Origin of the sequence: Micromonospora sp. NPDC049102, assembly GCF_043197485.1 — a bacterium.
Taxonomy (GTDB): domain Bacteria; phylum Actinomycetota; class Actinomycetes; order Mycobacteriales; family Micromonosporaceae; genus Micromonospora.
The window spans coordinates 1-108,447 of sequence record NZ_JBICTE010000021.1 but is presented as its reverse complement, the minus strand read 5'-3'; the positions used below and the strand labels follow the sequence as shown (position 1 = coordinate 108,447).

Annotated in this window: 96 protein-coding genes, 2 tRNA genes, 1 other RNA gene and 3 pseudogenes; 47 read left to right on the top strand and 55 right to left on the bottom strand. The window is 71.8% G+C overall.

The annotated features are described in order from the left end of the window. Positions 1-90 precede the first annotated feature (90 nt). From ACGFH9_RS20435 to folP, 7 genes are all read right to left on the bottom strand, one after another. Positions 91-591, bottom strand: coding sequence for a hypothetical protein (locus ACGFH9_RS20435; protein ID WP_393221516.1), 501 nt, complete (start codon positions 589-591; stop codon positions 91-93). Between the two features lie 56 nt (positions 592-647). Further along, the gene (locus ACGFH9_RS20430; RefSeq protein ID WP_355238523.1) at positions 648-956 is read right to left on the bottom strand and encodes a hypothetical protein; all 309 of its coding nucleotides are present in this window, start codon (positions 954-956) and stop codon (positions 648-650) included. 52 nt (positions 957-1,008) lie between these two features. Next, positions 1,009-2,223: an ABC transporter permease gene (locus tag ACGFH9_RS20425; RefSeq protein WP_393221512.1), complete on the bottom strand. Its 1,215-nt coding sequence runs from the start codon at positions 2,221-2,223 to the stop codon at positions 1,009-1,011. A gap of 119 nt (positions 2,224-2,342) precedes the next feature. Beyond that, positions 2,343-2,873, bottom strand: coding sequence for a DUF3180 domain-containing protein (locus ACGFH9_RS20420; protein WP_393221509.1), 531 nt, complete (start codon positions 2,871-2,873; stop codon positions 2,343-2,345). Positions 2,874-2,892: 19 nt separating this feature from the next. Next, the gene (gene folK, locus ACGFH9_RS20415) at positions 2,893-3,420 is read right to left on the bottom strand and encodes a 2-amino-4-hydroxy-6-hydroxymethyldihydropteridine diphosphokinase (RefSeq protein ID WP_393221505.1); all 528 of its coding nucleotides are present in this window, start codon (positions 3,418-3,420) and stop codon (positions 2,893-2,895) included. Further along, entirely contained in the window at positions 3,417-3,782 is a 366-nt protein-coding gene (folB, locus tag ACGFH9_RS20410; protein WP_355238535.1) for a dihydroneopterin aldolase, read from the bottom strand. Before folB ends, folK begins: the two co-directional genes overlap by 4 nt. Continuing rightward, the gene (folP, locus tag ACGFH9_RS20405) at positions 3,779-4,657 is read right to left on the bottom strand and encodes a dihydropteroate synthase (protein ID WP_393221501.1); all 879 of its coding nucleotides are present in this window, start codon (positions 4,655-4,657) and stop codon (positions 3,779-3,781) included. The genes folB and folP overlap by 4 nt, the downstream gene beginning before the upstream one ends. A gap of 345 nt (positions 4,658-5,002) precedes the next feature. Between folP and ACGFH9_RS20400 the strand changes: the two genes are divergently transcribed. Genes ACGFH9_RS20400 through ACGFH9_RS20370 form a run of 7 tightly spaced genes read left to right on the top strand, consistent with a single transcriptional unit; the run spans position 5,003 to position 13,410 of the window. Then, positions 5,003-5,317 carry a hypothetical protein gene (locus ACGFH9_RS20400; RefSeq protein ID WP_030327982.1) on the top strand — a complete coding sequence of 105 codons (315 nt, stop codon included), beginning with the start codon at positions 5,003-5,005 and terminating at the stop codon, positions 5,315-5,317. 13 nt (positions 5,318-5,330) lie between these two features. Further along, entirely contained in the window at positions 5,331-5,693 is a 363-nt protein-coding gene (locus tag ACGFH9_RS20395; protein WP_393221499.1) for a hypothetical protein, read from the top strand. 49 nt (positions 5,694-5,742) lie between these two features. Beyond that, positions 5,743-9,111: an ATP-binding protein gene (locus ACGFH9_RS20390; protein WP_393221496.1), complete on the top strand. Its 3,369-nt coding sequence runs from the start codon at positions 5,743-5,745 to the stop codon at positions 9,109-9,111. A gap of 1 nt (position 9,112) precedes the next feature. Next, positions 9,113-11,071, top strand: a complete 1,959-nt coding sequence (locus ACGFH9_RS20385; RefSeq protein ID WP_393221493.1) for an MFS transporter — start codon at positions 9,113-9,115, stop codon at positions 11,069-11,071. Beyond that, positions 11,068-11,625: a hypothetical protein gene (locus ACGFH9_RS20380; RefSeq protein ID WP_393221490.1), complete on the top strand. Its 558-nt coding sequence runs from the start codon at positions 11,068-11,070 to the stop codon at positions 11,623-11,625. The genes ACGFH9_RS20385 and ACGFH9_RS20380 overlap by 4 nt, the downstream gene beginning before the upstream one ends. Then, positions 11,622-12,797 carry a M23 family metallopeptidase gene (locus ACGFH9_RS20375; protein WP_393221487.1) on the top strand — a complete coding sequence of 392 codons (1,176 nt, stop codon included), beginning with the start codon at positions 11,622-11,624 and terminating at the stop codon, positions 12,795-12,797. The genes ACGFH9_RS20380 and ACGFH9_RS20375 overlap by 4 nt, the downstream gene beginning before the upstream one ends. Positions 12,798-12,810: 13 nt before the next feature. Next, complete coding sequence (locus tag ACGFH9_RS20370) at positions 12,811-13,410, top strand: hypothetical protein (RefSeq protein ID WP_393221484.1); 600 nt, start codon at positions 12,811-12,813, stop codon at positions 13,408-13,410. Positions 13,411-13,413: 3 nt separating this feature from the next. On the opposite strand, the gene ACGFH9_RS20365 is transcribed toward ACGFH9_RS20370, so the two are convergent. Further along, the gene (locus ACGFH9_RS20365; protein WP_393221536.1) at positions 13,414-13,977 is read right to left on the bottom strand and encodes a hypothetical protein; all 564 of its coding nucleotides are present in this window, start codon (positions 13,975-13,977) and stop codon (positions 13,414-13,416) included. 193 nt (positions 13,978-14,170) lie between these two features. On the opposite strand from ACGFH9_RS20365, the gene ACGFH9_RS20360 reads away from it, so the two are divergent. Both ACGFH9_RS20360 and ACGFH9_RS20355 read left to right on the top strand, forming a co-directional pair. Beyond that, positions 14,171-16,780: an FtsK/SpoIIIE domain-containing protein gene (locus ACGFH9_RS20360; protein ID WP_393221481.1), complete on the top strand. Its 2,610-nt coding sequence runs from the start codon at positions 14,171-14,173 to the stop codon at positions 16,778-16,780. 41 nt (positions 16,781-16,821) lie between these two features. Next, positions 16,822-17,541, top strand: coding sequence for a hypothetical protein (locus tag ACGFH9_RS20355; protein WP_393221533.1), 720 nt, complete (start codon positions 16,822-16,824; stop codon positions 17,539-17,541). 48 nt (positions 17,542-17,589) lie between these two features. Here the strand turns inward: ACGFH9_RS20355 and folE are convergent, their stop codons facing one another. From folE to ACGFH9_RS20335, 4 genes are all read right to left on the bottom strand, one after another. Further along, on the bottom strand, positions 17,590-18,255 hold the full coding sequence (gene folE / locus ACGFH9_RS20350) for a GTP cyclohydrolase I FolE (RefSeq protein WP_393221530.1): 666 nt from the start codon (positions 18,253-18,255) through the stop codon (positions 17,590-17,592). Positions 18,256-18,293: 38 nt separating this feature from the next. Then, a complete protein-coding gene (gene ftsH / locus ACGFH9_RS20345) occupies positions 18,294-20,315 on the bottom strand; it encodes an ATP-dependent zinc metalloprotease FtsH (protein WP_393221478.1) in 2,022 nt (673 codons plus the stop codon). 521 nt (positions 20,316-20,836) lie between these two features. Next, entirely contained in the window at positions 20,837-21,412 is a 576-nt protein-coding gene (gene hpt / locus ACGFH9_RS20340) for a hypoxanthine phosphoribosyltransferase (protein WP_355238566.1), read from the bottom strand. Positions 21,413-21,512: 100 nt separating this feature from the next. Next, complete coding sequence (locus tag ACGFH9_RS20335) at positions 21,513-21,662, bottom strand: hypothetical protein (RefSeq protein WP_355238867.1); 150 nt, start codon at positions 21,660-21,662, stop codon at positions 21,513-21,515. Between the two features lie 138 nt (positions 21,663-21,800). Here ACGFH9_RS20335 and ACGFH9_RS20330 point away from each other — a divergent pair, with 138 nt between their 5' ends. After that, positions 21,801-22,781 (top strand): GlxA family transcriptional regulator, encoded by a 981-nt coding sequence (locus tag ACGFH9_RS20330; protein WP_393221475.1) that lies wholly within the window; start codon positions 21,801-21,803, stop codon positions 22,779-22,781. Here the strand turns inward: ACGFH9_RS20330 and tilS are convergent. The 3 genes from tilS to dacB form a co-directional block, all read right to left on the bottom strand. Next, entirely contained in the window at positions 22,768-23,760 is a 993-nt protein-coding gene (tilS, locus tag ACGFH9_RS20325) for a tRNA lysidine(34) synthetase TilS (RefSeq protein WP_393221472.1), read from the bottom strand. The two genes, ACGFH9_RS20330 and tilS, sit on opposite strands and share 14 nt — an antisense overlap. A gap of 10 nt (positions 23,761-23,770) precedes the next feature. Further along, on the bottom strand, positions 23,771-24,841 hold the full coding sequence (locus ACGFH9_RS20320) for a zinc-dependent metalloprotease (protein WP_355238575.1): 1,071 nt from the start codon (positions 24,839-24,841) through the stop codon (positions 23,771-23,773). Between the two features lie 93 nt (positions 24,842-24,934). Further along, positions 24,935-26,410 carry a D-alanyl-D-alanine carboxypeptidase/D-alanyl-D-alanine-endopeptidase gene (dacB, locus tag ACGFH9_RS20315; RefSeq protein ID WP_393221527.1) on the bottom strand — a complete coding sequence of 492 codons (1,476 nt, stop codon included), beginning with the start codon at positions 26,408-26,410 and terminating at the stop codon, positions 24,935-24,937. A gap of 523 nt (positions 26,411-26,933) precedes the next feature. On the opposite strand from dacB, the gene ACGFH9_RS20310 reads away from it, so the two are divergent. After that, positions 26,934-27,440, top strand: a complete 507-nt coding sequence (locus ACGFH9_RS20310; RefSeq protein ID WP_355238578.1) for an inorganic diphosphatase — start codon at positions 26,934-26,936, stop codon at positions 27,438-27,440. A 31-nt stretch (positions 27,441-27,471) separates the two neighbouring features. Here ACGFH9_RS20310 and eccD read toward each other — a convergent pair whose 3' ends face one another. After that, positions 27,472-28,875 carry a type VII secretion integral membrane protein EccD gene (gene eccD / locus ACGFH9_RS20305; protein ID WP_393221468.1) on the bottom strand — a complete coding sequence of 468 codons (1,404 nt, stop codon included), beginning with the start codon at positions 28,873-28,875 and terminating at the stop codon, positions 27,472-27,474. A gap of 101 nt (positions 28,876-28,976) precedes the next feature. Here eccD and eccCa point away from each other — a divergent pair, with 101 nt between their 5' ends. The 4 genes from eccCa (at position 28,977) to ACGFH9_RS20285 (ending at position 35,930) form a co-directional block, all read left to right on the top strand. Continuing rightward, complete coding sequence (gene eccCa, locus ACGFH9_RS20300; RefSeq protein WP_393221465.1) at positions 28,977-32,951, top strand: type VII secretion protein EccCa; 3,975 nt, start codon at positions 28,977-28,979, stop codon at positions 32,949-32,951. 74 nt (positions 32,952-33,025) lie between these two features. Then, the gene (gene mycP, locus ACGFH9_RS20295; RefSeq protein ID WP_393221462.1) at positions 33,026-34,354 is read left to right on the top strand and encodes a type VII secretion-associated serine protease mycosin; all 1,329 of its coding nucleotides are present in this window, start codon (positions 33,026-33,028) and stop codon (positions 34,352-34,354) included. 51 nt (positions 34,355-34,405) lie between these two features. Beyond that, positions 34,406-35,197, top strand: coding sequence for a phosphatase PAP2 family protein (locus tag ACGFH9_RS20290; protein WP_393221458.1), 792 nt, complete (start codon positions 34,406-34,408; stop codon positions 35,195-35,197). Between the two features lie 37 nt (positions 35,198-35,234). Continuing rightward, positions 35,235-35,930, top strand: a complete 696-nt coding sequence (locus ACGFH9_RS20285; protein ID WP_393221455.1) for a phosphatase PAP2 family protein — start codon at positions 35,235-35,237, stop codon at positions 35,928-35,930. Between the two features lie 13 nt (positions 35,931-35,943). Here the strand turns inward: ACGFH9_RS20285 and ACGFH9_RS20280 are convergent, their stop codons facing one another. The 6 genes from ACGFH9_RS20280 to ACGFH9_RS20255 all read right to left on the bottom strand — a co-directional run bounded on the left by ACGFH9_RS20280 (position 35,944) and on the right by ACGFH9_RS20255 (position 41,300). Beyond that, positions 35,944-37,122 carry a MarP family serine protease gene (locus ACGFH9_RS20280; protein ID WP_393221452.1) on the bottom strand — a complete coding sequence of 393 codons (1,179 nt, stop codon included), beginning with the start codon at positions 37,120-37,122 and terminating at the stop codon, positions 35,944-35,946. A gap of 64 nt (positions 37,123-37,186) precedes the next feature. Next, a complete protein-coding gene (locus tag ACGFH9_RS20275; RefSeq protein WP_393221449.1) occupies positions 37,187-37,879 on the bottom strand; it encodes an NUDIX hydrolase in 693 nt (230 codons plus the stop codon). Next, positions 37,876-38,586: a TlpA family protein disulfide reductase gene (locus ACGFH9_RS20270; RefSeq protein WP_393221446.1), complete on the bottom strand. Its 711-nt coding sequence runs from the start codon at positions 38,584-38,586 to the stop codon at positions 37,876-37,878. Before ACGFH9_RS20270 ends, ACGFH9_RS20275 begins: the two co-directional genes overlap by 4 nt. Further along, positions 38,583-39,380 (bottom strand): endonuclease III, encoded by a 798-nt coding sequence (gene nth / locus ACGFH9_RS20265; protein ID WP_393221525.1) that lies wholly within the window; start codon positions 39,378-39,380, stop codon positions 38,583-38,585. Before nth ends, ACGFH9_RS20270 begins: the two co-directional genes overlap by 4 nt. Before the next feature lie 32 nt (positions 39,381-39,412). Continuing rightward, positions 39,413-40,582, bottom strand: a complete 1,170-nt coding sequence (locus ACGFH9_RS20260; RefSeq protein ID WP_393221443.1) for a CapA family protein — start codon at positions 40,580-40,582, stop codon at positions 39,413-39,415. Between the two features lie 55 nt (positions 40,583-40,637). Next, entirely contained in the window at positions 40,638-41,300 is a 663-nt protein-coding gene (locus ACGFH9_RS20255; protein WP_393221440.1) for an adenosylcobinamide amidohydrolase, read from the bottom strand. A 144-nt stretch (positions 41,301-41,444) separates the two neighbouring features. On the opposite strand from ACGFH9_RS20255, the gene ACGFH9_RS20250 reads away from it, so the two are divergent. From ACGFH9_RS20250 to ACGFH9_RS20210, 9 genes are all read left to right on the top strand, one after another. After that, positions 41,445-42,122 carry a Crp/Fnr family transcriptional regulator gene (locus tag ACGFH9_RS20250; RefSeq protein WP_007466162.1) on the top strand — a complete coding sequence of 226 codons (678 nt, stop codon included), beginning with the start codon at positions 41,445-41,447 and terminating at the stop codon, positions 42,120-42,122. Between the two features lie 140 nt (positions 42,123-42,262). Further along, positions 42,263-43,006 (top strand): metallophosphoesterase family protein, encoded by a 744-nt coding sequence (locus ACGFH9_RS20245; protein ID WP_393221437.1) that lies wholly within the window; start codon positions 42,263-42,265, stop codon positions 43,004-43,006. A gap of 174 nt (positions 43,007-43,180) precedes the next feature. Beyond that, positions 43,181-43,786, top strand: coding sequence for a TetR/AcrR family transcriptional regulator (locus ACGFH9_RS20240; protein WP_355621565.1), 606 nt, complete (start codon positions 43,181-43,183; stop codon positions 43,784-43,786). Between the two features lie 36 nt (positions 43,787-43,822). Then, positions 43,823-44,620, top strand: coding sequence for a TIGR03084 family metal-binding protein (locus ACGFH9_RS20235; RefSeq protein WP_393221434.1), 798 nt, complete (start codon positions 43,823-43,825; stop codon positions 44,618-44,620). Further along, positions 44,617-46,281 carry an acyclic terpene utilization AtuA family protein gene (locus tag ACGFH9_RS20230; RefSeq protein WP_393221432.1) on the top strand — a complete coding sequence of 555 codons (1,665 nt, stop codon included), beginning with the start codon at positions 44,617-44,619 and terminating at the stop codon, positions 46,279-46,281. The genes ACGFH9_RS20235 and ACGFH9_RS20230 overlap by 4 nt, the downstream gene beginning before the upstream one ends. Then, entirely contained in the window at positions 46,278-47,474 is a 1,197-nt protein-coding gene (locus tag ACGFH9_RS20225) for an acyl-CoA dehydrogenase family protein (RefSeq protein ID WP_393221429.1), read from the top strand. Before ACGFH9_RS20230 ends, ACGFH9_RS20225 begins: the two co-directional genes overlap by 4 nt. Further along, positions 47,471-49,072 carry an acyl-CoA carboxylase subunit beta gene (locus tag ACGFH9_RS20220; protein WP_393221426.1) on the top strand — a complete coding sequence of 534 codons (1,602 nt, stop codon included), beginning with the start codon at positions 47,471-47,473 and terminating at the stop codon, positions 49,070-49,072. The genes ACGFH9_RS20225 and ACGFH9_RS20220 overlap by 4 nt, the downstream gene beginning before the upstream one ends. A gap of 18 nt (positions 49,073-49,090) precedes the next feature. Next, on the top strand, positions 49,091-51,088 hold the full coding sequence (locus tag ACGFH9_RS20215; RefSeq protein ID WP_393221423.1) for an acetyl/propionyl/methylcrotonyl-CoA carboxylase subunit alpha: 1,998 nt from the start codon (positions 49,091-49,093) through the stop codon (positions 51,086-51,088). Further along, entirely contained in the window at positions 51,085-52,248 is a 1,164-nt protein-coding gene (locus tag ACGFH9_RS20210) for an acyl-CoA dehydrogenase family protein (protein ID WP_393221420.1), read from the top strand. The genes ACGFH9_RS20215 and ACGFH9_RS20210 overlap by 4 nt, the downstream gene beginning before the upstream one ends. A gap of 132 nt (positions 52,249-52,380) precedes the next feature. On the opposite strand, the gene ACGFH9_RS20205 is transcribed toward ACGFH9_RS20210, so the two are convergent. Further along, positions 52,381-52,578 carry a DUF397 domain-containing protein gene (locus tag ACGFH9_RS20205; protein ID WP_393221417.1) on the bottom strand — a complete coding sequence of 66 codons (198 nt, stop codon included), beginning with the start codon at positions 52,576-52,578 and terminating at the stop codon, positions 52,381-52,383. A gap of 9 nt (positions 52,579-52,587) precedes the next feature. After that, positions 52,588-53,409 (bottom strand): helix-turn-helix domain-containing protein, encoded by an 822-nt coding sequence (locus ACGFH9_RS20200; protein WP_393221414.1) that lies wholly within the window; start codon positions 53,407-53,409, stop codon positions 52,588-52,590. A 311-nt stretch (positions 53,410-53,720) separates the two neighbouring features. On the opposite strand from ACGFH9_RS20200, the gene ACGFH9_RS20195 reads away from it, so the two are divergent. Further along, complete coding sequence (locus tag ACGFH9_RS20195) at positions 53,721-53,939, top strand: hypothetical protein (protein WP_393221412.1); 219 nt, start codon at positions 53,721-53,723, stop codon at positions 53,937-53,939. Next, positions 53,936-54,205, top strand: a complete 270-nt coding sequence (locus tag ACGFH9_RS20190; RefSeq protein ID WP_393221409.1) for a hypothetical protein — start codon at positions 53,936-53,938, stop codon at positions 54,203-54,205. The genes ACGFH9_RS20195 and ACGFH9_RS20190 overlap by 4 nt, the downstream gene beginning before the upstream one ends. A gap of 19 nt (positions 54,206-54,224) precedes the next feature. Here ACGFH9_RS20190 and ACGFH9_RS20185 read toward each other — a convergent pair whose 3' ends face one another. Beyond that, complete coding sequence (locus ACGFH9_RS20185; RefSeq protein WP_393221406.1) at positions 54,225-55,361, bottom strand: hypothetical protein; 1,137 nt, start codon at positions 55,359-55,361, stop codon at positions 54,225-54,227. Beyond that, entirely contained in the window at positions 55,358-56,299 is a 942-nt protein-coding gene (locus ACGFH9_RS20180) for a transporter substrate-binding domain-containing protein (RefSeq protein WP_393221403.1), read from the bottom strand. Before ACGFH9_RS20180 ends, ACGFH9_RS20185 begins: the two co-directional genes overlap by 4 nt. Before the next feature lie 169 nt (positions 56,300-56,468). On the opposite strand from ACGFH9_RS20180, the gene ACGFH9_RS20175 reads away from it, so the two are divergent. Beyond that, positions 56,469-56,810, top strand: a complete 342-nt coding sequence (locus ACGFH9_RS20175) for a hypothetical protein (RefSeq protein ID WP_393221401.1) — start codon at positions 56,469-56,471, stop codon at positions 56,808-56,810. Here ACGFH9_RS20175 and ACGFH9_RS20170 read toward each other — a convergent pair. The 7 genes from ACGFH9_RS20170 to ACGFH9_RS20140 form a co-directional block, all read right to left on the bottom strand. Then, the gene (locus ACGFH9_RS20170) at positions 56,797-58,302 is read right to left on the bottom strand and encodes a serine/threonine-protein kinase (protein WP_393221399.1); all 1,506 of its coding nucleotides are present in this window, start codon (positions 58,300-58,302) and stop codon (positions 56,797-56,799) included. The genes ACGFH9_RS20175 and ACGFH9_RS20170 overlap by 14 nt on opposite strands. A 30-nt stretch (positions 58,303-58,332) precedes the next feature. Next, the gene (locus ACGFH9_RS20165) at positions 58,333-58,878 is read right to left on the bottom strand and encodes a hypothetical protein (protein WP_393221396.1); all 546 of its coding nucleotides are present in this window, start codon (positions 58,876-58,878) and stop codon (positions 58,333-58,335) included. A gap of 156 nt (positions 58,879-59,034) precedes the next feature. Further along, entirely contained in the window at positions 59,035-62,604 is a 3,570-nt protein-coding gene (locus tag ACGFH9_RS20160; protein WP_393221394.1) for an adenylate/guanylate cyclase domain-containing protein, read from the bottom strand. After that, positions 62,601-63,431 carry an MBL fold metallo-hydrolase gene (locus tag ACGFH9_RS20155; RefSeq protein ID WP_393221391.1) on the bottom strand — a complete coding sequence of 277 codons (831 nt, stop codon included), beginning with the start codon at positions 63,429-63,431 and terminating at the stop codon, positions 62,601-62,603. Before ACGFH9_RS20155 ends, ACGFH9_RS20160 begins: the two co-directional genes overlap by 4 nt. Positions 63,432-63,545: 114 nt before the next feature. Next, positions 63,546-64,007 carry a RidA family protein gene (locus ACGFH9_RS20150; RefSeq protein ID WP_393221388.1) on the bottom strand — a complete coding sequence of 154 codons (462 nt, stop codon included), beginning with the start codon at positions 64,005-64,007 and terminating at the stop codon, positions 63,546-63,548. 55 nt (positions 64,008-64,062) lie between these two features. Beyond that, positions 64,063-64,218 (bottom strand): DUF4177 domain-containing protein, encoded by a 156-nt coding sequence (locus tag ACGFH9_RS20145; protein ID WP_007466198.1) that lies wholly within the window; start codon positions 64,216-64,218, stop codon positions 64,063-64,065. Between the two features lie 44 nt (positions 64,219-64,262). Continuing rightward, positions 64,263-64,736, bottom strand: a complete 474-nt coding sequence (locus ACGFH9_RS20140; protein WP_355238667.1) for a hypothetical protein — start codon at positions 64,734-64,736, stop codon at positions 64,263-64,265. 782 nt (positions 64,737-65,518) lie between these two features. Between ACGFH9_RS20140 and ACGFH9_RS20135 the strand changes: the two genes are divergently transcribed. Genes ACGFH9_RS20135 through ACGFH9_RS20125 form a run of 3 tightly spaced genes read left to right on the top strand, consistent with a single transcriptional unit; the run spans position 65,519 to position 68,310 of the window. Then, complete coding sequence (locus ACGFH9_RS20135; protein ID WP_393221522.1) at positions 65,519-66,100, top strand: hypothetical protein; 582 nt, start codon at positions 65,519-65,521, stop codon at positions 66,098-66,100. A 26-nt stretch (positions 66,101-66,126) separates the two neighbouring features. Continuing rightward, positions 66,127-67,104, top strand: a complete 978-nt coding sequence (locus ACGFH9_RS20130; RefSeq protein ID WP_393221384.1) for an ArsA-related P-loop ATPase — start codon at positions 66,127-66,129, stop codon at positions 67,102-67,104. A 54-nt stretch (positions 67,105-67,158) separates the two neighbouring features. Beyond that, positions 67,159-68,310: an ArsA family ATPase gene (locus ACGFH9_RS20125; protein ID WP_393221381.1), complete on the top strand. Its 1,152-nt coding sequence runs from the start codon at positions 67,159-67,161 to the stop codon at positions 68,308-68,310. Between the two features lie 6 nt (positions 68,311-68,316). On the opposite strand, the gene ACGFH9_RS20120 is transcribed toward ACGFH9_RS20125, so the two are convergent. Continuing rightward, positions 68,317-68,637, bottom strand: a complete 321-nt coding sequence (locus ACGFH9_RS20120) for a WhiB family transcriptional regulator (RefSeq protein WP_355238676.1) — start codon at positions 68,635-68,637, stop codon at positions 68,317-68,319. A 402-nt stretch (positions 68,638-69,039) separates the two neighbouring features. On the opposite strand from ACGFH9_RS20120, the gene ACGFH9_RS20115 reads away from it, so the two are divergent. Further along, complete coding sequence (locus ACGFH9_RS20115) at positions 69,040-71,469, top strand: penicillin-binding protein (RefSeq protein WP_393221377.1); 2,430 nt, start codon at positions 69,040-69,042, stop codon at positions 71,467-71,469. Between the two features lie 92 nt (positions 71,470-71,561). Here ACGFH9_RS20115 and ACGFH9_RS20110 read toward each other — a convergent pair whose 3' ends face one another. After that, a complete protein-coding gene (locus ACGFH9_RS20110; RefSeq protein WP_393221374.1) occupies positions 71,562-72,017 on the bottom strand; it encodes a GatB/YqeY domain-containing protein in 456 nt (151 codons plus the stop codon). 25 nt (positions 72,018-72,042) lie between these two features. On the opposite strand from ACGFH9_RS20110, the gene ACGFH9_RS20105 reads away from it, so the two are divergent. Next, positions 72,043-72,936: a metallophosphoesterase gene (locus ACGFH9_RS20105; RefSeq protein WP_393221371.1), complete on the top strand. Its 894-nt coding sequence runs from the start codon at positions 72,043-72,045 to the stop codon at positions 72,934-72,936. Positions 72,937-73,041: 105 nt separating this feature from the next. After that, positions 73,042-73,118: transfer RNA gene (locus tag ACGFH9_RS20100), tRNA-Pro, on the top strand. Between the two features lie 73 nt (positions 73,119-73,191). Here the strand turns inward: ACGFH9_RS20100 and ACGFH9_RS20095 are convergent. Beyond that, a pseudogene (locus ACGFH9_RS20095) lies at positions 73,192-73,821 on the bottom strand (site-specific integrase); the annotation flags it as partial. On the opposite strand from ACGFH9_RS20095, the pseudogene ACGFH9_RS20090 reads away from it, so the two are divergent. The 4 genes and pseudogenes from ACGFH9_RS20090 to ACGFH9_RS20075 all read left to right on the top strand — a co-directional run. Further along, positions 73,818-74,150, top strand: a pseudogene (locus tag ACGFH9_RS20090) (transposase); the annotation flags it as partial. The pseudogenes ACGFH9_RS20095 and ACGFH9_RS20090 sit on opposite strands and share 4 nt — an antisense overlap. Before the next feature lie 479 nt (positions 74,151-74,629). Then, the gene (locus tag ACGFH9_RS20085; protein ID WP_393221368.1) at positions 74,630-75,841 is read left to right on the top strand and encodes a helix-turn-helix domain-containing protein; all 1,212 of its coding nucleotides are present in this window, start codon (positions 74,630-74,632) and stop codon (positions 75,839-75,841) included. 155 nt (positions 75,842-75,996) lie between these two features. Beyond that, positions 75,997-76,185 (top strand): hypothetical protein, encoded by a 189-nt coding sequence (locus ACGFH9_RS20080; RefSeq protein WP_393221366.1) that lies wholly within the window; start codon positions 75,997-75,999, stop codon positions 76,183-76,185. Continuing rightward, positions 76,182-76,478 (top strand): hypothetical protein, encoded by a 297-nt coding sequence (locus tag ACGFH9_RS20075; RefSeq protein WP_393221363.1) that lies wholly within the window; start codon positions 76,182-76,184, stop codon positions 76,476-76,478. The genes ACGFH9_RS20080 and ACGFH9_RS20075 overlap by 4 nt, the downstream gene beginning before the upstream one ends. 243 nt (positions 76,479-76,721) lie before the next feature. Here ACGFH9_RS20075 and ACGFH9_RS20070 read toward each other — a convergent pair whose 3' ends face one another. After that, positions 76,722-77,195: a hypothetical protein gene (locus ACGFH9_RS20070; protein ID WP_393221519.1), complete on the bottom strand. Its 474-nt coding sequence runs from the start codon at positions 77,193-77,195 to the stop codon at positions 76,722-76,724. Positions 77,196-77,314: 119 nt separating this feature from the next. Here ACGFH9_RS20070 and ACGFH9_RS20065 point away from each other — a divergent pair, with 119 nt between their 5' ends. After that, positions 77,315-78,598: an MFS transporter gene (locus tag ACGFH9_RS20065; protein WP_393221361.1), complete on the top strand. Its 1,284-nt coding sequence runs from the start codon at positions 77,315-77,317 to the stop codon at positions 78,596-78,598. 276 nt (positions 78,599-78,874) lie between these two features. Here ACGFH9_RS20065 and ACGFH9_RS20060 read toward each other — a convergent pair. From ACGFH9_RS20060 to ACGFH9_RS20045, 4 genes and pseudogenes are all read right to left on the bottom strand, one after another. Further along, a pseudogene (locus ACGFH9_RS20060) lies at positions 78,875-79,744 on the bottom strand (bifunctional metallophosphatase/5'-nucleotidase); the annotation flags it as partial. A 277-nt stretch (positions 79,745-80,021) separates the two neighbouring features. Continuing rightward, positions 80,022-80,477: a lamin tail domain-containing protein gene (locus tag ACGFH9_RS20055; protein WP_393221358.1), complete on the bottom strand. Its 456-nt coding sequence runs from the start codon at positions 80,475-80,477 to the stop codon at positions 80,022-80,024. 311 nt (positions 80,478-80,788) lie between these two features. Then, the gene (locus ACGFH9_RS20050; protein ID WP_393221356.1) at positions 80,789-81,439 is read right to left on the bottom strand and encodes a histone deacetylase; all 651 of its coding nucleotides are present in this window, start codon (positions 81,437-81,439) and stop codon (positions 80,789-80,791) included. 10 nt (positions 81,440-81,449) lie between these two features. Further along, on the bottom strand, positions 81,450-82,229 hold the full coding sequence (locus ACGFH9_RS20045) for a phosphodiesterase (RefSeq protein ID WP_393221353.1): 780 nt from the start codon (positions 82,227-82,229) through the stop codon (positions 81,450-81,452). Positions 82,230-82,397: 168 nt separating this feature from the next. On the opposite strand from ACGFH9_RS20045, the gene ACGFH9_RS20040 reads away from it, so the two are divergent. After that, positions 82,398-83,807, top strand: coding sequence for a diguanylate cyclase (locus ACGFH9_RS20040; protein WP_393221351.1), 1,410 nt, complete (start codon positions 82,398-82,400; stop codon positions 83,805-83,807). Positions 83,808-83,964: 157 nt separating this feature from the next. On the opposite strand, the gene ACGFH9_RS20035 is transcribed toward ACGFH9_RS20040, so the two are convergent. Together ACGFH9_RS20035 and ACGFH9_RS20030 are read right to left on the bottom strand one after the other, a co-directional pair. Continuing rightward, positions 83,965-85,026, bottom strand: a complete 1,062-nt coding sequence (locus ACGFH9_RS20035; RefSeq protein ID WP_355238708.1) for an aspartate-semialdehyde dehydrogenase — start codon at positions 85,024-85,026, stop codon at positions 83,965-83,967. A gap of 5 nt (positions 85,027-85,031) precedes the next feature. Further along, the gene (locus tag ACGFH9_RS20030; RefSeq protein ID WP_355238711.1) at positions 85,032-86,297 is read right to left on the bottom strand and encodes an aspartate kinase; all 1,266 of its coding nucleotides are present in this window, start codon (positions 86,295-86,297) and stop codon (positions 85,032-85,034) included. Between the two features lie 268 nt (positions 86,298-86,565). Between ACGFH9_RS20030 and ACGFH9_RS20025 the strand changes: the two genes are divergently transcribed. Beyond that, entirely contained in the window at positions 86,566-87,351 is a 786-nt protein-coding gene (locus ACGFH9_RS20025) for a hypothetical protein (protein WP_393221347.1), read from the top strand. Positions 87,352-87,435: 84 nt separating this feature from the next. Then, positions 87,436-87,966, top strand: coding sequence for a nitroreductase family protein (locus ACGFH9_RS20020; RefSeq protein ID WP_355238717.1), 531 nt, complete (start codon positions 87,436-87,438; stop codon positions 87,964-87,966). 2 nt (positions 87,967-87,968) lie between these two features. Here ACGFH9_RS20020 and ACGFH9_RS20015 read toward each other — a convergent pair whose 3' ends face one another. After that, the gene (locus ACGFH9_RS20015) at positions 87,969-88,955 is read right to left on the bottom strand and encodes a MarR family transcriptional regulator (RefSeq protein WP_393221343.1); all 987 of its coding nucleotides are present in this window, start codon (positions 88,953-88,955) and stop codon (positions 87,969-87,971) included. Between the two features lie 79 nt (positions 88,956-89,034). On the opposite strand from ACGFH9_RS20015, the gene ACGFH9_RS20010 reads away from it, so the two are divergent. Together ACGFH9_RS20010 and leuA are read left to right on the top strand one after the other, a co-directional pair. Next, complete coding sequence (locus ACGFH9_RS20010) at positions 89,035-90,306, top strand: MFS transporter (protein ID WP_393221340.1); 1,272 nt, start codon at positions 89,035-89,037, stop codon at positions 90,304-90,306. Positions 90,307-90,543: 237 nt separating this feature from the next. After that, positions 90,544-92,295 carry a 2-isopropylmalate synthase gene (leuA, locus tag ACGFH9_RS20005; RefSeq protein ID WP_393221337.1) on the top strand — a complete coding sequence of 584 codons (1,752 nt, stop codon included), beginning with the start codon at positions 90,544-90,546 and terminating at the stop codon, positions 92,293-92,295. Between the two features lie 30 nt (positions 92,296-92,325). Here leuA and ACGFH9_RS20000 read toward each other — a convergent pair whose 3' ends face one another. After that, complete coding sequence (locus tag ACGFH9_RS20000) at positions 92,326-93,819, bottom strand: MFS transporter (protein ID WP_393221335.1); 1,494 nt, start codon at positions 93,817-93,819, stop codon at positions 92,326-92,328. A 107-nt stretch (positions 93,820-93,926) separates the two neighbouring features. Between ACGFH9_RS20000 and ACGFH9_RS19995 the strand changes: the two genes are divergently transcribed. Both ACGFH9_RS19995 and ACGFH9_RS19990 read left to right on the top strand, forming a co-directional pair. Then, complete coding sequence (locus ACGFH9_RS19995; protein ID WP_393221333.1) at positions 93,927-94,571, top strand: HNH endonuclease family protein; 645 nt, start codon at positions 93,927-93,929, stop codon at positions 94,569-94,571. Beyond that, entirely contained in the window at positions 94,571-94,963 is a 393-nt protein-coding gene (locus tag ACGFH9_RS19990) for a hypothetical protein (RefSeq protein WP_355238735.1), read from the top strand. The genes ACGFH9_RS19995 and ACGFH9_RS19990 overlap by 1 nt, the downstream gene beginning before the upstream one ends. Positions 94,964-95,013: 50 nt before the next feature. Here the strand turns inward: ACGFH9_RS19990 and ACGFH9_RS19985 are convergent, their stop codons facing one another. From ACGFH9_RS19985 to ACGFH9_RS19950, 8 genes are all read right to left on the bottom strand, one after another. Further along, positions 95,014-96,117 (bottom strand): ABC transporter ATP-binding protein, encoded by a 1,104-nt coding sequence (locus tag ACGFH9_RS19985; protein ID WP_393221330.1) that lies wholly within the window; start codon positions 96,115-96,117, stop codon positions 95,014-95,016. Then, entirely contained in the window at positions 96,114-97,127 is a 1,014-nt protein-coding gene (locus tag ACGFH9_RS19980; protein ID WP_393221327.1) for an ABC transporter ATP-binding protein, read from the bottom strand. The genes ACGFH9_RS19985 and ACGFH9_RS19980 overlap by 4 nt, the downstream gene beginning before the upstream one ends. 123 nt (positions 97,128-97,250) lie before the next feature. Then, entirely contained in the window at positions 97,251-98,213 is a 963-nt protein-coding gene (locus ACGFH9_RS19975; RefSeq protein WP_393221325.1) for an ABC transporter permease, read from the bottom strand. Beyond that, positions 98,210-99,214 (bottom strand): ABC transporter permease, encoded by a 1,005-nt coding sequence (locus tag ACGFH9_RS19970; protein ID WP_355238747.1) that lies wholly within the window; start codon positions 99,212-99,214, stop codon positions 98,210-98,212. The genes ACGFH9_RS19975 and ACGFH9_RS19970 overlap by 4 nt, the downstream gene beginning before the upstream one ends. 83 nt (positions 99,215-99,297) lie before the next feature. After that, the gene (locus ACGFH9_RS19965) at positions 99,298-100,959 is read right to left on the bottom strand and encodes an ABC transporter substrate-binding protein (protein ID WP_393221321.1); all 1,662 of its coding nucleotides are present in this window, start codon (positions 100,957-100,959) and stop codon (positions 99,298-99,300) included. A 311-nt stretch (positions 100,960-101,270) separates the two neighbouring features. Next, positions 101,271-101,864 carry a recombination mediator RecR gene (gene recR, locus ACGFH9_RS19960; protein ID WP_355238753.1) on the bottom strand — a complete coding sequence of 198 codons (594 nt, stop codon included), beginning with the start codon at positions 101,862-101,864 and terminating at the stop codon, positions 101,271-101,273. A gap of 8 nt (positions 101,865-101,872) precedes the next feature. After that, positions 101,873-102,181, bottom strand: a complete 309-nt coding sequence (locus ACGFH9_RS19955; protein WP_355238853.1) for a YbaB/EbfC family nucleoid-associated protein — start codon at positions 102,179-102,181, stop codon at positions 101,873-101,875. A gap of 157 nt (positions 102,182-102,338) precedes the next feature. Next, positions 102,339-103,541 carry a hypothetical protein gene (locus ACGFH9_RS19950; protein ID WP_393221317.1) on the bottom strand — a complete coding sequence of 401 codons (1,203 nt, stop codon included), beginning with the start codon at positions 103,539-103,541 and terminating at the stop codon, positions 102,339-102,341. A 133-nt stretch (positions 103,542-103,674) separates the two neighbouring features. Between ACGFH9_RS19950 and ACGFH9_RS19945 the strand changes: the two genes are divergently transcribed. After that, positions 103,675-104,346, top strand: a complete 672-nt coding sequence (locus ACGFH9_RS19945) for a DUF998 domain-containing protein (protein ID WP_393221314.1) — start codon at positions 103,675-103,677, stop codon at positions 104,344-104,346. 56 nt (positions 104,347-104,402) lie between these two features. Here ACGFH9_RS19945 and ACGFH9_RS19940 read toward each other — a convergent pair whose 3' ends face one another. Both ACGFH9_RS19940 and ffs read right to left on the bottom strand, forming a co-directional pair. Beyond that, a complete protein-coding gene (locus ACGFH9_RS19940) occupies positions 104,403-107,438 on the bottom strand; it encodes a DNA polymerase III subunit gamma and tau (RefSeq protein ID WP_393221313.1) in 3,036 nt (1,011 codons plus the stop codon). A 180-nt stretch (positions 107,439-107,618) separates the two neighbouring features. After that, positions 107,619-107,708: signal recognition particle sRNA small type (gene ffs, locus ACGFH9_RS19935), an RNA gene on the bottom strand. Between the two features lie 82 nt (positions 107,709-107,790). Here ffs and ACGFH9_RS19930 point away from each other — a divergent pair. Then, a tRNA-Ser gene (locus tag ACGFH9_RS19930) sits at positions 107,791-107,875 on the top strand. The last annotated feature ends 572 nt before the right edge of the window (positions 107,876-108,447 follow it).

The following is a 108,447-nucleotide window of genomic DNA, read 5'->3' as shown; positions in this document are numbered from 1 at the left end:
ACCACGGGCCCGCGAGCGACGGTTCACCAGCGGCCGAAACGGCCGGTCCTCTCGGCCTCCGCAGGCCGGCCAGGGGCTTTGACACACGGCCTAGGCGCGTTCGCCGAGGCTCGCGGTGCCGATGATCCAGCCGGTCAGGAAGCCGTAGCCTGCGCCGCTGCTGGCATCGGAGAGCGCCTTCAGCAGTGACGGGTCCGGGCCGAGCAGCGCCGCCACCACGGCGGCGAGGCCGCCGGCCAGCACGTACGCGGCCCAGCCGGAGAAGAACTGGCTGACCGAGCCGGGCACCCGGGCCACCTGCGCGGCGGGCAGCAGATAGAGCAGGGCCACCGCGAGGAGGACCAGCGCGACGGCCCGCAGGTCGGCGGCGAACAGACCGCCGGCCTGCCCATCCGCGTCCAGTCGCCAGGCCGGCCAGGCGAGCAGGCGCAGGTAGAAGCCGCCCGCCGAGTCCGGGTCGGTAAGCGTCGCGGCGGCCCAACCGGTGTACGCCGGGCTGCCGCAGATGCCGACCAGCAGCAGTACGGCGAGCGCACCGGTGCCCGCGGCCGTCCCGTAGCGGCTGACCGGGCCCGAACGGACCAGTCCCATGATCCGCCCAGGGCCCGTACCGGCCGGCCGGGCGGACCTGGGCTGCCCCGGGCGGCTCAGTGCTTCAGCAGGTAGTCGATGAAGGCGGCCCGCAGCAGCGGCGCCGACTCCTCGTAGCCGTGCCCGGTCAGCTCCCGCCACAGGGCGTTCGCCTCGTCGATGGTCGGGCCGATGGAGTTCGGCGCGCCGTCCAGCACCGTGGCCTCGTCCGCGTTCGGCAGGTGCCGGAGCACCGACCAGTAGAACCCCACGTCGCGGCGCTCCCGAGCCCGGGCGAACGCCCGCTCCCGCAGCTCCTCCGTGGACAGCGCGTCGAGTTCCTCGAACGAGGTTCCGCCGGGGGCGGCGGCTGGTGTGTCGGTCATGCGGCGAGCCTAACGGTCGAGATCAGCGCCGGCTCGACGGACGGGGCACGGCTCACCGCTCGCCGGCGTCCCAGCGACGCGGGCCGTCATCCCAGCGGGGGTCACGCCACGGGTCGGCCGGTTCCGGCGCGGGCGGCGTCGGCAGCGTCGGAGGCCAGTTGTCGGCCGGCTGGGGTCGGGGCACGCTCCACCCCGAGCTGATCGTGCCATCGCGCACCGGCTCCGGCTTCTCCACGCCACCCGGCCGGGGTCGCCCGAGCGTCTCGACCAGCCGGGTCACCAGCAGCCCGACGCCGAGCGCCACCCCGCCCACCGCCCAGCGGCTCACCGACCAGTCGCGCTCCGGCGCGTACGCCTCGAAGACGGTGACCAGGCCGACCGCCAGCACCGTGCCGAACACCCCACCCCGCCGGCCGTACGCGCTGGTGCCCCCGAGCAGGGACACACCGATGGCCAGCACGGTCCAGTCCAGCCCGGAGGTGGGTGTGACGACTCCGGGACCGTTGGCGGTGAGCAGGACCCCGCCGAGCGCCGCCAGCACGGTGGAGCCGACCAGCGCCAGCGCGGTGATCACGGCAGCCAGGGTGCCCCGGCGGCGCGCCGGATCGGCGACCGGCCGGTACCGACCCACCAGCCGGCGGATCGCCCGGATCGCGCCGAACAGACCGCCGAGCACCGCGACGGCGGCGAACCCGGCGAAGAGGAAACCGGCCGTACGCCCCGGGTCGTAGTCGCCCTGCACCAGCACCGGCGCCGACCGGCGCTCGATGTACACCACCACCCCGGCGGCGGCGGCCAGGCTCGCCGCCCAGGCGGGCACCTGCAGCGCCACCACGGCCAGTGCCAGCACGAGGCCACCCAGCGCGGCCGCCACGACGGCCGACCCCACGGACACGGCCAGCCCCCGGTCGCCCTGCTCCGCGTAGTGCAGCGCGGCGGCGACCGCCACCGGCCCGACGGCCAGATGGGGGGCGGCGGTACGCAGGCTCAGCCCGGCGGCGAGGGCGAGCAGCCCGAGGCCGACGGCGTCGACAAGCAACGTGCGCAGGTCGGCCCCTCGCAGCGCGGCCGGGTCGGCGCGCCAGAGCAGCCAGCCCAGCGCGGCCAGACCGGCCAGCAGCAGAAGTTCCCAGATCACGTGCACGCCGACCCGGTCCCGGCCGGGCTCACCGTGGGTGGGATCGTCGAAGACGTTCTCCAGGACGGCGGCAGGCACCCCGGACGAAGGGTCGACCGAGCGGTCCCGGCCCGTGTCCTCGTACCCCATGGCACCGCCTCCCCAGTGGCCGGCCGCTCCCGTGCCGACACACGCACGGATCGGGGGCGGCCGTTGCTCTCCGATCGGAGGCACCGTACCCGCGCCCGGAGCCGGACGTAACCCCCTGCTCAGCGCTGACCGGGGCGGCTCTCCCGCTGGCCCTGCTCGTGCTCGTCGTCCGGGCGCTCCGGGACCCGGCAGGAGCGTTCCAGCCACAACGCGGCGCCCACCAGCGCCAGCGACGCCAGCAACCCGCCCCCGGCGGCCGGCCGGTCCTCGGTGGCGGCACGGGTGGTCTCCACGAAGAGCCACCCGCTGAGGCCGGCGTAGAAACCGGCGAAGATGGACCCCGCCAGCGCCGACGCCTTGGCCAGCACCACGAACCGCGCGACCAGCAACGGGTTGACCGGCTCGCGGCCGGATTTACGGTCGATGCGGCCGCGCGTGTTGACGGCCGCGTACGCCTCCAGCACCGCGAGCGCGGCCAGCGTCACCACCGGCAACCACGGCAGATGGGGAATGCCGCTGTAGTAGAACGTGCTGATCAGCAGCCAGGCCACCGCCGCCGCAGCCAGGGCGGCCACGACCAGCGTCGAGATCCGGGTGGGACCCATCCGCGACCCGTCCGGGCCCGGCGGTGGGGACTTCGCCTGGGTCATGCCGGCCGGCTCCACTGGGTCATGCCGTCGACTCTAACGCCAGTTCCGGCCGTGGACGCAGTTCCAACGCGTCGTCGGCGGCCGGACCGGTGGTGAGCAGGTCGGTCAGCCAACCGTGGCCGGGCAACCGTCCGTACGGTTGGATGTCGATCCACGGTCGCAGCACGAACGCGCGCAGGTGCGCCCGGGGGTGCGGCAGGGTCAGCTCCTCCTCGTCGCTGAGCACCGGCTCGTCGTCGTCGCCCCAGACCGCGATCACGTCCACGTCGAGGGTGCGCGGCCCGAACCGCCGCTGCGGGTCACGGACCCGACCGGCCGCGCGCTCCGCGTTGCGGGCCCGCTCCAGCCAGTCGCGCGGAGTCGCGCTCGGGTCGTGGGCGAGCACCACCGCGTTGAGGTACGCGGGCTGGTCGGCGTCTCCCCACGGTGGAGTCTCGTACACCCCGGAGGCCACCAGCACGGCGTCGCCGAGCGTCGCGACAGCCGTGCGGAGGTGCTCCAGGCGGTCGCCCAGGTTGCTGCCGAGCGACAGCACGGCCCGGGTCATCGGGTACGCGTCCGGGTCATCGTGACGGCCACGTCGGTGAACGTGTGCGGCACCGGCGCCTCCGGCTTGTGCACGGTGACCGTCGCGGCGACGACCCGATCGTCGGCCAGGCAGACCGCGAGCAGCCGGTCGGCCAGGGTCTCGATCAGGTTGACCGGCTCGCCGGTCACCACCGCCACCAGCCGTTCGGCCAGCTCGCCGTAGTGGACGGTGGCGGTCACGTCGTCGCTGGCGGCGGCCGGGGCGAGGTCCAACTCCAGGACGGCGTCGACCACGAAGTCCTGCCCCTGCGCCCGCTCGAAGTCGTACACCCCGTGCCGGCCGCGCGCCCGCAGGCCGGTCAGCTGGATCCGGTCGCTCATCGGTCCGCCTCTCGCTGGCCAGCCCACTCCCTGGGGGGTGTGAGGCGCGGGCTGCCGGTGGCCGCCCAGACGGCGAGCGCGTCCACGGTCGCCCGCACGTCGTGGACGCGTACACCCCAGGCGCCCGCCGCGACGGCCAGCACGCTCGTGGCCACGGTGGCGGCCTCCCGCTCGGCGGTGGGTCGCGGCGTGCCGTCCGCGTCGGCGAGCAGGCGGCCGAGGTAGGACTTGCGGCTGGCTCCGAAGAGCAGCGGGTATCCGAGGTCCAGCAGCTCCGGTAGGCGGGCGCTGAGTTCCCAGTTGTGGGCGGCCGTCTTGGCGAAACCGAGGCCGGGGTCGACGACGATGCGGTCCGCGGACACTCCGGCGGCCAGCGCCGCGTCGACCCGTTGCCCGAGTTCCTCGCGTACGTCGGTCACCACGTCGGTGTAGCTGGCCAGGTCGCGCATCTGCCGAGAGTGGCCACGCCAGTGCATCAGCACCCAGGGGCAGCCGGCGTCCCGCACGACCCGGGCCATCTCGGGGTCGGCCAGCCCGCCGGAGACGTCGTTGACCACCTGGGCGCCGGCGTCCAGAGCCGCCTCGGCCACCCGCGCACGGCTGGTGTCGATGCTGACCGGCACCCCGGCGGCGCTCAGCTCGCGGATGACCGGCAGTACGCGCTCGGCCTCGGTCGCCGCGTCGATCCGGTCGGCGCCCGGGCGGGTCGACTCACCGCCGATGTCCACCAGGTGCGCACCGGCCTCGCGGAGACGGACGCCGTGTCCGACGGCCGCGTCGAGGTCGGCGTACCGTCCGCCGTCGGAGAAGGAGTCCGGCGTGACGTTGAGGACGCCCATCACCACCGGGCCCGGGGCCCGTACCAGATCGGTCACGACTAGACGGTACCGGTCGTGACGACGGCCCCCGGCGACCCGGGTCGACCATCACTGACGTGCGCGTTAGAACAGGTGTACGATCGGTCGTCCGGGCAGTAACGGGCAGCCTCTTCGCGGCTTGTCGCAATCCGGGGCGGCCCGTACGCTTTGGAATTGGCCAGCATTGAGATGGCGAAGCCTGGAGGGAGGGCCGAAGCGGGAAAAACCGCCCAAAGCTCGCCACTCTCCGTGGTGAGTAACGAACGCAGGGTCGAGATCGCTGCGCCCTGTCAGCAGATTTCCCGCCAGGCTTTGCCTACTGCACCGCCGCGGCACCGCCGGCCGCGCTATGGGGAGGTTCCAGTGATCGCCTTCGAGCTCATGGAGACGGCGTCGTCCGGCGTCGCCCACGCGCTCTCCACCCTGGCGTCGGCTCCGCTCGCCGAGCCGGCCCCGAAGGGGATCGACACCAACAGCGTCGTCACCTTCTTCGCCAGCAAGATCGCACCGATCCTGCTGGCGGTCCTGGGCGTCATCTTCATCGGTCGCGCCAGCCGGGGCGAGATCTCCAAGGTCCTGACGAGCTCCGCGATCGCCATCGTCGGACTGGCCTTCATCGCCGGCGCGGCAACACTCTTCTTCGTCGGCGATTACCTGATCGACCTGATCTTCGAATAGGCGCGGTCACCAGATGCGGCTGCGCACCGACGACGACATCTACCGGGCCCGCCTGGTCTACCTCGGGCCGCCCGGCTACACCCTTCCGGTCCACCTGCCCTACGCCCAGTACGGGCTCTTCATACTGCTCGTTCCCCTCTACATGTTCATCCACTGGCTGTTCACGTTGACGGTCGACCTCTTCCCAGCCTGGGAGATCGCGCTCGCCATCGTGACCACGTCGTTCATCTTCCGGCACGTCGACCCCGACCGGCCGGCGCGGGTGGTCATCCGCACCGCGCTGACCGACTGGCGACGTACCCGGGAGCCGGCGGTCGAGCAGCGCGACCCGCGCCTGGTCGGCAGCCGGATCAGGATTCGGGAGGAGCTGGCATGACCGGGCGTACGCCGATCGGTCTCCTGCACGACGCGGGTGAGGCGGTCGCATGAGTCGCTCTTCCACGCCGGGTTCCCCGGCCGGCCGCCCGGCCGTGCCGGCCGGTCACCGTACGCAGTCGTACGACTACCCCGACGCCGAGGACGAGGTCGCGCTCGACCCCGCGCTGGTGACCTCGCCCGGCCACGGCGCGGTCGGCGTCTTCCAGGCACCCCGTCCGGTCACCCGCCGGACACCTCCCGCCGAGCCCAGCGCGGTCTCGGCCGGCGAGAACGCCGACATCGACTCGCCCTTCCTGGACCTGTTCGGCGGTGCCCGGCCGGGCGGCCCCCGTGCCGTGACGGCGGCTCCCGCCAGCCGGCACCAGCCGGCGATCCCGCAGCAACCGCCGACGCCGGCCCGGCCGGCTCCGGAGGTGGAGCCACCGTGGACACCCGACGAATCCTCCAGCCGTCGGGCCGACACCTCTCCGATCGGCGAAACCCGGGTGCCGCACCAGGCGGGCGACCGACGGCCGACGCTGCACCCGACGGCGGAGATCGAGCAGACCGACGCGCCCGTGTCCGCGTCGACGGCCCCCGCGCCGGCACCCCGGGCGTCCAGCGCCACGTCCGTCGGGCAACCGCCGGCGCCGGTCGAGCGCCCCGGCGCTCCGGCCGAGCAGCCGACCGCGCCGGCGGCACGGCCGCTCGGCGCCGTCCCCGGCGACCGGCCGGCTCTGGAACGCGGGCCACGCCGCGCCACGCGCTCGGAGCGACCCACGGACACCGGCAGAGAGGTGGCCACGCCACGCCAACGGGCCGCGAGCCAGCAGGACCGGCCGATCAAGCCGGTCCGGGTACGTGCCCCGAAGATCAAGTTCGGTGACCGTGACCCGTCGGTCGAGCTGGCGATCACCGAGATCGCCGGTCACCTGACCTTCACCCCGAACACGGTCACCGCCTGGTACTGGCTACCCGAGGTGCGCTGGGCCTTCCGCCCGGACGCCGAACGCGAGGCGCTGCTGTCGGCGATCTCCGAGCAGTACGCGGGCCTGGCCGGCTTCCGACTGCACCTGCGCCGGACCACCCGGCCGTTCCCCGCCGACGAGTGGGCCCGCACCATCGACACGCACACGTCGGCGCCGCTGCCCGACGTCCCCGGCACCACCGGCTGGGCGGACCACCTGGTCGCCGCCCAGCGCCACCTGATGGCCGTCAACCACGCCGAGGGCCAGACCTACCTGGGCGTCACCTTCGCCCGACGCTCCCTCGGCGACTCCATGACCGAACGGTTGCTCCGCACCTTCGGCCGGGGCACCGCCGAGGGCGAACGTCGCAAGCTGGGCCGCACCGTGGAGCAGTTCGACGAGGTGCTCGGCGCGTTCGGCATGCGTGGCCGACGGGTCACCGCACAGGAACTGGAGTGGCTGCTCTACCGCTCGGTCGCGCTGTGCATGGCGCCCCCGGGACGGCTCTCGCCGGTGACCGACGGGCAGTGGGAACGCGGTGACCTGCTCGCTCTGACCGAACAGGTCGAGCGCTACCGCACCCCGTACGGGTCGACGGTCAAACTGGTCAACCGGATGACCGGCGAGGAACGGCACGTGGCGGTACTCGCCGTCGGCCGCATGGAACCGCTGGAGATCCCGGAGCGGCACGAGCCGTGGTTGCACTTCCACGAGCGACTGCCCTGGCCGATGGAAATCTCCACCCGGGTCGACATCCTCGGTTCCGGCGACTCGTTCCGCAACCTCGAACACCGGCTCCGGATGATCCGCTCCCAGCAGCTCGACTACGCCGAGCACGGCATCGACGCGCCTCCGGAGCTCGAACGCCTCGCCAAGCGGGCGCTGGTGATCGGCGACGAGATGACCACCGGCCTACCCGTCGACTCGGCGCGCGCACACGGCTGGCACCGGATCGCGGTCGGCGGCCGGACCAGGGAGGAATGCCTGGAGCGGGCCCGGCGGCTCATCCAGCTCTACTCCCGGGAGCTGCGCATCTCGCTGCAGCACCCCAAGAACCAGGACTGGCTGGCCCGCGAGTTCATCCCCGGCGAGCCCATCGCCAACACCGGCTACGTCCGGCGGATGCCGGTCCCCCTGCTCGCCGCCGCGCTCCCCCAGGCCGCCTCCACCGTCGGCGACCGGCGGGGCGCCCTGATCGGACGTACCGCCGGCACCTGCCGCCGACCGGTCTTCCTCGACCTGCACTTCCCCATGGAGGTACGCGAACGCTCCGGGCTCGCGGTGTTCGTGGCCGAGCCGGGCGGCGGCAAGTCGACCCTGCTCGGCGCGCTGGGCTACCTCGCCGCCCGGCGGGGTGTGCAGGTGACCCTCCTCGACCCGTCCGGACCGCTGGCCCGGCTCTGCGCCATGCCCGAACTGCGGCCGTACTCCCGGGTGTTGAACCTGACCGGGTCCGAGCACGGCACCCTGGCGCCCTACTCCCTCATCCCCACGCCCCTGCGCAGCGAGTTCGCCACCGGCGCCGGCGGTGACCGCGAGTTCGAGATCGCCGTCTCCAACGCACGGGCCGAGCGGCGGATGCTGGTCCAGGACATCTGCATGATGCTCGTGCCGCCACAGGTGGCCCGGGAGGCGTCGACCGCCACCCTGTTCCGGCATGCCGTACGGCAGGTCCCCGCCGAGGAGACGTCCACCCTGGACGACGTGGTGAGCTGCCTCGGGCGGCTCGACGACGACGCTGGCAAGGAGCTGGCGAACCTTCTCCTGGACACCGCCGAGATGCCGCTGGCCATGCTGTTCTTCGGCCGGCCACCCGAAGGGCTGCTCGGTGCCGACGCGGCACTCACCGTGATCACCATGGCGGGGCTCCGACTGCCCGACCTCAAGATCGAACGCGAGTACTGGTCGGCCGAGGAGGCCCTCGCCCTGCCGATGCTGCACACCGCGCACCGGCTCGCCGTCCGCCGCTGCTACGGCGGGTCGATGTCGTCCCGCAAGCTGGTCGGCCTCGACGAGGCGCACTTCATGGAGGGCTGGCGGTCCGGGCGGTCGTTCCTGGTCCGGCTCGCCCGCGACTCCCGCAAGTGGAACCTCGCCGCGCTTGTCGCCTCGCAGAACCCCCGCGACATCCTCGGCCTCGACGTGCAGAACCTGGTCTCCACCGTCTTCGTCGGCCGGATCGCCGAGGACGCCGAGATCGCCTCCGAAGCGCTGCGCCTGCTGCGGGTACCGGTCAACGACGGGTACGAGGCCACCCTGGCCTCGCTCTCCGCCGCCGACAGCAACTCGGCCTCCCGCCTCGGCTTCCGGGAGTTCGTGATGCGTGACGTCGACGGCCGGGTGCAGAAGGTACGGGTCGACGTCTCGTACGTCGACGGCCTTCTGGACCACCTCGACACGACACCCGCCGCGATCGCCGCGGCAGCCGGAGTCCTACCGAGCATCTCCCTGCCCGATCTGGAGGCGTGACATGGCTGGGGCCCGGGTTCGGATCGCGTCGTTCCTGCTCGCGCTCGGCGTACTGGCCGGGGCCACCCTCAGCTGGCCGCTGCTCGGCGCGGAAGCTGCCGCAGCCGCCTCACCGGTCACCCAGGCCCGAGCCGACCTCTGCACCACGGCCGAGTGGCAGGCCGACTTCCGGGCCTGCGTGGGAAAGCTCCAGGAGGTCAGCGAGGACGAGGTCAAATGTCGCAACGCGCCGACCCCGGGCACGCCCGACTCCGGCCTCGCCGGCTGGTTCGCGGGTCGTCCGGACTCAGCCAAGAAGCTCGGGCCAAAGGGCCTCTACAGCGACTACGGCTATGCGGGATACAACTATCCGACGTACGACATCCCGGGCGGCTGTGCGTCATCGGTCCTGCACCCTGACTACAAGTTCACCACCACGGTGGCGAACGGTGAGTTCATGATCGCCACGGCGATCGTCGGCGCCTCGAACGCGCTGCGGGAACGCGCCTGGGATCCCCGCTCGATGTGGGGATGGGCCGATCCGCTGGTCGAAAAGGCGACCAAGGCCGTCTACGAGAAGGTGTTCAGCGTCTTCGGGATCGTCACGCTGTGCGTCGTGGGGCTCTACCTGCTCTGGCGGTCCCGCCAATCAGACATGAGCAACGCGATGACCACGGCGGGCTGGGCTCTCCTCGTGATGGTCGCGGTCACGGCGCTGGCCGCCTGGCCAGTGAAGTCGGCGAACATCGCGGACGGCACGTTGGTCACCTCGCTGGGTGTGGTGCACGACGCCGTAGGCCCAGCTGCCAGGGACACGCCTCCGAGTCAATGTGATGATCCAAATCCAGAGGCTTGTAAGGACAACAGGCCTCCCGCCGTAAGGGCCAGCGACACCGCCACCGAGGCGATGCTCTATCGGAATTGGCTACGGGGAGTCCTCGGATCGGCGGACAGCGAGACGGCGCGCAAGTACGGGCCGGCGCTGTACGACGCCAAGGCGCTGTCGTGGGACGAGGTTGAGAAGCTGCGCGCCAACCCGGCCACCCGGGAGGCGACGATCAAGGCGAAGCAGCAACAGTGGGCGCGGGTGGCCCAGCAGATCCAGACCGAGGACCCGGAGGCGTACGAGTACCTCCAGGGCGTCCGGGACATGGACCGGGTCGGGGCGGGGTTCATCGCCGTGCTGGCCTCGGTGCTGTTCGCCATGTTCGACCTGACGGCATCACTCCTGGTCCTGCTGGGCTTTCTCATCTTCAGATGGGCGGTGATCGCGGCACCGATCCTGGGCACGGTCGGACTGCTCCGACCGGCCAGTGCCGGCCTGCGGCGGCTGGCGAACGCCGTCGTCGCCGCGATCTTCAACATCGCCATCTTCGGCACCGGGGCTGCCATCTACCTGTTCGCGGTTGATCTGATCATGAGTACGCCCACGCTGCCCGGTTGGCTCCAGGTGGTGCTGGTGTGGTTGTGCGGAGTGGTCGGTTGGCTGCTGCTACGGCCGTACCGGCGAATCACCCAGCTCGGCGGTAAGGACAGCAGCGAGGCGGTCAGCTCGGCCGGCTCCTGGCACCGCCGGTTCTTCCGCGACATGCGAGTCGCGGCGCGACTCGACGTCGTCGAGCCCGGCGGCACCGTAGAACCGGTGGGCGGACGCCGCCGATCGCCCGACGCCGAGCAGACCCGACTGCGCCCGGAGGCACGCCGGGAAGACCCGGTCCCGACGCCGGCGCCTACTCCGGCGGGAGGCCGACACACCGACGACGGCCGACCGGATGGTCGGGAACGCGCCGACGAGGCACCGATCGGGGAGACCGGCAGCCGCAATCGTCCCGTGCCGCCGCAGCCTCGGCGCCGCCAGCCGGCGACGTGGACCGAACCGGACGTGCCGGCGGAGAATCCGTCGTTCGTGGTCTACCGGCCCGGCTCCACCGAACGTGCGCCGGACCGCACCGGACCGCGGGTGCGTTCCGAGGCTCGGTGACAGCGATGCGACGGGCTTTGGAATTCCTCTTCACCCGGGCGCTGCGGTCCCGGCTGGGAGTGGCCGCGGTGATCGCGGTACTCGTCCTCGGGGTGATCGGGGCGGCCCGCCTGGCGGCCGGCCCGACCGATTCGGCGGACGGGTTGAGCAACCGCCCCAACCGGCCGATCACGACCGTCGACCCAACGGCCGGTGACGACGGTCTGATCGCCAGCGAGGCCCCGCCGTCACCGGTCACTCCGGCCGGTGCCCGCACGCCCGAGCAGATCGCGGACCGATTCGCCTCGGCCTGGCTCGGCCGGCCCGGCATGACAGCCGAGCAGTGGCAGACTGGCCTGCGGCCGATGTCGACGCCGGCCCTGACCGAGAAGTTGGCCGGCGCCGAGCCCGGCGGGGTGCCGGCCGAGCAGGTGACCGGCCCACCTACAGTGCGGTCGCGCACCGAGACCTTCGTGGAGGTGCTGCTACCACTCGACACCGGGCGGCTCCGGCTGGAGCTGGTGTTGGCGGACAAGAGTTGGCTGGTCGACGTGGTCGACTGGGAGCGACAGTGACCGCCGGCCGAGCGGGCCGCGCCCTCCGTCGGCCGATCCGGGCCGGCGTGGTCGCCTCGGTGCTCACCGGCATCCTGCTTCTGCTCTGCTGCACCGGCGGGACCGCTGCGTTCTTTCTCAGTGGCCTCGGCGGTGACGCGGAGGACGGGGACGCCCTGGCCGGCTGGGGCTGCGGGCCGGTACGTCCCGTCGACATCACCGGCGAACTACCCCGGTTCACCGAGTACGGCGACGCCCAGGTCCGCAACGCCGCGATCATCATCAAGGTCGGTCAGGACCTGGGCGTGCCCTCGCGCGGCTGGGTCATCGCCCTGGCCACCGCGATGCAGGAGTCAGCCCTGCGTAACCTGGCCAACAGTGACGTGCCGGAGTCCCTGGCTCTGCCGCACGAGGGCGTCGGTGCCGACCACGACTCGCTGGGCCTCTTCCAACAGCGTCCGGGGTGGGGCTCGATCGCCGAACGGATGACACCCGCGTACACAGCCCGGAAGTTCTACGAGAAGCTCGTCAAGGTACGCAGCTGGCAGCGCCGGCCGCTGACGGTCGTGGCACAGCAGGTCCAGGTCAGCGCCTATCCAGACGCATACGCCAAGCACGAGGAGCTGGCCAGCAACATCGTGGACGCATTGGCCGGTGGTGCGGCACGCACGGTCCAGATCAACGGCAAGGCCGTGTGCGACGCGGCCGAGCGCGGCCAGATCGCCGCCTCCGGCTGGACTGCGCCGATCTCCGGCGACGTCGGCTCCGGCTTCCAGACCGCCGATCGGCCCAGCCACAACGGCGTCGACATCGGGGCGTCTAAAGGCACCGAGATCCGTGCCGCGGCCGCTGGTCGCGTACTGGTCGCCCGCTGCGACCCGGACAACCGAGGGCGCCGGAGCTGCGACGTGGACGGGTATCCGGGCAAGGGCGGCTGCGGCTGGTTCGTCGACATCCTGCACGCCGGTGGCTACATCACGCGGTACTGCCACATGGTGGTCCAGCCCCGGGTGTCGCCGGACCAGATTGTCCAGGCCGGACAGGTGATCGGGCAGGTCGGCAGCAGCGGCAATTCGTCAGGTCCGCACCTGCACTTCGAGGTGCACCTGCGCAGCGACCGGTCCAGCCGGGGTGCGACCGACCCGATTCCCTTCATGCGCGTGCGGGGCGCTCCGCTGCGCGCTGCGGAGTGAGGCCGTCACTGGCATGACCGGACCGCTGCCGGACCCGTTCGCCGACCAACCCGACTGGGCGCCTCGGCCACCCCGTCCCCTGACCATCGTGCCCGCCACCGAACGCGTGGAGTTGCGCGGGCAGCGGGTGCTCGTGGGTCTGCCAGGGCTGGGCTGGCGAGGAGACCTGCGGGCGGACGACCGGGTCGTGCAGGGTGCCCGGACCTATGTGCCGGTCATACCCGAGCACGAGTGGTACCGGGCCGAGGCCGACCAGGTCGAGGTGTTCGCACCCCTGGTTCCCGTGGAGCGGGTCTGGGTGGAGACGGTCGGTGATCGGCAGACGTCGGACGGCGCCCGGGACACCGGTATCCGGTTGGTCTCGCTGGACGGACCGTCCCACCGCTCTCCCACACCCGTGTTCGAAGCGGACGCGGTCACCGGCCGCCGGGTGGTACACGTCGAGGACGGACTCGAACACCGGGACATGCGGGCAGTGACCGAGACCTACTCGGGAGCCGAGGGCGACATCTGCGTACGGATCACGCCCGAGGTGGAGTGGTACCGCTGGGCCTGGCGCGGCCAGTCACCCACCACCCTGGAGGTACCCGTCCACCTGCTCTGGATCGAGTAACCGTCAGCTGACCTTCGTCCCAGTGCAAACCCGCCAACCGCTGCCACTCTTGACCACGTTAAAGGTCCAGTCTTCTCTGCGGCTACTCCTGGGGACGCCGTCCGAAGATCCAGCAATCGTAAGTGTCGTGGCAACCGACTCGCCGTCACTCGACGGGCTCCTAGTCAGAGGGCCCCAAGTGATTCGTACAGTCACATCAAACTTTGACTCTCGCTGCTCTACCTCAAGGCGCAGCTCGCGCAACGGGCCAAGCTCTGCTCTTCCTTCGCAGGTGTACAGGTTGGCTCGGGCGTCGTTGCGGTCGACCAGAAACGCACGTAGGTAGTTGTCGACGACCACGTCGGGGGCGCTGCGGTCCGGTGCGGCGGCGCGGTTGTACAGCACGAAACCCGTCGCCACCCCGCCGAGCAGGAGCAGGCCGAGCACCCCACCGACCACGATGAGCACGGTTCGCAGGCGTCGGCGTCGTGGCTGTGGTGCCGGCGTTGGTGGGGCCGGCGGCAGCTGCTCGGACGGAGTCCGTTGGGCCGGTACGCGGGAGACCTGGGAACCGGCGGGGGGCTGCACTGATTCCACCTCCTGACGTTAACGGCTGGACGGCCCGGAGCCAATGCCCCAGCTCCAGCGGATCGTGACGGACCCCTCCCCACCGGTGAGATCCACGACAACACCGGCGCATCGCCGTGGTACCTCCCGGAGGAGGACCTCCGGCTGGGATACCGTCACTGCTAGGGGAGGGGTTGCCGACCTCGGTGAGGGGGTGGACACGGTGGCCGGTCCGAAGGCACGCACGAACCGCGCCGCGGCGCTGCACCGCCGGGCTGCCGCTGTCGTGACCGCCGCCGCCGGGATCCTCGACGAGATTCGGCCGGCCCCTGCTGATCAGCGTCGCCAGTACGAGTTGGCCGACCGGCTGCGGGTGGTTGCCGCGCGGCTGGCCCCGGGCTGGTCGGGTGCCACTCTGGATTCGCTCGACGTGAAATCTCCGGCAGGCGACGGCCCGCCACCCTTCGTTCGGGTGGGTACGGCGGCACCGTTGGATGACGCCCGTTTCCCCGCTCTGGTGCCGCTGATCGGTGCCGGCCATCTGAGCGTTGACGCCGATGGGCGCGAGCCGCGGGTGGCGGGGCTGTTGCGTGCCGTGCTGTTGCGCCTGCTGGGTGCGACTCCCGCTGGTGCGTTGTTGGTACGGGCGGTGGACGCCACGGGTGCCGTGCTCACGCCGTTCGGCGCGCTGGCCGATGCCGGGCTGCTGCCCCCGCCGGCGGTGGACGTGGCGGGTCTACGCGCGGTGCTGACCGAGGCCGAGCAGTGGGTTGCTCCGGGTGCGAGCGGGCGACGTCGTCATGACCGGACGCTGCTGCTGGTGGTCGCCGCGTTGCCGGAGTTGACCGGTCCTACCGACCTGGCGCGGATCGAGGCGCTGGCTGAGCAGGGGCCGGCGGCGGGGCTGCACCTGGCGGTGGCCGGCTGGCCGCCGCCCGGCCCGTACTCGTCCCGGGCACCCTTGCCGCAGGCCACCTCGTTGGTGCTGCGCAACGCGTACGCGCTGCTGGGCGATCCGCCGGGGGCGTCGTTCGCGAGTCCCGGGGCCGAGCCGCCGAGCGGTTTGAATTCGCCGATCTTCGTGGAGACGGACCCGCCGGCGGATCTCGTCGAGGCGGTCTGTCGGCGGCTCGCCGCCCAGGTGGAGGCGGGCTCCCGGTTGGCGTTGGCGGATCTGCTGCCGGAGACGGGCGATGACCTCTGGGCTGCGGATTCCGCGGACAGCCTCACCACGATGGTGGGTGACGCGGGCGGTCGGCCGGTGCCGCTGGGCTTCACCGAGCTGACCCCGCACTGGCTGGTGAGTGGCCGGTCCGGGGCAGGTCGTGCGGCGTTCCTGACCACAGCCCTGCTGGGCCTGGCCGCCCGGTACGGCCCGGACGATCTGGCGCTCTACCTGGTGGACCTGGGTGACGGTGAGTCGTTCGTGGAGTTTCTGCAGACCGAGCGGGACCGCTCCTGGGTTCCGCAGGTGCGGGCTGCGGCCATCGCGGCCGACCGGGAGTACGTCCGGGACCTGTTCGACCAGTTGGCAGCCGAGGTGCAGCGCCGCGCGGAGGCGGCGGGGCGGGCCGGTGGGCAGCGCTTCGCCGAGTTGCGCCAGCACCGTCCGCTGCCGCGCATCGTCTGCGTGGTCGACAATGTGCCGCTGCTCTTCGCCGAGCGGGATCGGCTGGCCACCGAGGTGGCCGCGCAGGTCGACAGGCTGGCCCGGTCCGGTCGGGCGTACGGCGTGCACCTGGTCCTGGCCGGCGCGGGTGAGCTGGGGTTGAGTGCGCGGGCGGACGCCGGACACCGGGATTCGGTGCTGGGGCAGTTCCCGGTGCGGGTGGCGTTGCCGGGCGGCGGCCCGGTGCTGGAGCCGACCAACGACTCGGCCGCTGGACTGCCGGTGGGCAGCGCGGTGGTGAACACCGCCGGCGGGCTCGGCGGCCCCCGGGGCGCGATCCGTGGTCACGAGCGGTTGATTCGCCACCCCGACCCGTTGGACGACCCGGAGGTGGTCGACCGGCTGCGGCACGAGCTGTGGGCGGCCCGACCGTCCGACGCGACGCCACCGGTGGTGTTCGCCGGGTACGCCCGTCCGCTGCTGGCCAACGACCCCCGTCACCGGGCGGCCCTGGCGGGGCAGGCACGCGGGCCGGCGGCTCTGTTGGGCCGAGCGGTGGACGTGGCCCGTACGACGGTTGCCGTTCCGATGGGGCCGGCGCCCGGACGTAACCTCGCGGTGCTGGGCTCGGGCGCGGCGGCGGGTGGTCTGCTGGCGACGGCCGCTCGCAGCACCGCCGCCCATCACGCGCCGGGCGCCGCCCGGTTCCTCGTGTCCGCGCCGGACCAGGGAGCACGCGCGCTGGCGGAGGCGTTGACGGCCGAGCTGGCCGCCCGCCATCCGGCCCGGCTGGTGGACCTGTCGACGCTGGTCGCGGACGCCCAGGGCGTAACCGACATCGACACCAACGCCGGCAGCACCGCCGACCCTGACGAGGCACTGCCGACGTACCTGGTGATCTTCGGGTTGGATCGGCCCGGGCCGCGGGAGCTGCCGGCGGATCGGCTGCGCGCGCTGCTGCGGGACGGTCCCCCGGCGGGCCGGCACCTCCTGGGTTGGTGGCGGGCGGTGCCGCCGTTCGCCGCGCTGCTGGAGCCGGACGGCGACGTCGACAAGCTGGCCGCCGTCGTGGTGCTGGACGTGCCGGCGGCGCAGCTCGCCGCGGTGTTCGGCCGGCCAATCCAGTGGCGGGCGCACCCGGACCGGGCGACGCTGTGGGACGGTCCGGACGAGCGGGGCACGGTCCTGGTGCCGTTCGCGGACGAGGCGGGGTGAGCTGGCATGCGGGTGGGCCGGCCATGCGGGGTGAGCTGACGATGCGTACGGGAGACGTCGAGGTGGACGCGACGGTGACCGGTCCGGGGCGGCAGCGGACCGCTGGCACGGACGGCGATGTCGCGGCGCCGGCGGACGCCTGGGCCGAGTACCTGGCGGCAGCGCGTCAACTGGACGCGGTCCGGCGTGGCGCGGCCACCGCTGCCGGTGAGCAGGCCCGCTCGGCGGAAGCCGCCCGGGAGGAGTTGACGGTGGTGCGCGCCGGGCTGACGACTCAGCAGGAGCGGCTGCGGGAGCGGGGCGTACCGGCGATCTCGCTGGTGCCGTCGCCGCCGGAGCTGACGGAGGCCGCCCGGTCGATGGCTGGCGGTCCGGCCGCCGTGCTGGCGGCGCTGCGGACCGCGCGGGGTCGGGCCGAGGCGGCGGACGCGGCGTTGGCCGCGCGGCGCGGCCTCCGACCGACCTCCTGGCCCGCGCGGGCCCGCAACGTCCTGGTGTACGGGCCGCTGGCACTGCTGGTGCCGCTGATCCAGGTCATCGTGTACGCGACGACAGAGAGTGGCCCGGCCAGCGTGACGGCCCTGGTCGGCGGCCTGCCGATGCCGGCGGTCGCGTTCGTCGTCGGCTGGGTCGGTGTCGGCCGGGTCTTCCGTGCCGGCGTCGAGACGCCGGCGGACCGCACGGTGCGCTTCGGTGTGCTGGTCTGCCTGGTGCCCGCGGTGCTGGTCACGGCCGGTCTGCTGCTGGCCCTGCTGGCCTGACGACCTACTGGGCGACGGCCGGCCGTCCCCGAGGGGAGGCCGAGTGAGTCAACGGGGAAGGATCAGGGCCATCGCCTCGGCCCGCGACTTCGAGTCGGTCTGCAGGATGCCGCGCACCGCGGAGGTGATCGTCTTGGCCCCGGACTTCTGGATGCCCCGCATGGCCATGCACATGTGCTCGCATTCCAGCACGACCACGACGCCGCGCGGGGCCAGCTTGCTCATCAGCAGGTCGGCGACCTGGGAGGTGAGCCGCTCCTGCACCTGGGGTCGGCGGGCGAAGACCTCGACGAGGCGGGCCAGCTTGGACAGGCCGGTGATCCGTCCGTCCGGGCCGGGGATGTAGCCGATGTGTGCGCTGCCCCGGAACGGCAGCAGGTGATGCTCGCAGAGGCTCATCACGTCGATGTCGCGGACGATCACCAGCTCTTCGTGGTTGGCCTCGAAGGTGGTGCTGAGCACCTGCGCGGGGTCGACGCGCAGACCGGCGAAGAGTTCGGCGTACGCGCGGGCGACGCGGGCCGGCGTCTGCTGGAGCCCGTCCCGGTCCGGGTCCTCGCCGACCGCGATCAGGATCTCGCGGACCGCCTTCTCGATTCGTCCGAGGTCGACGGCGTCCTCGACGGGACGGCCGGTCAGTTTGCCACTGATCAGGCGCGCGGCGACGTAGTCCAGCTCGTCGTCGCCGTCGGGTTCGGTCGCGGAAACGGCCAGCTCCCGGTGCGGGGAGCTGGCCGTCGTCGGCTCGTTGCTCAGTGCGTACCGTCCGAGTTGTTGCTGGACGGCGACCCGCCACCGACGGACGCCTGCGCGCCGTCGGCCTGGGCCTGCGCCTTGAGCTTGTCCTTCTCCGCAGGGGTGAGCACGGGCGGCTCGGTGGACGGCTGGCGCTTGCCGAAGCCGTTGTACGGTGCCAGCGGCGGGCGCTTCACCACCCGGGAGCAGATCCGCGCCATGTCGGCGGTGGAGAGGGTCTCCTTCTCCATCAGCTCGAGCACGATGTTGTCCAGGACGTCCCGGTATTCCACCAGGATCTCCCAGGCCTCGTCGTGCGCCAGCTCGACCAGTGCCCGCATCTCACCGTCGATCTCGGCGGCCACCGAGTCCGAGTAGTCCCGCTCGTGGCCCATGTTGCGGCCGAGGAACGGCTCGTCCCCGCTGGTGCCGTACTTGATCGCGCCGAGCTTGGAGCTCATGCCGTACTGGGTGATCATCGCGCGGGCCAACTGGGTGGCCTTCTCGATGTCGTTGCCTGCGCCGGTGGTCGGCTCGTGGAAGACCAGCTCCTCGGCGGCACGGCCGCCCAGCGCGTACGCCAGGGTGTCGATCATCTCGGCGCGCGTCTGGGTGTACTTGTCCTCGGTCGGGAGCACCAGGGTGTGGCCCAGCGAGCGGCCACGCGACAGGATCGTCACCTTGTGCACCGGCGCGGCGTGCGGCAGCGCCCAGGCGACCAACGCGTGCCCACCCTCGTGGTACGCGGTGATCTTCTTTTCCTGGTCGCTCATGACGCGGGTCCGCCGCTGCGGACCGGCGACCACCCGGTCGATCGACTCCTCGAGGGAGTCGTTGGAGATGGCGCGCTGCTCCTTGCGGGCGGTGAGCAGGGCCGACTCGTTGATCACGTTGGCCAGGTCGGCGCCGCTGAAGCCCGGCGTACGACGGGCCACCGCGTCGAGGTCGACGTCGGGCGTGAACGGCTTGCCCTTGGCGTGCACCCGGAGGATGGCCTTGCGGCCCTCCATGTCGGGGGCGTCCACCGGGATCTGCCGGTCGAACCGGCCCGGGCGCAGCAGCGCCGGGTCGAGGATGTCCGGCCGGTTGGTGGCCGCGATCAGGATGACCCCGCCCTTGGTGTCGAAGCCGTCCATCTCGACGAGCAGCTGGTTGAGCGTCTGCTCCCGCTCGTCGTGGCCGCCGCCCATGCCGGCGCCGCGGTGCCGGCCGACGGCGTCGATCTCGTCGACGAAGACGATCGCCGGGGCGTTCGTCTTGGCCTGCTCGAACAGGTCACGGACCCGGCTGGCGCCGACGCCGACGAACATCTCCACGAAGTCGGAGCCGGAGATGGAGTAGAACGGCACCCCGGCCTCGCCGGCGACCGCGCGGGCCAGCAGCGTCTTGCCGGTGCCGGGCGGGCCGAACAGCAGCACGCCCTTCGGGATCTTGGCGCCCAGGGCCTGGTACTTGGCCGGGTTCTGGAGGAAGTCCTTGATCTCGTACAGCTCTTCGACGGCCTCCTCGGCACCCGCGACGTCCGCGAAGGTCGTCTTCGGAGTGTCCTTGGTGATCATCTTCGCCTTGGACTTGCCGAAGTTGAGCACCCGGGAGCCGCCGCCCTGCATCTGCGACATGAAGAACAGCAGCAGGAGCACGAGCAGCGCGATCGGCAGCAGGTTGACCAGCAGGCTCACCCAGATGCTGTCCGAGGAGACCTTGGCGTCGGCCGGCCCGGTGACCCGGTTGGCCGCCTTGGCCGCCAGCACCTCGTTCCAGACCTCGTCGCCCACCTGGTACGGGAACTGGGCCTCGATGCGGTCGGTGGTGGTACCACCGAACTTGGTCTTGTTCTTCAGGTCCAGCTGGAGCGTCTGCTCCTTGTCCTGGAACACGACCTTGTTGATCTGCGCGGTGTGGAGCTGGTCGAGCGCAACGGAAGTGTCCACGCGGTGGTAGCTGGGACCAGCGGTGAACAGCTGACTGAGCACAACGGCGCCGAGGATGACCAGGATGATCCAGACCACCGGTCGGCGGAAGAAACGCGTACGTTCCATACTGTTGTCGAGCGCCGGAGCGCCCGCATCCTCCTGATCGACGTCCTGACCGTCTGATGGTGTCGCCGCACTGGGCGGCGGCCGGAGCCGCCGTGCGGGCCGGCCTCGACCCCGAGGCGCCGAAACTGCCGCGCCGCGGTCATTCGACGGTACACCGTGTACGCGAGGAGTGAGCTTGCGAGCCCCGCAGTCGTGCACCATCAAATCCGCGTGTGCGCGAGGAGTGAGCTCGCAGGCCCCCACGCCCGGTGCACATTGAGTATCGACGGCACGCGTGTTGGGTAGCCCACCAGCCCGAATCCAGCGCACGGCGGGTCCGGGGAGGAACCGGCGTGGCGGGGAGTCCGGCCCGGCCACCCCGAACGCCCGGTCACGCGGTCGAGGGGTCGAACGCGGAGCAACCTCCACGCCACCGTGCTCCACGTTAGCCGCTACAGCTGAGAGCCCGCTGAACGTCGGCTTGACGAATACCGATGCGAGTCGCCCTCGGGCTTTGGCGCGGCGCGACTCGGCGGGCAGGCTCAGGAGCGGGCGTAGACCTCGGGCTTGAGCACCCCGACGTAGGGCAACTCCCGGTAGCGCTCAGCGAAGTCGAGGCCGTACCCGACCACGAATTCGGTGGGGATGTCGAAGCCGACGTACTTCACCGGCACCGGCACCTTGACCGCCTCGGGCTTACGGAAGAGCGCGACGACCTCGACGCTCGCCGCCGAGCGCGACTCGAGGTAGCGCAGCAGCCAGGAGAGCGTCAGACCGGAGTCGACGATGTCCTCGACGACCATGACGTGCCGACCGGCGATGTCCCGGTCGAGATCCTTCAGGATGCGGACCACCCCGGAGGAGGTGGTGCCCTGGCCGTACGAGGAGATGGCCATGAAGTCGAGTTCGGCCGGGGGGCCGTTGCGGCCCAACGCTCGGGCGAAGTCCGCCATGAACATCACCGCGCCCTTGAGCACGCAGACCAGCAGCAGTCCGTCGCCCACGTGGGCGTAGTCGGCGGACACTTGCTTGGCCAGTTCCGCTGTCTTCTCGCGGATCTGCGCCTCGGAGATGATCACGTGGTCGATGTCGGCGTCGTACCAGGAGCCGTCAGCCATGACTCCTAGCCTGCCGTACGTCCGATGGCCTCCGTCGGCGGGGCCGCACCTTTTGGCGCGGTCCCGCCCTGGATTTTCGGCGCAAAGGGTATCAAAGGCATCAGCTGGTACGGGACCGCCAGCGGCGGCCGTCCTCGCTGGGCTTCCAGTCGGCCGAGTCGTGGGTGTCCACGGTGAGGCCGGCCGCGGAGGCGGCGACGAGCAGGACGAGGAACAGGAGGAAGAGCAGGAACTCCATGGCGGCGCTCACTTTCGCATGGTTGCTGTCGGTTTCGCCGCCGGTGCGCACCGGACTGAGGCCAGTCTGCGCCGACTCCCACCGCCCGGACAGTGGCAGAGATGCCACTGGGCATCGATTTACTGCCACCTCTCGGGTTACCCTCGTCACATGCTCCGATCCGTCGCCGTACTCGCCCTGGACCAGGTCGCTCCCTTCGAGCTCGGTGTCCTCGCGGAGGTCTTCGGCACCGACCGGACGGACGACGGCTTCCCCGCGTACCGCTTCGACGTGTGCAGCCCCGACGGTGCTGCCGTGCGCACCTCCGCCGGCTTCCACCTCACCCCGAACGCCGACCTCGCCCCGCTCGAAGAGGCGGATCTGGTGGCCGTCCCCGCACACGGTCAGGGCACCGTCGTCCCCGAGCCGGTGCTCGACGCGCTGCGCCGCGCCGACGCGCGCGGCGCACACCTGATCAGCGTCTGCTCGGGAGCCTTCCTACTCGGCGAGGCCGGCCTGCTCGACGACCGGGAGTGCACCACCCACTGGCGGTACACCGACGAGCTGCAACGCCGGCATCCCCGCGCCCGGGTCCGCTGCAACTCGCTGTACGTCCAGGACGGTCGGCTGCTCACCAGCGCCGGCACGGCGGCCGGCATCGACGCATGCCTGCACCTGGTACGCCAGGAACACGGCTCGGCCACCGCGACCCGGCTGGCCCGGCGGATGGTGGTCCCGCCGCACCGCGACGGCGGCCAGTCCCAGTACATCGAGGCGCCGATCCCGAAGGCGCCCGAGGCACCCACCCTCGAACCGGTGCTGGAGTGGCTGATGGGGCACCTGGACCGGACGATCACGGTGGAGGAGCTGGCCGCCCGCGCCGGCATGGCGCCACGGACGTTCGCCCGGCGTTTCCGGGCCGAGACCGGCACCACGCCCCACGACTGGCTCACCAACCAGCGGGTGCTGCTCGCCCGACGCCTGTTGGAGGAGACCCCGTTGAGCGTGGAGGCCGTCGCCGACCAGGCCGGCTTCGGTGACGCGGCGGCGCTGCGCCACCACTTCAGCCGTCGGGTCGGCGCCACCCCGCACAGCTACCGGACCACCTTCCGGGACCGGGCGGACGGCGCGGCAGCTCTCAGTCCGGGCTGAGGGCCGCCAGTCGGTCGCCCCGACGCAGGACGCGGGCACCCCCGGGCAGGTCGGTCGGGCCCTGACCGTGCCAGTCGGTGACCAGGGCGTCCAGGGCGTCGACGTGCCGGTGCGACAGCGCGCCGGCCACCGCGCCCAGCTCCCGTGCCCAGGCGTGCAGCACCCGGCCGCGTACGGCGACGGCCAGATTGGCCAGCTCCACCACCGCGAGGCCACCGGCGGGGTGCCGCGCCGCCACGAGCGCCATCGCGGCGATCTCGTCGAGAGCGGCGTTGTCCGCCGCCACCAGCCGGGCGGTACGCGCCAGGTTGTCCACCACCGCCGGCCCGAGCGTCCGCACCAACGCCGGCAGGACGTCGGCCCGCACCCGGGAGCGGGCGTACGACGGGTCGGTGTTGTGCGGGTCCTGCCACGGGTCGAGCCCGAGGGCGGCACAGGCGGCGCGGGTCTGCTCCCGACCGATCCCCAGCAACGGCCGCAGCAGCGGCACCCCGGAGAGATCCCGCCGGCCCGGCATTCCGGCCAGTCCGCGTGGGCCGGCCCCGCGGGCGAGCGCGAGCAGCACCGTCTCCGCCTGGTCGTCGCGCGTGTGCCCGGTGAGCACCGCGACCGCCGCGTACCGCCGGGCCGCCTCCGTCAACGCCTCGTAGCGGGCCTCCCGGGCGGCCGCCTCCGGTCCACCCGGTCGCCCGGCCACCTCCACCGGCACCGCCACCACCGGGGCGAACCCGGCTTCCCGGGCCCACGCGGCCACCGCCTCCGCGCGCTGCGCCGAACCGTCCTGCAGGCCGTGGTCCACGGTCACCAGGCCGGCGGGCCGACCCAGCCGGGGTGCCACGAACACCGTCGCCGCCGCCAGGGCCAGCGAATCGGCGCCGCCGGAGCAGGCCACCAGCACCGGACCACCGGACGGCAGGTCAGTCAGCGCGCGACGGACCGCCACCCGGATCGCGGCCACCGGAGGGGCGAGCGCGGCCACCGACGGACGGTCAGCCGGCGGACGGGACGGTGCCGGCCGGGCCGTGCACGCGTGCCACCCAGGCGTCCGGATCGCCCAACTCCGACAGCCGGGGCAGGGTGAGCGGTGAGTTGAAGATCGAGTTGAAGCCCTCCATGCCGACCCGCTCGACCACGCCGTGGACGAACTTGCGACCCTCGGCGTACTGACGCATCTTGACGTCCACCCCGAGCAGCCGGCGGATCGCCTTCTCCAACGGGTTGCCCGCCTCGCGCCGACGGTTGAACGACGCCCGGATGCGCTCCACGCTCGGGATCACCTGCGGGCCGACGCCGTCCATCACGAACTCGGCGTGCCCCTCCAGCAGGGTCATCAGCGCGGTGAGCCGGTCGAGGACGGCACGCTGCGCCGGGGTCTGCACGATGTCCAGGACGCTCGTGCGGCTCTCCGGGTCGCGGACCGCCTCGGACAGCGTCGCGACACCGCGTCGCAGCCGCTCGACGAGATGTTCACCGCCGTTGGACGACGCGTCGACGAACGCCTGCACCTCCCCCAGGAAGTACGCCCGCATCCAGGGCACGGCGGTGAACTGGGTGCGGTGGGTGACCTCGTGCAGGCAGACCCACAGCCGGAAGTCCCGGGAGTCGGCGTTCAGCTTGCGCTCCACCTCGACGATGTTCGGCGCCACGAGCAGCAGTTGCCCCGGGTCGGCGGAGAAGACCTCGTACTGGCCGAGCACCCGGCCGGACAGGTAGGCCAGGACCGTGCCGGCCTGCACCCCGGTCAGCCGCGACCCGATCGCCTCGGTGAGCGCGCCAGGCTGCTTGTCGCCGGACAGCCGGCTGACCAGCGGAGTGATCACCTCACGCAGCCCGGCGATGTTGGCGGCCGCCCAGTCGCGACGGTCGACGACCCGCACCGGCGGGTGCGACACCTGCGCCCGCAGCCCGGTGTAGTCGGCCACGTGCCCGGCCGCCTCGTCGGTCAGCCGACGCAGGTCGCCGACCACGTCGGTGGCCTCGGCGTACGACACCCGAGGGCCCGACTTGCTCAACGCCCCCGCGGTGGCGGCGGCCAGATCCCAGTCCACGAACTGCGCCATGAACCCACCGTACCCGCGTCGCGACACCCCGGCGCGGGCTCGCGTCGGCGATCGACGCCGGTCGCCGCCCGCACGACGCCACCCCGACGGTGGTCAGCGGCAGCCGCAGCCGGCCAGCGCGGCGGCGATACGGTCCAGCGCCGGCTGGGCCGTGTCCGTCCCGCCGGGCACCTTGTCGGTGAGCACCGCGAAGGTGAGCAGCCGACCGTCGGCCGTGGTGACCAGGCCGGCGATGGCGTGCACCCCGGTCAGCGTGCCGGTCTTGGCGCGTACGGCACCGGCGCCGGCGGCGGTCCCGGGGGCACCCCGGTAACGCTCGCCCAGCGTGCCGGACCAGCCGCCCACCGGCAGGCCGCCGAAGACGCCGGCCAGCTCCGGATGGTCCGTGCTCGCGGCCAGCCGGATCAGGTCGGTGAGCAGGGACGGGCTGATCCGGTTGCGGCGCGACAGCCCGCTGCCGTCGGAGAGGGTGATCTCCTCGGCGGGCAGGCCCAGCGCCGCCACCTCGGCGTCCATCGCGGCGGCCGCGCCATCGAACGACGCCTTCTGGCTGCGGGCCAGCGCCACCTGCCGGGCCAGCGCCTCGGCCAGCAGGTTGTCGCTCTCGCTGATCATGATGTCGACCAGCCGGATCAGCGGCGGCGACTGCACCACGCCCAGCTCCGTACCGGCCGGCGGGGTGCCACCGGCGGCGGTGGCCAGGGCCGGGGCCGTACCCCGCTTGACGGCGCTGGTCGGTACGCCGAGCAGCCGGGCGAACGACTTGCCGGCGGCCAGGTCGGGCTCGGCGACGCGCTCGGCGCCCCCGGGCGCGGCACCCGGGTCCGTACGCGCGCCGTCGGTCATCAGCGCGGTCACCGCGCCGCCGTACCCCCCGGTGGGGATGTCGTCGTCCCAGCCGGGGCCGTACCGCGGACCGGAGTAGAGGGAGCCGTCGACGGTGACGCTGGTCGGGGCGGTGCCGCCGAGGGCGGCACGTACCTGCGCGGCCAGGTCGTCCAGGCGTGCCGCACCCGGGTAGTAACCCTTCTTGTTCACCGCGAGGGTGGGGTCGCCGCCACCGACGATCACCACCTCGCCGGGCTTGGCACCGGCCACCGCCCGGGTCGGGATACGGAATCCGGGGCCACGCGCGGCCAGCACGGTCACCGCGGTCGCCAGCTTGGTCACCGAGGCGGGCACCGTGCCGTCGTCCGCCCCCTTGGCGTACAGCGTCTGGCCGGTGGTCACGTCGGCAACCGACACGTTCACCCGGTCACCCAGGGCGGGCACGCCGACCAGCGGGTCGAGCGCGGCGCGTACCCCGTCGGCAGAGGGCAGCGGAGCGTTCGGGTCGGGGCCGCCCAACACGTCCGAGGGGTCGGGTTCGGAGGCGGGGGCGGCACCGGCCGGACCGGAGGCCGCGTCCTCGCCCAGCCAGGCGGCGACCGGGCCGGGCCGGGCCACGACGACACCCACGCCGGCCAGCACCAACAGCACCACCACGGCCAGCACGGTCACCAGTCGCCGTCGACGGCGCGGCGAACTCGACGACGCTACCGGCGGTTCGGCGCCGGCCGGGGCCGGCAACGCGGAGATCGGCGGACCGAGCGGTGGCACGCCGGTCGGGAAGCGGACGGTGGGTCCGTCACCGGACACCCGGCCGCCCCGAGCCGGGCTGGTCGGGGCCGGTCGGACAGGTGCGGCACCCGTGGGTCCCGGGCCGCTCGTGGGGTGGTTCGCGCCGAGGACCGGGAAGCGCCCGTTGGGTCCTCCGGCCGGCGTCGAACCTGACGGACGCCACGGCAGCGGCGGCGGCCGCTCGGGAACCGACTCCTCCGGCGGCCGGGGAAGATGCGCGTCGGGCACCGGAACCCGCCCGCTCGCCCCACCGGCACCGGATCGTCCGGTACCACGCGCGGCGCCCCCGTCCGGGCGGTAGTGTGAATCTTCCCTCCCCACGACCCCCTCCTCCCCCAGCGAAAATCGGCTTGGGTGACACTACTTCGGTCCGAAGACTATGCGGCGGCCGGAGTCGGCGGGTGGGCATTCACCTGTCCGGAGGGCGCCAGTGGTTCCGTTAGCCAGCGTGGGCAGACGAGGGAGCGTGCAGATGGATTTCGACGTGACGGTTGAGATCCCCAAGGGTCACCGAAACAAGTACGAGGTGGACCACAAGACCGGCCGGATCCGGCTGGACCGCACCCTGTTCACGTCCACCCAGTACCCGGCCGACTACGGGTTCATCGAGGACACGCTGGGCGAGGACGGCGACCCGTTGGACGCGCTGGTGCTGGTCCCCGAACCCACCTTCCCGGGCTGCCTCATCCGCTGCCGGACCATCGGCATGTTCCGGATGACCGACGAGAAGGGCGGCGACGACAAGGTCCTCTGCGTGCCCTACGAGGACCCCCGCCAGGAGCACCTGCGCGACATCCACCACCTGGGCGAGTTCGACCGCCTGGAGATCCAGCACTTCTTCGAGGTGTACAAGGACCTGGAGCCCGGCAAGTCGGTCGAGGGCGCGACCTGGGTCGGCCGCACCGAGGCCGAGGCCGAGATCCACGCCTCCTACCAGCGTGCGCGGGACGCCGAGGCGCGCGGCGAGTCCAACCACTGACGTACGACCACCGACAGGGCCCGGGAGCCGCTCATCCGAGCAGCCCCCGGGCCCTGTCGTACAGGTCGAGCACCGCGCAGGCGACCGGCACCACGGCGACCACCAGGGCCGTGTCGGTGAGGTCCGCGACCCGCCCGAGGTACGGCGAGACCGGTCGCCGGGCGTACCCGGTGCCGGCGGCCACGGTCACCAGGCCCAGCGCCGCCCCACCGAGGACCAGCGCCAGGCGGCCCGCGTCGTCGGTCCGCTGGACCAGCACCGCGCCGAGCACCGCGTAGCCGGCCAGCCCGGCCAGCACCGTCGGCACCCGGTGCCGCAGCGCCACGAACAGCCGCGACCGCAGCAGCAGAACGGACGCGACCACCGCCACCAGCACCGGTCCGGCCAGCCCACCGGCGACCCCGAGTACGACCGCGGCCCCGACCGCCAGCACGGCGTGCCCGAGCAGCATCCCGGTGAGCATCTCCTCGGTACGGGTGACGGCAGCGTTCACCTTGCCCCGGTCCGGTAGGTCCCCGGGCCGTTCCGACTCGGCACCCGAGGCGGTGGTCGGCAGGGTGATCGGCGGCAGCGGCAGCTTGCCCAGCCGGATGGCCAACAGCGGAATCGCCCCGATGGCGAAGACCAGCGCGCTGAGCACCACCGCCGCCGTGCCGGCGGGGGTCAGCAGCAGCGCTCCGAGCGCCGCGCCGGCGCCGAGCAGGCCGACCGTGACACCGGCCACGAAGACGCGCAGTCGGCTCGCCACTGTCAGCAGACCGGTCAGCGCAACGAGCAGCAGCGCCACCGAGCCGGCCAGCAGTTCGGGCGCGCCGACCCAGCGCACCGACCCGAGCGGGCCGACCGGGTCGCCCGAGCCGACCGCGAGGGCACCGGCCACGAAGGCGTACGGCAGGGCGTACCCGCCGAGCGTCGCTCCGGCCGCGCCGTCGCCGTTGGCGCGGGAGGCGACAGTGCCGCCCACGGTGAGCAGCAGCGCCACGGCCGCCGCCGCGACCCAGCGGCTCCCCGAGGTCGGGCCACTGGCGAGCAGGGCGAGCAGCCCGACTGCGAGCGGCACGCCGGCACCGGCCAGAGCGGCGACCCGGGTGGCGGCGGGCGACCAGGCGCCGCCCCGGCGACGGGCCCCGTCGGCGATCGCCTCCACGACGTCGTCGTACTCCAACTCGGGCCAGTGGGCGCGGGCCGGCACCAGGTGCAGCACCTCACCGTCGCGGACCCCCTGCGGCAGCAGCGCCTGAGCGCTCGCCAGCACCGCCCCGTCGGTACGGCGCAACACCCAGCCGCCGTGCCGCTCGCCATCGTCGGCCAGCCCCTCACCGGCGTGCCGCAGCACGTCGGGCAGCAGCTCGGCCAGAGGCACCTGCTCCGGCAGGGCGACGTCCACCCGCCGTTGGGGCGCGCTGATGGTGACGCGGGCCAGTCCGGTTGTCATCGACCGGTCTCCATATCGAGCGGTGTCGGAGGCTGCGGGAACGACAGGACTTTACCTACCATGAGCCAGGCTCGGGTTACCCAGCGCAGTCAGGAGGCCGAGTGTCCACCGTCGTCATCAAGCGCCCGCCGCGGCGGCCAGCGCCGGAGATCCCCGTCGGCGAGCTGCCCGTCGAGGCACCGCCGGAGATCCCTGCGGTGGCCGGCGGGCGGTGGCAGCAGATGTTGATGGTCCTGCCCATGCTCGGCGGCACGGTGGCGATGGCGATGATGTTCGGCCGCGGTGGCGGGGCGTACTCGTACGTGGTGGGCGGGATGTTCGGGCTCTCGTCGCTCGCGATGCTCGTCACCACGTGGGGCAGCGCGTCGGGCACCCCGAAGAAGTCCGAGATGATGGCGGCCCGCCGCGAGTACCTGCGCCATCTCGCGACGCTGCGCCGCCGGGTCCGGCAGACCGCCGGGCAGCAGCGGGCCGGGCTCTACTACCGCCACCCCGACCCCGCCCGCCTGTGGTCCACCGTGGACAGCCGTCGGGTCTGGGAACGCCGCCCCGCCGACCCCGACTTCGCGGTGGTACGCGTCGCCGTCGGCCCGCAGACGCTGGCGACCCCGCTCGTGCCGCCGGTCACCCGGCCGTTGGAGGAGCTGGAGCCGATGACCGCCGGCGCGCTGCGCCGCTTCCTGGACGCGTACTCCGTGGTGCCGGAGCTGCCGGTGGCCCTGTCCCTGCGCAGCTTCGCCCGCGTGCACGTGCGGACCGCCACCGGCGGCCCGTCCACCGGCGGCCCGTCCACCGTTGACCCGGCGGCGCAGGCCCTGGTCCGGGCCGCGCTGACCCAGCTGGCCGTGTTCCACGCCCCCGACGAGCTGCTGATCGCGGTCTGCGCCGGGCCGGAGCGTCGAGCCGCCTGGGAGTGGGTGAAGTGGCTGCCGCACGCCCACCACCCCGGGCGTACGGACGCGCTCGGGCCGGTACGGCTGGTGACCTCGTCGGCTGCGGAGCTGGAACTGCTGCTCGGGGACGTGTTCGGCAGCCGGCCCCGGTTCAGCCCGGCCGGGCCGGCCACCGACGGTCCACACGTGGTGGTGGTCCTCGACGGCGGCGACCTGACCGGTGCGACCGACCTGACCGGCGACGGCGGCATCGACGCGGTCACCGTGCTGGATCTGGACACACCGCCGCCCCGCCTGCTCGACCGGTACGTGCTGCTGCTGGAACTGCGCGGCCGGCGGCTGCACTCGTGGTCGGTCGAGGGGCACGCCGAGGTGGGCCGCGCCGACCACCTCGACATCACCGACGCGGAGGCGGTCGCCCGGCGGTTGGCGCCGCTGCGGCTGGCCGGTACGGCCCGCGGCCCGGACGCCCCACTCGACGTCGAGCTGGGCCTGCCGGAGCTGCTCGGCCTCGGTGATCCGGAGAGCTTCACCGCCGAGCAGGGTTGGGCGCCGCGCTCGGCCCGGGACCGGCTTCGGGTCCCGATCGGGGTGGGTGTCGACGGAGGGGCCATCGAGTTGGACCTGAAGGAGTCCGCCCAGGACGGGATGGGCCCGCACGGTCTGCTCATCGGGGCCACCGGCTCGGGCAAGTCCGAACTGCTCCGCACGCTGGTGCTGGGGCTGGCCGCGACGCACAGCTCCGAGCAGCTCAACTTCGTCCTGGTCGACTTCAAGGGAGGCGCCACCTTCGCGCCGTTCGACCGGCTGCCGCACACCGCCGCCGTGATCACCAACCTGGCCGACGCACTGCCCCTGGTCGACCGGATGGTGGACGCGATCAACGGGGAACTGGTCCGCCGGCAGGAGCTGCTGCGCCGGGCCGGCAACTTCGCCAGCGTGCGGGACTACGAGCGGGCGCGGGCCGCCGGCAGCCCGCTCGCCCCGCTACCGTCGCTGCTGCTGATCTGCGACGAGTTCTCCGAACTGCTCTCCGCCAAGCCCGACTTCATCGACCTGTTCGTGCAGATCGGCCGGCTGGGTCGGTCGCTCGGCGTGCACCTGCTGCTCGCCAGCCAGCGCCTGGAGGAGGGCCGGCTGCGCGGGCTGGACACGCACCTGTCGTACCGGATCGGGTTGCGCACCTTCTCGGCCCTGGAGTCCCGCACGGTGCTCGGGGTGCCGGACGCGCACGAGCTGCCCCGCTCGCCGGGCCACGGCTACCTGCGCGCCGGCACCGATCCGCTGGCGCGGTTCAAGGCGGCGTACGTCTCCGGGGTCGTACGCCGCCGGGCCGACACGAGCGGCGTCACTGCTGGCGAGGGCGCCCGCCTGCTGACGTTCACCACTCACGTCGTACCGCTGCCGGAGCCGGGGACCCCGGCCCTGCCCATGGTGGCCGAGGACGAGAGCAGCCGCGAGACCCTGCTGGACCTGCTGGTCGACCGGCTCGTCGGGCAGGGCCCGCCCGCACACCAGGTGTGGCTCGCGCCGCTCGGTGACCCTCCGGCCCTGGACGAGTTGGTCGGCACGGTCGAGGTGGATCCGACGCGCGGGCTCACCGTGGGCAACCCGGAGCTGCACGGGGCGCTGAGTGTGCCGGTGGCCGTGGTGGACCGGCCGTTGGAACAGCGGCGGGACCTGCTCTGGCTGGCCCTGGATGGCGCGTCCGGCCACGTGGCGGTGGTCGGCGCGCCGCAGAGCGGCAAGTCCACCGCGCTACGCACGCTGATCTGCGCGTTGGCGCTCACTCACACCCCGGCCGAGGTGCAGGTCTACTGTCTCGACTTCGGCGGTGGCGGTCTCGCGGCGCTGCGTGACCTGCCGCACGTGGGCGGAGTGACCGGTCGTGCCGACCCGACCGCCGTACGCCGCACCGTCGGCGAGGTCACGACTCTGTTGGCCGAGCGGGAGCGCCGCTTCGCCGAGCTGGGCGTGGAGTCGATGGCCACGTACCGGCAGCGGCGGGCCGCGACGGCGACCACCGACCAGCCGGACGTCGATCCGTTCGGCGACGTCTTCCTGGTGGTCGACGGGTGGAGCACCCTGCGCAACGAGTACGACGACCTGGAACCACTGGTCACCGACCTGGCCACCCGCGGCCTGTCGTACGGGTTGCACGTGGTCGCCACGGCGTTGCGTTGGTTGGATTTCCGCCCGGCGATCCGGGACCTGTTCGGCTCCAGGCTGGAGCTGCGCCTCGGCGACCCGTCCGACTCCCTGGTGGCCCGGCGGGCAGCGGCGAACGTGCCGGAGCACCCCGGCCGGGGTGTGACGGCCCAGAGCCTGCACTTCCTCACCGCGCTCCCACGGCTCGCCGGTTCGAGCGATGGCACCGCCGAGCTGGTCGGACGAATCGCCGAGGCCTGGGCCGGACCGGCGGCGCCTCGGGTCCGGCTCCTCCCACCGGTGCTGCCGTACGCCGATCTGGATCTCACCGCGACGACCGGGCTGCGGCTGCCGATCGGAGTCGCCGAGGCCGATCTGCGGCCGGTGCAGCTCGACTTCGCCGCCGAGCCGCACTTCGTGGTCTTCGGGGACGCCGAGTGCGGCAAGTCGTCGTTCCTGCGGGCGCTGGCCGCCTCGATCACCACCCGGTTCACGCCGGAGGAGGCCCGGGTCATCCTCGTCGACTACCGGCGCAGCCTCCTGGGCGCCATCGAGACGCCGCACCTCATCGGGTACGGCACCGCCGCCGCGCACAGCGCCGACCTGGTCGAGTCGGCCGCCGGTTACCTACAGCGGCGGGCTCCCGGGCCGGAGGTCACCCCACAGCAGTTGCGTGACCGCTCGTGGTGGTCGGGGCCGGAACTGTTCGTGCTGGTCGACGACTACGACCTGGTGGCCACCGGGCCGGCGAACCCGTTGCGGGCGCTGGAGGAGCACCTGCCGCACGCCCGCGATGTCGGCCTGCACCTGGTGCTGGCCCGCCGTTCCGGAGGCGCGGGCCGGTCCCAGTACGAGTCCATCGTGCAGCGGCTACGGGAACTCTCCACGGCCGGACTGGTGATGGCGGGCAGCCCCGAGGAGGGCGCGCTCGTCGGGCCGGTGCGGCCCGGGCCACTGCCACCGGGCCGTGGTCGGCTCGTCACCCGACGGGAGGGCGTACGCCTCGTGCAGCTCGCACATCTGCCGTCACCGTGACCTGTCTTCGCGGTTCCTCCCGTGACGGGTGGGGAAACCGGTAATCTCCGATCGTCGAGGTTCCGTCGGGATGAATGGCAGAGGATGTGACTGGGGTTCGGCACAGCGGTCCGGCAGTGGCCAGACGGGCCGGCCGGGCGCTGCTCGGTGCGGCGGCGCTGGTCGCTGTCGCGGTCCCGAGCACCGCACCTGTCACCGCGCCGAGCAGCGGCGGGCAGCTCGCCGGCGCGCCGGCCGCGTTCGCGCCCGCTGACAGCATCGCCCGCACCGACCAGGTACGTGACGAGCAGTGGCAGCTCGACGAGTTGCGTGCCGACTCGGCCTGGCGCACCTCGACCGGCCGCGGTGTGGTCGTCGCCGTGGTCGACTCCGGTGTGGACGCCAACCATCCCGACCTGGCCGGTCAGGTGCTCCCCGGCCTCGACCTGGTCGGGCCGGCGGGCGGCGCCGGTCCGGACCCGGTGGGCCACGGCACCACGGTCGCCGGGCTGATCGCCGGGCGCAACGACGACAAGCGGGGCGTGGTCGGCCTGGCGCCGGACGCGCGGATCCTTCCGGTCCGCGTGCTGGACGAGCGCAACAAGTACGACGACGCGTTGATCGTCGCGAAGGGTGTCCGGTGGGCGGTCGACCACGGCGCCCGGGTGATCAACCTGTCGCTGGGCGGCAGCGGCGACAGCCCTGCCCTGGCGGCGGCCCTGGACTACGCGTTCGCCCGCGACGTGGTGGTGGTCGCCTGCACCGGCAACCTGGCCACGTCGCCCGACTCCAAGCCCTGGTACCCGGCCCGTGAACCGGGCGTGATCGCGGTCGCCGGGTTGGAGCGCAACAGCGACAACCTGTGGTCCGGGTCGATCACCGGTCGGGCGACGGTGCTCACCGCCCCCGCGACCAACCTGGTCGGCGCCCGTCCGACCGACGGGTACTGGCGGGTGCAGGGCACCAGCTTCGCCGCGCCGCTGGTGGCCGCCACGGCCGCGCTGGTCCGGTCCCGCTACCCGGACATGCCCGCGGGGCAGGTGGTCAACCGGCTCGTGGCCACCGCCCGGGACATCGGCCCGACCGGCCGGGACGACCGTTTCGGGTACGGGGTGGTCGACCCGGTGGCCGCGCTGACGGCGGATGTCGCCCCCGTCAGCGCCAACCCGCTGGACGATCTGACCTCGCCGGGTGTGGTCGGCTTCGGTGCGGCCCCCGGCTCGGGCGACGACGACCCGGTCAGCGGTGCGGGCAGTGACCTCGGTTTCACCGCTCCCCGGCAGCAGACGGGGTGGACGGCCCGACCGGCGGGCGTACCGGCCGATTCCGCACCGGAGCGGCTGTGGACAGGCGCCGTGCTCTTCGCCGCTCTGGTCACCGGCGCGGCGCTGATGGTGCGCCGGTTCCGCCAGCGCACTCGCTGAACGGCTGGACGACAGGCCTGATTGCCCCGCCGGCGGGGTAGAAGCGACCTCATGAGCACGCCCGCCGCACGTACCCTCGACACCACCCGCCGCCCGTCCTGGCGGCGACGTCGCCTCGACCCGGACCACTCGCTGGGCTTGCGGCTGACCCTGGCGGCGACGGCGGCGTTCCTGGTGCTGGTGCCGTTCGCCCTGCTCGCGCTGTTGGTGCTCGGGGCGTGGGCGCCGTTGCACCGGCTGGACACGACGATCACCGACGCGCTGCACGACCACGCGGTGAACCACCCGGCCTGGGTCCTGCTCATGCGCGTGTGGAGCGAGGTGTTCGCGCCGATGCCGCTGCGGGTCGTCGTGCTGCTGGCGGTGATCTGGCTGGTGCGCCGGCACGCCCGGCGACTGGCCCTCTGGGCGACCACCACGATGGTGGTCGGCGGGTTGATGGGTCCGCTGCTCAAGTTGCTCGTCGGCCGGGACCGGCCGGAGCTGCTCGACCCGGTGGCCCGGGCCGCCGGCTACTCGTTCCCCTCCGGGCACGCGCTGAACGCCACCCTGGCCGCCGGCGTACTGCTGCTGGTGTTCCTGCCGTACGTCCGACGCGGGGCCGTGCGGGTCACGCTCTGGGTCGCCGCGCTGCTGCTCACGCTGGTCACCGGACTCAGCAGGGTCGTGCTCGGCGTGCACTTCACCAGCGACGTGCTCGGTGGTTGGCTGCTCGGCGTGGCGGTGGTCGCGGCGACCACCGCCGCGTTCACCAGTTGGCGAGCGCACACGGGTCTCCGGCCGGTCCGGCCGACCCGTGACGGTGTCGCGCCCGAGGTCGAGCGGCAGCCCGACGCGACCTGAGGCGTGCCGGGGACGCCGACCGGGTAATGGCCGGCTCATGTCCGACAGCGTGGTCCAGATCGTCCGGCGGGTGCTGCTGCCGGTTTCCCTCCTCTTCGGCGTCATGGTGCTGCTCGGGGTGCTTGTCACTCGGGTGTTGAACCGAACCTGGCCGTTCACCGTCGAGGACGCGGTCAATCGGGAGCTCGCCGGTGACCGCACCGGCGGCTGGAACAACGTCTCGCTGGTGTTCAGCACGCTCGCCAGCACTCAGATGATCGTCGTGGTCACCGTGCTGGTGGCGCTGGCGCTGCGACTCTGGCTGAAGCGCTGGCGGGAGCCCCTGTTCCTGTGCGCGGCCGTCACCGCCCAGGCGCTGGTGTTCCTGCTGACCACCCTGGTGATCGACCGGCAGCGGCCCGCGGTGGAGCACATGGACGTCTCACCCCCCACGTCGAGCTTCCCGTCCGGGCACACCTCGGCAGCGGTCGCCCTCTACGTCGGCATCGCGGTGCTGATGGCCCTGCGGGCGCGCAGCACCGGCGCAAAGGTCGCCTGGTGGACGCTGCTGCTGATGGTGCCGGTGGGTGTGGCGCTGACCCGCATGTACCGGGGGATGCACCACCCGAGCGACGTGACGGCGTCCTTCCTCAACGGCGGCACCTGCGTGGCGATCATGGCCCGGGCGGTCCTGGACCGGGGACTGCACTGGGGGCGCGCGAAGCTGCCGGCCGCCGCCCCGGCCCGCACCTGATCCGGGGCGGCGCTCAGGTGCACTTGCCGGTGGCGACGGCCCGGTTGCGCTCGGCGCCGGCCAACGCCACCGGACGGGCCTCGGCGGCGGTCACCGCGAAGCCGGTGTTGGGATCGTCGGCCGCCGCCGCGAAGATGACGCCGAGCACGAGGCCGTTGGCGGAGAGCAGCGGCCCGCCGGAGTTACCACTGCGTACCAGCGCCCGGATCGTGTAGATCTCCCGGGTGACATCGCCGGAGGAGTAGATGTCCGGCCCCTTGATCCGGTCGACGTCACGAACCCGGGCGGACTGCGCGTTGTACGGGCCGTCGAGCGGGAAGCCGAGCACGATGGCGTCCGAGCCGCTGCCCGCGTTGCCGGCGGCGAACCGCAGCGACGGGCCGGGGAGCCCCGGGACCAGCAGCACCGCCAGGTCCCGGTTGGGGTCGTACACCACCACCTGACCGTCGTACCGCTCGCCGCCCAACTCCACGGCCACCGAGCGCGTACCCGCGACCACGTGGGCGTTGGTCATGACCCGGTCGTCGGCGTACACGAAGCCGGAGCCCTCGATGCGACGGGAGCAACTGGGCGCGGAGCCGAGCACCTTGACCACCGAACGCTGACCGTTGACCACCACCTGGGAACCCGCCAGCGCCGGGTCGGGCGGGTCGACCTGCCGGGCACGGGTGGGCGCGAGGCCGCCGAAGACGTCCGGGAAACCGTCGGTGTCGACGGTGTCCTCCAACGCGGTGGAGAGGCGGTGCGCCTCCTCCGGCAGGACCCCGTTCACCACGCTGATCAGCGCGCTGTTGCGCACCGAGGCGGCGAGCCAGGGCACCGACGACGACCCGAGCGGTACGGCGACCAGCCAGGCCAGCAGGAGCACCGCGAACAGCGAGACGAAGGCGCCACCGATGTCGTCGATCCGCCGGCCCACGTCGCTGGTGATCGTCTTGCGCAGGTGCGAGCCGAGCCAGCCGGCGAGCGCCTGCCCGATCACCGCCAACCCGAAGATGGCCACCAGTGAGATGAGCACCCGGGTGCCGGCGTCGACGAACTGCCGGGCGAACAGCGGCCCGAGTTGCAGGCCGAGCAGAAGGCCCAGGAAGAAGCCGGACAGTGACGTGATGCCGATGACGAAACCCTGACGGTATCCGCTGATCGCGAACACGAGCATGAGCAGCAGCAGTACGAGATCCACGACGGACACGGGGTCCAGCGTACGGGCACCGCGCCCAGCGGATGACCATCGCTTGCGGAAGGTGACCGCGTGGTCAGCGCAGGGCGGTCTCGTCGACCTCGTCGGTGCCTGCCGAGGGCGCGGGAGCGGCACCCGTGGGCGGCAGGTCGACCAGCCGACCGGGCGACCACGGGCGGGCCCAGCCGCCCATCTCGAGCAGGGCCGCCAACACTCCGGCGGTGAAGCCCCAGACGAGCATGCCGCGCGAGGAGAACGCCGGACCCACCCAGCCGCTGGGGTGGCGTACCCGGAGCCGGTTCGCCGGGTCGACCAGCTCGCGGATCGGCAGTCGTGCCACGTGCGCCACCTCGGCGGGCTCCCGGGGATGCACCGGATGCGGGTCGTGCCACCAGGCCAGTACCGGGGTGACCACGAAGTCGCTGACCGGAATCCACAGTTTCGGCAACTCGGCCAGCACGGTCACGCTGGCCGGATCGAGGCCGACCTCCTCGTTTGCCTCGCGGAGCGCGGTGGCACGCGCGTCGGCGTCCTCCGGGTCGGCCGCGCCGCCGGGGAAGGCCGGCTGACCGGCGTGGTTTCGCAGGGTGGCGGCCCGTTGCAGGATCAGTACGTCGGGCCCGGTGTCGGCCTGCTCACCGAGCAGCACCAGCACGGCGCTCTCCCGCCCGCCCTCGGCCGGGGTGGTGAGGCGGGTGAAGTCCTCGACGCGGGCGGTGCCCAGCCGGCTCAGCAGGGGGTCGATCCAGTCCGGAGGTCGACGGGTCACGCCGGCACCGCCACGCCCAGGTGCTGGCGGACCAGCGTGGCGAGCTGGGCGTCGTCGAGCGCACCGGTGGAGTCGATGTGCCGGATGCGGCCCCGCGCGTCGACGAAGAGGGTCAGCGGGAAGGCATTGCGCCTCAGCTCCCGTTGCAGCGCGTCGCCCTGGTCGACCAGGACCGGAAACCGTACGCCGAAGTCCTCGCCGATGGACTGGGCGCCGCTGCGACTGTCGCGGGTGTTGACCCCGACCACCCGGAGCTGGCCGCCGGTCCGCTCGCTCAGCCGCTGGAACGCGGGCAGTTCCTTGCGGCACGGCCCACACCAGGAGGCCCAGACGTTGATCACGGCCGGCCCGGCCAGGTCTCGCAGCGCGACCGGCGCACCACCGGTGAAGCAGGCCAGGGTCAGCGCCGGCAGCTCCTGCCCACCCGCAGCCGTCCCGGTCGCGCCAGCGTCGGGCGAACCGGCAGCACCGGGGCTGGGCGTGCCGGAGGCAGCGCCAGCACCGGTCGAGGCAGCAGCAGGGCTGGACGCCGCCGGAGGCGCTCCCAACGCGGCGCAGTCCTTGAAGGGCGACGGACGCTCGGCTGCGGCCGACCGCGGCGCGGCGTCGTCGGTCGGGCTGGTGGTGCAGCCACCCACGAACAGCGCCAGCGGCAGAGCGAGCAGGGCGATCCGCCGGTGGAGCGCACCCGTCAGAAGGCGGTTCACGGCACCTCCGCGGCGACCGCCTGCGGCGGCACCAGCTCCGGGTCGATCCCGGCCGCCACGGCCAGGTCACGCGCCCGAGGGCCCTTGAGCAGCTTGGCGGCGGCGGACGGCTCGGTGGGGCCGGTGCCGTACGAGGGGCAGAGCTTCGCGAGCGTGCACGCACCGCAGGCGGGCTTACGGGCGTGGCAGACCCGCCGCCCGTGGAAGATGATCCGGTGCGACAGCATGGTCCAGTCGCGCCTGGGGTAGAGCGCGCCGATCGCGTGCTCGATCTTGACCGGATCGGTCTCGGTGGTCAGCCGCCACCGGTGGACCAGCCGCTGGAAGTGCGTGTCGACGGTGATGCCGGGGACGTCGAAGGCGTTGCCGAGGATGACGTTGGCGGTCTTGCGACCGATCCCGGGTAGCGTCACCAGGTCGGCGAGCCGGCCGGGGACCTGACCGTCGTACCGGTCGAGGAGGGCCTGCCCGAGCTTGAGCAGCGAGTCGGTCTTGTTGCGGTAGAAGCCGGTGGGCCGGATCAGCTCCTCCATCTCGCCCCGGTCGGCCCCGGCGTACGCGGCGGCGCTCGGGTAGCGGGCGAAGAGCTTCGGGGTGACCTCGTTGACCTTCTTGTCGGTGCACTGCGCGGACAGGATGGTGGCGACGGACAGCTCCAGCGCGTTGGAGTGGTCCAGCTCACAGTGCGCGTCGGGGTGCGTCTCGGCCAGCACCCGGCCGATCTTGCGGGCGCGGCGTGTGCGCCCGAGGTCGGTCTCGCTGACACCGGGAGGGCTACTGGTCACGACGGTCAGCCTACGTCGCACCCCGGACGTTCCTCGTCGGGTCAACCGCCGGTCGGCGCGGTGATCCTGCCCTGCCCGTCGATCCGGGCCCCGTTCCTGCGGAAGTCGGTACGGCTCAGCTCCGTGACGAGGCCCAGGCCCCGGCCGTCCGGGTCCATCGTCGGCCTGCCGGCCGAGTTCATGTACGTCGAGGTGAACGAGCCACCGGCCCACGCGCCGTCGGGCTTGAGCGACACCTTCAGGACGCCGCCCCAGCCCAGCCGCCCGGCGTTGCTCAACGAGTTGCCGCCGCCGGCGAAGTTGCCGAGGCTGTACGCGATCAGGCGCCCCCGGTAGAACTCCATCCCGCGCAGCACGTGCGGCCCGTGCCCGACGATCAGATCCGCGCCGGCGTCGATCATCGCGTGCGAGAACCGGACCGGATCGCCCCGGTTCTCGCCGAGGAACAGCTCGGTGCCCGGCTTCACCCGGGTCTTGTCCGCTCCCTCGCCGCCCATGTGCACCTGCACCACGACCACGTCGGCCATGGTGGCTGCCTTGGCGACGACCGTCCTGGCCTTGGCGATGTCGACCAGGCTGTTGGACCAGACGTACGACGAGAAGCCGGCCACGGCGACCTTGACGCCTTTGACGTCGACCACGGTGATCTCGCCCGGCGCGCCGGTGTGCTCCAGGTCGTACTTCTCCAGCGCCTTACGCGTGTTCTGGTAGCCCTTCGGCCCGTAGTCGTAGCCGTGGTTGTTGGCCTGGTTGAGCACCCGGAAGCCGGCGTCGCGCAGGTGCGCGGCGTACTCCGGCGGGGCTCGGAACTGGAAGCAGCGGGTGGAGTGGGGCCCGCACTTGCCGGTGCCGGTGTCCACCGTCAGCGGCTCCTCCAGGTTGCCCATGACCAGGTCGGCCCTGAGTGCCCCGGTGACCGAGTCGAAGAACCCCTTGCCGCCGGCGGCGGGCAGCCGGCTCGGCGCGTTGCCCATGATGATGTCGCCGGTCGCGGAGAGCGAGATGGCGTCGCCCCCGCCGGACGTCGACGCGCCGGCGCTGGCCTTCGGCCCGGCCGTGCTCAGCGGCACGCCCGTGCCACCACCACCGGCGCCGGGCTGCCACACCGAGGCTTCCCCACTGTCGGCGCAGCCTGCGGCGAGCAGGGCGGCCAGCAGCACCACGAGGCCGATGGCGACGCGGCGGGGCGCGAGGGGGGCGGCAGCGTACATCGCCGCGACCTTATCGAGCCCGGAACGCGCCGACGAGGGCCGATCGGTTGGAGTTTCAGCCGGTCAGCCGGTCTGACCAGGGCACCACCGGCCGCTCGCCGCCCGCCCGCACGGCGGCGTGCACGGCACGGGCCAGCGGGGCGCCCCACGTCGAGCGCGGCCCGCCGTACGCCGCGTCCGGCCCGTCCACCGGGCAGAGCACGGTGACCGCGTCGGTGGGGGTGCCCGTGCCCGGCAACCCCAGTTCGCCGATCGCCTGGGTCTTCGCCTCGGTGGCGGTCGCGACGGCGTTGACGAGCGCCGAGTCGGCGAGCCGGGCCGGCACGTACACCACGATGTTGACCGTGCCCACCCGCTGCGTGAGCGCGCCCGCGGCCGGTGCGGCGGCGGGCACCGGCGTGCCGAGCCCGACGGTCACCCAGGCCCGCACCCCGCTGTCCGTCCGGGCCACCACCTCGGTCACGTCGACGCCGGTCAGCAGGCCCACCCCGGGGCCGTCCAGGGCCAGGTCCGCGGCGAGCGCGGCCAGGTGGGCGGCGGGGTCGTCCCGGTCGTACGACATGGGCACCGTCGCGTTCAGCACCCACCGCCGGACGCCGACGCCGCCGCCCAGCGGGCCGCTGCTGACCGCCCGCAGAGGGCCGTCAGCCCGCCAGACGAGCAGCGGCACGGGCTGGCCGCCCTCGATGCGGCTGGCCAGAATCGGGTCCCTCAGCACGTCGGGCAGGTTACGCCCACCGATCAAGATTCCAGGGGCGACCTCTGATTCGTGCTCACGTGCGCCTAGACTTGGCGGCGCGCGAGGGGATCAGCGGACGGCGGCCCCGGGCCGACGGACGGCACGCGCAAGCGGAGGTGCGCGATGGATGAGGTACTGGCCCGCAGCGGGATCTTCCAGGGTGTGGACCCGGAAGCTGCCGAGGCGCTCGCCAAGGAGATGGAGACGATCGAGGTCCGCAAGGGCGAGATCGTTTTCAATGAGGGCGAGCCCGGCGACAGCCTCTATATCCTGCTGTCCGGGAAGATCAAGGTCGGCCGCCGGGCGGCGGACGGCCGGCAGAACCTGATCGCGGTGATGGGGCCGTCGGACATGGTGGGTGAGCTGTCGCTCTTCGACCCGGGTCCGCGTACGGCGACCGCCACCGCGGTGACCGACACCCGGCTGGTGCGGCTGCGCAAGCAGGCGCTGCGGCCGTGGCTCAACAACCGCCCGGAGATCGCCGAGCAGCTGCTCCGGGTGCTCGCCCGACGCCTGCGTCGGACCAACGACTCGCTCGCCGACCTGATCTTCACGGACGTGCCGGGCCGGGTCGCGAAGAACCTGCTCCAGATGGCCGGCCGATTCGGTACCCGCGACGGCGGTGTCCTGCGCGTGACCCACGACCTCACCCAGGAGGAGATCGCCCAGCTCGTCGGCGCCTCCCGGGAGACGGTCAACAAGGCGCTTGCCGACTTCGCCTCGCGCGGCTGGCTGCGGCTGGACGGTAAGAGCATCATCATCCTGGACCCGGAGCGCCTCGCCCGCCGCGCCCGCGTCTGAGCCGTACGTCCCGTCCCCGCCCGCCGTCACCGACGGCAGGCGGGGACGTCGTTGTCCGCCGGATGTTGCGTCTGCCCGGGATACGTCTGCCCGGCGCAGAATCGCTGGCGTACCCGTGCCGGGCCCGCGAGGGTGGGGCCATGCTGAAGCGCGTTGCCGTACTCTCCGACATCCATGGTGTGCTGCCCGCGCTGGAGGCCGTCCTGGCCGAGCCGGAGGTCGCCGCCGCCGACCTGCTCGTGCTGACCGGCGACATCGCGGCCGGTCCGCAGCCGGTCGAGGTGCTGGATCTGCTCGCCGATCTCGGTGACCGGGCCTGCTGGGTGGGCGGCAACTGCGAACGTGAGCTCGTCGAGGCCCGCGCGGGGCGACCCGCCTCGATCGAGGTGTCGAACTGGGCCGCCGACCAGCTCCGGGACGACCAGGTGGCCCGGCTCGCCGCGTTGCCCGCGACCGTGACGCTGGAGATCGAGGGCCTCGGCCCGACGCTGTTCTGTCACGCGACGCCTCGCGACGACGAGGAACTGGTGCTCGTCGACTCCCGGATGGCTCGCTGGGCCGAGGTGTTCGCCGGCCTGCCGGCCGAGGTCACCACGGTCGTCTGCGGGCACACCCACATGCCCTTCGCGCGGCTGGTCGACCGGCGGCTGGTCGTCAACGCGGGCAGCATCGGCATGCCGTACGGGGGTGCGGGCGCGTGGTGGGCCATGCTCGGGCCGGGCGTCCAGCTCCGCCGCACCGCCTTCGACGTGGACGCGGCCTGTGCCCGGGTGGCGACCGAGTCGACCTTCCCGGACGCCGCCGCCTGGGCGGACGAATACCTGCGCTCCCAGCACAGTGACGCCGACGCGCTCGCCGTCTTCGGCCCCCGCGACGGCCGCTGACCCACCGCGACCTCGGCCGGCGGCCCGCGATGGCCGGCGTGGTCCCGAGTACGACTGGATGGGCGACGACCAGGACTTCTTCGCCTGACGGCAGGAGAGCGCCGGCCCGCGTTGGTCACCAACACCGTAAAAGTCAGTCTTGACTGTTTGTTTCGCGCCCCGCAGGCTGTTCCCGTGTCCACCGCATCGACGCGTGTCCCCCAACAGGAGCGCAGTCGCGCCACCCAGGCCCGGCTGATGGAGGCGACCGTCGACTGCCTGATCGAGCACGGCTGGTCCGGCACCACGACCACCGTCGTGGCCGCCCGGGCCGGCGTCTCGCGGGGTGCACAGTTGCACCACTACCCCACGAAGGCCGCGATGGTCACGGCCGCCGTCGAGCACCTCGCGGAGCGCCGGGCCGACGAGCTGCGCACCGAGGCGGAGGCGTTACCGGCCGGCCCGCAGCGGCTGGATCGGGTGATCGACCTGCTCGCGGCGGCGTTCACCGGGCCGCTCTTCGTGGCCGCGCTCGAGCTGTGGGTGGCCGCCCGCACCGACCGGGAGCTTCGCGACGCCCTGGTGCCGCTGGAGGCGACCGTCGGCCGGGAGATGCACCGGCTCACCGTCGCCCTGCTCGGTGTCGACGAGCGCCGCCCCGGCGTCCGCGAGGCGGTGCAGGCCACCCTCGACCTGATGCGCGGCCTCGGGGTGGCCAACCTGCTCAGCGACGACTCGGCCCGCCGTACCGCCCTGCTCGTCACCTGGAAACGCCAACTCTCCACCCTGCTCACGCCCTGACCGCGGCCACACCGGCCCGCACCGACCGGAGGCACCATGGTCGTCCTCAGTGACCTGCTCACGGATCTGGCCGACGAATCCGCGGACCTGGACGCGCTGGTGGCACCCCTGTCGGTGGCCGATTGGGCCGGCCCGACGCCGGCTGCGGGCTGGACCATCGCGCACCAGATCGCCCACCTCGCCTGGACCGACCACATGGCGCTGCTGGCCGCCACCGACGCCGAGGCGTTCTACGCCACGGTGATGACCGCGCCGGACCCGACCCGCATGGTCGACGCCGGTGCCGAGGCGTTCCTCGCCCCACCCGTCGACCTGCTCGCCCGCTGGCGGACCGGCCGGACGGCGCTCACCGACGCGCTCGTCGCGGTCCCGACCGGCGAGAAGCTGCCCTGGTACGGCACCCGGATGTCGGCCACCTCGATGGCGACCGCCCGGATCATGGAGACCTGGGCACACGGCGAGGACGTGGCCGACACCCTCGGTGTCGCCCGGGCCCCCAGTGATCGCCTCCGGCACGTGGCGCACCTTGGTGTGCGTACCCTCGGGCACGGTTTCGCCGCCCACGGCCGGGAGGCGCCGACGACGCCGGTCCGGGTCGAGTTGGCCGCGCCGGGCGGCGGTACCTGGACCTGGGGTCCGGGGGACGCCGCCGACCGGCTGAGCGGCCCGGCCCGGGACTTCTGTCTCCTGGTCACCCGGCGCCGGCACCGGGCGGACCTCGCACTGTTGGCCACCGGCCCGGTCGCCGACGAATGGCTCGACGTGGCGCAGGCCTTCGCCGGGCCGCCGGGCGACGGCCGCGAGCCGGCCGGCCGCGGCGGAGGCACGGCATGATCCGCGTCGGCAACGCCTCCGGCTTCTACGGCGACCGGTTCACCGCCTGGCGGGAGATGCTCGACGGCGGCGAGTTGGACGTGCTGACCGGCGACTACCTGGCCGAGCTGACCATGCTGATCCTCGGCCGGGACCGGCTGCGTGACGCCGACCTCGGGTACGCGAAGACGTTCCTGCGGCAGTTGGAGACGTGCCTCGGCGCGGCCCTCGACCGGGGGGTACGGATCGTGACCAACGCGGGCGGGTTGAACCCTGCCGGCCTGGCCGCCGCCATCGAGGCGCTCGTCGGCCGCCTGGGCCTGACGGCGAAGATCGGGTACGTCGAGGGCGACGTCCTCCAACGAGCCGACGCGCTCACCGCGAACGCGTACCTGGGCGCGTTCGGGATCGCCGCCTGCCTCGACGCCGGCGCCGACGTCGTGGTGACCGGGCGGGTCACCGACGCGTCGCTGGTGGTCGGTCCGGCCATCGCGCGGTACGGGTGGGGGCGTGACGACCTCGACGAGCTCGCCGGGGCGAGCGTCGCCGGGCACCTCCTGGAGTGTGGCGCGCAGGTCACCGGCGGCAACTTCAGCTTCTTCACCGAACTGCCCGACGGCGGGCACCGGCCCGGCTTCCCGATCGCCGAGGTGCACGCCGACGGCTCGTCCGTGCTCACCAAGCATCCGGGCACCGGTGGCGGGGTCACCGTGGAGACCGTCACCGCCCAACTGTTGTACGAGGTCGGCGGGCCGGCGTACCTGGGGCCGGACGTGGTGACCCGGCTGGACTCGGTGACGCTGCGTCCCGACGGGTCGGACCGGGTGCGCGTCACCGGTGTGCGGGGCACACCGCCGCCGCCCACGCTCAAGGTGGGCGTCAACAATCTCGGTGGCTTCCGGAACTCGATGACGTTCGTCCTCTGTGGGTTGGACATCGAGGCGAAGGCGGGGCTGGTGCGCGGGCAGATCGAGGAGGCGGTGGGCACGGACGGGCTGGAGTTCACCCTCGCCCGCACCGATCACCCGGACGCCGCCGACACCGAGGCGGCCAGCGCCCTGCTGCACGTACACCTGCGCGACAGTGACCGGACGCGGGCCGGGCGGGCGTTCTCGGCCGCCGCCGTGGAGCTGGCGCTGGCCTCGTATCCGGGTTGCACGCTGACCACCCTGCCCGGCGATGCGACACCCTACGGCGTCTTCACGGCCGACACCGTTCCGCAGGGCGAGGTGGGGCACGTGGCGGTCCTGCCCGGTGGCGAGCGGGTACCGATCGCCCCGCCCGTCCGCACGACACCGACCACGCCGGACGAGACGGCGTCGGGCGGCGACGCGGCGGTCACCGGTCCGACCCGGCGCGGAGCGCTCGGTGAGCTGGTCGGCGCGCGCTCCGGCGACAAGGGTAGGGACGCCAACCTCGGCGTCTGGGCGCGCTCCGATGCCGGGTACGCCTGGCTGCGCGCCCGGTTGACCGTCGAACGGTTGGCCGAGCTGCTGCCCGAGACGGCGAACCTGACCGTCCGGCGCTACGAGCTGCCGAACCTGCGCGCGGTGAACTTCGTGATCGAGGGCCTGCTCGGGGCCGGGGTCGCCGCGTCCACCCGGTTCGATCCGCAGGCCAAGGCGCTGGGCGAGCTGCTCCGCGCCCGGATCGTCGACCTGCCGGCAGGAGTCACGCCATGAGCATCGCGAACACCCCGGAGCGCCGACAGCTTCGCGAGTTGACCCGGGCGTTCGTCACCCGGGAGGTGCTGCCGCACCTGGACGACTGGGAGCGGGCCGGCGAGGTCCCCCGGGCGCTGCACGCCACGGCCGCGAAGCTGGGCCTGCTCGGCATCGGCTTTCCCGAGTCGGTCGGCGGCAGCGGCGGCGACCTGCTCGACTCGATCATCGTGACCGAGGAGCTGATTCGCGCCGGTGGGTCGTCCGGGCTGGTCGCGGCCCTGTTCACGCACGGCATCGCGCTGCCGCACATGGTCGCCGCCGCCGGTGCCCGTACCGGTGGATCGCTGGGCGGTCGACTCACCGGCGCCTCGTCGCCGGGTGACGACAGCTTGATCGAGCGGTACGTCCGACCCACCCTGGCCGGCATGATGATCGGCGCCCTGGCCATCACCGAGCCGGACGGCGGCTCAGACGTGGCCGCCATCCGCACGACCGCCATCCGGGACGGCGACCACTACGTGGTGAACGGGTCGAAGACCTACATCACCAGCGGTCACCGGGCCGACTTCGTGACGACGGCGGTGTGCACCGACTTCCCCGGCAGCGGTGAGCTGACCCTGCTCGTGATCGACAAGGACTCGCCCGGGTTCACCGTGGGACGCCGGTTGGAGAAACTGGGCTGGCACTGCTCGGACACGGCCGAGCTGTCCTTCGTGGACGTGCGGGTACCGGTGACCAACCGGATCGGCGCGGAGAACACCGGCTTCCTGGCGATCATGCAGCACTTCGCGGCGGAACGGTTGTCGCTGGCGACGCAGGCGTACGCGACCGCGCAGCGCTGCGTGGAGCTGGCGGTGCGCTGGTGTCGGGACCGGGAGACCTTCGGGCGTCCGCTGGTCGGCCGGCAGGTGGTCCGGCACCGGTTGGCCGAGATGCACACGCGGGCCGAGGCCGCCCGGTCGTACGTGCACGAGGTGGCCGCCCGGGTAGCGGCCGGCGAGCCCGTGGTGACCGAGGTGGCCATGGCGAAGAACGTGGCCGTGGCCGCCTGCGACCACGTCGTCGACCAGGCGCTGCAACTGCACGGTGGCTTCGGCTACCTGCGCGACGCCGAGGTGGAGCGGCACTACCGCGACGCGCGGATCCTCGGCATCGGCGGCGGCACCACCGAGATCATGACCGAGATCATCGCGAAAGGCATGGGCCTATGACGACTCTGGACAGCGTGATCGACCCGGCCGCGCCGGGCTGTGCGGCGAACCGGGCGGCCCTGCTGGAGCGGCTGGCCGAGTTGGATGCCGCGCTCGATCAGGCGCGCGCCGGCGGCGGCGAGAAGTACGTGAGCCGGCACCACGCGCGCGGCAAGCTGCTGCCCCGGGAGCGGATCGAACTGCTTGTCGACGCGGACAGCCCGTTCCTCGAACTGTCGCCGGTCGCCGCCTACGGCACGGACTTCCCGGTCGGCGCCAGCGTGGTCACCGGCATCGGCGTCGTCGAGGGCGTGGAATGCCTGATCGTCGCCAACGACCCGACGGTACGCGGCGGCGCGGTCAACCCGTGGTCGCTCGCCAAGACCCGGCGAGCGGGCGAGATCGCCCTGGCCAACCGGCTGCCGATGGTCAACCTGGTCGAGTCGGCCGGGGCTGACCTGCCGAGCCAGGCGGAGATCTTCATCCCAGGCGGTCGGGTGTTCCGTGACCTGACCCGTCTGTCGGCGGCAGGCATCCCCACCGTGAGCGTGGTGTTCGGCAACGCGACGGCCGGTGGGGCGTACGTGCCGGGGATGTCCGATCACGTGATCATGATTCGGGACCGGTCGCAGGTCTACCTGGCCGGGCCGCCGCTGGTGAAGATGGCGACCGGCGAGGTCACCGACGACGAGTCGCTGGGCGGCGCGGCGATGCACGCCGGCACGTCCGGGCTGGCCGACTACCTGGCCGAGGACGAGCGGGACGGCATCCGGCTGGCCCGACAGTGCGTACGCCGCCTGAACTGGCACAAGCATGGCCCTCCTCCTCGCACAACCGTGCCGACGCCGCCGAAGTACGACCCGGAGGAGTTGCTCGGCATCGTCAGCTCCGATCTGAAGGTGCCGTTCGACCCGCGTGAGGTGCTGGCCCGCATCCTCGACGGCAGCGACTTCGACGAGTTCAAGCCGGCGTACGGGGACTCGCTGGTCACCGGTTGGGGCGAGCTGCACGGTTATCCGGTGGGCGTGCTGGCGAACGCGCGCGGGGTGCTGTTCAGCGCGGAGGCGCAGAAGGCGGCCCAGTTCATCCAGCTCGCCAACGCCTCCGAGACCCCCTTGATCTTCCTGCAGAACACCACCGGTTACATGGTCGGCACCGAGTACGAGCAGCGCGGCATCATCAAGCACGGCGCCCTGATGATCAACGCGGTGTCGAACTCGACGGTGCCGCACCTCACGGTGAACCTCGGGGCCTCGTACGGGGCCGGCAACTACGGCATGTGCGGCCGGGCGTACGAGCCGAGGTTCCTGTTCACCTGGCCGAACGCCAAGTCGGCGGTGATGGGTCCGGCGCAGCTCGCCGGTGTGCTGTCGATCGTGGCCCGGCAGGCTGCCGCCGCCCGCGGCCGGGACTACGACGAGGACTCCGACGCGGCGATGCGGATGATGGTCGAGCAGCAGATCGAGTCGCAGTCGGGTGCGCTGTTCCTCTCCGGCCGACTCTACGACGACGGGGTGATCGACCCTCGGGACACGCGTACCGTCCTCGGGCTCTGTCTCTCGGCGATCCACAACGGACCGGTGAAGGGCGCCGACGGCTTCGGCGTCTTCCGGCATTGAGAGGCAGGCGCAGCGCTGATGATCACCAGACTGCTCGTGGCCAACCGGGGTGAGATCGCCCGCCGGGTCTTCGCCACCTGCCGGGCGATGGGCGTGCAGACCGTCGCGGTGCACTCGGACGCGGACGCCGACGCGCCGTTCGTCGCCGAGGCCGACCAGGCGGTCCGGCTACCCGGTGACACCCCCGCCGAGACGTACCTGCGGGTGGACCTGATCCTGGCGGCGGCCCGGCGCAGCGGCGCGGACGCCGTCCATCCGGGCTACGGGTTCCTCGCCGAGAACGCCGATTTCGCGGCGGCGGTGACCGACGCGGGCCTGACCTGGGTCGGGCCACCGGCCAAGGTCATCGCCGCGATGGGTGACAAGCTGGCGGCGAAGGCACTGCTCGCCGAGGCGGGCGTGCCGATGTTGCCGAGCTGGACCGATGCCGACGAGGTCACCGACTTCCCGGTGCTGGTGAAGGCGTCCGCCGGTGGCGGTGGCCGGGGCATGCGGATCGTCCGGGACGTCGCCGCGCTTGCCGAGGCCGTCGCCTCCGCGCGCCGCGAGGCGGCTGCGGCGTTCGGCGACGGCACGGTCTTCATCGAGCGGTACGTCGAGCGTGGCCGGCACGTCGAGGTGCAGATCTTCGGGGACACGCACGGGACCGTGCACGTCCTCGGCGTCCGGGAGTGCTCGATCCAGCGCCGCCACCAGAAGATCATCGAAGAGGCGCCCGGTCTCGTGGCGGCCGAGGTGCGGGAGCGTCTGCACGAGGCGGCCTTGGCTGCCGGGCGAGCTGTCGACTACGTGGGCGCGGGCACTGTCGAGTTCCTGCTGACGCCCGACGGGGCGATCTACTTCCTGGAGATGAACACCCGGCTCCAGGTGGAGCACCCCGTCACCGAGCTGGTCACGCCGGGCGGGCTGGACCTGGTCCGCTTGCAGTTGCTGGTCGCCGAGGGCGAGCCGCTGTCGGCGCAGCACCACGACCCCGACACCCGCGGCCACGCGATCGAGGTGCGGCTCTGCGCCGAGGAACCGGCGCAGAATTGGCGGCCCGCCACCGGCACGCTGCACCGCTTTCACGTGCCCGGGGTCGACCGCGAGTTCCGCTGGATCGAGCGGGCGGGTCTGCGTCTCGATTCGGGAGTCGTGGACGGTTCGGCGGTCGGCGTCCACTACGACTCGATGTTGGCGAAGGTGATCGCCTGGGCACCCACCCGCGGCGAGGCGGTACGCGCCCTGGCGGGCGCGCTGGCGCGGGCCGAGCTGCACGGGGTGGCGACCAACCGCGACCTGCTGGTCCGGGTGCTACGCAGCCCCGGGTTCGCGGCCGGCGAGATCGACACCGGATTCCTGGACCGGCACCCGGAGGTCTTCGCCCCGCTGCTCCCCGCCGATCGACTCCCGGTCACCGCGCTCGCCGCCGCGCTCACCGGTGCCGTGCGGCGTCGGGCGGACGCTCCGGTCCTCGCCGGGCTCCCCTCCGGCTGGCGTAACGTGCCGGCCGTCCCACAGATCACCCGTTTCGGCGGCCCGGACGGCGAGATCGGGGTGCGCTACCGCCTCGACCGCACCGGCCGGCTCGCCGAGTGGTCGGTGGAACGCGACACCGACGACCGCGACACCGGGGCGTCCACCGTGGAGTTGGTGGAGGCCACCGTTGACCGGGCGGTGCTCGACGTCGACGGGGTCCGGCAGGCGTTCCGCGTACACCGGGTGGGGTCGCAGGTCTTCGTGGACGGCCCGGACGGGGCGGCGAGCCTGGCCGAGCTGCCGCGTCTCCCGCTGCCGACGGTGGAGCTGGCGGCCGGGTCGCTGCTCGCGCCGCTACCGGGCGCGGTGACCCGGGTGCACGTCGAGGTCGGCCAGCGGGTCGCGGCCGGCGATCCACTGCTCACGCTGGAAGCGATGAAGTTGGAACATCCCGTACTCGCCCCCGTCGACGGCGTGGTCGCCGAACTGCCGGTACCGGCCGGCGGTCAGGTGCGGACGGGCGTCGTGCTGGCCGTTATCGAGGAGGACCACCGATGACCTTCGACCTCACCGGAGAGCAGGACCAGTTGCGCGACGCCGTGCGCGCGCTCGGTCGCCGGTACGGCCACGGCTACTTCGTCGAGAAGGCCAAGGCCGGTGAGCACACCACCGAGCTGTGGACCGAGGCGGGCCGGCTCGGCTACCTGGGGGTCAACATTCCCACCGAGTACGGCGGCGGGGGCGGCGGCATCACCGAGCTGGCCATCGTCTGCGAGGAGCTGGCCGCGGCCGGGTGTCCGTTGCTGCTGCTGGTGGTCTCCCCCGCCATCGCGGCCACCGTGATCACCCGACACGGCACCGAGGAGCAGCGCAAACGGCACCTGCCCGGTCTCGCGGACGGCTCGGCGAAGATCGTCTTCGCGATCACCGAGCCGGAGGCCGGCTCCAACTTCCACCGCCTCGGCACGGTCGCCCGCCGCGACGGCGACGACTGGGTGCTCAACGGCCGCAAGTGCTACATCTCCGGCGTCGACGAGGCCGGTCACGTGCTCGTCGTCGCGAGGACCGAGGACTCCTCCACCGGGAAGCTCAAGCCCGCCCTGTTCCTGGTGCCGACCGATGCTGCCGGACTGACCCGGTCCAAGCTGGACATGGAGATCGTCTCGCCGGAGAACCAGTTCCTGCTCTACCTGGACGACGTGCGGGTGCCCGCCGACGCGCTGCTCGGTGAGTCGTTGGACGCCGGGCTGCCGGCGCTCTTCGCCGGGCTCAACCCGGAGCGGATCACGGTGGCCGCGATGGGCGCCGGCACCGGCCGGTACGCCATCGAGCGCGCCAGCGAGTACACCGCCACCCGCAAGGTCTGGGGTGGTCGGAGCATCGGCTCGCACCAGGGGGTGTCGCATCCGCTGGCGCACGCGGCCGTGCAGGTGGAGCTGGCCCGACTGATGATCCAGAAGGCGGCGACCCTCTACGACGCCGGTCGTGACCTGGAGGCCGGGGTGGCCGGCAACATGGCCAAGTACGCGGCCGGGGAGGCCGCCGCGCTCGCCGTGGACACCGCCGTGCAGGCCCTCGGCGGGACCGGCATGACCACCGAGTACGGGGTGGCGACGCTGCTCGGCGCGGTACGGGCCGGCCGGATCGCCCCGGTCAGCCGGGAGATGATCCTCAACTTCGTCGCCCAGCACGTCCTCGGTCAGGAGAAGTCCTACTGAGGGCGACGGTTGAGCGCGGCCGAGGTGTCGTGTGGCACGACAACGGGCGTCGGAGCCCATGGGTGGCTACGGCCCAAGAAGCGCCCCTTAGCCAGCGCCTCCCATCCACGCGGACGGGGGGCGTTCGGCCAGTCACCGACGCTTGAGCCCCTGGACGAACGACGACCAGGCGGACGGGTTGAACGACAGCACCGGTCCCCGCTGGTCTTTGCTGTCCCGGACCCCGACCACGCCGGGCAGGTTGCCTGCCACCTCGACGCACGCGCCACCGTTGCTGTCGCTCCGTGTGGACTTCCGCCACGCCGCGTTAGTGAGGTCCGGGGTCATCATGGTCAACCTCTATTTGATCTCGTCTGCGATCCGCAGGATTAGCTTGCGGGACTCTACCGGCCCGAGGGCTGCCGCCTGGAGGCGATCCCATAACCGAGTGTATGCCCGGACGGCATCGGGACTGTCAAGGTAGTCGGCGTCGGTGAAGGTTTCGACGTAGATAACGTCCGATGCCTCCCCGAACCGCAGAACGATGAAGTTGTATGACGAGGCTACGTAGGTCGCAGCGTTGAGTGGGAACACCTGCACTGTCACGTTCTTGCGGCAGCTGACCTCTGCGATGTGCAGCAACTGCTCTCGCATGGTCGCCCGGTCACCGAGGTTTCGCCGTAGCGCCGACTCGCTCAGGATCAGGCTCAACTCCGGCCCGTCCTCGCGATCGATGACCGCCTGTCGTTCAAGCCGCACTGCGATCTGTCGATCTACGTCGTCACCGTCGATCATCGCTCGGATGTAGGACTCGACCTGAAGAATGCCGGGGATGACTTCGGGCTGGTACCACCGGATCTCTGCCGCATCGGCTTCAAGGTCGAGGTACTGCCGGAACCAGTCCGGGACGACGTTGCGGTAGCCGCTCCACCGCCCACGCTGCCGACCTGCCCGCGCGAGGTCACGCAAGGGCTCGGCTTCGTCGCCGGCCACCCCGTAGAAGTCGAGCAACAGCTTGAGGTCGGTAAGGCGGATGCCGGACTGGCCCAGTTCCAACCGGCTGATCTTGCTCGATGAAGAGTCGATCACCTCGGCAGCTTCATCTTGCGTCTTGCCCGCTGCCTCGCGCGCCCTGCGCAGCTCGTTGCCGAGCCGCCGCCGCTGAATCGTCGGATTGACCATCGCCCGAGTATGGCCGACCTGACGCCGCGTGGCGTAGACCCTCACGGTGTGTTCCCAAACCGTGACTCCATCCGTACGATTAATTTGGACTTGCAGATTAGAGAATCATTTTGATCTTGCGGGAGTGCGGATGGGTCGGCATGTGACGACAGGGAGTACCTGACGGCGGTAGCAATGACCTTGGCTCGCAGGCACAAGCCGGTGTGGTCATGGATCAGGTGGCGGAACGTCTGCAAGTGCGGGAACGAGCTGCCGTGTCGCGCCAGACACAAGATCCCGATCAACCGGGGTCACTGGCCAGGTGAGAGCCGATGACCACACACGGACCGGTGCTGCCGTTGTGGCTGTGTGAGGCGTGCGATCGGCCTTGGCCTTGTGCCACAAGCCGCCTGGAGCTGCTGGGGGAGTACGCCGCGTCGCCGGTAGCCCTCCGGATCTATCTGGGCTCGCACCTGGCGGCAGCTACGCAGGACATGACCTGGGCTCCCGCCGACGCCGTGTACCGCCGGTTCCTCGGGTGGCTGGCGTGAAGCCGGGAGACGTCGTGCTGATCGGGGCCGCCTGCTCGCCGCAGTTCAGCGGGGACCGGGCGCTGATGCTGCGTGTGGTGTCCGTTGGCGAGCCCGACCCCTACCACGACTGGATCTGGGTGACCGGATACGTGCTCGACGCGCGGGGCAACGCCACCGCCAAGCGCGAGGTGTACGTCATGAGGGCCGGGCTGGTCATCCAACGGCGAATCGCCCCGGCGGGTGGTCAACCGAGGCGGTCCAGTTCGCGCGTACGAGTCAGGTAACCCGTGGTGTCGCCGGCGCTCAGCCGGGGGCGCGGCAGGCGGCGTCGATGCGGTGCACCGGCCGTACGCGGCGGCCCAGCCCTTCCAGCAGCGAGTCCTCGACGTGGAAGTCGTGGATGCGTAGCCGGTGCCGGGGCAGCTCCTCCTCGCTGGGGCAGAGCACCTGCGCCCGCACGAGGCCGACCGGCACGTACCGGACCCCACCCCGTTCCTGCAGGATCACCATGTTGACGTCGTCGGTGGTCACCACGTGCCCGCGTACGTCCTCGGTCGGGCCGTTCTCGGCACCCACCGTGGTGACGGTGAGCGGCAACACCGGCGTGCTGATCACCGGCAGCGCGGCCCAGACCAGCATGGCCAGCACCGCCACCTCGGTCACCGACGCCAGCGGACGGATCACCACACCGGGCAGCGGCCCGGCGATGAACAGCGCCAGCACCGGCGGAACCACCAGAAGGGCCAGCACCAGCAGTTCACGCTGCGCGCCAGCGTCGCGCAGCGTGGGGAGCATCAGCCACCCGTACCCGGCGAACAGCGCGACGATCGCCAACAGCCGGGGTACGACCCATTCGTGCAACCGCTCCGGCCGGAGCTGGAACGCGGCCACGAACGCCGGCAGCAACAGCGGCAGGTAGAGCAGCGGCCAGGTGAGCAGGGCCAGCAGGAAGCTCGCCAGCACGAACCACGCCGGGGTGAGGTCCGCCCAGCGGGCGAAGAGCGGGCGGCGTCGGGTGCCCGGCGACAGGCGCTCCACGCTCACGGCCAGCACCGTGCCGAGCGCGAAGACGGCGACCAGCCCGGTGGAGAGCAGTCGGGCCGCGGTGGTCAGGAACCCCGCGAGCAGGTTGACCGTCCCGACGTTCGCGACCAGCAACAGCGTGGTCTGCAGCTCCCCGCCCGCCTCCACGCCGAGCCGGAGCACCGAGAAGATCGCCGGCACGCCCACGGCGGCGGTCCAGAACGACTGGCTGGCGCGCGCCCGCCGCTCCGTCGGGTCCGACCGCGCCGGCACCGCGTCCGTGGCCGATCCGACGGGTACGGCGCTCGGGCCCTCGTCGGCGTCCGCCTCGACGTGGTCCGGCGGCACGGACGCGCGAGGCGTCGGCACCGGGCCGTCGGCGCTCGCGTCACCGGTCGCGGTCCGCGCCGCGCTCACCGCCGGGGCGCCTTGTCGTCGAAGTCGACAAGCTCCGGTACCTCCAGCGGCTGTGGCTGGCTCTTCTCGACGCGCAACCACGGGCCCAGGGTCCGGTTGTACGCCGTCTGCCACGGGCTGGCCTGCCCGTTGCGCCCCTGTAGGTAGCTCTTCTGCAGGAAGAACGCGACCAGGTCACGCAGTGCCGGGTCACCGATCGGCACACCGATGCCCAACAGCTCGCTCGTACCGAAGGGCAGGTCGACGATCTCGAACTCCTTCGGGTACGAGGCGAGGAAGCCCGCGAGGATCGTCTCGTCCGAGCTGACCGCGTCGTACCGACCGGCGCGGATGCCGTTCACGCAGTCCCAGACGTCCTTCACCACCAACGCCTTGACCTGGCGCTTCTCCAACTCGGTCTCGGTGGTGGAGCCACCGCTGGTGCAGATCTTGTAGGCCGGGTTCCGCAGGTCCTCGATGGTGCGGATCTTGTCCTTCAGCCGGACCGGCACCAGCACCTCCTGCGTGGTGACGAAGTACGGCCCGGCGAAGCTGACCACCTTCTTGCGCTCCTCGGTCATCGAGAAGCTGGACACCACCAGGTCGACGGTGCCGCCCTGCAGGTACGGAATCCGGTCCTCGGTGGCCACCGCCACGAATTCCAACTGCTGCTCGCCCTCGTAGCCGAGGGAGGCGGCGATGAACCGACCGATCTCGACGTCGAAGCCGACATGCTGGCCGTTCTGGAGGTCGCCCATCAGCGGCTCGTTGGTGGCGACGCCGATGCGCAGCTTCGACTGACCGTAGATGTGCGACTCGCGCATCTTCTCCTGCACGGAGGACAGGTCCGGCTCCTTGCGGCTGTCGCATCCGGCGGCGGCGGCAAGGGTGAGGGCCAGGGCGACCGCCAGCGTCGTCGCGACCGAGCGGAGCCGGGACTGGGGACTGCGTACGTTCATGGGCGACCTCGCTGACGGTGAAGCCTGCGGAACACCGAGAGTAGCGAGAGCAGTCCAGTGCGTGTGCGTACCGTTCAGTCACGTCGGCTCGTCCGTTCGATCAATGCCGATCGGCGTGGCGTATCGCCTCTCCGGTTGACAGCAGCCCGGGTCACGACATGCTGGAAGGGTGAATCGACTGTCCAGGATCGATGCGCGGATGGTGGCGGCGGTCGCGGCGCCGGGAGCCCTCGCGCTGCTCGTCCTGCTGGTCGTCCTGCGCCGGCAGGACCTCGTCGGGGTGGTTCTCGCGCTGCTGTGCGTGTTGCTGACCATGGTCACCGTGGTCGCCGTGTCGGCCGCGCGTCAGCGGAACGAACCAAAGCCGGCGGACCAGCCGAGCCCGACGGGACCGCCGGACCTGATGCCGTACGGGATCGACGCGGACACGCTGGACGCGCTGGACAGCCGGGACGCGTTGCGTGCGGTGCGTGACCGGGGTCGGACGCGCGGCGGGTTCAGCGACCGGTGAGCGTGGGGATGGTGAGCGCGTCGACGCCCCGACCCGCCAGACACCGATAGACCCGGTCGACGTTGCCGTCCACGGGTGGCAGGACCTCCAGATGCCAGCCGGCCAGCTGGGTGATCTCGGTGGTCAGCCGGAACGTCGTCGCGCTGCACACCTGCCGTACCTGCTCGGCGGCGACCACCTCGTCGTAACCCGCGCCAACGAGCGGCACCGGCAGGATTCCCTCGGCGTACGTCTCCCAGGTGTGCCGGCCGTCGCAGGGGACCCGGGCCGCCTCGGCGCGGCTGCCGCGGATGCGTACCGGGCCGAAGCACTCCAGCTCGGGCAGGCACCGAGCGCCGCTGGGCAGCCCGGTCGGCGCGCCGGCGCCCGTCGAGCAACCGGGCAGCGGCCCGGTCGCCGGTGCCGCGACCTTGGTCACCGAGGGGGACGGGTCGGGCGGCGCGTCACTGCTGGCGATCAAGGCACCGGTGGTGGCCGAGGCAGCGAGCGCCAGCACTCCGGCGCCTCCGAGGAACCAGCGCCGCCGCCAGCGGCGGCCACCGGGAACGCTGGGGCGGGAGTCCTCGACCGGGGGACGAACGCCGGGCTGGCCGGTGCCGTACAGGCCGGGGCCGGGCCGGGTCGGGCCACCGCTGACCGGGGCACCGCTCACCGGGGCGGCCGGCCCGCCGAACGGCAGTGTGGCAAGCAGGTCGTGCAGTTCGAGGGCGGACGGCCGGTCGCCAGGATCGTTGGCCATGCCGAGTCGCAGCACGTCGATCAGCTCGTCCGGCACGCCGGGCAGGCCGGGGATCGGCTGGTTGAACATTTCCAGCACGGTCACCAGGCTGGGATTGCGCTCGGACTGCCAGCGTGGCGGTCGGCCGTGCATCACCGCGTAGAGGGTGGCGCAGAGCGCGTACACGTCGACGGCCGGCGACGGCGGGCTGTGGCTGAACATCTCCGGTGGCGCGTACGCCGGGGTGAGCACCTCCAGGGTGACCGACGCGTCCCGCGCCTCGGCCAGCACGGCCAGGCCGAAGTCGGCGAGCACGGCCGAGTTGAAGTTCGAGTAGAGGATGTTGGCGGGTTTCACGTCCCGGTGGAGCACCCCGGCGCCGTGCGAGTGCGCCAACGCGTCGGCGATCTTGATGCCGAGGTCGCGGGCCTCCACCGGACCGAGCGGCGAGTTGCGCATCCGCTCGGCGTACGAGCCGTCGCACAGTTCCATGATCAGGTACGGGTGCTGGTCGACGGTGACACCCACGTCGAAGAGATCCACCACGTGCGGGTGCGACGACATCCGCCCGGCCGCCCGCGCCTCGCGCAGGAAGCGGGCCTGGTCGCGCTCGCTGTCCAGCGTGCGATTCTCGACCTTGACGGCGACCTCACGGTCGACCGAGATCTGGGTGGCCTGGTAGACAGTCGCATAACCGCCTCGGGCAAACACCCGCAAATCAGTCAGACCCGGCACGATCGGCACCCGCAAGCCGCCGGTCGAGGTGTCGGTCACCGCTCGAAAATACCCAACCCCGCCGGTGGCTCAGCGCGCCGCATCCGCCGAAGCGGCACCGGTCGCACCGGAGGTCTCCGCAGCGGCTCCCGGCGACGCGTCGACGCCAGCCGATGCGGACCCGACGGGGGCGGCCGGCGCGGGGTCGGCCGACTCGGCGACGGGGGCGGTCGGCGTGGCCCGGCGGGCGTCCACGCGGAGTCCGATCGCGGTGGCCACAGCGCCGAGCCCCTCCCACGCGGCGACGCCGAAGAACCGGTCGGGGGCGATGTCGGCCAGCACGGCGATCGTGAACACGGTGAAGGTGACCAACCGGAAGACCACCGTGAAGCGGTAGAACGGCCGCCACTCGGTGACCGTCGCGAGCAGGTAGTAGACGCCCATGTTGAACGCGGCCATCGACGAGGCCAGCAGGAACGTGCCGGTGTGGTCACCGGGGGAACGCGTCGCCGGCACCTCCAACCCGAGCATGCGCAACTGCGCCTCCGGCCAGAGCAGCCCGACGGCACCCATCACGAGCGCCAGAATGCCGAAGACCGCAATGGTCCAGCCGGCGACGGAACGCGGCAGCTTCAAGGTGAGCCTCCCCCAGGCACGGCGACGGTCACCACTGTGGACCACCGCGCGGTGGTGACACGCTAGCCGCTCCCCGGGCCAACCACATCCCCAGAACCGCCAAAACCCACCCAACTCCCAAACCCACCCACCGGCACTGCGGTGAGCGAGGCCCGGTCAGGGGGTCAGGCGTTCCTGTAGGGCTTTGGCAGCCGGTCGTTCGCTGCGCTGTTCGGTGGCGTACGCCAGGCGGACCGCCTCGTTGGCGCAGGAACGGGCCTCGGCCGGGTAGCCGCAGGCCGCCAACGCCTCGGCGAGCACGCTCGCCGCGATCACCTGACTGCGTACGTCCTCCGCAGGTGCGGCGACCGCCCGTCGGGCCCAGTCCAGCGCCTGCTCCCGCTGACCGTGGGCGAGCAGCGCCGACGCGTACCGGGCCATGGTCTGGCGGCGGGACAGGAGCAGGGAGGGCGCGTTGGCGGCGGCCATCGCCACGGGGGCGAGCAGTCCGACCGCGGTCGCCGGGTCACCGGCCGCCAGTCGGGCGGTGGCCAGCAGCACCCGGGGCGCGACCTGCGCCGGCGCCTGCGGGTTGTGCGGTTCGACGGCCGTCAGCACCGCCCGGGCGGCCTGCTCGGCGGTCTCGTGGTCGCCCATGTCCAGCGCCACGGAGCCGCGCAGCGTGCCGGCCATTCCGGTGAGCAGCGGGTGTGAGGTCTGATCGGCGTACGCCAGGGCGTCGGTGAGCAGGTCGGCGGCGTGCTCCGGTTCGCCCAGCCCGCGCGCCACGACGGCACGGACCACCAGCGCGAACCCGCGCCCCCAGTCGTCGGAGACGGCGGCGAACTCGCGGTACGCGCGGCGGGCTTCCCGGTCCGCCTCGGCCAGCTCACCCAGCTCGGCGGTGGCGAATGCCGCGACCGCGCGCAGCGTGCCCACCGCCCACGCCTCGCCGACGCGCTCGCCGAAGGGCAGGAAGACCTGGGCCAGGCGGCACGCCTCCTGCAACCGGCCGGCGAGCAGCCGCGCGAACGCGGTGGTGCCGCGCAGCCACGCCCGACCGTACGGGTCCTTCAACTCGGCGAAGAGCCGGGCGGCCCGGGCGAGCACCGCGTCGGTGCCGGCGAAGTCGCCCCGGGTGGTGGTCACCCACGCCAGGTTCTGCAGCGACCAGGCCTGCCCACGCCGATCCTGCGCGCCGAGGCTGACCTGGTACGCGGCGGCCAACCTGCTGCTCGCCTGACTCAGTCGACCGGCCACGAAGTCGCCCATGCCGAGCCGGCGCATCGCGGACGCGCGCAGCGTGGGCAGCCCTCCGGCGGTCGCCACCTGCAACGCCTCCTGCCAGGCGGCCTCCGCCCGGTCCTGGTCACCGAGGGTCTGCTGGGCCTGCCCGGCGAGCAGCAGGGCGCTGGCCCGGGTGGCGTCGTCCCCCGTGTTCGCGGCGATCTTCTCGGCGAAGGCGAGCGCGTCGACGACCCGACCGATCTGTAGCAGCGCGCGGGCGTGCACCACCCGGTCGTCCGCTGGCACGCCCCCGTCGCGGGCGAGTTCGCTGGCGCGTTCCGCGTACTCGACGGCGAGTGCGGGCTCCCCGGCGGACAGCGACCGGCGGGCGGCCCGGCCGAGCGCGGCGATCCCGAGCGGGACCACGGCGCGGGCCGACGCGTCCGGCCGTAGTTTCACCGCGTCGGCGAGCGTGGCGGCCCGCTGGACGTGTGCGGCGACGAAGTCGTCGCGGGTCTCCTCGGAGAAACCGCCCGCGGTGACACCCTCGGCCGGCGCGGCCCAGCGGGCCAGCGCGGCGTGCCGCTCGGCCAGTTCGGCCTTGCTCACCCCGGCGTACGCGGCCTCGCGCATGAGCGGGGTGGCGAACGCGTATCCGGTGCGGGTGCGGTGCAGCATGCGGCGTTGCAGCAGCTCCTCGACGGCCCGGTCGAACTCCACGGCGACCACCGCCGACGGTCTGCCGTCCCGGCCGGCCCGCTGCTCACGAAGCGCTTCGAGCGAGCCGGTCGGGACGGTGTCGCCGACGACGGCGGCGTCGCGCAGCACGGAGCGGGCGTCCGGTGGCAGCGCGTCGATGCGGGCGGCGAGAACGGCCGCGAGGTCCCGGGAGAGCAGCCGGCTGCCCAGCGAGCCCGGTACCAGCCGCCAGCCGGACGAGTCCTGGCCCCGCGTGCCGGCAGCGGTGGTCAGCGCGCCGCGCTCGATCAGCAGGGTGACCAGCTCGGCCAGGTAGAACGGGTTGCCCTGGGCGGTGGCGAGCAGCCGGTCCGCGTCGGCCGGCGGCAACTTTCCGCCGCCGAGGTAGCTGGTGAGCAGGCGGGCGGCGTCGGCACCCCGCAGCGGCGGCAGGGAGTGCACCTCGGCGTCCGCGACGCGGGTCAACGCACCGGCGGTACGGACCAGTTCGGGGCGCCCGAGCAGCAGGACGAGCACCGGACCGGCCAGTCGGGACAGGGTCAGCCCGAGAGCGCTGATGGTCTCGGCGGTCGCGTCGTGCAGGTCGTCCACCACGATCACCAGCGGCGCTTCCGCGGCGAGCCCGCTGAGCAGGTCGGCCACCGCGTTCGGCACCGCCTCGGCGTCGGCGGCGGGTGCGCCCCACTCGCCGTTGTCGGTGCCGCCGTGCGCGGGCAGTTCGGCGTAGCCGAGCAGGGCGAGCAGTTGGTCGTTGACGATCGGTGCCGTCTCGCCGGTGCGGGCGAGCCGCTGACCGAGTCGTCGCAGCCGCTCCTCCACCGCCGGCCGGGTCAGCGCGGTGGCTGCGTCGGCGGGCAGACCGACCGCGGCGCGGACCAGGTCGGCCAACGGTGCGAGCCGACGCCGCTCACCGAAGGCGGCGCAGCGCACCGACAGCACCCGGGCGCCGGTGTGCGCCGCGTACCGGCCGGCGCCCACGTCGTACCCGGCCGCGAGGCGCTCGACCTCGGCGGCGAACCGGGACTTGCCGATGCCCGCCTCGGCGGTCATCAGCAGCACACGGGGATCACCCTGGTCGATGACCTCGGCGAGCCGGCCGGCGACCCGCCCGATCTCGGTCTCCCGACCCACGTAGGGCGCCTCGTCGCCGAGACCCGAGCGGGTGCCCGGCGCGTCCAGCAGGCCCAGCAGCTCGTACGCCTCGACCGGCTCGCGCTTACCCTTGAGCCGCAGCGGGCGCAGCGCCCGCCACGAGGCGACGTGTCGGGTGGCGGCGGCGGTACGTCCACCGGCGTAGACCGCGCCCACGGCGGCGGCGTCGGCCAGCCGGGCGGCGGTGTTCACCGTGTCGCCGATGACCGTGTACTCGATGGCGGCCTGGATGCCCGCGATGACGTCGCCGGTGTTCAGGCCGACCCGCAGGCCGAGCGGCGCGCCGCCACCGCGCTCGTCGTCCAGCACCCGGCGCACGGCCCGCTGCATCGACAGGGCGGCCCGCACGGCCCGTTCGGCATCGTCCTCGTGCGCCACCGGGGCGCCGAAGACCGCCATGATCCCGTCGCCGGTCAACTTGTCGACGTGCCCGCCGAAGGTCTTCACCGCGCCGGCCAGGGCCGCGAGCACGCGGTCGGTGACCGCGCCAACGCGTTCCGGGTCGAGGTCCTCCGACCAGGAGGTGAACTCGGAGAGGTCACCGAAGAGAACGGTGACGACCCGACGCTCGGCCGCCGGCAACGTGGCGGCAGCCGGCAGCGCGGCACCGCAGTTGTGGCAGAACCGTGCGCCGGGGACAGCGACTGTTCCGCACACCGGGCAGGTCACATGTGCTCCAACCCACTGACCCCCGGCGCAGATTCCCCGGTGTCGACGCCCAGATACTCCAACTGGGCACGTACCGACCATTCCGCCGCCCACCAGAGTGAGCGGTCGACGTCCGCGTAGACGGCGGCGACCACGTCGGTGGGCGTCCGCGCGCCGGCGGCGACCGCCGCGCGGACCTGGTCGAGCCGGGCCCGGCGGTGGGCGAGGTAGAACGACGCGGCCGCGGCGCAGTCGGCCAGCGCCGGGCCGTGTCCGGGCAGCGCGGGAATTCCGGAGTACGCGGACAGCAGCTCCAGGCTGCGGAGGTAGTCGCCGAGGTGCCCGTCGGGGTGGGCCACCACGGTGGTGCCCCGACCGAGGATGGTGTCACCGGTGAGCACCACCTGCTCGTCGTCGTGCTCGACCAGGAGGCAGACCGAGTCGGCGGTGTGCCCGGGGGTGGGCAGCAGCCGGATGCCGAGGCTCTCGTCGAGCACGGTGTCGGCGCTCAACGGCGTCCCGCCGTTGGTGTGCGCCGGGTCGGCGGCGAGCACCGGCATGCCGCCGAGCATCGCGCCGAGCCTCGGGGCGCCCTCGGTGTGGTCCGCGTGGCCGTGGGTGATCAGGATCAGCCCGATCGGGCCGTGCTCCGCGATCCGCTTGAGGTGCCCCTCGTCGGCCGGCCCCGGGTCGACCACCACGGCGTACTCGGCCCGTGGCCCGCGCAGGACCCACGTGTTGGTGCCGTCGAGGGTCATCGGCCCCGGGTTGGGCGCGCGCAGCAGCGAAACCCAGGTCGGCAGCTCCTCGGCCAACGCCGCTGCCGCCCCCGTCGAGTGCCCGCTCATGGCAGCGATCGTACGACGCCGCCCCCCACTCCCCGCGATCTTGCACTTCCTGCTGTTGCTTCGTACCTGTTCACGGCATTCGTCGGGACAGAAAGTGCAAGATCGCGGGCGGGGTCAGGCGACTTCGACGATCAGTTCGATCTCCACCGGGGCGTCCAGGGGGAGTTCGGCCACGCCTACCGCGCTTCTCGCGTGACGGCCGGCCTCGCCGAAGACGGCGCCCAACAGGTCGGAGGCACCGTTGACAACCGCGGGCTGGCCGACGAACCCGGGGGCCGAGGCCACGAACCCGGTCACCTTGACCACCTTGACCACGTTCTCCAGGCCGACCAGCGAGTCGACCGCCGCCAGCGCGTTGAGCGCGCACCGCTCGGCGAGGTCCTTTGCCTGCTCGGCGGAGATCCCGGCACCGACCTTGCCGGTAGCCAGGAGCTTGCCGTCGGCGATCGGCACCTGACCGGAGACGTACACGTGCTGCCCGGACTGCACCGCCGGCACGTAGCTGGCCACCGGAGGGACCACGTCGGGCAGCTCGAGGCCCAGCTCGGCGAGCTTGGCGTGCGGACCGTTGCTCATCGCGTCACCTCTTCGTTCGCGATCGCGGAACGTCGCAGCGCCGGACTTCCCGCCCTCACGCCTTGGGCCGCTTCAGGTACGCCACCAGCTGATCCGGATTCGGGCCGGGGACCACGGCGACGAGTTCCCACCCGTCCTCACCCCAGTTGTCGAGGATCTGCTTGGTCGCGTGGACCAGCAGAGGGACCGTGGAGTATTCCCACTTCTGCATCGCTGGAGGGCTCCCTCATGGTGCGGACTTCGTCGAGGCACAGCCTACGGTCCGCTGGCCGGGCGAGGCGCGGGACGCTGCTCCGGCGTGGCCGGCAGCTCTCCACAGGGCCCGTCGTGCCCGTACCCCTGGGGACAGCGCGAACGGTCGGGCAGCAACAGGTCGCAGAAGACCCGGTGCCTGTTGTTCTGGTCGTCCGCGTTGGACACGGTCGTCTCACCGGCGTCCAGCTCCGGCAGGAAGCCCAGCGACACGGCGACCCGGTTGGCCAGCACGGTCGCCGCCGCCAGGTCGGGCACCCGGATCGGCAGGTGGATGACGAAGCCAGGCTCGTCGTCGTCCCGCAGTCGGTTCGACGCCCGGGCCATGTCCGGCGGTTCCGGAACCCGACGGTACGACCGCTCGTTGATGGGCAGGTTGCCGAGGTGCCCACCGGTGAACTCACCCGCGGACCCGAGCCGCCGCTGCCGGTCGTTCGTCGGAAACTGGGTGCGAGGGATGTTGTCCGCGTCGCGCATGAACTGCCTCCGGTCGTACCTCTCGGATCACGCTTCCGGTCGGGATCAACCAACCGTTCCGGTCCCCCGCACCGGGACGAAGGTAGGTCCGCGGAAGCGGGTAAGCCAACAGGGCGCGCACGATCAGTCACCCGGAGTCACATATTTGACAGACTGTGGGCAGGAATCCCGATTGCGGTGGTGTCACTGGCCGCTTCTCCGGGTCGATGGGTGACGTACGGCGCGGTAGGGGCGACACCGAACCCACGGCTGGCCGCTACCCTTCCGGTCGGACGGTCGCGCTGCGCCCGGCCGCCCGCTCGATCTCGCTCGGCGCCAGGGGTGGCGGCCGGGCGCCGCACCCCCGGGGGAACGAGATGACCCAACCGCCCAGCGGCGACCAGGCCGGCCCGCGCGCTCTTCCGCCGGCACACCCCGACGCCGTCGGCCAGCCCGAGGCGCAGGCCGTCGAAGGACAGTCCGACCCGACGGCCTCCACCGAGGAATCCGGCGCACCGACCAGCCAGGAGCGATCCGCCACGCCGAGCGCCCCAGGTCAGCCGGCCCTTCCCGCCCAGCCCGGCCCGCCCACCCACCTCGGTCAGCCCGTCGGGTCCGGCCAGCCGGCTCTCCCCAGCCAGCCAGCCCTCCCCAGCCGGGCCGCCGAGTCCGGCCCTCCGGCCCCCGCTGGGCAGCCCGCCTTCCAGGGCCAGCCCGCCTTGCCCGGGCAGATCACCGGGTCCGGGCAGCCCACCACTCCTGGTCAGCCCGCCTCCCCCGGTCAGCTCCCCGCACAGCCCGGAATTCCGGCCCAGCCCGGCCCGCCCGGCGGCGCCCCGCAGACCGAGGACCCGGCCGGTACGTCTGCGGCCCCCGTCTCCCCGGGCGCGATCCCGCCGCCACCGCCCGGCTACCCGCCGTACGCGGGCACCGCCGAGCCGAAGAAGAAGCGCGGCCTGCTGATCGCGCTCATCGCGCTGGCCGTGATCATGGTGCTCTGCGTGGGGGGTGGGGTGGTGACGTTCCTGACCCTGCGCGACGCCGAGTCCGGCGAGGGCGCGAAGGAGCCGGCGGTCGCCGTGGACGAGTTCCTCACGGCCGTCTACAAGGACCGGGACGCCACCAAGGCCGCCGAGCACGTCTGCGCCGCCTCGCGCGACGACAAGAAGATCGCCGCCAAGGTGGCCGAGGTGCAGAAATACGCCTCCGCGTACCAGAACCCCCGGTTCAGGTGGACCACCCCGAAGGTCGACAACCAGACCGGCGACCGGGCCACCGTCTCCACGCGGATCACCATGACCACGGCCGACGAGAAGGTGGCCGACCAGGACCTGCGCTTCACCGTGGTGCAGAAGGCGGGTTGGTGGGTCTGCGAGGTCGCCTGACCCGTCGCCCTGGATAGGCTCGACGGGTGCGTGCACCTGAGCGGCCGTCCGACCCGGCCGGTACCGGATGGTCGGCCCGCCTCCACGTCGTCACCGGCAAGGGCGGCACCGGCAAGACCAGCGTGGCGGCGGCCCTGGCCCTGGCGCTGGCCGCCGGTGGCCGGCGCACCCTGCTGGTGGAGGTCGAGGGCCGGCAGGGCATCGCCCAACTCTTCGGTCTCGACCCGCTGCCGTACGAGGAGCGGCACCTCGCCGACGCGCCGGGCGGCGGTGAGGTGCGCGCGCTCGCGGTGGATGCCGAGGAGGCCCTGCTCGAGTACCTGGACATGTTCTACAAGCTCGGGGCGGCGGGGCGGGCGCTGCGCAAGCTCGGTGCCATCGACTTCGCCACCACCATCGCTCCCGGACTGCGGGACGTGCTGCTCACCGGCAAGGTGAAGGAGGCCACCACCCGCACCTCGGGGCAGCGGCGCGCGTACGACGCCGTGGTGCTGGACGCGCCGCCGACCGGTCGGATCGGCCGTTTCCTCAACGTCACGGCCGAGACGGCCCGGCTCGCCAAGGTCGGCCCGATCAAGACCCAGAGCGAGGGGGTCTCCGCGCTGCTGCGCTCCCCCATGACCGCCGTCCACGTGGTCACGCTGCTGGAGGAGATGCCGGTACAGGAGACGGTGGACGCCATCGCCGACCTGACCTCCCTCGGCTTCGGCATCGGGAAGGCGATCGTCAACGGCGCCCGGCCCCCGCTGTCGGCGGGCCCGGCGGTCACCGCCGCGGAGCTGCGGCGCGGCCTGGTCGCCGCCGGACTGCCGGCGGATCAGGACATCGTGGCCGGGTTGCACGACGAGGCACGGGACCAGCTCATCCGGCGCGAACTGGAGGATTCGCTCCGCGCCGACCTGGTGGAGCTGGGGCTGCCGATGGTCGAGCTGCCGTTGCTACCCGACGGGGTGGATCGGGCGGGTCTCGCGACCCTGGCCCAGGCCCTCGTCAGCGCCGATTGACTCACACCTGAGCTCAGCACGGGCGCGTGGACCGACGCGGCCCGATACGCTCGATTGGTGCCTTCCGAAGACGCGGCGCCGCAGCTGGACGTCGACCAGATCCTCGCCGACCCGGGCGTGCGGATCGTCGTGTGCTGCGGTGCCGGCGGAGTGGGAAAGACGACCACCGCCGCGGCGCTGGCGCTGCGGGCCGCCGAACAGCACGGACGCCGCACGGTGGTGCTCACCATCGACCCGGCCCGCCGGCTCGCCCAGTCGCTGGGCCTGACCGAGCTGGACAACACGCCCCGGCAGGTCAAGGGCATCGACGTCGAGGCCAGCGGCGGTGAGCTGCACGCCATGATGCTGGACATGAAGCGCACCTTCGACGACGTGGTGCTCCAGCACACCGACCCGACGAAGGCCGCGGAGATCTTCGCGAACCCGTTCTACCAGGCCATGAGCTCGACATTCGCCGGCACGCAGGAGTACATGGCGATGGAGAAGCTGGGCCAGTTGCACGCGCGCGGCGAGTGGGACCTGATCGTGGTGGACACTCCGCCGTCCCGCTCGGCGCTGGATTTCCTGGACGCGCCGGCCCGGCTCTCCCGCTTCCTCGACGGTCGGATGCTGCGCCTGCTGCTGGCACCGGCTCGCAGTGGCGGGCGGAGCATGTTCAGCCTGGTGACCGCGTCGTTCGGGATGTTCTCGAAGGTGGTGCAGAAGGTGCTCGGCGCGCAGCTGCTCACCGACCTGTCCGGCTTCGTGGCCGCGCTGGATTCGATGTTCGGGGGCTTCCGGCAGCGGGCCGAGCAGACGTACCGCATCCTGCAGGCGCGGGAGACGGCTTTCGTGCTGGTCGCGACGCCGGAGCCGGACGCGGTCCGGGAGGCCGCCTACTTCGCGGGCCGACTGGGCGAGGAGAAGATGCCGCTGGCCGGCCTGGTGCTCAACCGCGTGCACCGACCGGTGGTTCCGCAGCTCGACGCCGAGCGGAGTCGGGTCGCCGCGGAGCGGCTGGCCGAGCTGGGTGGGCACGGGGCCACGGCCGACGTGCTGCGGGCGCACGCCGCGCTGGCTCGTCAGGCGGTACGCGAGCAGCAGGTCGCCGCGCGCTTCACCGAGGCGTTCCCGGCGGTGCCGGCGGTGTCGGTGACGGCGCAGCCCGCCGACGTGCACGACGTCGACGGGCTACGGACGATCGGCGCGGCGATCAGCCGGTCGTGATCGGCATCAGGTTGCCGAGGTGACGAGGATCTTGTCCTTGCCCGCCTTGTCCTTGCTGTTCTTCTTCATCGCCGCCTCGAACATCTTGCGCCAGCTCGTCACCTGGGGGTGACGACGCAGCAACGCCCGGCGTTCGCGTTCGGTCATACCGCCCCACACACCGAACTCGATCCGGTTGTCCAGCGCGTCGGCCAGGCACTCGTACCGAACTGGGCAGCTCCGGCAGATCCGCTTGGCCACGTTCTGTTCGGCGCCCTGTACGAACAACGCGTCCGGGTCCCCGTTCTGACATGCCGCCAGCGACGGCCAGTCAGTGATCATGCCCATGTGTACTCGTCCCCCCTTGCAGTACCTACCGACCTCGTTGCACGGCAGCCGGCAATTCCCCCCGATCGCCCGGCCCGCCTTCCCCAAGGCGGCGCGGACGACATGTGGCGCTTTCGCCGCCATCATCATGCTCTGTAGTCGACCGACTACGCAACGTTGTCGGCGAAATCCATCATTCCGGACACTCCCGGCTTCCCGGGCTCTCGACCGCCGGTTACCCCGCCGAGGTCGGCGAAAACGCTGCGAGGTCTCCGCCGAACGGAGGAGACTCTCGCCAGTCACACGCAACCTCGTACCGGGGGTCATGCGTTTAGCACAACGAGGGCAGCGCGCGCAGGAAATGGGGAAAGACGCCCAGGCGCCCCTCGTTCCCTACTCGCGTACCATGCCGAGGTGACCTGGATGCGGAAACGTGACCACAATGTGCTGACCAACGCCGCATCGCTGCTCATATGTGGCCTACTGGCCGGCGTGGTGGTCGCTGCGGCGGCCTTCCCCGCGGTGGCGATGTCCGGACTGGCCGCGAAGGCCGGTGCCGAGACATTCGGCAACCTGCCCACCGAGCTGACGGTGGCCCGCGCGCCACAGATCAGCTATCTGCTGGCTTCGGACGGCAAGACACCGCTGGCGACGATGTACGACGAGAACCGCCGCGACGTGAAACTCGCCGACATCTCGCCGTACATGATCAAGGCCATCATCGCGGCCGAGGACCACGACTTCTACAAGCACAACGGCGTCGACATCAACGGTGTCGCCCGCGCGTTCGTCAACAACCAGAACGAGACCGCCGGCCGGCAGGGCGCCTCGACGCTGACCATGCAGTACGTCCGGCTGGCCATCGCCTACTCGGCCACCCACCCGGCCGACGTGGTCGCGGCGACCGAGGACACCAGCGCCCGCAAGCTCCGCGAGATGCGGCTGGCCCTACAGGTCGACAAGGAGTTCTCCAAGGACGAGATCCTGACCCGCTACCTCAACCTCGCCTCGTTCGGCAACGGCGCGTACGGCATCTACGCCGCCAGCCAGGTCTACTTCGGTAAGCCGCCGAGCAAGCTGAAGATCGAGGAAGCCGCGCTGCTGGCCGGCATGGTCAAGGCCCCGACGACCAACGACCCGACCACCAAGAGCGGCTACCCGCTCGCGTTGGACCGGCGCAACTACGTCATCCAGAACATGGTCGACACCAAGGCCATCACCCAGCAGGAGGCCGACGCCGCCAAGGCGGTCAAGCTGAAGCCGCAGGACAAGCGCACCCCGAATGGCTGCGTCGCCACCAACGTCAACAGCTGGGGCTTCTTCTGCGACTACTTCTACCGCTGGTGGATGCAGCAGGAGACCTTCGGCTCGACCTCGTACGACCGTGAGCGGCGGCTGAAGAGCGGCGGCTACACCGTCATCACGTCGATCGACATCCAGGCACAGAAGGCCGCCGACAAGGCGGTCCGCAAGGCCAAGAGCGAGAACAGCAAGGAAGCCGCCATGGTCGCCGTGGTCGAGCCGGGCTCCGGCCGGGTACGGGCGCTCGCGGTGAACCGGCAGTTCAAGCTCGACGACCCGAAGCACCCGAAGAACAAGATCTCCAGCGATCCGGCGAAGAGCAAGCGGGGCATCAAGGGCAACTACCCGGCGACGGTCAACCCACTGCTCACCGGCGGCGACGGCATCGCCGGCTACCAGTCGGGCTCGACCTTCAAGATCTTCACGATCGTCGCCGCGCTGGAGAAGGGCATCCCCCTCAGCTACTCGATGAACGCGCCGCAGCAGTTCAAGTCGGAGTACATCATCGACAGCAGCAGCCCGGCGGCCTGCCCCGGCACCCACTTCTACTGCCCGACCAACTCGGGCAAGAAGGCCGGCGGCGTGCAGAACATGTGGACCGCGTTCGCCCAGTCGGTCAACACCTACTTCGTGCCGCTGCAGCAGCAGGTCGGCGCGGAGAACGTGGTCGACGTCGCCAAGCGGGCCGGTATCCAGTTCCGGGCCAGCAACGACACCAAGTTCGCCGCCACGAAGGAGGCGGCCCACCAGTGGGGCGCCTTCACCCTGGGCGTCGCCGCCACCACGCCGCTGGACCTGGCCAACGCGTACGCGACTCTCGCGGCGGACGGCAAGTACTGCGAGCCCATCCCGGTGCAGGAGATCCGCGACCCCGAGGGCAAGAAGCTCGACATCGCCAACCCGCGCTGCGAGAAGCGGTTCAGCACCGACGTGGCCCGCGCCGCCGTGGACGCCGCCCGGTGCCCGGTCGGCGACAACTCCAGTACCAGCAAATGCGGCAGCAGCCGTACCGCCGCCGTGGTGAAGGGCATCGTCGACGCGCCGGTGGCCGGCAAGACGGGCACCACCGACTCGGAGAAGACGGCCGCCATCGTCGCGATGACCAAGCAGTACTCGGTGGCCGGCATCATGGCCGACCCGGACTGGCCGCAGACGAACGTCAAGATGAAGCACTCCGAGAAGGACGGCATCAACCCGCCGGTGTACGAGACGCTGCGGGACGCCATGAAGGGCAAGCCGCGCATCAACTTCGACCCCCCGGGCCAGAAGATCTCCGAGGGTGACCAGCGCAGCATTCCCGACGTGAAGTGCCAACCGGTGGACACCGCCAAGTCCCGGATCAAGGGCGCGGGCTTCGAGCCGGTCGTCTCCGAGGCGAAGGTGCCGTCCAGCTGCCCGGCGGGCACCGCCGCCGGCACCAGCCCCGACGGACGCACCATCAAGGGCGGTGTGGTCACCATCCAGGTCAGCACCGGCGGTGGCACCCCCGGCACTCCACCGGGCAACAAGCCGGGACAGCCCGGCAACCCACCGGGCCGCCCGGGCGGCTGAGCACCGGCACCAAACACGAACGGGCGGGCGGGCACCCTCTGTCGGGGTGCCCGCCCGCTCGTCTGTCCGGAGCGGCGGTGCCGCGTGGCGGATCAGAGGCCGAGCTGTCGGCGTACCTCGGCGGCCACCCGACCACCCTCGGCCTGGCCCGCCACCGCGGCCTGGGCCGCCTTCATGGCCGGGCCCATCTGGGCCTTGCCGGTGAAGCCGCCCGCGGCGAGCGCCCCCGCGACCAGGTCGGTCAGCTCGGCGTCGGAGAGCTGCTTGGGCAGGTAGCGGTCCAGCACCTCGCCCTCGGCGGTCTCCTTGGCGGCCTGCTCGGCGCGGCCCGCGTCGGCGAAGGCGGTGGCCGCCTCCCGGCGCTTCTTGGCCTCCTTGGTCAACACCGCGAGCACCTCGTCGTCGGTGAGCTCGCGCTTGGTCTTGCCGGCCACCTCGGCGGTGCCGACGGCGGCCAGGGCCATCCGCAGCGTGGAGGTGGTCAGCTCGTCGCGCGCCTTGAGCGCGGAACGCATGTCGGCGGTGAGGCGGTCCTTCAACGTGCTCATGGACGGTCAAACTACCCTGAACGTCATGCGAAAGCGCACACTATTCCGCCTCGCCGCCGGAACCGCAGCGGTCGGAGCGACCACCCTCGCGTACGCGTCGCTCGTCGAGCGCAACATGTTCACCCTGCGGCGGTATGACGTGCCGACGCTGCCGGCCGACGCGGAGCCGCTGCGCGTGCTGCACCTGTCGGACCTGCACATGATGCCCAACCAGGCCCGCAAGCAGCGTTGGGTGGCGTCGCTGGCCGCCCTGGACCCCGACCTGGTGGTGGTGACCGGCGACAACATGGCACACCCCGAGGCGGTGCCCGGGGTGCTGCGGGCGCTGCAACCGCTGCTGGACTATCCCGGCGCGTTCGTGTTCGGCTCCAACGACTACACCGGGCCGGTCCTCAAGAACCCCTTCACCTACTTCCTGCCCGATCGGGAGTACACCGAGGGCGTCGAGCTGCCCTACGAGGAGCTGCGCCAGGTCTTCACCGGCGCCGGCTGGGCCGACCTGAACAACGCCCGCACGAGCCTCAAGGCCGGCGGCCGGGAGTTGGACCTCGTCGGCGTCGACGACCCCCACATCGACCGCGACGACTACCCGGCCGTGTCGGGCCGGGTGGCGTCCTCCGCCGACCTGTCCATCGCCGTGACGCACTCCCCCGAGCCACGGGTGCTCGACCAGATGGCGGCCGACGGCTTCGACCTCCTGCTGGCCGGGCACACCCACGGCGGGCAGGTCTGCGTCCCGGGGTACGGGGCGCTGGTCACCAACTGTGGTCTGCCGCGTTCGATGGCGCGCGGTCTGCACCGGTGGCCGGGCTCGGACTCCTGGCTGCACGTCTCCGCCGGCCTCGGCACCCACCCGACCGCCCCGATCCGCTTCGCCTGCCCGCCGGAGGCGAGCATCCTGACCCTGATTCCCCGCTAGGCCGGGGCGCTCCCGGCGCGCTCCGGGCGACCAAGATCGGTTCGGGCGGCGGGGGTACCGAGTTTGACCATCGGAGCGGGTGGGCTACTATTTGTCGGCACGCCTCGGGGTGTGGCGCAGCTTGGTAGCGCGCTTCGTTCGGGACGAAGAGGTCGTCGGTTCGAATCCGGCCACCCCGACCAGAGGTCAGAGGGCACATCCGATCCATGGATGTGCCCTCTGGTGCGTCTGTACAGCAGTGAAGTACAGCAGCAGTCACCGCAGGCTCTCGCCCAGGCGCTTGAGCGCGTCGCGGGTAGCGTCCGAGGACGCCTGCGAATAGATCTCCATCGTCACCGACACCTCGGCGTGCCGGAGCACCTTCATGATGACGCGCGGATGCACGTCCAGGTCGACGAGCAGGGTCGCGCAGGTACGCCGGGCGTCGTGCACGGTGATCTTCCGGACCCCGGCACGGGCACAGCGGGCGTCCCAGGAACGGTTGAAGTTGCGCGGCTCGATGGGGGTCCCGTAGCGGCTGGTGAACAGCAGTGGCGAGCCCTGCCAGGCGATCCCCGTCTCGTCGCGGTCGGCCTTCCTCGCCTGCTGGCGGAGGTCGAGTGCCGCCGCGCAGATTTCCGGCAGCGGGAGGGAGGCGTCCGAGGTCTGCGTCTTGGTCTCCCGGTGCAGCAGTTGGCCGCCGACCCGCTGCAACTGCCAGCCGATCGACAACTCCCCCGCCGCCAGGTCGACGGCGTCCTCAGTGAGGCCGAGCACCTCACCCTTGCGCAGGCCGATGACCAGGATCAGCACGTACGCGGCGTAGAGCGGATCGCGGTCGGCCCGCGCGGACTCCAGGAACCGACGGGCCTCGTCGCTGGTCCACGCCCGGCCCCTGCGGCCGCGCCCACGCCCGCGTCGAGGACCGCATCCGCACCGGCAAAACCACGGGCTTCGGCCGGTTCCCGTCACGGATCTTCGCGATCAATCAGGCCTGGCTGCAGCTGGCGCTGACCGGCATTGACCTGCTCGCCTGGACCCAAAACCTGCTACTCGACGGCGACCTCGCCCGCGCGGAGCCGAAGAAACTGCGCTACCGCCTCCTGCACGTCCCAGCACGCATCGCCCGCACCGCACGCCGGACCTGGCTGCGCATCGCCGACGGCTGGCCCTGGACCGAGGAGATCATCACCGCGTTCACGCGGCTCGCCAGCCTGCCCCAACCGCTTTCCTGAACCACAATCCCCGCCCCAGCAACAGCTTCGAGGAACCCGGCCACGCGTCGGGCCCAAACCATGCCTACCGGCAGAAACACCGCCAGCCGCACCCACAACACCAAGATCAATAACTCATGAAAGACCGAGGTTAGGGGTTCAAGTCTCGGCCACCCACATCCGTGCCCGATGCAGCGGTCAACAGCGGCTAGTAGAGGCCTGTGGGGAAGCCTGCCAGGGGGTCGGTTACTCCTGCGGCCAGGCGACACCCAGGCCCAGGAGCCTCACTCAACCCGATTCCCAAGCTGAGCGTGTACACCTGCGACGATCGCAGCATGACCAGTCACGATGGTGAGCCCTGTCCCGAGTGTGGGCACGCGCTCCAGGTGCAAGCCGCCGGCGTGGTGGGGGTTATGAGGCGTCGGTCCGGTCGGTAGCGTTGGCGGTGGTGGCTGCCGATGGGTCGGTGGTGTGTCCTGCGCTACGCGAGGGGGTTCCGGGTGGATTCCTTGCCGGAGTTGACGTTCGGGCAGCGGTTGAAGGTCTATCGGGAGCGGTCCGGGAAGAGTCGGACGGTGCTGGGCGGGTTGGTGGACCGTAGCGCCGAGTGGGTCAAGGCGGTGGAGACGGATCGAATCCTGCCACCGCGTATTCATATGCTGGATCGGATTGCGCGTGCTCTGAAGATCGACGTGTCCGCCTTGGCAGCGGAGTTGGGCGATCGTTCCGCTGTGGTCAACGGGCCCGAGCATCCGGCGCTGGTGTCGGTCCGGGCCGCCCTGAATCATGTCGCGCTTCCCGATGACACCCGGCCGGAGTTGTTGTCCGGTCTGCGGCAGCGACTTGCGGCAGGGTGGCGGGCGCGCCATCAGGCAGCGGATCACCGTACGGTCCTGGGTGGGTTGTTGCCGGGGTTGCTGAGGGACGGGCAGCGGGCCGTGTTGGCGTACGAGGGCGGCCGGCGACGGGAGGCGCAAGCCCTGTGGGCGGAAACGCTCGGGTTGGCGCAGATGTTCGTTGCCTACCAGCCTGCCGCCGAGTTGCTGTGGCGGGTGACGGATCGGGCGATGGTGGCGGCGCAGGAGTCCGGTGATCCGGAGGCGATCGCCCGTGCAGGTTGGTTTCTGTGTCAGGTGCATCGGGAAGCCGGCGACTGGGACACCGCGATGAGGGTGACGCTGGAGGTGCTGTCGGCGTTGGAGCCGAGGGCGGCTGACGGGAGCCCGAATCTGCTGGCGTTGTGGGGCGCGCTGAACTTCGAGGCCGCGTACACGGCTGCTCGTGCCGGTGAGGAAGGTCGCGCCTGGCGGTACTGGGACCGCGCGGACCAGGTGGCGCAGCGCCTGCCGGAGGGCTTCTACCAGGCGCAGACGTCGTTTTCCCGGGTCATCATGGGTGCACACGCGGTGACCGTCGCGGTGGAGTTGCAGCAGTCGGGCGAGGCGGTGCGGCAGGCACGTCGCCATGATGCGGCGGCGATTCCGTCGAGGCCACGGCGGGCACGCCATCTGATCGAGGTCGCGCGGGCGCACTACGGCAAGGATGACAAGGAAGCGACCGTGGCGGCGCTGCGGCAGGCGTACGAGTCGGCTCCGGAGACGATCCGGTTCAACGGGTACGCCCGTCAGATCACCATGGACCTGCTCGACGGTCCGCGTGCCACCCGGGACGACGCACGCGACCTGGCTATGAGAGTCGGGCTCGTCTCCTGAATCAGGGGTAGGAACCTTACCCATCCCGCTATACGACCGAACGTAGCTTCTTGCTCACGGGATGCGGTGGTCGGTGCGAGGCACGCCCGGCCGCCGTGTCCCTCATCGAGAGGGCGACGATGCTGCCGCCCTCGTGAGCGACGAGGGAGAGGTACGTGCGGCGTGTCTCGTACGACGAATACGTCTCCGCCACCGCGTTGACCTTCGCCCGGCGGCATCGGCCGGTGTGGTCCTGGCAGCGTTGGCGGCGTATCTGCAACTGCGGAGCCGCCCTGCCGTGCCGTGCCCGGCACCGGATACCGATCAACCGAGGGCACTGGCCGCAACCGGAGGATCAGCAGTGACCAGCCATGGCCCGGTCATGCCGATCTGGAGCTGCGGTGGCTGCAACCTGCCGTGGCCGTGTCCGACGCGGCGGCGAGAGCTGCGTGCGGAGTACGCCGATGCGCCAGTGTCGCTGGCCCTCTACCTCGGGGGCTACCTCATCCAAGCCGCCGAGGACATGCCGTGGGCGCCGGCTGGAACCCTGCACCGCCGCTTTGTCGGCTGGACGAGGCAGCCGCCGGAAGTACAGCAGCGAAGTACAGCAACCGTGCCCGCCGAACCAGACCAGGACGAGCGTCGCCAGGCCGGATGACCTCTGACGACGCCCGATCCGACCGGACTGCCGCCAGTTCGGGACGAAGAGGTCGTCGGTTCGAATCCGGCCACCCCGACCAGAGGTAAGAGGGCACATCCACTCGTTGGGTGTGCCCTCTTGGCATCTGCTGCGGCCCCCTCGGCGTGCCGGACAGGGCGACGGACCGCCCATCCCGCCCCGAGCGTCCACGCCGTCCGTGCCGACGGCACGATCAGCGACTACCTCAACTGGCGGCCCCCGTCAGTCGTGCCGCTCGGTCCGCTCGATCTCGGCGAACGCGGCGGCCAGGTAGTCGTCCAGCGGCGCACCGGTCACCGCCAGCAGGTCGGCGACGAGCAGCGGGGCGTGCCGGGCCAGGGCGGACGCGTCCGGAGGTGCGTCGTCCGCCTCGGGGTCGTACACCCCCAGAGCGCCGGCCAACAGTACGAGCACCACGTGCGGATCGACATCACGACGCCAGCGCGTCGCGTCCTGCACGCAGCGTGCCAGCACCTGGCGGATGTCGTCGCCGGCCAACCCGTCCGGGTGGCTCTCCTCCAGCAGGAGACGGACCACCGTCCCGAGCACCAGGCCGGACCGCTCGTCGACCGCCAGGTCGGCCACCGCCTCGTCGTACGCCTGAGCGTCGCGGGCCTGGGCGGCGGCGACGGCTGCCGTGGCGGTCACCGCGATGGCGCGGGCGGAAGCGGGCAGGTGTCGCCAGGTGCCGGTCATCGGGCCAGCATCGCAGACCGGGCCGACACCGACGCTCGTCGTGGCGTTGGTCACCGGGCACCCGGGCTCTCTGCAAAACGGTTCGCGCGACGTCACACCCACCGCACAGAATGCCGGACATGCTGCGCCGCGCCCTACCTCGCCGTCCACAAGCCCGCCGGATGCTCGCCGGCACCGTGCTGTCGGCGATCGGGCGAGGCCTGACCCTGCCGTTCCTGTTCATCTACCTGACCGACGTCCGGGGGCTCACCGACACCCGCGCCGGCCTGGTGATCGGCTGGTACGGCGTCGTCACCCTGGCGCTGTCGCCGCTGGGTGGGACGCTCATCGACCGGTTCGGCGCACGCTGGGTGGTGGTGCCGTGCCTGGTGATCGAGGCGATCGGGACGGGTTCGCTGGCGCTCGTCCACTCGACCGGTTCGGCCCTGCTCGTGATGACGGTGATCGCGGTCGGTAGTTCTGCCATCTGGTCCGGGCAGAACACGATCCTCGCGTCGCTCACTGACGACGACGAGCGGCAGAGGGTCTTCGGGCTGAACTTCGCGCTGCTCAACCTCGGTATCGGCATCGGCGGTATGACCTCCGGGGCGATCGTCGACACCACGCGACCCGCCAGTTTCCAGACGATCTACCTGCTGGATGCGGTCAGCTACCTGATGCCGGCCCTGATCCTGCTGACCCTGCCGGGGGTCGGTCACCGGCTCGGCCACCGCTCAGCCGATGCCGACCGGTCGAGCGGCGGCTACCTGACCGTCCTGCGGGACCGTCCGTTCCGCCGGCTCGTGATCTTCGGCCTGGTTCTGACCACCTGCGGGTACGCCCAGGTCGAGGTCGGGTTCGCCGCGTACGCCGTCCGAGTCGCCGAGGTGAGTCCGCGGGTGGTCGCCTGGGCGCTCGCGGCCAACACGGTGATGATCGTGCTCGCCCAGTTGCTGGTCATCCGCCGGATCGAGGGGCGCAGCCGTACCGGCGCGCTCGCCGTGGTCGGGGCGGTGTTCGCCGCCGCCTGGCTGGTCCTCGGCGTCGCTGGTGTGGTCAGCACGGGCAGCGCCCTGGTGGCCGCCCTGTGCGTGGTGGCCTGCTCGGCGATCTTCGGCTTCGGCGAGACGCTGCTGTCGCCGGTGATGCCGGCGCTGACCAACGCCCTGGCCACCGACGAGCTGCGCGGCAGGTACAACGCCATGAGTTCGATGATCTTCGGCATCAGCGGTGTGATCGGCCCGGTGACCGCCGGCCCGCTGATCGGCGCGGCGAACGGCATGGTCTGGGTGGCGGTGGTCGTCGGCGGCTGCCTGGCCGCCTCGCTCATCGCGCTCTCACTGCGCCGACTGCTCACCGTCGACCAGGACGGCCGCGCGACGGTAGCCCCGCCGACGCCGACGCCGGCACCCACTCCCGCCTGAGCCGGCCCGGCAACCCCGCCGACAGCCGCGCCCGCCGCTTGATCGTGCTCGATCCGGGATGTAGTGGCATCCGCGCGCTCGCAGACCACGACATCCAGGATCGAGCGTGATCTTGCAAAGCCTGGCCCCGGTTGCGGCGCCGTCACGGCGCACCAAACCGCAAGCTGGGCCAGCGTCGCGAGCGCGAGCAGACGTGGCGAGCGCGAGCAGAGCCGGGGACGGGTCGGGCCCCGGAGCGGGTGCTCCGGGGCCCGATCGTGGCGGGATCGTCGTCCGTCAGGCGGCGGCGACCTCGGCGGTGGTGCGGATGCGGTCGAGCGTCGGGGCGGAGACCGGCGACTGCGCGGTCAGGTACGCCACGAACGCGTCCAGGTCGATCTGACCGGTGACCTGGTTGGTGCCGCCGGTGAGGGCGCTGAAGCCGTCGCCGCCCCCGGCGAGGAAGTTGTTCACCGTCACCCGGTAGGTGGCGGCGGTGTCGACGGTGGCACCGCCGATGGTGAGGCTGCCCCGGACCACCCGGGTGCCGGCGCACGGGTCCGCCGCAGGGGCGGTGGCACCGTTGAGGTCGACCACGTAGCCCACGGTCGACGACGGGTAGAGGACCCGACCGGTCACGAACTGCTGCTCCAGTACGCAGTAGAGCTGCGCGCCGGTCAGATCCAGCGTCACGAGGTTGTTGGCGAACGGCTGCACCGTGAACGCCTCCTCGTAGGTGACCGGGCCGGCGTCCAGGTTGGCGCGTACCCCGCCCGGGTTCATGAAGGCGGCGACCGCGTTCTGCTCGTCGTCGGTGGCGGCGAGCTGCGCGTCGGCTATCAGGTTGCCCAGCGGCGACTCGCCGCACGAGGCCGGGACCGCTGCGGAGCAGGTGTCGAGCAGGTTCTCCTGCGTCTTCGTGATCGCGGTGGTGGTATCGCCGACCTGGCGGCCGGCGACCGGACCGAGCACCGTCTCGTACCTGTCGATCAGGGCGGTCTGCTTCGGGTCCTTGGCGACGTCGCGGGTGACCACGACGTTGTTCGCGGAGGCCGAGAGCACGTCCCCGGAGCGGCGGTCGATCTTCAGGTCGATGTCGGTGACCAGGCGACCGAACGAGCTGGCGCTGGTGACCAGCTTGCCGTTGATGTTGCAGTTGTACGCAAAGGACATGGAACTCCTCGCGAGAATCGGGGTGTGCGGTGCCCGCCCGGTGGGTCGAGCCGCCGCCTGTCGACACTGTCGGGCGGATCGATCAGGCTTGGCGGCGGTTGTGTCGTCGCCCGCCCGGCCAGCCTCTCATCCGGACGCTCACCCGTCGAGCCGAGCAGCACGACAGAGCTGCGAATACACCGATTGGTTCACCGTCGGTCACCGAGCAGCTCTGTGCGATCGACGTCCCCGCCTGGACGCCGCCGGCCGGTCGACCGACGGCGTCGGGCGTTCAGCAGGAGGTGTAACTGCCCTTGCTGCCCCAGGAGCAGGAGTCGATCTGCTTTCCGGCCGAGTCGCGCAGGTAGGCGCTGTCACCGGTGTTGTTCCAGATGTACGCGCCGGATCCCCAGTAGCGGTGGGTCGAGGTGTTCTTGCCCTTCCCGGTGTGGATGTAGACGCTCGCTCCGGCGGCTAGCCGGACGTCGCCGCTGAAGGTGTAGACGTGGCGCGACTTGTCTCGCAGCGTCCAGGACTTCAGGTTGATGGTGCTCGACCGCCGGTTGGTGAGGCGGACGTACTCCGCGTTCAGGCTGGAGTTCGAGCGGTTGTCGCTGCCGGGCGAGTTGTAGTAGACCTTGCTGATCTGCACCGTCGGGGTCGCGGCCTGCGCCGGTCCGGCGGTTGCCAGCGTGGCAGCGAGTGTCCCGCCGAGCGCGAGCGCGAGACCGATCATCTTTCTCGTCATTCCGTCTCCCCACTCCATGCGCCGGCCGATGAGCGCCGACGCGGTCGTCTCACGTGTGATGGTGAGCGCTGACGCTAGCGGCGGGACGGTGCGGGAGTGGTCGGCGCGGAGGCCGCGTCGCCAACTCGACCCGGGCGGTGGAGCGTGGTTCGCCGGTCGGTGCACGGCGGTGCCGCCCGGTGGTGCGGACGGTTAGACCTTCGGACGCGACCGGAGTCTCGCCGACCCGTCCATCCAACCCGATGATCACGCGGGTCGATCCGGCCGGTGAACCGTCGCTGCCGAACCGGGCGAAAGCGGGGCTCGGCCGGTCAAGCGGTGGTGAGCGCTTCGGCAACCAGCCTGGTGACGGCGTCGGGCGGCCAGCCGCCCGCGACACCGGGACGCCGCGTCAGGTAGTCGACGATGCGCTCGACCGGCCAGCCGTGTGACTCGTGCAGCCCTCGGGCGATCATGCCCAGGTAGGCCGGTGCCGGTGGCCGGTGCGGCACGGCCGACGCCGGTTCGGGAGCGGTGAAGGTGAGCATCGGGATGCCGGCACGCCGACCAGGGCAGACGAGGGCCTCGTAGCGTCCCGGACCGAGGGTCGCCCGCCCGCTCGCGACGGCCGCGTCGACGGCCGCGCCGGTCGCCGGGAGCAGATCGGCGGTGTCGCCCGTCGGGCGGTACATCTCCTGGGCGGCGATGTCGGTGAACTGTTCGATGGTCACCAGGTAGGCCCTCGCGGCGGCCTCGCCGGGCAGCTCCGGGTCGTAGAACGCCATGCCGCCGGTCCACGCGCCGGACTCGCCGGCGAAGTAGATCCCACCGGGCATCCACACCGGCGCCGACCGGCTTGGTGGGCGGGGGTCGCGGCAGCCCGGGTACGTCCGCCGGCCGCCCGGCGGACAGCCGCCGTTGAGATACCAGGCCAGCCGGGCGGCGAGCATGTTCGAGCCGTACGCGACGTACCAGACGAGCACGGCGACGCCGTCAGAAGCCGCAGGTCTGGCCGGCCGAGTGGCTGACCTGAACGGTGTGGGTCACGCAGCCATCAGGATCGATGCGGTGCAGGAGGAAGGCGGTCGGCTCGGCGACCCAGCCGATCATCTCGTCCGTGGCCATGGTGAGGGTGCTCTGCTTCCAGGTGCTGGGCGCCACGGTGAGCACCGTGCCCGCGTACCCCGTGGTGACCGTGCGGTGCAGGTGCCCGGCGGCGACCCGCACGACGTGCCGGTGCCGGCCGATCACCTCGGCCAGCGCGGGCCCGTCGGCGAGCCGGATGGAGTCCGCCGCGGGGATGCCGACCGCGACCGGCGGGTGGTGCAGGCAGAGGATGGCGGGCACCTCCGGCCGACCCGCGAGGACCCCGTCGAGCCAGCCGAGCTGCTCCTCGCCCAACCGCCCGGCGTCGCTGCCGGGGACGAGCGAGTCGAGCACCACGATGGTCGCCGCCTCGTGGTCGACGTGGTAGTAGGCGGAGAAACCACCACCGAGCCAGGGCGTACCGCCGAACGTGTCGAGCAGCGACTCGCGGTCGTCGTGGTTGCCGGTGGTCAGGTAGACCGGAAGCGGGAACTTCCCGATCAGTTCGCGCAGCGCCGCGTACTCGTCGGGTCTGCCGTGGTCGACCAGGTCGCCGGTGATGACCACGCAGTCAGGTCGAGGACGTAGGGCGAGCACCCGGCCGAGCGCCCGGTGCAGCCCGGCGGCGGGCTCGGCGGCGAGCAGACCAGTGGTGAGGTGCGGGTCGCTGATCTGTGCGATGAGCATGCGGGCACCGGCCTCCTCGACGGGGAACCCTCACGCTATCGCCCGGCTCCTCCCTCCACAGCCCCTGTCCACAGCCTGTGGATAGCACATGTGTACGAAGCAACGAGAGCGCTGCGCAGGAGTGAGTACGCTTGATCGAACCCCTCCCCTACCTGGAACGACGTGCGAGTGGATCATCAGCGAATCATCCGTGACGCCACCGTCCGCCTCTTGATGGCGTCGAGCGCGCCGGAAGCCTGCCGGTGGACGGTGGGCGCACTGTCCCACCACACCCCGGCCACCATCTCGGTGCTGCTCGAGGCCCACGACCGGCTGCGCTGCGTGGCGGCGACCGGCGCATGGCAGGTCTTCGCGACCGTACCGCCGCGCACCGGGATCGTCGGCCGGGTCTACGCCTCCGGCACCGCCGCCGCCGTCCCGGACGTCACCGTCGACCCGGACTACCTCCCGGTACGCCCTGACGTGACGTCCGAACTGTGCGTGCCGGTACGCGACCCCGCCGGCCGGGTGATCGGCGTACTCGACCTGCAGTGGAGTGACCCGGTCGACCTGCGGCCGTGGCGGGAGACCGCGCAACGGCTGGCCGCCCGCCTCGGCGCTCGCATCGCCACGTTGGGTGGCCCTCCGTCGGAGAGCCGCAGCGAGACGTTGCTCCGGCACGCCGCGGCGCTGTCCGCCGCCCCGACCGAGGCGGCCGTGATCAGCGCGGCAACCGACGCGGCCCGGGAGGTGTCCACCCTCTCCACCGCGGTGTTGATGATCGACGGCCAACCCGGCCCGTCCCCGGGGACGCCGGGTGACCTGGAGACCCGTATCCGCGCCGAGCTGACCGGAGCCGGCCCGGCCGCCCTGGAGAGGATGGTCGACCGGGCACACCGGTACGGCGCCGGATACACGTTGGGCGAGACCGGACACCCTCCGACCGAGGACTACCAGCCGCTGACCCGTGCCGGGGTACGCACGCTGGTCGCCGTGCCGGTCGGGCCGGCGGACGCCGGTGGCGTGCTGCTGGTCGCCGACGAACGCGCGCTGCACCCGGACCCGACCACGGTCAGCCTGATGGAGTTGCTCGCCGGACAGGCGTGGACCAGCCTGGACCGACTGCGTACGCTCGCCCGACTCCGGGAACAGGCCAGCTCAGACCCCCTGACCGGACTGCGGCACACCGGTCCCTTCGGGCAGCGGATCGCGGCGGCCACCCCGGGGCGTACGGCTCTGCTGGCAATCGACGTGGACGGCTTCAAGACCGTCAACGACACGTACGGGCACCAGGCGGGCGACCAGGTGCTGGTCGGGCTGGCCCGGGCGCTGGAGAGCGCGCTGCGGCACGGCGACGAGCTGTACCGGATCGGCGGTGACGAGTTCGTCGCGGTGATCGAGGTGAGCCGCCCGGAGGAAGCGGTCCGCATCGCCGAACGGTTGGCCGAGGCGGCCCGCCGAACGGGTCGCACGATCAGCGTCGGCGTCGCGCTACCGCGACCGGGCGAAACCCCCGACCGCACCCTGAAGAGAGCCGACCAGGCCCTCTACGCGGTCAAACGCCAAGGCCGAGACGGCGTACACCTCTCCGCAGCTTAACCCCGCCCCCACGCTCCTGCCCCCACGCCCACGCCCACGCCGATCTTGCACTTTCGGTTGCCGTTCTGCCCAATTTCACGCCTTATGCCGCGACAGAAAGTGCAAGATCGACGGGGTGAGGAGTGGCACGGCACGGCGCGGCGAGGCGCGGGGGTTGTTACGGGGTGCGGAGTTCTTTGGCCAGGAGTTCGGCTATCTGGGCCGTGTTGAGGGCTGCGCCCTTGCGGAGGTTGTCGCCGGTGACGAAGAAGTCGAGGGCGCGGGGGTCGTCCAGGGCGCGGCGGATACGGCCGACCCAGCTCGGGTCGGTGCCGACCGCGTCGATCGGCATCGGGAACTCACCTGCGGCGGGGTCGTCCACCACGATCACACCGGGTGCGTTGCGCAGCGCCTCGCGGGCGCCCTCGGCGTCGACCTCGGTGGCGAAGACCGCGTGCACGGCCACCGAGTGGGCGGTGACCACCGGTACCCGGACGCAGGTGGAGCTGACCTTGAGGTCGGGCAGGCCGAGGATCTTCCGCGACTCGTTGCGGATCTTCATTTCTTCGGAGGACCAGCCTCCGTCGGCCGACGAGCCCGCCCAGGGCACCACGTTGAGCGCCAGCGGTGCCGGGAACGGGCCGAGGTCGTCGCCGACCGCCTGACGGACGTCACCGGTGCGTGAGCCGAGCGCCCGATCGCCGGCGACCTTGGCGAGTTGGTCGTGCAGGATGTCCACGCCGGCCTGACCGGCGCCGGAGACCGCCTGGTAGGAGGCGAGCACCAGTTCCCGCAGGCCGTACTCGTGGTGCAGCGGCGCGACCGCGATGATCATCGCGAGGGTGGTGCAGTTGGCGTTGGCGATGATGCCCCGGGGACGGTTACGGACCTGCTCGGGGTTGATCTCCGGGACTACCAGCGGGACGTCCCGGTCCATCCGGAACGCGCCGGAGTTGTCCACCGCGATCGCGCCCCGCTCGACCGCGATCGGGGCCCATTCGGCGGAGACCTCGTCGGGCACGTCGAACATCGCCACGTGGACCCCGTCGAACGCCTCCGGGGTCAGCGCCTGGACAACCATCTCCTCGCCCCGGCAGCGCACCCGCTTGCCGACCGACCGTTCGGAGGCGAGGAGCCGGATCTCACCCCAGACGTTGCGACGCCCGGTGAGCAGCTCGCACATCACGGTGCCGACGGCACCGGTCGCTCCGACCACGGCGAGGGTGGGCAGCGCCGTCATCGGCGCTACCTACCCGTCCCGGCGTAGACCACGGCTTCGGTGTCGCCGCCCAACTCGAACGCGTCGTGGATGGCGCGTACGGCGGCGTCGAGGTCGGTGTCCCGGCAGACGACGGAGACCCGGATCTCGGAGGTGGAGATCATCTCGATGTTGACCCCGGCAGCGCCGAGCGCAGCGAAGAAGCCGGCGGCGACGCCAGGGTGCGAGCGCATGCCGGCGCCGATCAGCGAGACCTTGCCGACGTGGTCGTCGTAGAGCAGGCCCTTGAACTTGACCGGTTCCTGGATCTTGCTGAGGGCGGCCATCGCGGTCGGGCCGTCGGCCTTGGGCAGGGTGAACGAGATGTCCGTGCGGCCGGTGCCCTCGGTGGAGACGTTCTGCACGATCATGTCGATGTTGATCTCGGCCTCGGCGACGGTGTCGAAGATCCGCGCGGCGGCACCCGGCTCGTCGGGCACGCCGACAATCGTGATCTTGGCCTCGCTGCGGTCGTGCGCGACCCCGGTGATCAGTGCCTGCTCCACGGAAAGGTCCTCCATCGATCCGGTGACCATCGTGCCGGTGTTGGTCGAGTATGACGAACGGACGTGGATCGGCAACCCCGCCCGGCGGGCGTATTCCACGCTACGCAGGTGCAGCACCTTCGCGCCGCAGGCCGCCAGCTCCAACATCTCCTCGTAGGTGATGTCCCTTATGTGCCGGGCGTTGGGCACGATCCGCGGGTCGGCGGTGAAGACGCCGTCCACGTCGGTGTAGATCTCGCAGACGTCGGCGTGCAGGGCGGCGGCGAGTGCCACGGCGGTGGTGTCCGAACCACCGCGACCCAGCGTGGTGACGTCCTTGGTGTCCTGCGAGACGCCCTGGAAACCGGCCACGATGACCACCGAGCCCTCGTCGAGCGCGCCCTTGAGCCGCCCCGGGGTGACGTCGATGATGCGCGCCCGGCCGTGCACCGACGTGGTGATCACGCCGGCCTGCGAACCGGTGAACGAGCGGGCCTCGTACCCCAGGTTGTGGATGGCCATGGCCAGCAGGGCCATGGAGATCCGCTCCCCGGCGGTGAGCAGCATGTCCAGCTCACGGCCCGGCGGCAGCGGGCTGACCTGGTTGGCCAGGTCGAGCAGCTCGTCGGTGGTGTCACCCATCGCGGAGACCACCACCACCACGTCGTCGCCGGCCTTGCGGGCGGCGACGATGCGCTCGGCCACCCGCTTGATCCGCTCGGCGTTGGCGACGGAGGACCCGCCGTACTTCTGCACCACGAGTGCCACGACTGTGCACTCCCTCCCAGCGACCCTGAGCGTGCCGACGCCGCCGGAACCGGGGCCGGCGGCGCGTGTCAGACCCCTTGAGCGTATCCGGCGGGTCACGGCGACGGGTCGGGTGATCCCACCATCCGGCCCGCGCGGCCGTCCGGCCGACGCGGGTGGCCAGGTCCGCGAGGGGCCGGGGGTACGCGGACAAGCTGCCACGACACGCCGAGAGGCGCCGCCTGTGCGCCGTTGCCCACAGGTCGCCCGTACCCACCAGAATGAGCCGGTGTCCGCCCTCCTCCGCTCGGCCGGCCGCGTGCTCGGGCCGCTCGTGCTCGCCCTGCCGGCAGTCCTGGTCGCCTGCGACAGCGCGCAGCCCCCACCCCCGCCGCCGGCCGACCCCGGTCCCGTCGAGGTGGAGGGCACGCGCGACGAGCTGGCCGCGCTGGCCGCCGCCGCGCAGGATCGTCACCTGGTGGCGCAGTACGTGTTCAGCCGGAGCGGCCAACCGGACCGCACCATCGTGTTCACCAGCGCGAACGACGGCAGTTGGCGGGTCGACGTCCCGGGTGGGGCGCTCGGCGGCACCGCCGACGTCTCGCTGGCCGCCACCTCCGACGGGCTGTTCCAGTGCGCCCTGCCCTCGACGGATCACCCGGAGCCGGCGCGGTGCGTACGCCTCGGCGAACGCGACGACGCCATCCCGCGCCGGCTGGACCCCCGCGTCCAGCATCCGCTCACCGACTGGCTGGACGTGCTGACCGACCGGCGGGCGCCGCTCGCGGTGGCGCAGGCCACCACGCCCAAGGGCCTCACCGGCGCCTGCTACTCGGTGGACTCCACCTCGGCCTCGCTCAACGCGCCGCTGGACGTGGGCATCTACTGCTACGACCCGGACGGCACGCCGACCGGTGTCCGGACCGAGGCCGGGACGCTGCGGCTGGCCGCCCCGCCGGGCGCGGCACCCGCCACCGTGCAGTTGGCCGGGCCGGTGGTGGACGCGGAACCCCTCGACACCGCGGCCCCGCCGACTCCCGACCCGTCACTCAGCCCGAGCGCGGGAACGTCGTGATCTTCGTACCGTTACGGGTGCTCTTGCCCACATCTAGCCAACCCGACCCAGGGCACTAATCGCCCATAGGGGACGATTCTCGGCATGGCTGACCTGACCCCACTCCTCGCCTTCCGCTGGAGCCCTCGGGCCTTCGACCCGAGCGCCACGCTGACCACCGAGGAGGCGGCCTCGCTGCTGGAGGCCGCGCGGTGGGCGCCGTCGACGGACAACAGGCAGCCCTGGCGGTTCGCCCTCGGTCACCGGGACGACGAGAACCACAAGCGCATCCTGATCAACCTTCCGGACGACGACCAGGGCTGGGCCCGGCACGCCGCGACCCTGGTGGTCGGCGCGCACACCGGCGGCGACGCCGAGCGGGCCGCGTACGACCTCGGCCAGGCGATCGCCCACCTGACTCTCCAGGCCACCGCCCTCGGTCTGCACGTCCGCCAGCTCACCCGCTTCGACCGGGCCGGCCTCGCCACCGAATTCGACCTACCGGGCGGTGTCCGACCGCTGGTGGTCGCCGCCGTCGGGCGACTCGGTGACCCGTTCGCCCTGCCGGCCGAGCTGCGGGCCAGCGAGACCGGTCTGCGGCACCGCCGCCCGGTCGCCGACCTGCTGCTCGCCTGACCTCAGCCGCCCCGGCTGGCCCGGAGCAGCACCGCTGCCGCGTCGGTGTTGCGGTAGAGGACGTGCCGACCCTGCCGAGACCTGTCGACCAGGCCGGCGGCGTGCAGCGCGGTCAGGTGGGCCGAGACGTTCCCGGCGGACATCCCGGTGCGTCGGGCCAGGTCGGTGGTGGTGGTCGCGGTATCGAGCAGGTGTAGCAGCGCGGCCCGGCCGGAGCCGATCACCCGTGCCAGCGGGTCACCCGGCGGCGGCGCGGCCGTCTCCCAGAGCGTCCCGACCGCCCGGACCGGGTACGCGGCAGCCGGCAGCGAGTCCTCCAGCAGGTTCCACAGCACTCGCCGCTGGCTGAACACCGTCGGGTTCAGCGCCAATCCACGGTCCCGGAGGTCGAAGTCCCGCTCGAACGGGTCGTCGCTGACCACCCGGTCGCCGAGCCAGCACAGGCTCGGATGGAGCTGTTCGAAGAACCGACCGGCGCCGTTCTCGGCGAGCTGGGCGGCGCGGTACGCCACGTCGGCGTCGAGCAGCGCCCGCATCCGCGACCAGTCCGGGGCGATCGCCTCGTCGTACCAGACCCGCATCGCGTCGACGAGCTGCGGCAGCAGCCCGCGGGGGTCGGCGAGCAGCGCCTGCCCGAACGGACTCAGCGGCCGACGCCCGGTGGTCGACAGCAGGTCCTGGACCACCACGGCCGGCGGCGTCGCGGCGATCTGGTCGAGTTGGTCGGCCACCTCCACGTTCGGCCGGGCCGCTGGGGTGATGAAGTCGGGCAACGGGCAACCTCGCCAGGTCAGCTCCACAAGCGGTCGGACCCGGGCGGCCACCTCGGGTCGACGCAGGGTCACCCGGGCGCGGTCGATCCAGGGCAGGTGCACCGCATGACGGACCGGGCTGGCCAGCGCCCACATGCTCATGACCGTCTCGTTGACCGGCGACACGGCGAGCCGCACGCCCGCCACGTCGGCCAGGCTGAACCGCAACTCGGACACGCGCCCTCCCCGGGAGCAGGATTCGGTCCAGCCTAAAAGGCTCGACCGTCCTCGTGGGGGCACGGTTCACTCCCCTGCCATGGGGACCAGAGACACCATTCGTACCGCTGTCGCGAACGTCGTACCGCCGGCCGGTCTGACTCGCGCGCTGGCCGTGCAGGCCATGGTCTACGCCGTGGGCAGCGGCCTGTTCCACGCCGGCAGTGCCGTCTTCTTCACCCGGGCGCTGGGGCTCAGCGCCGCTCAGGTCGGGCTGGGCCTGTCCATCGCGGCGGGGGTGTCGTTACTGGGCACCGTGCCGCTGGGCGGGCTCACCGACCGGTACGGGCCGCAGCGGGTCTGGGTGGTGGGGTTGGTGCTGGACGCGGCGCTCTTCGCGTCGTACCCGTTCGTAGGCGGCTTCGCGAGCTTCCTCGCCGTGGTCGTGGCGCTGGCGATGGTGGACGCGTCGACGGGCGTGGCCCGTCAGGTGTACTCGATCAACGCGCTGCCGCCGGCCGAGCGGGTCACCGCGATGGCGTACCAGCGTTCCTCGTTGAACGTCGGCTTCGGGCTGGGCGCGGTGATCAGCGGCCTGGTACTGGCCGTGGACACGATCGAGGCGTACCGGGCGATGGTCTGGTTCATCGCGACGGTGATCCTGGTGACGGCCCTGTTCGTGCGGCGGCTGCCCCGGTTGCCGCAGGTACGAAGGCCGGCGGAGCCGATGGGTCGGCTCGCCGTGCTGCGGGACCGGCCGTTCATGGCGGTGTCCCTGCTGTCCGGGCTGCTCACCGCGCACGGGGTGCTCTACCTGACGGTCCTGCCGCTGTGGATCCTCACCCACACCGACGCCCCGAAGACGGTGATCGCCGCTCTGGTGCTGCTCAACACGGTCCTGATCGTGCTGCTCCAGGTACGCGTCAGCCGGGGCGCCGACACCGCCGCGGGGGCGGCGCGAGCCTCCCGCCGTGGTGGCCTGCTGATCGCCGTGTCCTGCCTGGTCCTGCCGATCTCCGGGGTCACCCGGGGCGCGCTCACCGTCGTGGTGCTGGTGGCCGCCGCGACGCTGCTGATCCTGGCCGAGCTGATCCAGTCGGCGGGCGCCTGGGGGTTCACCGCCACCCTTCCGCCGGACGACCAACGCGGCGCGTACGTGGGCGCGCTGCGGCTCGGCGAGCAGGTGCAGTACCTGGTCGCTCCGGCGGGGTTGACCGCGCTCGGCGTCAGCACCGGCGGGTGGGGTTGGTTACCGACGGCAGCGATCTTCGTGCTGCTCGCAGTGGCGATCGTGCCCGCCGTGGCCTGGACCGGACGGACGCCGAGGCTCGGTTCCCAGGCCCCGGAGCCGACGATGACATCGATCCCATAGTCCGGACCAGCCTTTGCACCCTTCGTCCCATCACGTAGGGTGACCTGGTCATGTGGCAGGCGCTTCTCCTCCTTAGCCGCCGCGACGAGGCCTGACCGGCCGGCACCTCGTCGCGGAGTTGCATCGCGCCGTCCAGCACATCTGATCTTCCTCTCGGCACCGCCGCGCACCGTCGCCCGGCAGCTCGCCGACACCTTCCGATCTGCTGACGCCACATGTTCCAGGGAGCATTCCGAGATGGCTCAACCTGTCACCGACGCCGAGACCGATCCGATCGCCCGGCAACGCCCCAGCCGGATGCCGTACCACCGCTACCAGCCGTACCAGGAGCAGTTCCGGGTCGACCTGCCGGACCGCACCTGGCCCACCCGCACGGTCGAGGCCGCGCCGCGCTGGTGCGCGGTGGATCTGCGCGACGGCAACCAGGCGCTGATCGACCCGATGTCGCCCGAGCGCAAGCGGCGGATGTTCCAGCTGCTCGTGCAGATGGGCTACAAGGAGATCGAGGTCGGCTTCCCGTCGGCCAGCCAGACCGACTTCGACTTCGTCCGGCAGCTCATCGAAGACGACATGATCCCGGACGACGTCACCATCCAGGTGCTCACGCAGTGCCGGGAGCACCTGATCGACCGGACGTTCGAGTCGCTGCGCGGCGCGAAGCGGGCCATCGTCCACTTCTACAACTCGACCTCCACGCTCCAGCGGCGGGTGGTCTTCGGCCTGGACCGGGACGGCATCGCCGACATCGCCACCTCCGGGGCGCGGCTCTGCCAGAAGTACGCGGAGATCCACACCCCGGACACCGAGATCTTCTACGAGTACTCGCCGGAGTCGTACACGGGCACCGAGCTGGAGTACGCGCTGGAGGTCTGCTCCCGGGTCATCGACGTGATCGACCCGACGCCCGACCGCCCGCTGATCATCAACCTGCCGGCCACCGTCGAGATGGCCACGCCGAACGTGTACGCCGACTCGATCGAGTGGATGCACCGGCGTCTGCCGCGCCGCGACAGCGTCGTGCTGAGCCTGCACCCGCACAACGACCGGGGCACCGGGGTCGCCGCCGCCGAGCTGGGCCTGCTGGCCGGCGCGGACCGCATCGAGGGCTGCCTGTTCGGCAACGGCGAGCGCACCGGAAACGTCGACCTGGTGACGCTGGGGCTCAACATCTTCTCCCAGGGCCTCGACCCGATGATCGACTTCTCGAACATCGACGAGATCCGGCGGGCCGTCGAGTACTGCAACCAGCTCCCGGTGCACGAGCGCCACCCGTACGCGGGCGACCTGGTCTACACCGCCTTCTCCGGCTCCCACCAGGACGCGATCAAGAAGGGCTTCGACGCCCTGACGGCGGACGCGAAGGCCGCGGGCGTACCGGTCGACGAGCACACCTGGGCGGTGCCGTACCTGCCGATCGACCCGAAGGACCTGGGCCGCACCTACGAGGCGGTCATCCGGGTCAACTCGCAGTCCGGCAAGGGCGGCGTCGCGTACATCATGAAGAGCGAGCACCAGCTCGACCTGCCGCGCCGGCTCCAGATCGAGTTCTCCGGGGTCGTGCAGCAGGTCACCGACCACGACGGCGGCGAGGTCGACCCGACCGCCATGTGGGAGATCTTCGCGACGCACTACCTGCTGGACCACCAGCCGGACCCTGCGGTCCGCTTGGCCGGCTACACGATCGGCACCGCCGACGGCAAGGTCGAGATCGAGGCCCAGGTCGGTGTCGGCGGCGAGTGGCACTCGCTCACCGCGGTCGGCAACGGCCCCATCGACGCGTACGTCAACGCGCTCCAGGCGGTCGGCGTGGGCGTACGGGTGCTCGACTACCACGAGCACGCGCTGTCCTCCGGCGGTGACGCGCAGGCGGCCGCGTACGTGGAGTGCGAGGTGGACGGTCGGACGGTCTGGGGTGTCGGTACCGACGCCAACATCGTGACGGCCTCGATCAAGGCGGTCACCAGCGCCGTCAACCGCGCCCGCCGCTGACGCGGACGCCACGCCCCCGGAGGTGCGGTTCTACTTCGGGGGCGTGGCGGCGGGCATCGAGTGGCAGGGCTGCGACGGCGGTGCCGCACGCGGCGGCCGGTGCACCAGCACGAGCGCCAGCACCGCGCCGACCAGCAGCAGCCCCGCGCACCAGGCCAGCGCCCCGCGGAACGCGTCCGTCAGCTCGGCCTTCTGCTCGTACCCGGCACCGGAGAGGCCGACCAGCAGCGGTAGCGCGGCCACCGCGAGCAGGCCTCCGGCCCGGGACGCGGCGTTGTTGAAGCCACTGGCGACGCCGGAGAACCGGTCCTGCACCGCCGCGAGCACCGACGCCGTCAGCGGCGCCACCACCAGGGTCAGCCCGAGGCCGAAGAGCAGCACCCCGGGCAGCACGTCGGTCCAGTAGGACGCGCCCGGCCCGACGCCGCGCAGCAGCAGCAGACCGCCGGCGGCCACGAGCGGCCCGACGGCCAGCGGCAGTCGAGGGCCGATCCGTGCCGACAGTGCACCGGCCCGGGCCGATCCGACCAACAGCAGCAGGGTCATCGGCAGCAGCGCGATGCCGGTGCGCAGCGCCGACCACTCGACGACGTTCTGGAGGTAGACGGCGAAGAAGAAGGTGAAACCGCTCAGCGCCGCGTAGACCACCACGGTGAAGAGGTTCAGGACCGAGAACAGTCGGCTGCTGAACAGCCCGGTGGGCAGCATCGCGGTGTCCCCCCGCCGCCGTTCCAGCAGCACGAAGGCCACCGCGGCCACCACACCGACCAGCGCGGCGACCAGGACCGGGGCGGAGGCGAAGCCACGCGCGGGCGCGTCGATCAGGGCGTACGTGACGCCGGCGAGCGCGAGTGCGCCGAGCAGTGCCCCGGCCACGTCGAAGCGGCGTCGCGTACGGCCCGGACCGTGCGTGCGGGAGGCGTTCTCGTCGCGGCTCTCCGGCACCCAGCGCAGCGCCGCCAGCACGACCAGTACGGCGATCGGCAGGTTGAGGAAGAAGATCCACCGCCAGGAGAGCGCGTCGATCAGCCAGCCGCCGATGAACGGTCCCAACGCCGTGGACACTCCGGACAGTCCGGCCCACGCGCCGATCGCCCGCCCCCGGTCGTCGGGGTGGAAACTGGCCTGGAGCACCGCGAGCGAACCGGGCGTGAGGAGCGCCCCGCCCGCGCCCTGGACGATCCGGGCCACGATGAGAGTGCCGGTGCCCTGGGCCAGGCCGCACAGCACCGACGCGATGGTGAACCAGAGCACCCCGATCAGGAAGACCCGCCGCCGGCCGAAGCGGTCTCCGAGGGACCCGCCGAGCAGGACGAACGCCGCCAGCGTCAACAGGTACCCGTTGACGGTCCACTGAAGATCTGCCACGTTGGCACCGAGATCCTGACCAAGTTTCGGCAGTGCCACGTTGACGACTGTGGTGTCCAGGAAGACCATGCCGGAGGCAAGCACCGCCGCGAGCAGGGTTCCTCGGCCGGCGGCGGTGCCCATCCGCAGTGCGGGCGACGGTACGGAGATGGTCATCCCCACAATCTGCCTTGCAGATTGTGGGAGACGCCACGAAACGCCGAAACCATCCCCGGGTACTGTGCGCAATCGCCGGGAGCCCGCAAGCTGGAGAGGTGTCGTCTGTGCGTACCAGATCAGGACCGCGTGCATCGGTGGCCGCGCTCGTCGCGGCGCTGGCGCTCGGCATGGCCGGTTGCGTCCCGCCCGACGAGACGGAGACCACGCCGGCGCCGGGTGGCGGCGGCGGTAATGCCGTCGAGCAGCTGGGCCAGCTGACCGTCGCCAACGCCAGCTCGATGAAGGGTTACAGCCGGGAACGCTTCCCGCACTGGCGGGACACCGGCAAGAACTGCGACGTGCGGGACAGCATCCTGCAACGCGACGGCAAGGACGTGAAGCTCTCCGGCTGCAACGTGGTCGGTGGTCGCTGGGAGAGCGTGTACGACGGTCGCAGCGCGACCGATCCCTCCGAAGTGGACATCGACCACACCGTGCCGTTGGCCAACGCGTGGCGCTCGGGCGCCGACGAGTGGGACAACGCCAAGCGCGGCGACTTCGCCAACGACACGACACGCCCGCAGCTCATCGCGGTTTCCGCCTCCTCAAATCGGGCAAAGGGTGACCAGGATCCGTCCCAGTGGAAGCCGGCGAACCGGTCGTACTGGTGCCAGTACGCCAAGGACTGGGTGACGGTGAAGCACTACTGGAAGCTGACGGTGACCGCTGCCGAGAAGGCCGCCCTGACCGACATGTTGGAGGGCTGTTGATGAGCGAGGAAGCGGCGACAGACGCCGAGACGGACGCGGACAGCGCCCCGTCGGCCGCCGGGATGACGGCCGACGGCACCGGCGACACGCCGGCCGCGGTGCCGGGGGCCGGCATGGTCGCCGACTCGACCGGCGCGAGTGCCCCGCAGAGCCGCACCGCCGACATCGTGCCCGGTCCGGGCGGGGTGATGACCGACGAGGTCGGCGTCGTCACCGGTGAGCTGACCCTGCGCACCGAGTACGCGGACGGCAAGGTCACCCTGCGGGTGCAGTACAAGGACGCGGACGAGTGGTACGCGGTGACCGGTGGGTCCGCCGCGCTGGCCGATCCGGCGGGGCTGGACGCGGTGCACAGCGTCGCCGTCGGGCTGCTGAACCGCCCGGAGGGCTGAACCGCCGCGCTCGCCCCGGTGTCACCGGAGCGGGGCGAGCGCGAACGCGGTCAGACGTACGAGCCGGGTTCGGTGGGGGCGGAGACCACACCCGGCGTCTCCCCCTCGCCCTCGGGGCGGACGATCTGCGCGCTGACCCCGTGCGGGCGCAGTTCGCCGCTGGCGATCTGCTCGGCGAAGTGGCACGCCACCCGGCTGCCGTCGATCTCCCGCAGCGCCGGCCGCTCATCGGAGCAGCGGGTGGGCTGCGCCCACGGGCAGCGGGTGTGGAATCGGCAGCCGGACGGCGGGTTGGCCGGCGACGGCAGGTCACCGGCGAGCAGGATGCGCTCCCGCCGGTCCTCCACGTCCGGGTCGGGCACCGGAACGGCGGACATCAACGCCCGCGTGTACGGATGCATGGGCTCGGTGTAGAGGCGGTCGCTCGGTGCCTCCTCGACGAGCGCGCCCAGGTACATGACGCCGACGGTGTCGGAGATGTGCCGGACCACCGCGAGGTCGTGCGCGATCACCAGGTAGGTCAGCCCCAGACTGTCCTGCAACTCGTCGAGCAGGTTCACGACCTGGGCCTGGATCGAGACGTCGAGCGCCGAGACCGGCTCGTCGGCGACGATCAGCTCCGGCCCGAGCACCAGCGCGCGGGCGATGCCGATGCGCTGCCGCTGCCCGCCGGAGAACTCGTGCGGGTAGCGCGACAGCGCCCAGCGGGGCAACCCCACCGCGTCCAGCGTCTCGCCGATGAGCCGCCGGCGTTCGGCGCGGTCGGCACCGATCCCGTGGGTCTGCATGCCCTCGGTCAGGATCGACTCGACGTTCTGCCGGGGGTCGAGGCTGGACATCGGGTCCTGGAAGATCATTTGCATCCGGCGACGCATCGACCGCAGCTTGCCCGGCGCCAGCGTGGTCAGCTCGACGCCGTCGAAGGTGACCTCCCCGGACGTGGGCGGGGTGAGCTGCAGCAGCGCCCGGCCGAGCGTGGACTTGCCGCAGCCGGACTCGCCGACCAGGCCGTACGTCTTGCCACGCGCGATGGTCAGGTCCACACCGTCGACGGCCTGCACGTGGCCGACCACCCGGTCGAACAGCACCCCCCGCTTGATCGGGAAGTGCACCTTCAGATCGCGTACCTCGACGAGCGTGTCGTTGTCACTCACGCCTGTTCCTCCTCGCGCGGGGCGGGCACCGTGCCGGGAACCGGCTCCGGATTGACGCACCGGTAGCTCCGACCGTCGTGGGTGAGCACCAGCTCCGGCGGCTGACCCACGCATTCGTCGGTCCGTCGCGCGCAGCGCGGGGCGAACGCGCAGCCGTCCGGCCAGGGCAGCAGGTCGCGGACCGACCCGGGGATCGGGTTGAGCCTCTCGCCACGTCCGGCGTCGAGTCGGGGCACCGACCCCAGCAGACCCACGGTGTACGGGTGCCGCGGCTCGCGGAACAGCGGACGACGGCGGGCCGTCTCCACCACCCGACCGCCGTAGAGCACGTTGACGGTGTCGCACATGCCGGCGACCACGCCCAGGTCGTGCGTGATCATCAGCAGGGCGGTACCCGAGTCGCGGACCAGTTCCTTGAGCAGTTCCAGGATCTGCGCCTGGATGGTGACGTCCAGCGCGGTGGTCGGCTCGTCGGCGATCAGCAGCCGGGGTTGGCAGGCCACCGCCATGGCGATCAGTGCCCGCTGCCGCATGCCGCCGGAGAGCTGGTGCGGGTACTCCTTGAGCCGGCGCTTCGGGTCGGGGATGCCGACCCGGTCCAGCAGCGCCGCCGCCTCCTTGGCCGCGGCCTCGCCCTTCATCCCCCGGTGCCGCGCCAGCACCTCGGTGACCTGTAGACCGATGGGGATCACCGGGTTCAGTGACGAGAGCGGGTCCTGGAAGATCATCGCGATGTCCCGACCACGGATGTCACGCCGCGACCGGTCGTCGAGCTGGAGCAGGTCGGTGCCGTCGAAGACGGCCTTGCCACCCACCCGCAGGCCCGGCTGCTTCGGCAGCAGACCCATGATCGCCAGCGAGGTGACGCTCTTGCCGCAGCCGGACTCGCCGACCAGGCCGACCACCTGACCGGCGTCGACCGAGAAGGAGACACCGTCGACGGCGTGCACGGCACGCTGGCCGCGTCGCGCGAACGTGACGGAGAGATCATCAACTTCGAGCAGTGCCATTACTGGCCTTCCGTTCGCGACTGCGGGGCTCGCAAGCTCACTCCTCGCGCTTCACACATGCGGCCTTCCGTTCGCGACTGCGGGGCTCGCAAGCTCACTCCTCGCGCTTCACACATGACGGGCCTACTTCCGCAGCTTCGGGTCGAGGGCCTCGCGCATCGCCTCACCGAGCAGGGTGAAGCCGAGCGCGGTGATGATGATCGCGATCGCCGGGTAGATCGCCAGCGACGGCCGGATTCCGAGGTACTGCTGCGCGTCGGCGAGCATCACCCCCCACTCCGGCACGGCGGTGTCCGGGTTGCCGAGACCGAGGAAGGACAGCGCAGCGGCCTCGATGATCGCGGTGGCCAGGGTGAGCGTGGCCTGCACGATCACCGGGGCGAGCGAGTTCGGCACCACGTGGGTCAGCGCGATCTTCGACTTCTTCACGCCGAGCGAGGTGGCCGCGAGGACGTAGTCGCTGTTGGACTGGGAGATCATCGAGCCGCGCAGCAGCCGGGCGAAGACCGGCACCGAGACGACGCCGACCGCGATCATCACGGTGGTCAGGCTGGCCCCGAGCAGAGCGGCGATGCTCACCGCCAGCAGCAGGCTCGGCATCGCCAGCAGCATGTCGACGAACCGCATCAGGGTGGTGTCGATCCAGCGTCCCCAGCGGCCACCGAGGCCCGCCGCGGCACCGGAGACACCACCGATCAACGCGCCGATCGCCAGACCGATCAGGGTGGAGACCACGCCGACCAGCAGGGTCTGCCGAGCACCGACGATCATCCGGCTGAACTCGTCGCGGCCCTGGTGGTCATAGCCGAACCAGTGGTCACCGTCGGGCCCCGGGATGACACCCGGCTTGATCAGCCCCTCCCGGATGCCGATCGTGTCGGTCGGCGCGTACGGCACGAGGAACGGGCCGATCACCGCGACCAGCACGAAGATGGCCAGGATGATCGCGCCGACGATCGCGGCCGGATTGCTGCGCAGCCGGCGGAACGCCTCCTGCCAGAGGCTGACGCCCCGCTCGTCGTCGCGGGCCGCCAACTCGGAGAGCCGGTCGATCTTTTCGCGCTTCTTGCCCGGGGAGAGGGTCATCGCACCCTCACCCTCGGGTCGATGAAGCTGTAGGAGAGGTCGACCAGGAGGTTCACCAGCACGTACACCACCGCGATGATCAGGATGAAGCCCATCAGCACCGGATAGTCGCGCTGGCCGATGGCCTCGGCGACGAAGGCTCCGATGCCACTGAAGGCGAAGACGGTCTCGGTCAGCACGGCGCCGGAGAGCAGACCGCCGGCGAGCAGACCGATCGAGGTGGCCACCGGCAGCATCGCGTTGCGCAGCACGTGCCGACGCCGGACGGTCTGCTCGGTGAGCCCCTTGGCCTCGGCAGTACGCACGAAGTCCTCGTTGAGCACTTCGAGCACGCTCGCCCGGGTGATCCGGACGATGATCGCCAGCGGGATGCTGGCCAACGCGATGCTGGGCAGCACGAGATGCCAGAGCGCGTCGGCCGCAGCGTCCCACTCGCGGGTCATCAGCCCGTCGAGGACGAAGAAGTTGGTGATCCGGGTGGCCCCGAGCGTCGGGTCCTGCCGACCGCTGGACGGGAACCAGTGCAGGTTCTCCGAGAAGATCGCCTTGAGCACGTAGCCCAGGAAGAAGACCGGGATGCAGATGCCGATCAGCGACCCGCCCACCGAGGCGTGGTCGAGGAACCGGCCGCGGCGACGGGCCGCCAGGTAGCCCAGCGGGATACCCACGCCGATCGCGATGACCATCGCGGTGATCGTCAGCTCGACGGTGCCGGGGAAGCGCTCGATGAACTCGGTGGTGACCGGTCGCTTGGTGGAGGTCGAGGTGCCCAGGTCGAGCTGGACCATCCGCCGTACGAACCGGCCGTACTGCACCAGGATGGGCTCGTCGAGGCCCATGTTGTGCCGGATGGCCGCACGCATCTCGGGCGTGCCGCGCTCACCGAGGATCGCGGTCTCGGGGCCTCCGGGCAGTCGCCGGAGCCAGATGAAGAGCAGGAGGGAGAGCCCGAACAGCGTGGGTATCAACTGGAGCAGGCGTCTGACGATGAACCGGAACACGGCGGCCTCGAAGGGGTTGCGGAGGGTTACGGGCGGGCGCTGTGTGCCAGCGCCCGCCCGCGTTCCTTGCCTTGGTGCAGAACCTACTTGAATTCGGCGGTGGCGTACCGCTCGTCAGTCAGCGGGCTCGCCTTGACGCCGGTCACGTCCTTGCCGAACACGATCGCCGGCGGGGAGTGCGAGATCGGCACACCCGGCAGGAAGTCCATGATGGACCTGTTCAGGGCCTTGTACTTCTCGGTCCGGGCCGCGATGTCGGCGGTGGTGTCCGCGTCCTTGAACTGGTCGAACAGGGCCTTGTTGTTGAAGCCCCACTCGTCCTTCGGCCGGTCGAAGAAGGTGCCGATGAAGTTGTAGGCATCGCCGTAGTCACCGGTCCAGCCCAGGAAGTGGATGTCGTGCTTGCTGCCGGACGTGGTGGCGTTCAGGTAGTCCGGGCTCCACTTCAGCGGGATCGCCTCGACGGTGATGCCGACCGCCTTCAGGTCCGCCGACAGCAGCTCGAAGATGTCCTTCGGGTTCGGCATGTACGGCCGGGTGACCTCGGTCGGGTAGTGGAAACGCAGGGTCAGGTTCGACGCGCCGGCCTCGGCCAGCAGAGCCTTCGCCTTCGCCGGGTCGTAGGTGTACTTGGTGACGTCACCGTTCCAGCCCTCGACCGTGTCCGGCATGAAGTTGTCGGCGACCTTCGCGCCCGGCGGCAGCTTCGAGTCGACCAGCTGCTGGCGGTTCAACGCGTACGCGATGGCCTGCCGGACGCGGATGTCGGCGAGCTTCGGGTTGCCCTTCTGGTTGATCGCCAGGTAGAGCACGTTGAATGCCGGACGGGTGAGGACGTTGAAGCCCTCGCCCTTCAGCGGCTCGACGTCCGCCGGGCCGACCAGGTCGTAGCCCTGGATGTCGCCGGAGCGCAGCGCCTGCTTACGGGCGTTCTCGTCGGAGATCGTCTTGAAGATGAGCGTCTTCAGCTTGGCCTTGGCGCCCGCGTAGTCGTCGTTGCGCTCCAGGGTCAGCGTCTTGTTCGCGACGTCCCAGGACTTGAACTTGAACGGGCCGGTGCCGGTCGGGTGCGCCGTCGCGTACGCCGGGTACTTGATGTCGTCCGCCGTGCCACTCACGTTGCTGGCGTCGAACTCCTGGAGCGCCTTCGGGCTGTGGATGGAGAACGAGGGAAGCATCAGCGCGGCCGGGATCTTGCTGGACACCCGGGTGAACGCCAGGTCCACGGTGGTCGCGTCCTTGGCGGAGCAGGACTTGAAGAGACTCGGCGGCAGGTCCGCGTTCTCGTTCTTGGCGAAGCCGCCCATGACGTCCTGCCAGTACGCCGTCACGTCCGGGCTCTGCATGAGGCCCTTGGCGTTGTACCAGCGGTCGAAGTTGGCGCAGACCGCCTCGGCGTTGAAGTCGGTGCCGTCGTGGAACTTCACGCCGGACCGCAGCTTGAACGTCCAGGTGGTGCCGGCGGCGTCCGGGGTCCAGGACTCGGCCAGGCCGGGGGTGACCTTGGTGCCACCCTCCTCGGGCCGGACCAGGGTCTCGAAGACCTGACGCGCCACACGCAGCGACTCACCGTCGCTGGCGAAGCTCGGGTCGAGCACCTTCGGGTCTCCGGCGACGCCGAAGACGAGGGTGTCCTTCTTGCTACCGCTGGAATTGTCGCCGCGGTTGCTCTCGGCGCAGCCTGCTACCGCGAGGGCCGCGACCGCGACGGCCGCGATGGCGACCTTCGGCCTGGGTGCACGCATGTGTGCTTCACCTCGTCCTTGGGGGTACGGACAACGTGGTGACAGGGGTCACCGATGGCGGTGACCATAGCTCTCGGGGCGTCCAGCCGGAAACCGTGAGATGGACTGTTGGTATCGGATCGTGCCTCAACCGCCGCTTGACAGAAGAATCGAAGGTGAAAGCAGGCCGCGACCGTGGATTCTGCACCCGCGATGCCAAACTGTTACGTCGAACAGGCCCGATAGGGGCCGAGGTGTCAGATCATTTCCGGGCAGGTACGCGACGATGGCCGGCACCCGCACGGGTGCCGGCCATCGTCGAACCTGGAGACTCAGACCGCCCGGCGACCCTCGAAGGCCCTGCCCAGGGTGATCTCGTCGGCGTACTCGAGGTCGCCGCCGACCGGTAGGCCGCTGGCCAGCCGGGTCACCGCGAGGCCCATCGGCTTCACCATCAGCGCCAGGTAGGTGGCTGTCGCCTCGCCCTCGGTGTTCGGGTCGGTCGCCAGGATCAGCTCCCGCACCGTGCCGCTGCTCAACCGGGTCATCAACTCCCGGATACGCAGATTGTCCGGGCCGATGCCTTCCAGCGGATTGATCGCGCCGCCGAGCACGTGGTAGCGGCCCCGGAACTCACCGGTCCGCTCGACGGCCACCACGTCCTTGGGTTCCTCCACCACGCACAGCACCTCGTCGGTGCGGCGCGGATCGCGGCAGATCCGGCACTGCTCGGACTCCGCCACGTTGTAACAGGTCGTGCAGAAGCGCACCAGCTCCTTGACCTTGCGCAGCGCGCCGGCCAGCCGGTTGACGTCGGCCGGATCGGCCGAGAGGACGTGGAACGCGATCCGCTGGGCGCTCTTCGGGCCCACGCCCGGCAGTCGCCCCAGCTCGTCGATCAGATCCTGGATGGCACCTTCGTACATCTGCCGGCTCAGAAACCGGGCAGGCCGAGGCCGCCCATGCCGCCGGCGACCGGGCCCATCTTGCGCTCGGTCAACTCACGAGCCGCCTCGGCGGCGTTGTGCACGGCCGCCACCACCAGGTCTTCCAGCGTCTCCACGTCGTCCGGGTCGACGGCCTTCGGGTCGATCTTGATGGCCTTCAGCTCGCCGCCGCCGGAGACGGTCGCGGTGACCAGCCCTCCGCCGGCCGTGCCGGTCAGCTCGGCCTCGGCCAGCTCGGCCTGGGCGGCGGCGATCTGCTGCTGCATCTTCTGCGCCTGCTTCAGCATCTGCTGCATGTTCGGCTGTCCACCTGGGCGCACGGATGGCTCCTTCTCGCACTCGTCTGCTCGGCCGCCGACCAGCCTATCCGCTGGGACCGACGTCGCCGTGCCCGGTGCGTCCGCCCACGCCGAGGCCCGGGGCTCCTTCATCGCGGGTCGGGGACGTCGGGACTCAGAGCCGGTCGTACTGCTCGCGGACCAGGGACTCGACGACCGGCACGCTGCCCGGCGGGCCGCCGACCGCGCTGACGATCAGGACGATCTCGTGCCGGCCGGCGACGGCCCACACACCGGTCCGCTCGGCATTCACGAAGGCCGCTGATCCCGGCACCTCGGCGAGGGGCGTCACCTCGCCGGGGGTCGCCTCCCGCAGGTCGCTGTAGGAACGCTGGAACTGGTCCGCCGACCCCGCCGATCCGAACTGGAGCAGGGTGATCGACACGAGGGTGGCGTCCGGGCGGGTCCAGGCCGAGGCGGCCGCGTGAACCAGGTCGCCGCCCGTCTGCTCGGCGAGCAGGTGCGCTCGCGCCTCGGAGAGCGGCAGAACCCGACCCAGGTCGACCTGGTCGTCCGCCACGGCCGGCGTGGCAGGGGCCCAACCGGCGGGAGCCGCCACCACCAGCGCACCGAGGTCGGGGGTCTGGTCGTCGGCCGAGCCGATCGCCCGCCAGCTGACCGTGACGAGGAGGACTGCCACGCCGAGGACCGCCAGCACGCCGGTGATCGGCGCGGGGCGTCGCCACCAGGGCACCTCCGGTCGGGTGTTCGGGCGTGAACCCTGCCAGACGAAGGGGGTCGAATCCGTCGCGGCAGACTCATCCACGAACACGGCGGCAGCGGTCGGCGTCGCCGGTTCCGGTGCGGTAGGCGTCGCCGGCTCCGGCTCCGGCAGGGCCGTGACGGCGCGTACCAGCAACAGCACCCCGAACAGCGCCGACCAGACGCCACCAAGGAGGTCGGCGTCGGGATGATCGTCTGCCGGGAAGCCACTGACGTCGATGGCGGCCGTGGCCGGCAGGAGGGTGCCGACTCCCAGCACCACACCGAGCAGGATCGCGGCCAACCGCACACCGAACCGCCATTGCGGCCGTACCCACGCCGCCACCAGCAGCACCAGCAACAACGCCCACCCGACGTACAGCGGTTGCCAGTAGCCCGCGAGGTCGGTCAGCCCGAACGTCCGCGCCTCGGTCGAGGGCGCTCGGCCGAACAGCCGGTCCACGGCGAACCCGTTGGGACGCACCGTCACCCACGACATCGACCGCGCCGAGATCAACAGGATCAGGCCAGCGATCGCCAGCACCGCCGCCTTCGCGTGGTCACGGCCGAACCGACTGCCGTCGGCTGCTTCCTCGGCAGTCGAGGTGATCTTCACGGCGCACATCCTGACAGCGCACGGGAACACCGTCCACCCCGTCGAACCGCCTTCGAGGTACGGCTACCACTACCCCGAACCGGCCGTCTGCCGGTAGTGCGCCGGGCACCCCCGTACTGGTCTGCTCGACGGTATGAACCTCACCCGTAGTGGCCGCGTCGCCGCGCTCTGCTGGGCGGCGGCCGCACCGATCTTCCTCGTGGCCAGTCTGATCACCGGACTGCGGTGGCGCGAGCCGACCTACAGCTGGGCCACCCACAACATCAGCGACCTCGGCAACGTCCACTGCGGGACCTGGGACACCACCCGACCCCGGTTCGTCTGCTCGCCCTGGCATCCACTCATGAACGCCGCGATGCTGACCACCGCCGTCCTGCTCGCCGCCGGGCTGCTGCTGACCTGGCGGCTCCTCGGCCGGGGCGGTGTGGTGCGCTCGGCGCAGATCCTCCTGCTGCTGGCCACCGGCGGTTATGCCCTGGTGGCTCTCAATCCCGCCGACGTCGACGAGAACCGGCACGTCCTCGGCGCTTTCCTGATCATGAGCACGGGTAACGTCGGCCTGCTCCTCGCCGGCTTCGCGCCGAACTCCACGGTGCTCGGCCGATGGCGACGGCTCTCCCTCGCCGCCGGGCTCACCGCGCTGGTCGGGACCGTGCTGTTCGTCGCCCAGCAGGGCACCGGCATCGGGGTGGGCGGCATGGAACGAGTAGCCGTGCTGCCCTTTCCCCTCTGGGCCTGCTGCCTCGGAGTCCTCCTCGCCGAGACCCCCCAGCCCCGCGATCTTGCACTTTCTGCGCCCGCATAAGGGGCATTCCACGCAGAAGGGCAACCGGAACTGCAAGATCGCGGGGAGGGTGGAGGCTAGCGGGCGTCGATCTCGTTGATCTTCTCGGCGCCGAAGGTCTCGCGCAGTAGGCGTACCGCCTGCTCCTCGCTCGACTCCCGAGCCGTCTTCTCATCGATGATCTCGTCCAGCGGCTCGTCGCCCGGGTCGAAACCCTCAAGGGCCGGGGCCGGTGCAGCGCCGCCGGGTCGGCCGGCCCGCGCCGGGCCGTCGAAGTCCGGGTCGTAGGGCGGCTCGCCGGCCCATTCGGCGTCCGCGACCGGCCGGGTTGCCGCTCCGGTACGCGCACCACGCCCCGCCGCCGCCGCGCGAGCCGCGGCGATGGCGCTGCTCACCGGGGCGCCACCGGCTGTCGCCGGCTGCCGTGTCGCAGGTGTCGAGTTACCCCGTCCGCCCGGCTTACCGCCACCGGCCGCCGCCGCGGGACCGCCCGAACCGCCTGGCCCGGTGCCGTTCGCCCCAGCGCCGTTGGTGCTGACACCGCCGTTCGCGACGCTGCCGTTCGGGCCGGCGCCGTTGGTGCCACTCCCGTTGGTGCCCCTGCTGTTCGGGTCGGTGCCGTTGGTGCCGCTCCCGTTTGCGCCGCTGCCGTTAGCGCCGGTCGAGGGCGGCACGGAGTGGGAGTTCGATTCGGCTCCGGCCAACGCCCCGCCGGGGCGGGCGGCTTCCGGCCAGTCCTCGTCGTCGGTAGCCTCGGAGATCGGGGCGGCACCGCCGGGGCGGGCCGCTTCCGGCCAGTCACCGTCGTCGTCCGCCGCCGTGGCGGACGACGCTGCGCCCTGCCCACCAGCTCCGTGACCACCGGAGCCCGCGCCGACACCGCCGGGCGAAGCCGAGCCGGCCGCGCCGGTCGGGTTCGCTGCGGCGGACAGCACGGTCGTCGGACCGGCAGCAGCGGTCGAGGCGTTGGCCGCCGCACTCCCCGGACCGACGGCGTTCGAGCCAGGCCCCGATTCTGCGCTGAGGCCTGCGGGATTCGAACTTGGCGCGGGGTTCGAGCGCGACGCGGGATTCGAGCCGAAGTCAGCGTTCGAGCCAGGCCCGTTCGAGCTGGGCCCAGTTGGCGGCGCGCTCGTTGGGGCGGCAGCCGGCGGCGTGGCGGGTCGGGCCGGTGCGGTGGGCTGGGAGCGCGGCGGGCCGGACAGCGACGTGCCGCCCCGCTCGCCGGCCACCTCGCAGCGGATCTGCCAGCGCCCGCCCAACTCCTCGTAGAGCGCGTCGGTCAGCACCGCCGAGTGATCGGCCATCATCTTGGCCAGCACGGACGACTTCACGGTCAACACCAGCATGTCGCCGTCGAGTTCGCGGACCACCGCGTCACGCATCAGGGCGGCGATCCGCTTGTTGGTCCGGTTGACCTTGCCGACCACGTCGGGCCAGACCCGGCGCACCGCGACCGCGTCCAGCGCAGGGGCTGGCGCATCCGGGCGTGGTGGCGCGGGGGTCGCCGGGTCGGGCAGCACGGCCGACGGCGGTACCACGCGACGCGGGGTCGGCGAGCCGGTGTCCGGTCCGGCGGGCGAGACGGGCACGGTCCGGTCAGCGGAAGCGGGGGCCGCCGTCGACGCGCCGGGCGACGCCGGGATCGGGGAGTCCGCAGCCGAGGGCGCGTGCGAGCCTCGGACGCCCGAGGCGGCAGCGTCCGAGTCGGCAGCACCGGAGGCGGTCGTGCCGGAAGCAGCCGAGCCGGCAACACCGGCAGCATCCGAGGCGGCCGAGCCTGGGGTACGTCGCGGGGCCGGGGATGCCGTCGGGTCGACATCCCACGGCGGTGCGGAGGTCGGGGCATCGGCGGGTGCGGGGTGTGCGGCAGCCGGGACCGGTGGGGCGTGCTGTGGGCGTACCCCTGGGTTTGTCGCTGGCGCGGCGGCCGACGGCGCGTCGGTGCCGCCCAGGGTGAGCCGGCGTTCCATCCGTTCGAGGCGCTGGAGCAGGCCACCGGTGGAATCGTCCACGCCGGGGAGCAGCATCCGGGCGCAGATCAGCTCCAGCAGCAGCCGGGGCGCGGTGGTGCCGCGCATCTCCACCAGGCCGTCGTGGACGATGTCGGCGCAGCGGGAGAGCGTGCCCGGGCCGAGCTGGGCGGCCTGGGCGGCCATCCGCTCGATCTGGTCGGCGGGGCCGTCGATGAGGCCCTTCGTGGCGGCGTCCGGCACCTGCTGGATCACGATGAGGTCGCGCAGCCGTTCCAGCAGGTCGGAGGCGAACCGGCGCAGGTCGTGCCCGGCCTCGGCGACCCGGTCGACGGTGGCGTACGCGGCGGCGCCGTCCCCGGCGGCCAGCGCGTCGCACATCTCGTCGATCAGCGCGGCGTCGGTGACGCCGAGCAGCGCTGCGGCCCGGGCGTAGGTGACCCCCTCCTGCCCGGCGCCGGCGATGAGCTGGTCGAGCACCGAGAGGCTGTCCCGCATGCTGCCGCCACCGGCGCGCACCACCAGGGGGAAGACCGCCGGCTCGATGGTGACGCCCTCGGCCTGGGTGAGCTGTTCGAGGTACGGGCGCAGCACCTTCGGCGGGAACAGCCGGAACGGGTAGTGGTGGGTCCGCGAGCGGATCGTGCCGAGGACCTTCTCCGGCTCGGTGGTGGCGAAGATGAACTTGACGTACTCCGGCGGCTCCTCGACCAGCTTGAGCAGGGCGTTGAAGCCCTGCGTCGAGACCATGTGCGCCTCGTCGATGATGTAGATCTTGAAGCGGCTGCGGGCCGGCGCGAAGAACGCCTTCTCGCGCAGCTCGCGGGCGTCGTCGACACCACCGTGGCTGGCCGCGTCGATCTCGATGACGTCGATCGAGCCGGCACCGTCGGTGGTCAGCGAGCGGCAGGACTCACACTTGCCGCACGGCTCGGGAGTGGGGCCCTGCTCGCAGTTGAGCGAACGGGCCAGGATGCGGGCGCTGGAGGTCTTGCCGCAGCCGCGTGGGCCGGAGAAGAGGTAGGCGTGGTTGAGCCGCCCGCTGCGCAGGGCCTGCGACAACGGCTCGGTGACCTGCTCCTGGCCGATCATCTCGGCGAAGGTGCGCGGTCGGTACTTGCGGTAGAGCGCCAGCGTCACGCGTCCCGCCTCCTCTCGACCGAGCCATTCTGCGCCGGTCTGGCGCGGGTGACCACCCACCCCGCCGGGACGTCTGGGCCCACGGGCTTGATCGACTCGGCTTCCTGGAAATCGGGGTGTCCGCATGCCCGGGATGCCCCGACATCACGGATGTCGGTGTGGATCGAGGCCCGGAGACAAAAAGGCCTCCCGTGCACCCGGCAGAGCTCGCTTATCCTTGCTGCCTTCCGGCCCTGGGGAGGTTCACGAGATACCGCCGCACGGGAGGTGACGCCAACCCTACCCGACGGCCCGTCGATCTTCAGGGGGTGGTGGGGTGTCCCGGTCGGCGGGGGCCTGTATCCTGGCTCGCGGAGGATTCGCCTAGAGGCCTAGGGCGCACGCTTGGAAAGCGTGTTGGGTTTACACCCTCACGAGTTCGAATCTCGTATCCTCCGCTCGCCTGAGCAGCACGAACGAAGGGCCGGCCCCAACGGGGACCGGCCCTTCGTCGTCTCGACGGTCACGCTCGCCCCAGTAGCCGGTTCCGCCTGGTAGCCCAACCGGCCTACCTAACCTACGGCCAGCGAGGCCCAAGCAGCGAAGGGGCGCGAGCCGCCGGGGTGCGGGTGATCGGCGACGCACACCGGCCGCACAAGGTCGAGCATCTCGCACTGCTGGTGCGGACGTCGTGATCGCCAACATGCACACGTCGCCTTGCTCTGCTGGAGCGTGGAGACACAACCAACGCGCTGTAGAGGGCGCATGTCGCATCCGTGTCGTCGCACCTGCACTGACCGGCTTTCTTGCTGGTCAGCACCCTACTTGGCGTGATCTCGAAAGCCTGTAAGTGGCGGGTTGCTCCGAATCGACCACGAAGGACAGGTACCCCTAGTAGTGCTTTGTTAGGTTCTGTGGCGTTTGTTGCGGTGTATGGGTTTCAGGGGTTGGTGGCAGGTGGTGCAGGCGCCGGTCCAGGTCGCGAGGAGTCGTTGCAGCTCGCGGATGACCGCATAAAGGGTCAGGCCGG

Coding starts and splice junctions, on each gene's coding strand:
- ACGFH9_RS20435 (WP_393221516.1), bottom strand. CDS start 591: ATGGGACTGGTCCGTTCGGGCCCGGTCAGCCGCTACGGGACGGCCGCG.
- ACGFH9_RS20430 (WP_355238523.1), bottom strand. CDS start 956: ATGACCGACACACCAGCCGCCGCCCCCGGCGGAACCTCGTTCGAGGAA.
- ACGFH9_RS20425 (WP_393221512.1), bottom strand. CDS start 2,223: ATGGGGTACGAGGACACGGGCCGGGACCGCTCGGTCGACCCTTCGTCC.
- ACGFH9_RS20420 (WP_393221509.1), bottom strand. CDS start 2,873: ATGACCCAGGCGAAGTCCCCACCGCCGGGCCCGGACGGGTCGCGGATG.
- folK (WP_393221505.1), bottom strand. CDS start 3,420: ATGACCCGGGCCGTGCTGTCGCTCGGCAGCAACCTGGGCGACCGCCTG.
- folB (WP_355238535.1), bottom strand. CDS start 3,782: ATGAGCGACCGGATCCAGCTGACCGGCCTGCGGGCGCGCGGCCGGCAC.
- ACGFH9_RS20395 (WP_393221499.1), top strand. CDS start 5,331: ATGCGGCTGCGCACCGACGACGACATCTACCGGGCCCGCCTGGTCTAC.
- ACGFH9_RS20390 (WP_393221496.1), top strand. CDS start 5,743: ATGAGTCGCTCTTCCACGCCGGGTTCCCCGGCCGGCCGCCCGGCCGTG.
- ACGFH9_RS20385 (WP_393221493.1), top strand. CDS start 9,113: ATGGCTGGGGCCCGGGTTCGGATCGCGTCGTTCCTGCTCGCGCTCGGC.
- ACGFH9_RS20370 (WP_393221484.1), top strand. CDS start 12,811: ATGACCGGACCGCTGCCGGACCCGTTCGCCGACCAACCCGACTGGGCG.
- ACGFH9_RS20355 (WP_393221533.1), top strand. CDS start 16,822: ATGCGTACGGGAGACGTCGAGGTGGACGCGACGGTGACCGGTCCGGGG.
- ftsH (WP_393221478.1), bottom strand. CDS start 20,315: ATGGAACGTACGCGTTTCTTCCGCCGACCGGTGGTCTGGATCATCCTG.
- hpt (WP_355238566.1), bottom strand. CDS start 21,412: ATGGCTGACGGCTCCTGGTACGACGCCGACATCGACCACGTGATCATC.
- ACGFH9_RS20330 (WP_393221475.1), top strand. CDS start 21,801: ATGCTCCGATCCGTCGCCGTACTCGCCCTGGACCAGGTCGCTCCCTTC.
- ACGFH9_RS20320 (WP_355238575.1), bottom strand. CDS start 24,841: ATGGCGCAGTTCGTGGACTGGGATCTGGCCGCCGCCACCGCGGGGGCG.
- ACGFH9_RS20310 (WP_355238578.1), top strand. CDS start 26,934: ATGGATTTCGACGTGACGGTTGAGATCCCCAAGGGTCACCGAAACAAG.
- eccD (WP_393221468.1), bottom strand. CDS start 28,875: ATGACAACCGGACTGGCCCGCGTCACCATCAGCGCGCCCCAACGGCGG.
- mycP (WP_393221462.1), top strand. CDS start 33,026: ATGGCAGAGGATGTGACTGGGGTTCGGCACAGCGGTCCGGCAGTGGCC.
- ACGFH9_RS20290 (WP_393221458.1), top strand. CDS start 34,406: ATGAGCACGCCCGCCGCACGTACCCTCGACACCACCCGCCGCCCGTCC.
- ACGFH9_RS20285 (WP_393221455.1), top strand. CDS start 35,235: ATGTCCGACAGCGTGGTCCAGATCGTCCGGCGGGTGCTGCTGCCGGTT.
- ACGFH9_RS20260 (WP_393221443.1), bottom strand. CDS start 40,582: ATGTACGCTGCCGCCCCCCTCGCGCCCCGCCGCGTCGCCATCGGCCTC.
- ACGFH9_RS20250 (WP_007466162.1), top strand. CDS start 41,445: ATGGATGAGGTACTGGCCCGCAGCGGGATCTTCCAGGGTGTGGACCCG.
- ACGFH9_RS20245 (WP_393221437.1), top strand. CDS start 42,263: ATGCTGAAGCGCGTTGCCGTACTCTCCGACATCCATGGTGTGCTGCCC.
- ACGFH9_RS20235 (WP_393221434.1), top strand. CDS start 43,823: ATGGTCGTCCTCAGTGACCTGCTCACGGATCTGGCCGACGAATCCGCG.
- ACGFH9_RS20230 (WP_393221432.1), top strand. CDS start 44,617: ATGATCCGCGTCGGCAACGCCTCCGGCTTCTACGGCGACCGGTTCACC.
- ACGFH9_RS20225 (WP_393221429.1), top strand. CDS start 46,278: ATGAGCATCGCGAACACCCCGGAGCGCCGACAGCTTCGCGAGTTGACC.
- ACGFH9_RS20220 (WP_393221426.1), top strand. CDS start 47,471: ATGACGACTCTGGACAGCGTGATCGACCCGGCCGCGCCGGGCTGTGCG.
- ACGFH9_RS20215 (WP_393221423.1), top strand. CDS start 49,091: ATGATCACCAGACTGCTCGTGGCCAACCGGGGTGAGATCGCCCGCCGG.
- ACGFH9_RS20210 (WP_393221420.1), top strand. CDS start 51,085: ATGACCTTCGACCTCACCGGAGAGCAGGACCAGTTGCGCGACGCCGTG.
- ACGFH9_RS20205 (WP_393221417.1), bottom strand. CDS start 52,578: ATGATGACCCCGGACCTCACTAACGCGGCGTGGCGGAAGTCCACACGG.
- ACGFH9_RS20200 (WP_393221414.1), bottom strand. CDS start 53,409: ATGGTCAATCCGACGATTCAGCGGCGGCGGCTCGGCAACGAGCTGCGC.
- ACGFH9_RS20195 (WP_393221412.1), top strand. CDS start 53,721: ATGACCACACACGGACCGGTGCTGCCGTTGTGGCTGTGTGAGGCGTGC.
- ACGFH9_RS20180 (WP_393221403.1), bottom strand. CDS start 56,299: ATGAACGTACGCAGTCCCCAGTCCCGGCTCCGCTCGGTCGCGACGACG.
- ACGFH9_RS20155 (WP_393221391.1), bottom strand. CDS start 63,431: ATGAGCGGGCACTCGACGGGGGCGGCAGCGGCGTTGGCCGAGGAGCTG.
- ACGFH9_RS20150 (WP_393221388.1), bottom strand. CDS start 64,007: ATGAGCAACGGTCCGCACGCCAAGCTCGCCGAGCTGGGCCTCGAGCTG.
- ACGFH9_RS20145 (WP_007466198.1), bottom strand. CDS start 64,218: ATGCAGAAGTGGGAATACTCCACGGTCCCTCTGCTGGTCCACGCGACC.
- ACGFH9_RS20140 (WP_355238667.1), bottom strand. CDS start 64,736: ATGCGCGACGCGGACAACATCCCTCGCACCCAGTTTCCGACGAACGAC.
- ACGFH9_RS20120 (WP_355238676.1), bottom strand. CDS start 68,637: ATGGGCATGATCACTGACTGGCCGTCGCTGGCGGCATGTCAGAACGGG.
- ACGFH9_RS20115 (WP_393221377.1), top strand. CDS start 69,040: ATGCGGAAACGTGACCACAATGTGCTGACCAACGCCGCATCGCTGCTC.
- ACGFH9_RS20110 (WP_393221374.1), bottom strand. CDS start 72,017: ATGAGCACGTTGAAGGACCGCCTCACCGCCGACATGCGTTCCGCGCTC.
- ACGFH9_RS20105 (WP_393221371.1), top strand. CDS start 72,043: ATGCGAAAGCGCACACTATTCCGCCTCGCCGCCGGAACCGCAGCGGTC.
- ACGFH9_RS20070 (WP_393221519.1), bottom strand. CDS start 77,195: ATGACCGGCACCTGGCGACACCTGCCCGCTTCCGCCCGCGCCATCGCG.
- ACGFH9_RS20065 (WP_393221361.1), top strand. CDS start 77,315: ATGCTGCGCCGCGCCCTACCTCGCCGTCCACAAGCCCGCCGGATGCTC.
- ACGFH9_RS20055 (WP_393221358.1), bottom strand. CDS start 80,477: ATGACGAGAAAGATGATCGGTCTCGCGCTCGCGCTCGGCGGGACACTC.
- ACGFH9_RS20045 (WP_393221353.1), bottom strand. CDS start 82,229: ATGCTCATCGCACAGATCAGCGACCCGCACCTCACCACTGGTCTGCTC.
- ACGFH9_RS20035 (WP_355238708.1), bottom strand. CDS start 85,026: ATGACGGCGCTGCCCACCCTCGCCGTGGTCGGAGCGACCGGTGCCGTC.
- ACGFH9_RS20020 (WP_355238717.1), top strand. CDS start 87,436: ATGGCTGACCTGACCCCACTCCTCGCCTTCCGCTGGAGCCCTCGGGCC.
- ACGFH9_RS20010 (WP_393221340.1), top strand. CDS start 89,035: ATGGGGACCAGAGACACCATTCGTACCGCTGTCGCGAACGTCGTACCG.
- leuA (WP_393221337.1), top strand. CDS start 90,544: ATGGCTCAACCTGTCACCGACGCCGAGACCGATCCGATCGCCCGGCAA.
- ACGFH9_RS20000 (WP_393221335.1), bottom strand. CDS start 93,819: ATGACCATCTCCGTACCGTCGCCCGCACTGCGGATGGGCACCGCCGCC.
- ACGFH9_RS19990 (WP_355238735.1), top strand. CDS start 94,571: ATGAGCGAGGAAGCGGCGACAGACGCCGAGACGGACGCGGACAGCGCC.
- ACGFH9_RS19980 (WP_393221327.1), bottom strand. CDS start 97,127: ATGGCACTGCTCGAAGTTGATGATCTCTCCGTCACGTTCGCGCGACGC.
- ACGFH9_RS19975 (WP_393221325.1), bottom strand. CDS start 98,213: ATGACCCTCTCCCCGGGCAAGAAGCGCGAAAAGATCGACCGGCTCTCC.
- ACGFH9_RS19965 (WP_393221321.1), bottom strand. CDS start 100,959: ATGCGTGCACCCAGGCCGAAGGTCGCCATCGCGGCCGTCGCGGTCGCG.
- recR (WP_355238753.1), bottom strand. CDS start 101,864: ATGTACGAAGGTGCCATCCAGGATCTGATCGACGAGCTGGGGCGACTG.
- ACGFH9_RS19955 (WP_355238853.1), bottom strand. CDS start 102,181: ATGCAGCAGATGCTGAAGCAGGCGCAGAAGATGCAGCAGCAGATCGCC.
- ACGFH9_RS19945 (WP_393221314.1), top strand. CDS start 103,675: ATGAACCTCACCCGTAGTGGCCGCGTCGCCGCGCTCTGCTGGGCGGCG.